Source organism: Paenibacillus sp. FSL P2-0136 (genome assembly GCF_037975325.1).
Lineage (GTDB): Bacteria > Bacillota > Bacilli > Paenibacillales > Paenibacillaceae > Paenibacillus_AQ > Paenibacillus_AQ silagei.
On record NZ_CP150244.1, the window covers coordinates 4,841,482 to 4,956,824 of the forward strand.

74 protein-coding genes and 1 riboswitch (2 of these 75 only partly in view) are annotated in these 115,343 nt (G+C 53.4%); of the genes, 30 read left to right on the top strand and 44 right to left on the bottom strand.

Annotated elements, in window-relative coordinates:
• Positions 1–949 carry the 3' portion of a hypothetical protein gene (locus tag NYE26_RS20690; protein WP_339249753.1) on the top strand. 38 nt of this gene lie to the left of the window's left edge, so only the last 949 of its 987 coding nucleotides appear in the window; its start codon lies beyond the left edge, outside the window; it ends in the stop codon at positions 947–949.
• An 81-nt stretch (positions 950–1,030) separates the two neighbouring features.
• Here the strand turns inward: NYE26_RS20690 and NYE26_RS20695 are convergent, their stop codons facing one another.
• From NYE26_RS20695 to NYE26_RS20720, 6 genes are all read right to left on the bottom strand, one after another.
• On the bottom strand, positions 1,031–1,678 hold the full coding sequence (locus NYE26_RS20695; protein WP_036731637.1) for an elongation factor G-binding protein: 648 nt from the start codon (positions 1,676–1,678) through the stop codon (positions 1,031–1,033).
• Positions 1,679–1,988: 310 nt separating this feature from the next.
• On the bottom strand, positions 1,989–3,260 hold the full coding sequence (locus tag NYE26_RS20700; RefSeq protein WP_339257561.1) for a glycoside hydrolase family 30 beta sandwich domain-containing protein: 1,272 nt from the start codon (positions 3,258–3,260) through the stop codon (positions 1,989–1,991).
• A gap of 105 nt (positions 3,261–3,365) precedes the next feature.
• Complete coding sequence (locus NYE26_RS20705; protein WP_339249756.1) at positions 3,366–5,369, bottom strand: beta-galactosidase; 2,004 nt, start codon at positions 5,367–5,369, stop codon at positions 3,366–3,368.
• A 118-nt stretch (positions 5,370–5,487) separates the two neighbouring features.
• Positions 5,488–6,312, bottom strand: a complete 825-nt coding sequence (locus NYE26_RS20710; RefSeq protein ID WP_036731633.1) for a carbohydrate ABC transporter permease — start codon at positions 6,310–6,312, stop codon at positions 5,488–5,490.
• Between the two features lie 12 nt (positions 6,313–6,324).
• On the bottom strand, positions 6,325–7,215 hold the full coding sequence (locus NYE26_RS20715) for a sugar ABC transporter permease (protein WP_036731631.1): 891 nt from the start codon (positions 7,213–7,215) through the stop codon (positions 6,325–6,327).
• Positions 7,216–7,300: 85 nt separating this feature from the next.
• Entirely contained in the window at positions 7,301–8,653 is a 1,353-nt protein-coding gene (locus NYE26_RS20720) for an extracellular solute-binding protein (protein ID WP_339249759.1), read from the bottom strand.
• A gap of 212 nt (positions 8,654–8,865) precedes the next feature.
• Here NYE26_RS20720 and NYE26_RS20725 point away from each other — a divergent pair, with 212 nt between their 5' ends.
• Both NYE26_RS20725 and NYE26_RS20730 read left to right on the top strand, forming a co-directional pair.
• The gene (locus NYE26_RS20725) at positions 8,866–10,653 is read left to right on the top strand and encodes a sensor histidine kinase (protein ID WP_339249761.1); all 1,788 of its coding nucleotides are present in this window, start codon (positions 8,866–8,868) and stop codon (positions 10,651–10,653) included.
• A gap of 60 nt (positions 10,654–10,713) precedes the next feature.
• Positions 10,714–12,303 (top strand): response regulator, encoded by a 1,590-nt coding sequence (locus NYE26_RS20730; RefSeq protein WP_339257563.1) that lies wholly within the window; start codon positions 10,714–10,716, stop codon positions 12,301–12,303.
• Positions 12,304–12,786: 483 nt separating this feature from the next.
• On the opposite strand, the gene NYE26_RS20735 is transcribed toward NYE26_RS20730, so the two are convergent.
• The 4 genes from NYE26_RS20735 to NYE26_RS20750 are packed head-to-tail and all read right to left on the bottom strand — an operon-like array spanning position 12,787 to position 18,902.
• A complete protein-coding gene (locus tag NYE26_RS20735; RefSeq protein WP_339257565.1) occupies positions 12,787–14,697 on the bottom strand; it encodes a DUF2264 domain-containing protein in 1,911 nt (636 codons plus the stop codon).
• 28 nt (positions 14,698–14,725) lie between these two features.
• Complete coding sequence (locus tag NYE26_RS20740; protein WP_339249763.1) at positions 14,726–15,862, bottom strand: glycoside hydrolase family 88 protein; 1,137 nt, start codon at positions 15,860–15,862, stop codon at positions 14,726–14,728.
• 44 nt (positions 15,863–15,906) lie between these two features.
• The gene (locus NYE26_RS20745; protein ID WP_339249765.1) at positions 15,907–17,721 is read right to left on the bottom strand and encodes a hypothetical protein; all 1,815 of its coding nucleotides are present in this window, start codon (positions 17,719–17,721) and stop codon (positions 15,907–15,909) included.
• Positions 17,722–17,759: 38 nt separating this feature from the next.
• On the bottom strand, positions 17,760–18,902 hold the full coding sequence (locus NYE26_RS20750; RefSeq protein WP_339249767.1) for a DUF2264 domain-containing protein: 1,143 nt from the start codon (positions 18,900–18,902) through the stop codon (positions 17,760–17,762).
• A 94-nt stretch (positions 18,903–18,996) separates the two neighbouring features.
• Here NYE26_RS20750 and NYE26_RS20755 point away from each other — a divergent pair, with 94 nt between their 5' ends.
• Entirely contained in the window at positions 18,997–19,854 is an 858-nt protein-coding gene (locus NYE26_RS20755) for an AraC family transcriptional regulator (RefSeq protein ID WP_339249769.1), read from the top strand.
• Between the two features lie 214 nt (positions 19,855–20,068).
• Here NYE26_RS20755 and NYE26_RS20760 read toward each other — a convergent pair whose 3' ends face one another.
• Together NYE26_RS20760 and NYE26_RS20765 are read right to left on the bottom strand one after the other, a co-directional pair.
• The gene (locus tag NYE26_RS20760) at positions 20,069–20,836 is read right to left on the bottom strand and encodes a response regulator (RefSeq protein ID WP_339249771.1); all 768 of its coding nucleotides are present in this window, start codon (positions 20,834–20,836) and stop codon (positions 20,069–20,071) included.
• Positions 20,837–20,855: 19 nt separating this feature from the next.
• The gene (locus tag NYE26_RS20765; RefSeq protein ID WP_339249773.1) at positions 20,856–22,652 is read right to left on the bottom strand and encodes a cache domain-containing protein; all 1,797 of its coding nucleotides are present in this window, start codon (positions 22,650–22,652) and stop codon (positions 20,856–20,858) included.
• A gap of 192 nt (positions 22,653–22,844) precedes the next feature.
• Here NYE26_RS20765 and NYE26_RS20770 point away from each other — a divergent pair, with 192 nt between their 5' ends.
• The 9 genes from NYE26_RS20770 to NYE26_RS20810 all read left to right on the top strand — a co-directional run bounded on the left by NYE26_RS20770 (position 22,845) and on the right by NYE26_RS20810 (position 33,729).
• A complete protein-coding gene (locus NYE26_RS20770) occupies positions 22,845–24,188 on the top strand; it encodes an ABC transporter substrate-binding protein (protein WP_339249775.1) in 1,344 nt (447 codons plus the stop codon).
• An 84-nt stretch (positions 24,189–24,272) separates the two neighbouring features.
• Positions 24,273–25,145, top strand: coding sequence for a sugar ABC transporter permease (locus tag NYE26_RS20775; RefSeq protein ID WP_339249777.1), 873 nt, complete (start codon positions 24,273–24,275; stop codon positions 25,143–25,145).
• A complete protein-coding gene (locus NYE26_RS20780) occupies positions 25,145–25,975 on the top strand; it encodes a carbohydrate ABC transporter permease (RefSeq protein ID WP_339249778.1) in 831 nt (276 codons plus the stop codon). Before NYE26_RS20775 ends, NYE26_RS20780 begins: the two co-directional genes overlap by 1 nt.
• A gap of 183 nt (positions 25,976–26,158) precedes the next feature.
• Complete coding sequence (locus NYE26_RS20785) at positions 26,159–27,328, top strand: YncE family protein (protein WP_339249780.1); 1,170 nt, start codon at positions 26,159–26,161, stop codon at positions 27,326–27,328.
• A gap of 237 nt (positions 27,329–27,565) precedes the next feature.
• A complete protein-coding gene (locus NYE26_RS20790) occupies positions 27,566–28,708 on the top strand; it encodes a hypothetical protein (protein ID WP_339249782.1) in 1,143 nt (380 codons plus the stop codon).
• 302 nt (positions 28,709–29,010) lie between these two features.
• Positions 29,011–30,153 (top strand): YncE family protein, encoded by a 1,143-nt coding sequence (locus NYE26_RS20795; RefSeq protein WP_339249783.1) that lies wholly within the window; start codon positions 29,011–29,013, stop codon positions 30,151–30,153.
• A 19-nt stretch (positions 30,154–30,172) separates the two neighbouring features.
• Positions 30,173–31,318: a YncE family protein gene (locus NYE26_RS20800; protein WP_339249784.1), complete on the top strand. Its 1,146-nt coding sequence runs from the start codon at positions 30,173–30,175 to the stop codon at positions 31,316–31,318.
• A gap of 64 nt (positions 31,319–31,382) precedes the next feature.
• Entirely contained in the window at positions 31,383–32,540 is a 1,158-nt protein-coding gene (locus tag NYE26_RS20805) for a hypothetical protein (RefSeq protein ID WP_339249785.1), read from the top strand.
• 34 nt (positions 32,541–32,574) lie between these two features.
• Positions 32,575–33,729, top strand: a complete 1,155-nt coding sequence (locus NYE26_RS20810; protein ID WP_339249786.1) for a hypothetical protein — start codon at positions 32,575–32,577, stop codon at positions 33,727–33,729.
• 100 nt (positions 33,730–33,829) lie between these two features.
• On the opposite strand, the gene NYE26_RS20815 is transcribed toward NYE26_RS20810, so the two are convergent.
• The 4 genes from NYE26_RS20815 to NYE26_RS20830 form a co-directional block, all read right to left on the bottom strand.
• Positions 33,830–39,676 carry an S-layer homology domain-containing protein gene (locus NYE26_RS20815; protein ID WP_339249788.1) on the bottom strand — a complete coding sequence of 1,949 codons (5,847 nt, stop codon included), beginning with the start codon at positions 39,674–39,676 and terminating at the stop codon, positions 33,830–33,832.
• 446 nt (positions 39,677–40,122) lie between these two features.
• Entirely contained in the window at positions 40,123–40,962 is an 840-nt protein-coding gene (locus NYE26_RS20820; protein WP_051493958.1) for a carbohydrate ABC transporter permease, read from the bottom strand.
• Between the two features lie 15 nt (positions 40,963–40,977).
• Complete coding sequence (locus tag NYE26_RS20825; protein WP_076085888.1) at positions 40,978–41,916, bottom strand: sugar ABC transporter permease; 939 nt, start codon at positions 41,914–41,916, stop codon at positions 40,978–40,980.
• A 148-nt stretch (positions 41,917–42,064) separates the two neighbouring features.
• Positions 42,065–43,408, bottom strand: coding sequence for a sugar ABC transporter substrate-binding protein (locus NYE26_RS20830; protein ID WP_076085891.1), 1,344 nt, complete (start codon positions 43,406–43,408; stop codon positions 42,065–42,067).
• Positions 43,409–43,688: 280 nt separating this feature from the next.
• Here NYE26_RS20830 and NYE26_RS20835 point away from each other — a divergent pair, with 280 nt between their 5' ends.
• The 6 genes from NYE26_RS20835 to NYE26_RS20860 all read left to right on the top strand — a co-directional run bounded on the left by NYE26_RS20835 (position 43,689) and on the right by NYE26_RS20860 (position 52,463).
• On the top strand, positions 43,689–45,467 hold the full coding sequence (locus NYE26_RS20835; RefSeq protein ID WP_339249793.1) for a sensor histidine kinase: 1,779 nt from the start codon (positions 43,689–43,691) through the stop codon (positions 45,465–45,467).
• A 100-nt stretch (positions 45,468–45,567) separates the two neighbouring features.
• Entirely contained in the window at positions 45,568–47,196 is a 1,629-nt protein-coding gene (locus NYE26_RS20840; protein WP_036731597.1) for a helix-turn-helix domain-containing protein, read from the top strand.
• Between the two features lie 448 nt (positions 47,197–47,644).
• Positions 47,645–47,977: a transposase gene (locus NYE26_RS20845; protein WP_036732259.1), complete on the top strand. Its 333-nt coding sequence runs from the start codon at positions 47,645–47,647 to the stop codon at positions 47,975–47,977.
• A complete protein-coding gene (locus NYE26_RS20850) occupies positions 47,974–48,837 on the top strand; it encodes an IS3 family transposase (protein ID WP_084648871.1) in 864 nt (287 codons plus the stop codon). The genes NYE26_RS20845 and NYE26_RS20850 overlap by 4 nt, the downstream gene beginning before the upstream one ends.
• A 218-nt stretch (positions 48,838–49,055) precedes the next feature.
• Complete coding sequence (locus tag NYE26_RS20855; RefSeq protein ID WP_339249799.1) at positions 49,056–50,051, top strand: substrate-binding domain-containing protein; 996 nt, start codon at positions 49,056–49,058, stop codon at positions 50,049–50,051.
• Positions 50,052–50,168: 117 nt separating this feature from the next.
• On the top strand, positions 50,169–52,463 hold the full coding sequence (locus tag NYE26_RS20860; protein WP_339249801.1) for an alpha-galactosidase: 2,295 nt from the start codon (positions 50,169–50,171) through the stop codon (positions 52,461–52,463).
• Between the two features lie 134 nt (positions 52,464–52,597).
• Here NYE26_RS20860 and NYE26_RS20865 read toward each other — a convergent pair whose 3' ends face one another.
• Complete coding sequence (locus NYE26_RS20865; RefSeq protein ID WP_339249803.1) at positions 52,598–54,028, bottom strand: SPFH domain-containing protein; 1,431 nt, start codon at positions 54,026–54,028, stop codon at positions 52,598–52,600.
• Positions 54,029–54,046: 18 nt separating this feature from the next.
• Positions 54,047–54,544, bottom strand: coding sequence for a hypothetical protein (locus NYE26_RS20870; protein WP_339249805.1), 498 nt, complete (start codon positions 54,542–54,544; stop codon positions 54,047–54,049).
• Between the two features lie 392 nt (positions 54,545–54,936).
• Positions 54,937–55,119, bottom strand: a riboswitch (cyclic di-AMP (ydaO/yuaA leader).
• Positions 55,120–55,688: 569 nt separating this feature from the next.
• On the opposite strand from NYE26_RS20870, the gene NYE26_RS20875 reads away from it, so the two are divergent.
• The 3 genes from NYE26_RS20875 to NYE26_RS20885 all read left to right on the top strand — a co-directional run bounded on the left by NYE26_RS20875 (position 55,689) and on the right by NYE26_RS20885 (position 59,469).
• Positions 55,689–56,309: a TetR/AcrR family transcriptional regulator gene (locus tag NYE26_RS20875; RefSeq protein ID WP_339249807.1), complete on the top strand. Its 621-nt coding sequence runs from the start codon at positions 55,689–55,691 to the stop codon at positions 56,307–56,309.
• Positions 56,310–56,338: 29 nt separating this feature from the next.
• The gene (locus tag NYE26_RS20880; protein ID WP_339249809.1) at positions 56,339–58,846 is read left to right on the top strand and encodes an MMPL family transporter; all 2,508 of its coding nucleotides are present in this window, start codon (positions 56,339–56,341) and stop codon (positions 58,844–58,846) included.
• Positions 58,847–59,046: 200 nt separating this feature from the next.
• Positions 59,047–59,469 (top strand): GNAT family N-acetyltransferase, encoded by a 423-nt coding sequence (locus tag NYE26_RS20885; RefSeq protein ID WP_339249811.1) that lies wholly within the window; start codon positions 59,047–59,049, stop codon positions 59,467–59,469.
• A 77-nt stretch (positions 59,470–59,546) separates the two neighbouring features.
• Here the strand turns inward: NYE26_RS20885 and NYE26_RS20890 are convergent, their stop codons facing one another.
• Genes NYE26_RS20890 through NYE26_RS20900 form a run of 3 tightly spaced genes read right to left on the bottom strand, consistent with a single transcriptional unit; the run spans position 59,547 to position 61,895 of the window.
• The gene (locus tag NYE26_RS20890; protein WP_339249813.1) at positions 59,547–59,996 is read right to left on the bottom strand and encodes a DUF1877 family protein; all 450 of its coding nucleotides are present in this window, start codon (positions 59,994–59,996) and stop codon (positions 59,547–59,549) included.
• A 48-nt stretch (positions 59,997–60,044) separates the two neighbouring features.
• Positions 60,045–61,487: a cardiolipin synthase gene (gene cls / locus NYE26_RS20895; protein WP_339249815.1), complete on the bottom strand. Its 1,443-nt coding sequence runs from the start codon at positions 61,485–61,487 to the stop codon at positions 60,045–60,047.
• Between the two features lie 36 nt (positions 61,488–61,523).
• Positions 61,524–61,895 carry a helix-turn-helix domain-containing protein gene (locus NYE26_RS20900; protein WP_036731582.1) on the bottom strand — a complete coding sequence of 124 codons (372 nt, stop codon included), beginning with the start codon at positions 61,893–61,895 and terminating at the stop codon, positions 61,524–61,526.
• Positions 61,896–62,064: 169 nt separating this feature from the next.
• On the opposite strand from NYE26_RS20900, the gene NYE26_RS20905 reads away from it, so the two are divergent.
• Positions 62,065–62,652 carry an NAD(P)H oxidoreductase gene (locus NYE26_RS20905; RefSeq protein WP_339249818.1) on the top strand — a complete coding sequence of 196 codons (588 nt, stop codon included), beginning with the start codon at positions 62,065–62,067 and terminating at the stop codon, positions 62,650–62,652.
• A 21-nt stretch (positions 62,653–62,673) separates the two neighbouring features.
• Here the strand turns inward: NYE26_RS20905 and NYE26_RS20910 are convergent, their stop codons facing one another.
• Entirely contained in the window at positions 62,674–63,561 is an 888-nt protein-coding gene (locus NYE26_RS20910) for a PhzF family phenazine biosynthesis protein (RefSeq protein ID WP_339249820.1), read from the bottom strand.
• 74 nt (positions 63,562–63,635) lie between these two features.
• A complete protein-coding gene (locus NYE26_RS20915; RefSeq protein WP_339249821.1) occupies positions 63,636–64,043 on the bottom strand; it encodes a hypothetical protein in 408 nt (135 codons plus the stop codon).
• 410 nt (positions 64,044–64,453) lie between these two features.
• Here NYE26_RS20915 and NYE26_RS20920 point away from each other — a divergent pair, with 410 nt between their 5' ends.
• Positions 64,454–65,647, top strand: a complete 1,194-nt coding sequence (locus NYE26_RS20920) for an IS256 family transposase (protein WP_339249823.1) — start codon at positions 64,454–64,456, stop codon at positions 65,645–65,647.
• A 229-nt stretch (positions 65,648–65,876) separates the two neighbouring features.
• Here NYE26_RS20920 and NYE26_RS20925 read toward each other — a convergent pair whose 3' ends face one another.
• The 20 genes from NYE26_RS20925 to NYE26_RS21020 all read right to left on the bottom strand — a co-directional run bounded on the left by NYE26_RS20925 (position 65,877) and on the right by NYE26_RS21020 (position 105,208).
• Complete coding sequence (locus NYE26_RS20925) at positions 65,877–67,385, bottom strand: glycoside hydrolase family 20 protein (protein ID WP_339249825.1); 1,509 nt, start codon at positions 67,383–67,385, stop codon at positions 65,877–65,879.
• 31 nt (positions 67,386–67,416) lie between these two features.
• Entirely contained in the window at positions 67,417–70,155 is a 2,739-nt protein-coding gene (locus tag NYE26_RS20930) for an alpha-mannosidase (protein WP_339249827.1), read from the bottom strand.
• A gap of 6 nt (positions 70,156–70,161) precedes the next feature.
• On the bottom strand, positions 70,162–71,160 hold the full coding sequence (locus NYE26_RS20935) for a glycoside hydrolase family 130 protein (RefSeq protein WP_339249829.1): 999 nt from the start codon (positions 71,158–71,160) through the stop codon (positions 70,162–70,164).
• Between the two features lie 238 nt (positions 71,161–71,398).
• Positions 71,399–72,718, bottom strand: coding sequence for a glycoside hydrolase family 125 protein (locus tag NYE26_RS20940; RefSeq protein ID WP_339249831.1), 1,320 nt, complete (start codon positions 72,716–72,718; stop codon positions 71,399–71,401).
• Positions 72,719–73,014: 296 nt separating this feature from the next.
• A complete protein-coding gene (locus NYE26_RS20945; protein ID WP_339257566.1) occupies positions 73,015–76,161 on the bottom strand; it encodes an alpha-mannosidase in 3,147 nt (1,048 codons plus the stop codon).
• A gap of 17 nt (positions 76,162–76,178) precedes the next feature.
• Entirely contained in the window at positions 76,179–78,473 is a 2,295-nt protein-coding gene (locus tag NYE26_RS20950) for a glycoside hydrolase family 3 N-terminal domain-containing protein (RefSeq protein WP_339249833.1), read from the bottom strand.
• 42 nt (positions 78,474–78,515) lie between these two features.
• A complete protein-coding gene (locus NYE26_RS20955; RefSeq protein ID WP_036731568.1) occupies positions 78,516–79,433 on the bottom strand; it encodes a carbohydrate ABC transporter permease in 918 nt (305 codons plus the stop codon).
• Positions 79,434–79,462: 29 nt separating this feature from the next.
• Positions 79,463–80,389 carry an ABC transporter permease subunit gene (locus tag NYE26_RS20960; RefSeq protein ID WP_036731566.1) on the bottom strand — a complete coding sequence of 309 codons (927 nt, stop codon included), beginning with the start codon at positions 80,387–80,389 and terminating at the stop codon, positions 79,463–79,465.
• A 91-nt stretch (positions 80,390–80,480) separates the two neighbouring features.
• On the bottom strand, positions 80,481–81,986 hold the full coding sequence (locus tag NYE26_RS20965; RefSeq protein WP_339249835.1) for an ABC transporter substrate-binding protein: 1,506 nt from the start codon (positions 81,984–81,986) through the stop codon (positions 80,481–80,483).
• Between the two features lie 275 nt (positions 81,987–82,261).
• Positions 82,262–83,779, bottom strand: a complete 1,518-nt coding sequence (locus NYE26_RS20970) for a response regulator transcription factor (RefSeq protein ID WP_339249837.1) — start codon at positions 83,777–83,779, stop codon at positions 82,262–82,264.
• Positions 83,772–85,598 (bottom strand): sensor histidine kinase, encoded by a 1,827-nt coding sequence (locus NYE26_RS20975; protein ID WP_339249838.1) that lies wholly within the window; start codon positions 85,596–85,598, stop codon positions 83,772–83,774. The genes NYE26_RS20970 and NYE26_RS20975 overlap by 8 nt, the downstream gene beginning before the upstream one ends.
• A gap of 141 nt (positions 85,599–85,739) precedes the next feature.
• Positions 85,740–88,547, bottom strand: a complete 2,808-nt coding sequence (locus NYE26_RS20980) for a hypothetical protein (RefSeq protein ID WP_339249840.1) — start codon at positions 88,545–88,547, stop codon at positions 85,740–85,742.
• A gap of 436 nt (positions 88,548–88,983) precedes the next feature.
• The gene (locus tag NYE26_RS20985) at positions 88,984–89,979 is read right to left on the bottom strand and encodes a glycoside hydrolase family 43 protein (protein WP_339249842.1); all 996 of its coding nucleotides are present in this window, start codon (positions 89,977–89,979) and stop codon (positions 88,984–88,986) included.
• Positions 89,976–91,499 (bottom strand): glycoside hydrolase family 43 protein, encoded by a 1,524-nt coding sequence (locus NYE26_RS20990; protein WP_036731555.1) that lies wholly within the window; start codon positions 91,497–91,499, stop codon positions 89,976–89,978. Before NYE26_RS20990 ends, NYE26_RS20985 begins: the two co-directional genes overlap by 4 nt.
• A gap of 308 nt (positions 91,500–91,807) precedes the next feature.
• The gene (locus NYE26_RS20995) at positions 91,808–97,768 is read right to left on the bottom strand and encodes an S-layer homology domain-containing protein (protein ID WP_339249845.1); all 5,961 of its coding nucleotides are present in this window, start codon (positions 97,766–97,768) and stop codon (positions 91,808–91,810) included.
• A 219-nt stretch (positions 97,769–97,987) separates the two neighbouring features.
• Positions 97,988–98,707 carry a trehalose operon repressor gene (gene treR / locus NYE26_RS21000; protein ID WP_036731551.1) on the bottom strand — a complete coding sequence of 240 codons (720 nt, stop codon included), beginning with the start codon at positions 98,705–98,707 and terminating at the stop codon, positions 97,988–97,990.
• Between the two features lie 128 nt (positions 98,708–98,835).
• On the bottom strand, positions 98,836–100,821 hold the full coding sequence (gene treP, locus NYE26_RS21005; RefSeq protein ID WP_036731549.1) for a PTS system trehalose-specific EIIBC component: 1,986 nt from the start codon (positions 100,819–100,821) through the stop codon (positions 98,836–98,838).
• A gap of 101 nt (positions 100,822–100,922) precedes the next feature.
• Positions 100,923–102,647, bottom strand: coding sequence for an alpha,alpha-phosphotrehalase (gene treC, locus NYE26_RS21010; RefSeq protein ID WP_339249848.1), 1,725 nt, complete (start codon positions 102,645–102,647; stop codon positions 100,923–100,925).
• 773 nt (positions 102,648–103,420) lie between these two features.
• Positions 103,421–104,524: a Gfo/Idh/MocA family oxidoreductase gene (locus tag NYE26_RS21015; protein ID WP_339249850.1), complete on the bottom strand. Its 1,104-nt coding sequence runs from the start codon at positions 104,522–104,524 to the stop codon at positions 103,421–103,423.
• Positions 104,525–104,548: 24 nt separating this feature from the next.
• A complete protein-coding gene (locus NYE26_RS21020; protein WP_339249852.1) occupies positions 104,549–105,208 on the bottom strand; it encodes a ThuA domain-containing protein in 660 nt (219 codons plus the stop codon).
• Between the two features lie 174 nt (positions 105,209–105,382).
• On the opposite strand from NYE26_RS21020, the gene NYE26_RS21025 reads away from it, so the two are divergent.
• From NYE26_RS21025 to NYE26_RS21050, 6 genes are all read left to right on the top strand, one after another.
• Positions 105,383–106,261 (top strand): AraC family transcriptional regulator, encoded by an 879-nt coding sequence (locus NYE26_RS21025; RefSeq protein ID WP_339257567.1) that lies wholly within the window; start codon positions 105,383–105,385, stop codon positions 106,259–106,261.
• 187 nt (positions 106,262–106,448) lie between these two features.
• On the top strand, positions 106,449–108,632 hold the full coding sequence (locus tag NYE26_RS21030) for a hypothetical protein (protein ID WP_339249854.1): 2,184 nt from the start codon (positions 106,449–106,451) through the stop codon (positions 108,630–108,632).
• A gap of 548 nt (positions 108,633–109,180) precedes the next feature.
• Positions 109,181–110,749: a YncE family protein gene (locus NYE26_RS21035; RefSeq protein WP_339249856.1), complete on the top strand. Its 1,569-nt coding sequence runs from the start codon at positions 109,181–109,183 to the stop codon at positions 110,747–110,749.
• A gap of 113 nt (positions 110,750–110,862) precedes the next feature.
• Positions 110,863–111,909: a glycosyltransferase gene (locus NYE26_RS21040; RefSeq protein WP_339249858.1), complete on the top strand. Its 1,047-nt coding sequence runs from the start codon at positions 110,863–110,865 to the stop codon at positions 111,907–111,909.
• A 499-nt stretch (positions 111,910–112,408) separates the two neighbouring features.
• Positions 112,409–113,710 (top strand): collagen-like protein, encoded by a 1,302-nt coding sequence (locus NYE26_RS21045; RefSeq protein WP_339249860.1) that lies wholly within the window; start codon positions 112,409–112,411, stop codon positions 113,708–113,710.
• 252 nt (positions 113,711–113,962) lie between these two features.
• A complete protein-coding gene (locus NYE26_RS21050) occupies positions 113,963–115,162 on the top strand; it encodes an MFS transporter (protein ID WP_339257569.1) in 1,200 nt (399 codons plus the stop codon).
• A gap of 69 nt (positions 115,163–115,231) precedes the next feature.
• Here NYE26_RS21050 and NYE26_RS21055 read toward each other — a convergent pair whose 3' ends face one another.
• Positions 115,232–115,343 carry the 3' portion of a GDSL-type esterase/lipase family protein gene (locus NYE26_RS21055; RefSeq protein ID WP_339249862.1) on the bottom strand. It continues 569 nt past the right edge of the window, so 112 of the gene's 681 nt are visible here — the last part of the coding sequence; the start codon falls outside the window, past its right edge; it ends in the stop codon at positions 115,232–115,234.

Here is a 115,343-nt window from a genome sequence, read left to right on the forward strand (position 1 = left end):
TAAGCTGCGCAGCTGTATTGATGATTGCATCCAGTCTGTAGCACAGTGGCAGGGACTGGACAGCAAAGGCATGTACGGCGATGCCTGGCAGATGTTCCTGGATGAGCCGCAAGCCCCGGACCAGCCTTTGATTGAGCGGATACGGCTGCCCCGGATCAATACCGGCTATCTGTCCGCGTATCATGGCCTTACCTTCAGTTATATAGAACGGACTGAACCGGCAATGGATAGAAGCTATATGCTTGACCTGCTGGAGAATCAGCTGTCCTCAGGCATGCCGGTTCTGGTTGGCTTCGATTCCTATGACTGTCCCTGGTGTGTAGCCTACCGCAGGCTGCATACGAGCCATGCCTGTCTTGCCGTGGGCCTGGACAGGGAGAAGAGTCTGATCTATCTAACGGATGCTTACTATGGTAAGGATCTTGAAGTGATAGATTTCAGCATCCTTGAAGGGGCCTGTCATTTCTATGCCTTATTCGGGCGGTGCGAAGTCTCCCGTTCCTGCTCAGATTGGCAGACGATTCTTCAAGAGGTGCTTACCAGCCCTGCCCAACAGATTCGGCCGGATCAAGTGGGCGTCCAGCTCAGGGCGTATGCCCAGGCCTATCTGGAAATAGGGATACAGCCTGATAACTCACCCGAAGCCAGTTCGGCCTTCAAAATCTATGCCAACGCCTTGCCGATCAGCCGAATCCGGTTCAGCCAATTCCTGCAGCTGCTGGAGCGGGAAGGCCCGGCGCCTGCTCTCTCCCGGGCGGCTGAAGACTACCGTCAGGCAGGCGAGCAGTGGGATCTGATCAATCAGTTCATGATTAAGGGGATGTGCTCGGGCAACAAGCCCGCCGCGCGGGTGAAGCTTCACAGGAATATGTGTGAGATCATCCGCCTGGAAGAACAGCTTCTGGAGGAACTGGTAGATTTGGCTATGACTACGCAGCCTAGCAGATAGCTCCTCTACTATACAAAACAAATAGAGCAGCGGCCCCCAACCGGGAACCGCTGCTCTGCTCTTGTTAACCTAACTATACTGCTACTTGCGCACCGAGAGGACGAATCGCTCCAGCGCGCTTATATCCGTAATGCTCTGATTGCAGCCCTGATTATCCAAACATACGTACTGGCCCACGGAAGCAAAATTATCTGCCGCCGCCAGCTCCGGCTTGGTCTTGACGGTCAGGAAGGCAAGCTCCTGCTGCCGGTTGCAGAACAGGCAGTAGCCCTTCTTATGCATCGGCAGCATCCGGCCTTCCACACCAATGAACTGCCCTTCATGCGGATAGACGATGAACAGCTTGTTCGTGGCGATGTCCGCCCAGGCCAGATACGTGACATAACGGAAATCAAACGACTGCAGGTCAGGCAGCTTCATCTTTTTATTCTTGGGAAACAGCTTCTGAATCTGCTTCAGCGTAATCGGCGGAAACGGCTCCAGATAAGGCTCCAGCCCGCTGGTATACTGCTGGAAGTCCTCGGCCTTCTCGAAGGTGGAGATGGCCCGCAGCATCTGCTCCTGCTCGGCGGTCAGTGAAGCGAAGGCCCCCGTCACGTTGAGCTCGGCGCTGTATCTTACGGTCTCCAGGACACGGCGGTCCGCTACCGAACGCAGTGTTTTCAGCACAAAATCCGCTTGTTTCTTAATATAATTATATTGATGGTTTCTAATAAATGTTGGTTTCACAGCTCTTCAGCCCCTTATTATTATTGATTACAGCAATAAGGTGCAGAGCCTGCGATTAGAAACGATATATCTGTTTGGGCGATCAAGATTGTCCTGCCGCGCCCCACGCAAAGTATCGCCCCGGATCAGGCTCTGCATGAGGACTCCCTAGCTAATGAGCAATTCGTTGCCATCCGTGTAACCCCCTATCAACTAACCTGCCAAAATTATAGCAGGAAATTACGGTCGGAACAATTCCAATTGTTATAGGTGTGCACAGCAGATGCCCTGGGATGACGGCGGATGGTGGAGCCGGTTTTTACTGTTTATTTTATAGCAGAAGGGTATTAAAAGATTCGGCATCCAGCTCCAGCTTGTAATGCGTGCCGTCATTCGAGAGGGTAACCGTCCGCGATTCCTTGAACGGATTGGCAATGACGAGGACCCGCCTGCCCTCCGGCGTCTCGAAGGCGACTGCATTTCCGGTCCATTTGCCCTTGAGGCCGATTCGGCTGGAGCCGGGCCCCACGAAATGGGCGAAATGCTTCATGACATAAAACTCGGGATTATACACGGCCTTAACGCCGCCCGGATCTACAGTAATCATGGAGTTCTGTTCCCATCCCCACGTACTACGCCCCTTAGGCAGCAACACCATATTCCAGTAGATATACGCGTTCACGCCGTTAGTGAAATAATGCTGATACAGATTAAATACATATTTGGCATAAAACCAGGTGTTCTCCCCGTCCCCGCATTCGTTCTCCGTCTGCATATAACGCAGTTCAGGATAAGCCTGTACCGTACGCTGGATGCCGTATTTGCCTGCCCACTGGTAGCCGACTCCCTTTACATACTTGTAAGCTTCAGGATCACTTAATACCGTATGGGCATAGGCATCGAAGCTGCTGTCCTTCTTCTTCATCCACTCGTCCCAAGGCTCCGGCGCGTTGATCGTGCCCAGCCAGATCTCCGTAGCAAGTCCATGCTGTTCAAAAGCCGGCCCCAGATAATCCCGGATGAATTCCAGCAGTTGCCCGCCGGTCCATACGCAGGAAGGGAATTTCTGATCGGCCACCACTTCGTTCTGTACATGTACCTGATGAATGGTAATTCCCTCTTCAGCATACGCCTGGACGAACTTCACAAAGTAGAGCGCATAGGCCTCCAGAATATCCTTCTCCCAGCGCAAGGTGCCGTAATTGTAGACGCGCGGGAATTTCATCCACGTTGGCGGACTCCAGGGGGAGGCGAATAATTTCAGCTCCGGGTTCAGCTTGAGAGCCTCGCGGATATAGGGGATCAGATACTTGCGGTCCCGCTCGATAGAGAAATGCTCCATGGCGTAATCGCCGTCGGTCTCATTCAGGCTGTACCATTCCAGGGCATAGTCGCTGGCCCCGATCGGCAGGCGGCAAATACTGAATCGCTGATCCCCTTCCGGGTGAAACAGCGAATGCAGCACAGCGCTTCTGTCCTCGTCTGTGAGGAGATTGAGCGCCTCGAACCCCAGCTCATTGAAGCATCCGCCGAACCCTTCGATATTCTGATGCAATTGTCCGGTGAACGCCAGATCCACTGCTTCGGCAGTGGTGGCTTCCAGGGGATGGGATACCCAAGGCTCATTTTCTGTACTCGATATCCATACTTGTCCTGTCACGTCCACGCTTATGCCTCCTAATGCTGTAGATGTTCTCCAGTGCTATGTTTATTTAATAATCATAACGCCCCAAGCACCAAGCGTAAGTTCTTCATCCTGCGCTACTGCATTGCCGGACAACAGCTCCTGACCGGCTTCGTACGGATATTTGAAGCTGAGCGGCTGGGCTGAGTAGTTGTAGTAGTAACGAATAGTGCGGCCTTGCCGGTTCACACCGGACTTCACGATGAGCGGGAACGACAGCTGCTGGTCCGCTCCCCATAACCCGGCCAACTGGAGCGTATCGCGCAGGATCTCCGCAAGTGCGGCAGGTCCGGTCATGCAGCCGATGTAGGTGGCTGTTCCTTCGCCGAAGGTATTTCGGGTGACCGCCGCATATTCGCCCCACTGGGGATGATCGTAGCTGGCCAGCACCTCCGCTGAACCGGGAACAATCATCTCCATCCAGGTGCGGACGGTGTGAACACCTGCTGCGGCTCCCTCAGGGAACAGCTTGCCGGTAAGTCCCGTAACCTCATTGGGCGTGGCAAAATGACTGTAAGCAATCCCGCAGGCCTCATGTATGATCCCAGGCTGTGCCGTATGACGAACCTTCACCTGTTCATCGGTGAACCCGCTCTTGAAGGAATAGACCACATGGCCGCCGCTGTGAACGTAGTCATTCAATTGCTGAAGCGCCTCATCCGAGACAGCGTATAACGAAGGAACCACAACCAGCTCATACTCACTGAGGCGCGGGCTGCCCGGCTGGATGAAATCGCAGGCGATGTTCATTTTATAGAGCTCATCGTACATCCAGCGGACCACATCATTATAGATCAATCCTCCCGGCAGCTTGAACCATTCAATCGCCGACAGCGCTTCATTGCTGACCATAACGGCCACCTTACTGGTCTTCTTCAGTCCGATCAGCTGGTCGCTTAACCGCTTGAAGTCCGCGCCGATAGTCATAGCTTCCTTATACACCGGGTTAGGCAGGAAGTCATGGCTGAGCAGCCCCTTCCAGTAGGTCTCGAAGGAGTTATGAATCGAATGCCAATGCCAGTAAGCGACCATCGAAGCCCCTGAGCCCAGATGGCTGAATGCCAGCTGCCGCAGCTGTCCTGGATATGGCGTCCACTCCGGGAACGCTTGCGCCTGCGTCTCCAGCACAAAGTAATTATCCTGCTTCAGCGAGCGGATCAGATCTCCCCCGAAGGCAATCTCGGCACCGGTCAGCTGGTCCTGGGACGGATGATAAATATCTGTACCGGCAATGTCAAAAGGCTGCGAAGCCGCAAAGTGGTCTACCGAAGGCTGAACACCGAAGGAATAGCCCCGCCACTCGAAATCGAAGTTATGTGTGGTGAACTGCCCCGGCTGCTTATACTCATTCACAATTCCGACCTGCCACGCCAGGAACTCATTCACCAGTCCCCGCTGGAACCGGGCGAATTCCGCACCCAGACTGCCGTTGATCGTCCCAACCATGGACGGGAAGTCCTCCCAGCTGTCGATCCGGTTACTCCAGTAATCCAGACCGAACTGGTGGTTGATGGCTTCGAGCGTTCCATAGTTTTCCCTCATGTATTTGACGAATCTAAGCTGGACGTTCGGTCCGGCCGTCTCATAATGCTTGGTCTCATTATCGATCTGGTAGCCAATCACCGCCGGATGCTTATGTACCACAGCCATCAGCTTGCGGATGATCCGCTCCGCGTAGAACAGATATGCCGGACTGGTGATATCCATAATCTGTCTGGCACCATATTTCCCTTCCCCGTTCACGGTGACAGCCAGCACCTCCGGGTGCTCCTTGACCATCCAGGCCGGAACCGCATAGGTAGGTGTTCCGACAATGACATGAATTCCGGCCTCATGCATCGCATCCAGCACTCTACGTACAGAGGAGAAGTCGAATACCCCGTTCTGCGGCTCATGTGTGCTCCAGGTGGATTCGGCAATCCGGACAGTATTAATGCCCGCATCCTTCATCATTTGGATGTCCTGCGCAAGACGGTCATAAGGCATGTATTCATCATAATAAGCAACGCCGTATAACAAGTGATCCATTATAATCCTCCTAAGAGTTTTGATAGCATACACATCCTGAATCTCTTCGCAAATCTGGCTCGGAAGCATACGCTTAGAGTTTTGATAGCATACGCTTAGAGTTTGGTCCGCTTTAAGATCAGCCTTTTACCGCGCCCGCTGTCACGCCCTTGGTAATCTGTTCGTTGAAGATGGCGTAGATGACAATAGCCGGGATCGATGTCAGCACCATGACCGCAAATTGTGAGCCGTAGTCTGAGGAATACTGGCCGGCGAAGTTCATGACCGAGAAGGGCAGCGTCTTCAGCGCATCCTTACTCAGGAAGGTTGATGCCATAATGAATTCATTCCAGCAGTTCAGGAACGTTGTAACGATGACCGTAACCAGTGCAGGCGCGGTAAGCGGTGCAATGATCTGGAAGACAATCCGGTAAATATTCGCGCCGTCTACCACAGCGGACTCTTCCATTGCTCTAGGAATGCTGCGCATGAAGCCGGTCAGGATGAAGGTTCCCAGCGGTACAGACACTGCAGTGTATGGCAGGATCAGCCCGAGATAGGAATTCGTCAAGCCCAGCGCCTTGAAGATGGCAAAGTTAGGCAACAGGGTCGCATGAATCGGAATCATAATCCCCAGCAGGATAATGGTGAAGAAGACTGAGCGCAGCTTCCACTGCATCCGGGTAAAGGCATAGCCGAGCGTAAGGGACAGAATCACCGTTAACAGAATGGTTACGGAGGTAACGAAGGCGCTGTTAATGAAGTAGCGCAGGAATTTGCCGTCCACCCAGGCATTGATATAGTTCTGCCACTGGGGGTCACTCGGCCATTTCAGGACGCTGGAGGAGTAGAATTCATTGCTGCTGAGGAATGAGAAATCTACCAGCCAGATGAGCGGGAACAGCTGAACCAGGGCGACGATCAGGAAGAACACCCATAGTATGGTTTTTGTGCTTTTTGTCATGGTGATTCCTCCTTAGAATTCCGTCGCATCACTGCGGGTCAGTTTGTTGCTGAGATAGGTGGCAAGCAGGCAGACAATGATGAACAGAATCGAGATGGCGTTGGCATAACCATATTGGCTGGCCGAGAACGCCTTGTTATAGAGATACACGGCCAAGAATTGGGTGGAATCGCCGGGACCGCCGTTAGTGGTCAGGAACACGGTCTCCATCTGTTTCAAGGCGGTAATCATAGCCAAAGTAATCTGCACCGTAATAACCGGTGACAGCAGCGGAACGGTAATCCGCCAGTGCAATCGGAAGCCGGAGGCTCCGTCCAGTGAAGCGGCTTCATACATATCATCGGGAATGCCTTTGAGTCCTGCATAATAGAACAGCAATCCCCAGCCGAAGCCGGCCCAGATCAGGATGAATAACATGGAGACGAGTGCAGTGCTGCTGTCCCCCAGCCAAGCGTGCTTAAGGAAGCCGAGTCCCAGGGAATCCAGCATTTTGTTGAAGGCGCCGAAGGTCGGGTCAAGCAGGGATAACCACATTTTGGAGATAACGACTACAGAAATGACACATGGGATGAAGAAAATCGTTCTGAACCACTTCTCTGCCTTACCGCCCAGGCGGTCCAGCATAATGGCAAAAAAGATGGCAATCGGATGTTGGATCAGGATAAAGCCCAAACCGAGCAGTACGGCATTTCTAAGTGCCAGCCAGAACCTGGAATCGTGAAACAGCAGCTCTGTATAGTTGGCGAATCCGATGAATGCCGAGGGTGTTCCCGGAGACAAAGTGTCTCTGAACGAGTAATATGCGCTGAGCACAATTGGCACAAGAAAGGTCAGGGCGAACAGGAGAATCCCCGGAAAGACGAACAGAAAGATTGCCATTTTGTTGTTAAATACTTTTTGCATGGAACTCCAACTCCATCCTTAAGATTAGAGAGGGGCAAGAATGCTTCCCGCCCCGTCTCCTTTCATTCTCTATAGTGGTGATCTGTTATTGTGTTTCCGCAGCCTTTTGAAGATCGGCCAGCAGCTGCTGCGGTGTTGACCCGCCAGCGAAGAACTTGCCGAAGGCATTCTGTGCATCATCCTTGAACTTAGGTGTACCGGAGTCAAGGGCGATAGAACCCGCTGTGCTGGTAGCCCCTGTCAGAACTTCAGTCAGTTGCTTCTGCAGCTCGCTCTCTTTGCCGGTAAGCTCATATTTCTGTGCCGGTACAGCCGCTCCGGTATCCCATACAATCTTGGCCCATTGATCGGCAGACATCATATAATCGAAGAACTTCTTGGCTTCTTCAGGATGCTTCGAGCTGCTCACCAGTGAATATCCTCCGCCGTTCCAGGCCAAAAGATCGGTGTCCTTGCCTTTGCCGCCTTCGACAACCGGGAATTTCAGTACATTCACATTGTTGCGGAAGTCTTCCGGCAGCTTGTCATTCGTTGCCATCCCTGCTTCCCAGGAGCCCATATACCACATAGCAGCCCGGCCTTGCGTGAACAGGTTCTGGGAAGCGCCGTAGTCCGCTGTCATGAACGATTCCTGGAACAGCTTGGTGTCTCTGGCCTGGGCCAGCAGCTCAGCAGCTTTGGTGAAATTCTCATCGCCAGTGAAATTCTTCTTCTTCGCTACCGCATCCAGCATCAGGTTCTGATCGCCGGTGAGGCGTACGACAAGATCCTGGAAGAAGGCCGCAAAGCTCCACAGGTCCTTACCGTTCATCGACATCGGCTCAATGCCTTTGGCGCGGAACTGCTTGCCCGCTTCCAGCAGCTCGGCATAGGTGGTAGGAATCTTGATGCCGTTGTCATCGAACAGCTTTTTGTTATAATAGATCACTTCATAGTCACTGTTGCGGGGCAAGCCGTAGAGCTTGTCGTTAAAGGTGAATGATTTGTAGACGCCCGGCAGGAATTTGTAGGTGTCCCCTTCGTATTCTGCAGGGTTCAGCTCTTTCACATAGCCGGCTTGTACCAGCGTATTCAGCTCTGCTCCGCCGTGAACCATGGTCACATCCAGCGCTTCGTTGGAGGCCATGTACGCCTTCAGCTTGTTTTTGAACGGCTCCTCGGCGAGGGTCTCGATATCGATCTTGACATTGGGGTTCGCTTTGATATAGTTGTCGATTACCATTTGCTCTGCCAGCCCCTGGCCGGATTTACGGTCGGGAAGGTTTGAGAACAGACGCAGCGTTACTTCCTTGTCCGCAGAGCCGGTTGTACCGCCGTTCGTGCTGCTGCCTGCATTATTGTTCTTGTCATTGCCTCCTCCGCATGCGCTAAGCACCGAGACTGCCGCAAGGGCCGTAACCAGCAGTATATTACGTGTGGATTTTGAATTCATGACCATGTCATTTCCCCCTAATTGTTATTGATCGTGGGTTGCTTTCTTTGTTTCTGAACACATCGTACCAGAGCACTAGAGTCAGGGTCAGTAGAGAAAAAGAGAGTAATGTTGAAAATTGTCGACTTCGCTTGTCAGCTCCCTTGTGTATATTCGGCATTGCGCATAAGATAAAAATCAAAAAGGTTAGTGATCCTGTGCTGCGCTACTACTTGAATATGAACCTGCGATACAAGATAACGATTCTGATCTTCCTGCTGATCACCGGGGTGGCCTGCACACTGGGCGCATACTCCTATAAGATCTCCAAGCAGCAGATTATCAATAAGGTGAGCAATTCCAACCAGAGTGTGCTCAAGCAGATCGACAGTAATCTCGCTCGTATGCAAAAGACATTAGCCGACTGGGTCACGGTATTCAGCCTCGCTCCAGTCGTTCAGGACACTCTGCGGAGCAATACCCCGGATTCGGCGAAGATCGAGAACCAGCTCTATAACGGACCCACCGCGTCGATCATGAACCAGATGCTGGTGACCGGAAGCTTCGACTATCTGGCTCTGTACGGCAGCTTGTCCGAGCCGCTGTTTCAGGTTGCCACCGATGACAGCAGCGGTGCGTATAGTTTGAGCAAAATTACCTCAAATGATACTTATAAACAGACCGTTGCCTTAAACGGTGCCTCCTACTGGTTCCCGCTGACAGAAGAGAATAATGTATTCATTCAGACTAACCGTAATGACAAGCTCGGCATGACCCGGATTATCCGCGATATTGTGAACGGGAACCGGATCGGCTTTGTGTTCGTCGGCATTAATCTGGAGACCATCCGCAGAACCTATCTGACGAATCTGTATGACAAGGATCACGGCATCCTCATTCTGAGTGAACGGGGCACGCAGCTGCTGTCGGCAGGCAAAGAGACCTATAGTCCCGAAGCCATAGACTTTGTGATGAAGCAGGCCAAGGCCGGCATACTATCCGGCAACACCATCGTCAGCCTGGAAGGCAAGGATACGCTGCTGAATTACAACATCAACGAGGATGGCTGGATCACCCTGTACAGTGTTCCGCTCCGTTCGTTGACCCAAGAGCTTAATTCCATCAAATCAGCAGTGCTCGTGATGGTATTAGCCAGCCTGGTGCTTAGTATTCCCCTGCTGATGTTCTTCTCCTCCTTCCTGACAGCGCCGATCAAGACGCTGCTGCTGTCAATGCGGCGCTTCCAGAACGGGCAGTTCGAGGAGAAGGTGGAGATCAAATATTGGGATGAGATCGGCCAGCTGAGCCGGGGCTACAATAATATGGTCGGCAACATCAAGGCGTTGGTGGACGATGCCTATCTGCTGAAGCTAAAGGAGCAGGAAGCGGAGCTGAAGGCTCTGCAATCGCAGATCAACCCCCATTTTCTCTACAATATGCTCGACACGATCTTCTGGGAGGCGGAGGCGGCAGGGCAGGACAAGATCAGCGAGATGGTGATCAACCTCTCCCGGCTGTTCCGGTTAAGTCTGAACCAGGGCAAGAGCTTCACCAGCGTAGCCAAGGAAAAAGAGCTGATTGAGCTGTATCTGTCGCTCCAGAAGATGCGGTTCCAGGAATCGCTCGAGTATGTGATCGACATTCCTGAGGAGCTCTACGCCTATGTCATCCTGAAGCTCAGCCTGCAGCCGTTCATTGAGAACGCGCTGATCCACGGCATTGAACGCAAGCGCGGCGGCGGACGGGTAAGCATCAGCGGACAACGGCGCGGAGAGAAGCTGATCTTCGTGATTGAGGATAACGGGAGCGGCATGAGCGAGGAGACGCTGCAAAAGATTCTTAGCATGCCTGATGAGACGGATGTCTACACGGCCCGGGATGTCGGTGGCTATGCGGTGCAGAATGTCCAGGCACGGCTGAAGCATTTTTATAAAGGTGACTATGCCTTGAACTATTCCAGTGTCCCCGGAGAAGGCACGCGGGTGGAGATCGTAGTTCCGGTGATTGTAACTGACATGCAAGAATAGACGAAGCCAGAGCGAATAAACAATACGAATACAGATTGGAGGGGATGTCTCTTGTATAATATGATTATTGTGGATGATGAGGAGCGGGCGCGGGTAGGCATAAAGACCCTGATTGACTGGCATTCGCACGGCATCCATATTGCAGGCGAAGCCAGAGACGGTCTTGAGGCACTTGAACTCCTGGATAGCTATGCCGTCGATATCATGCTAACGGATATCCGGATGCCGCAAATGGACGGACTGGAGTTAATCAAGGTTGTCTCCGAGAAATACCCCAGCGTCAAATCGGTCATTATGAGCGGATACGATGATTTCGCCTATGCCCAGCAAGCCATAAGATCCGGGGTCAGTAACTATCTGCTGAAGCCGAGCCGCCGGCAGGAGATTCTGAGCACGGTTCTGGCCATCACGGAGCAGATTCAATCGGAGAAGCTGGAGATTACCACGCTTGAGCATCTGCGGCAAGGGTTCCGGGAGAGTCTGCCCCTGCTGAAGGAGAAGACGTTAAGCCAGCTCATCCTCACTGAGAGTCCCGCGTATTCCCGGCTGCTGGCTAATCTGAAGATGAACCAGCTGGTTTTCCCCTATTTGCTGTACGGCATCATTCTGCTGCGCATCGACAATTTCCAGCTGCTGCATGAGAAGTATATGCATGAGGATACGGAGCTGCTGAAGTACGGGCTGAAGAATATCTGCGAGGAGTCGCTGCCGGAGACTGTACTCTGCGTTGCCTTCGAGCATCAGGACGATATTGTGCTAATTCTCAATATGGACGAGCTGCCGGATCAGGAGGAATTAAGCGGTTATATCCGGATTATTCAGGAGAATATCGCCAGCTTCCTGAAGTTCACCGTATCCGCCGGGATCGGAAGTATTGACAAGAATATTGAGCATCTGCGCCACTCGTTCGTGGAAGCCTGCCAGGCCCTGAATACAACCAACTACACCGGCATCGCTAAAATCGTGGAGTACAGCGGCGAATTCGATGCCGAGTCCTCTCAATCCTCCTATCCCCTGCATGAGGAGCAGGAGGTGCTGAAGGCGGTACGCGGCGGTTCTCCCGGGGACATCGCCGATAAGCTGACGTTGTTCAACGTAGCCCTGCAGCCTGAGACGGTGTCAAGGGACCAGGTGATCAAATCGAGCTTCGCCCTGTTCTTCGCCCTGTATAAATTATGTATTGAGAACAATGTCAACGTGAACAAGGTGTTCGGGCAGAATCTGACTGAGCTGATCCATGTCCTGTCCCGCTCCAGTCTGGATAACCTGTTCCAGTCGCTGCTGGAGACGGCCCAGCGGGTCAGTGAGCATCTGACGTCCAAGAAGAACAGCAACAAGCTGCTCGAAGCGGCCAAGAGCTATATCGGCGAGCACTTCATGAAGGATATCAACCGTGAGATTGTCGCCAGGGAGATCTATATTACCCCCGGTTATCTAAGCCTGCTGTTCAAGCAGCAGCTTAAGATCAGCTTCATCGATTATCTGCATAAGGTCCGTATTGAGCATGCCTGCCAGCTATTCAAAGATCCCGGAATGCGGATTGAGGATATCGCGCTGCAGTCCGGGTATAATGATACGAAATATTTCTATCAGGTGTTCAAAAAGTATAAAGGACTCACGCCCAATCAGTTCCGCAGCAATACGGAATAATGGATATTGTTCATACTGCCCGCCCTGCTCCCTGCACCGGATGCTTCATATACGTGCAGGGTGTGGGGCGGGTTTGTTTGGGGAGGTTGGATTGGGTCTGGCTTTTTCTTGTTTCAAGCTCCTCATTGGCTCACACGACGCACCCCGTCCAATTGTGATAGGTTTTTAACATACATTTTGGTCCATGCGCTGCTCCTAGCTCAATTGTGATCGGTTTTTCGATTACATTTGGTCCACGCGCTGCATCCAGGCCAATTGTGATCGGTTTTTCGATTACATTTGACCCACTCGCCGCATCCAGGCCAATTGTGATCGGTTTTTAACATACATTTTGGTCCACGAGCCTCGAAAGGCCAGCAGCCTCTCCAAAGGAAAGCTGCTGGCCTGCTTGTATGTTGGTGGCACTAAAGAGCCAATGTTGAGTTATTGACCGAAATTGCTGTACTATGACCAAAATGCTGTGTTTTCGCACCATATTTCTGCTCATTGCACCGGAATGCTGAGCTCTGTCCCGCCGGAGGTGAGTACAATAATACGCTCTCCATCAAGTTTAACATTGAGCAGCTCTTCAGGAGTCTGTTCCAGCATCAGGCCGAGTTCCTTTGCCCCATCTGCCAGCGGCGCAGATGAAGGGTCGCCGTACACAGCAGAAGCCAGCCAATGAACTCCAGGCTCCAGCGATGCCGTCAGGGTAGGCAGCACAGTCCGTGGATGAAGCAGGTTTGTGTTGGCATTCGGCGAGATTAGCTGAGCCTTGGTATAACCCATCAGCCCCCTGATGGCGCTTGTGCCCCATGGGGTCGCTGCCGCTGCGCCCATTCCGCTGAGCTGCTGAGCAGGCTCCGCCTCTTGACCCAACGCGAATCCGCCCTCGGCGGCATCCAGGGCACGGCCCGTCTCGATCCGGTGAATCCGGATATGCCACGGCAGACCCGCCACCACCCATGTGCGTACCTCAACATCAGCCCAAGGCTTCCAGACGGACCGCAGGACGTTGTCCGTAATCTCTGATTCCAGATTCTGCCGCCGAACGCGGTACAGATTGTCTCCGCCTTCGCTGAGCGCAAGCATGGAATCATAGGCTCCCTGCGGCAATCCCCATTCTGAGCGGGGAACGCTGAACCCGAAGCCTGTGGAATAGACGAATTTCTCGTATTTGGCCGAGGTATGGGTATGCTCATTGGTGGACAGATGCCCGCTGTTGAAGGCGGCCACATGACCGGAAGCCGGTTCGCGGACCAGAACCAGATGCGGCGGATGCTGCACCGTCACAGCCGGAAGCTCCGGCAGCGGCAGCTCCGGTTCGCTCCAGAACGGATGCTCCGCGCCGAGGGCAAGCGGCAGGAAGGTCTTCAGCGCCCAGTAAGGCGAGCCGGGAGCATTATAATTCTCCGCCATGACCAGATTCGGATACGTGTATCCGATGGTCAGCACGCCGGCTGCATCGAAGATAGGCTGGCGGAACCACCAGCGCAGGTTGCGCAGGACGATGCCTTTGACCACACCGGCAGAGAAGCCTTCCACCTCTGCATACGCCAAGGCGCTCCAGAAGGCAGACTGGGCGAACCGGTACGCCAGACTGCGGCCATAGGGAAGCGCAGCGCCATCCGGGGCGAACCAGCCTATAAATTCAGCGGCGAACAGCCGGGCGCGTTCTTTGAACAGACGGGAACGCTCCGGGTCTTCCCGTTCCATCAGCTTCGCATACAGCAGCGAATAGTAATGGATGGCGAAGGGCCCATAATAATCGCAGTGTCCGCCAACACCGTCACTGTACCAGCCTTCACCCAGATAAAACGCATCCATCCGTGCCAGATTTCTCTCCAGCTGCACCGCATCATAAGGCCGTCCTACCGTGCGGAAGCCGACATTCACCAGCACATTGAAGAACAGCCAGTTGCAGTCGTAGCAGGGACGGGAATTGATCTGGTTCAGCCAGCTGTATAGATGCTCCTGCTCCTGCGGAGCAAGCGGGGACCAGAGATGCTCCGGCACAGCCGCCAGAGCGAAGCCGAAGGCGGCCATCTCGACCAGACGCTGGTCATAGTCCCTTACATCACCCCAATATTCCTCATGGGCCGGATCGGTGCCGTGCCGGATGCCGTCCAGCACAGTGGCCCATAGCTCACTGTTCCCGCCTCCGGCGAGCAGTGGAATTAGTCCCCAGAGCACCCGGGAGAAGCCCTCCATTCCGGCGGTGGCTGACGGATAGCTCGCTCCCGTAATCCCGATCTCAAGCCTTGCGCTGCCTCTGCTATAGAGCGGCCGAAGCGGCTCTGTCAGCTGCTCAAGGGCAGCCAGCAGGTCGTCCCGGGTCTTCAGCGGATTGCTCTGAATCCCCAGCTTGCCCGTCGCCGGATCGCCTGTCCCCAGATTTCCAATCCCCCGAGTCATCTTGTTGTTCGTCATTATCGTACTCCTCCTACTCCCAATAGAACGGGCCTGCTCCCTTAATCCGGGCCAGTGTCTCAACATAGAAGAAATCCCCGTAGATCAGCGGCACATCAATGTTCCGGTCCTCAGGATAGTTACTGGTACCGTGAAGCAGCAGCCCCTGTTCGCCGGGATTGTCCCAAGTTCCGTAATTGCGGTAGAGAGATTCCGTGATTCTAAGCGCCCCGTTCCGGTAGACTTGAGCCTCTGATTCTTCCACCAGCCCGGCCAGCAGCAGCAGACCGCTTGCCGCGCAGGAACCGGCTGAAGTATCACGGATCTCCCCAACATCGCCGGGAGCGCGGAAATCCCAATGCGGCACCTGATCCTCCGGCAGCCGGGTCAGGAAGAAATGCGCAACCTGCTTGGACGCATGCAGGTAGCTAAGCTTGCCCGTATGGTGATAGGCCAGCGCCAGTCCGTAGAGCGCCCAAGCCGCCCCGCGCGACCAGGCCGATTCCGGCGCATAGCCCTGTCCGCCCAGCTTCTCTACCACTTCGCCCGTCTCCGGGTTGAAGTTGACAATATGATAGACGGAGCCGTCCGGCCGGATGAAATGCTCCAGCACCGTATCCATATGCGCCTCCGCGATATGCCGGTAACGCGGGTCTCCGGTGACTTCGGAGGCCCAGAACAGCAGGCTGGTGTTCATGCTGCAGTCAATAATGGCGACCCCGCTGTTGTCCTCACCTTCTCTCCAGGGATTCCAGGCCCGGATATAGCGGCCCTTCAGGTTGAAGCGGGCGGCAAGATAGTTGGCGGCCTTCAGCCCGCGGACCCGTGATTCTTCACTGCCCGTCAGCTTGTAATTGGCGACGCTGGTCAGCAGCCACATGAAGCCAAGGTCATGATCCAGCTTCACGTAGCCGTCCAGCACCTCATCCAGCCGCTCTTCGCAGCGCTCGGCTACTGCCTTCAGGCTCTCATCGCCGCTCCCGGCATAGAGCTGCCAGAGCATGCCCGGCCAGAAACCGGCAGTCCACCAGCTTGGCACTTCCAGGACATATTTGCCGCCTTGACTGGCATGCGGGAACTCCGCCCCGATGCTGATACTGTTCGTTCTCGTCTTCTCCAGTGCCTTACTCCAAGCCTCATCTACCCAAGCCTGATCTATGGTTCTGTTCATTTGAATCCCGCCTTTGTGTGAATGTTGTACCCGTGCCGTGCATCTTATATAAACTCAAAAGCAAACACCAATACCCCCTCTGCTCCGGGCTGGAGAACCTGAAAGTCCAGACTATGCCACACCTTGTCCTGGCCATAGTGATCCTGGTACACATGTGCGGTAATCTCAGGCCGGACGATCTGCGGATTATAGGTTACCTCAACGCCGCTCCCCTCAGCAGCTCCCGGCAGCCATACGCTCCCCGGTTCCCGCACCTCCGGTCTGCGCCACGTTACGAACCGTTCCGTCCAGCTTGCCGGAGCTCCGTCATAGCGGTAAGTGTCTGCCAGCTCCAGACGGGGCAGCTCCTCCTTATGCCAGACCAGCGAACGGACCAGGGATTGCAGTCCGGCTACCGGGTATGCCCGGGCCAGCTCCAGCATCAGCTCATCCTTCGCCTCCGCTGCCGATGCATACAGCACCGTTGCCTGGAACTCCCGTCCTGCCCCCTGGTACTGGCCGTCAATAATCGGCACGCTATGGCCTTGCGACCCGTTGCAGTCATAGCCGTAACGGCCGGCACCGAAATAGTCCGCCGTGTACTCTCCGCTGCCCAGATCAGCCGCGAAGATCTCCCCCCGGCCGCTCAGAATAAATTGGCCCAGGTCATTATGGTTATGCGGCTCGTCGTTATGGCCGCCCTTGGCCGCGAAGCCGAAAGCGCCCGCCCCAGAGACATGCCGCGATACGAGCCAAGCGGCATCGGGCAGATAGCTGCTGCCCGCCTCCCAGGACTCCCTCTCCTGCCCGGCTCTTGTCCAGATCAGATTGCGCAGAGCCGGTGCGAAGCGGCTGCAGTGATCCTCCGTGAACGGGGCGCGCAGCGCAGACGGCGGGCGCAGGACATCCGGATAGACGTCCGCCAGATAATGAGATAGTCCCATATGTACCCGCACCCGGGGCACTGTATCGGAGAAATTGGCGACATAGCTGCCGTCAATGAAGCATTGCTGCTGGAAGCGGGCGATCTGTGCCACCTTTTCCTGCTTGAACCAATCCAGCCGGCCTCCGCTTCTTGCACGGAGCAGATCGCTGTAATAAGTGAAATAGCCGAACCCGTAATTCCAGTAGCCCAGCCCCTCCTGGCAGGCCCCGTCTGCCCCGAAGCCCTGCAGATAATAATTCATGCTGCTCTCTGTCTTCAGCAAGATTTCCGCCAGCATGTCCTTGTCCTTCACAAGGAGCAGTGCAGCCGCACCCACAGAGCCCGCACAGACCGCCGCCCAATTGTGAGTGGAGGTCTCCCAGAAATAAGGGCCATGCGCAAGGAACGGCCGGAAGATTCTATTCTCCACCTCACTGCGTATCCGGGAGCGGAGCAGCAGCGGGAGACGCTCCCCGACCAGCAGCAGACATTCGCTTAAGGTAAAGCCCGTCTCGGCGGAGAACAGATCGATATGGCGGTTGATCTCAGCAGCCTCATGCTTCTCAGGAAGATGGGCGGGAACGCACCATGTGTACTCATCGCAGATCGCCCATAGAATATCTGTCAGTTGCTCCAGAGCTGCTGTGTTCTCCGGCTCCAGCAGACTTAGGAACACATACGTATTCAGCCTTCTTCTCCGTTCAAAATAAGGCCGCTCATACTCCAGTCTCGACCCCGTCTGCCGGAAAAGGGTAAACAGACTGTACGTCAGCAGCGGTATAGGCTGCCCTTCCAGCCTCCGTGCCTCTGCACGAATCTCACTGAGACTGGCTTGTAAAACTTGAGAAGATCCCGCCTCACTCCAAAAAGCGGCCGAATCCCCTTGCGGATAATATAAGCTGAGATCTGCCGGCTTCATGTTCTCTGCGATTGCCTTAAGTTCCTGTATGTTCATGCCTAAGCTCCCTCTCCTGTTCAGTCTGTCTGTATCCCTTAATCCAAAGCATGGTCCCGCATCACATTCTCGCCGTCCGCGATTCTCCGTGCCGTCCATTTCATATCCTCGCCCGACCAGAAGGGATCAGCAGGAAGCAAGCCCAGCGGCAGGAAAACAGCGGCGCACAGATACAGACTGCCTGTATTAATGTAGCTCTCGGCCAGCTCCGGCTGATAGCCGTAGATTCCCGGCTGCAGCCAGCCGTTCTTATCCAGCGTACCCGGATATTGCATAATCCGGCTAATAACAGCGGTCAAAGCGCAGCGCACCTGAGCCGGGGGCAGCGAATCTTCCAGGAAATGCTGGAGCGCCGCCTGTGACAGCAGCTGAAATGCCCCGAACCGGTAGACAATCGAACGCCCGAGGAACGGATACGTTCCATCAGGGGCGATACTGCGCTCCAGCACGGATGCATATCTCTGCGCCCGCTGCAGGACCAAGGGTCTAAGCCGGGCATACTCCTCATTCTCCTGTTCGAAAAGGGTAACAACATCCAACAGCATCGGCTGAATGACAAAGCTGTTGTAATAATCCCAGTGGAAGTCCTTCCCGTCCCCGTAGACTCCGTCACCCTTGTACCAGTCCATGAACATGTGGACCGCATAACCCACGCGCATCCGGTCATACTCCGGATTGCCCAGCAGGTATAACGCTGCTTCCACCATCGCACTGAACAGCAGCCAGTTGCTGCCGCTGGGAGCGGTCCGCCGCGTCTGCTTGAACGCCACAATCAGATTGCCTTTGACCCGTGCGTCCAGCCGGGATGTAACCGTTTTCGGTGCACGCACCAGCGCATGGGCCAGAAATGCAGCATCCACCAGCGGCTGGCCTTCGGTCTTGAATTCCATATAGTCAGGCGATTGCGGATCGACCGCCGCATCAATCGCTTCCAGCATCAGCCCGGCATAACGGGCTCTTAAGCGCTCCTCTTCACCCTCAAGCCCCTGAAGCTCCAGCCAGGGAGCCATTCCGCAGGCCAGTCTCGCAAAAGCCTCCAGGTGAGCAAACTGGCTGCGCTCGCTATGAAACTCTGCAGGTAACTGTTCTTTCAGTTTCCGTGCGGCGAGCGCCTCCAGGACCGGTGTTCCAATCCGCAGCATCGTATCCAGCCAGTATTTACGCTGTTCTATCCCACTCATCCCTAGTTTCACCCTCTCAGGTATTCTTCTTCTCTAGTGTATTGTGGTATTATAGCAATGTCTTTGCGAATAATGATGATTTATTGCGTATGTTGTGATCAACAAGAAAGGGGCTGTGACGATGAAGCATGCCCGGTATTATGAAACGTTCGACGGCGATATTCTGGCCGGTATCGGCAATTCTCCAATCTCTCCGACGAGGGATTTCCATATCCATGACCACTATGAAATCTTCCTGTTCCTCGGCGGCAGCGTGAACGGCTTCGTGGATCAGTACAGCTATCCGCTGGTGCGCGGCGACGTCCTGTTATTTAACAATCATGAGATTCATAAAATCATCAACCGCTCCCCCGAGCCATATGAGCGGCTGACCATTCATTTCAAAGCACCGCTGGTCTACCCGTTCTGTACGGCGACCACGAATCTGCTGGCCTGCTTCCAGAACCGCCAGCCCGGGGAGAATAACCTGGCCCGGATGGAGGAGCCGCTGCTCTTGGAGTATACTGCCCTCTCCTCTCAGCTGATTGCAGCCCTGGAGCGCAAGCAGTACGGCAGCGAGGTGCTGGCCCTGACGTACCTGATTCAGATTCTGGTGCTGATCAACGAGCTGTACAGCCGCACCCGTGCCGCCGTGCCCAGCATCATCTCTTCCCATATTCAATCCGCGATGAGCTATATCGACAACCACCTGCACCTGAATCTGTCGCTGGGGCATATCGCCGGGGAGCTGAATCTGGACAAATATTATCTCAGCCATCTGTTCAAGCAGCAGACCGGAGGCACCATCTACCGTTATGTCCTGCTCAAAAAGATCGCGTTATCCAAGCAGCTTCTGTCCGCCGGCAACTCCGTGTCCGATACCTGCTACCTGTCCGGCTTCAATGATTATGCCAATTTCATCCGCACCTTCAAGAACATCACGGGCATTCCTCCAGGAAAATACGGCAAATAAAAACGGCACCGCCTATCCGCAGCGCTGCCGTAAAATGAACGATATAACTCGAAGCTTGGTCGTCACTGCGGCGAACATTTGGACTTCCGGCCGCTGCCCAATTTGGATTCCCTGATTAAAACCGCTCTTCGCGGTAGAAATCCAAATACAAAGGCGGTCGCTAACGCTCCTACAGTTCCAAATTTCCCCTCCGATTCTTTTTGCTTTTTGTTAGTTACCCCCGTTCCCCTCCCCTATACTCTGTAGGACTTACACCCATATATTCCTTGAACACCTTAGAGAAATAATGCTGGTCTGCAAAAGCCAGCGCCTCCGACAGCTCCTTCACCTTCAGCTCCGGCTTGGCTGCGATCAGCCGGCAGGCTTCAGTAATCTTAAGCTGCATGTAGTAATGCACAAAGGTCCGCTGCGAATGCCGTTTGAAGATCCGGCTGACATAGGACGGGCTGACATGAAACTGAAGCGCCACCTCTGTGATAGAGAGCTGGGAGTAGAGATGCTGCTGCAAATATTGCTCCAATTGCCGGAACAGCTCCTCGCTGCTCTTGGGCCGCGGCTGCCCGGGGGATACCAATTCCTCCGGCAATCCCTTCCTGCTGCCCCCCTGCTCCTCCAGATGGGCGACCAGCCGCTGCATCACCTCAGCCAGCTGTTCCCGCTCCACCGGCTTCAGCAGATAGTCGAATACCTGAAGGTTTAGCGCTTTGCGCGTATACTCGAAATCGCTGTAGCCGCTGATCAGCACCGCCTTGAGCGCGGGCTTCACCTCCCGGCACTGCCCGATCAGCGCCAGCCCGTCCAGCTTGGGCATGCGGATATCGGTCAGCAGGATATCCACCGGGTTGGCCTTGATGTACTCCAGTGCATCCAGTCCGTTCGACGCGGTGAAGGCAATCTGCACAGGCAGCTCCGTGGAGCGCATCAAAGCTTCGATATTCCGCAGAATCGGCTTGCTGTCCTCGGCAATGATAGCGGTATACATAGCGGTCCCCTCCCCGGTTCTAGTAAAAGTCCTTACTCATAGATGCGATAATCTGGACCGTAGCGCCCTTTTCCCCGTCTAAGTGGTTGTAAATATTGAAGAATAGTCGGTTCCTGTACATCAGCTTCAGCCGGTTCACCGTATTCACAATCCCCATGTTGCCAATTCCCGTAGTATGATGCTGAAGTTCATAGACCCCTGAATCCGAGCTCTCAATGTTGTCCAGAATGTCCCTGATCCGGCCCGGCGCGAAGCCTTCCCCGTTATCCCGGATTTCGATGGCCCACAGGCCGTTATATACCTTCACCCGCACATCAATCCTCCAAGGAGGGTCCGTATTCTTAAAAGCATGCTCGATACAATTCTCCACGAATGGCTGAATCACCAGCCGGGGCAGCTCAATCCGCTCAAGCGCACCGTCCCCGTCAATCTCCCACTCCAGGTCGTCCTCGAAATTATGCTGAATCAGCGACAAATAATGTCGGGTATGCTTCAGTTCCTCCGTCAACGCCACATGCTGATAAGGGGAGGACACAATATAGCGCAGGCTGTCCGAGAGATGCTTGCACATCTCCGTCACTACGCTATTCTTCCCTTCCTGGGCGGCAATACTGATCAGATACAGCACATTATGAATAAAATGCGGGGCGATCTGGGCCTGCAAGGCGGAATTCCGCGACTTCACTTCTTCGTGGAGCGCAAGCTTTTCCCGTTCGATAGATTCCTGCAGCCGCTCCAGCAGCTCCTGAAAAGCGCTATTCAGTTGAATCAGCTCATTGTTGTGGGTACGCGGGCCCGTCTTCATATTCAGGTTGCTGTAGTTCATCCGCAGAATCTGGCTGCGCAGCTTACGGATCGGAAGCAGCAGGTTCCGGGTCGAGAAGTAGATGAAGATGAACGAGAACAGAATCAGCGCTGTGATCAGCAGAATAGAGATATATTTCACCGAATTGACCGGGCCCAGCACCACATTCCTGGGGTTCACCACGTAGGTAGTCCAGCCCGTCTCAGCAGAGCGGTGATAAGCCACATAGTTCTGGCCGCTGCTTAGATAGATTCCGTTAGCTGCTGCAGATTCAGAGGGAGACGCTGCGAATTCGGGGACCTTCTCCCCTTCACGTAGTGCCGGAGAGCTGGAGACCAGCCGCTGGTCCTGATCCATAATATAGACCTTGCCGCCCGCCAGGCCCGCAGCAGATCTGTTCAAATACCGCTGGTCGAGCTGCACCGCCAGATAGCCGAACACCTGACCATTCTGGTTCCTGATCGCCCGCACAAAAGAGATGGCATCCGCCCCCTGCCGGTACAGTGCGTAACCGCTTGCATTCCAGGTCGGCAGGTTGCTGCTCTCTTCCAGAAACGGCCTGAGCGAAGCCGGGCTATCCGCGTATCCGATATAAGAGGCCACCCGCTCCCCTGTCAGATCATAGATCATCATATCCTCAATGTTCAGACTCGGCCCCAGGGCTTGGAACATGATGTCTTTCAGCCTGCGGCTCCGGGTCAGCCCTTCGAGGGTGAGCTGCGAATAATCACCTGCGGACAGCAGTGTGAACACCTCTTTGTTCGACAGAATCCGCTGGGAGAGCTGGTTCTGGTTACTGATATACAGGTTCAGCTGATCGCTGACCTGGGCAGCAGCCAGCTTCATTTCGTTCTCTGTCTTGTCCTTGAGCGGCTGGATCACCATATAATTCACGTAGACCAGGAAGCAGCCCAGCACAATCAGCAGGAGCAGCATGAAGGTGAAGAAGAATTTCGTTTGCAGACTGGCCTGAACCCTGCCTCTGCCCAATTTGCGAAATATAGCAGTCAAGCCGACACCCTCCCTGTTCCTTATGATGCTCTACTTTACAACCAAACCGGCAAATCGACAAGCACCTATGGAGTTCAGAATATTACACAGAAAGAGTCAAGTACAAACATGTACCTTGCACAGTCCTCATTCTATAATCAAAAATGTAAACGGATTCAATCCACAGAAAATTTCACTATTGGGGGCGATCACATGAATAGCAAACTGAAAAAAATCGCAACAGGCGTACTGGCCGGTGTAATGACCTTATCGTTGGCGGCATGCGGGTCTGACAATTCAGGCTCCGGAAATGCTTCAGCTACCGACAGCGGCGGCAACGGAAACAGCGGCAGCGGCGGCAGCAGCGGCAAAAAGGTAACCATCGAGCTGGCCATCTCCAAAAGCTCGCAGGATTCGGCGTTTGTGGCCCAGGATGTGCTGGATGAATTCGAGCAGAAAACCAATATCAAGGTCAATCTGCAGCTGCTTCCGGCGGAGCAGACGGCCACCGTACTCCAGACCAAGCTGGCTGTCGATGAGGTCCCTGACCTGATTCAATACAATCTGGCGAGTGCTACTACCGACCTTAATCTGGAGCGCAATTTCGAGATTCTCGATAACGAGCCTTGGGTAAGCCGGCTGCTGAACAAGGATGTTCTCTCCGCTTACGATCATGTCTACAGCTTCCATTACAGTCAGGATACCGGGATGCAGGGCGTAGTCTACAACAAGGATATCTTCAAGGACCTGGGGCTTGAGATTCCGAAGAATTATGAGGAATTCCTGGCCGTCTGCGAGAAAATCAAGGCCAGCGGTATTACGCCAGTCTTCATGCCGTTCAAGGATAACTGGGCGGCGAATATCTGGCCGGCGGCGGCTTTTGCCGATTGGGCGGCTAAGAATGAACCTTCCCTGTTCGAGGACATCAATGCCGGCCGCAAAAAGTGGTCCGATGTTCCTGAGTTCGCTACCTTCCTGGAGCAGCAGTATGAGGTCTACAAGAAAGGCTACACCAACACGGACATTCTCAGCGACAGCTACGATATGGCCGTGGGCAAATTCCTGAACAAGGAAACCGCGATGATGTTCATGGGCGACTGGCTGATTGTGAACGTGGCCGAAAAAGATCCGAATGTGCATCTGGGCCTATTCGCCATCCCTTCCTCTGAAGATGCAAGTCTGGGCGCAAGCCCGCTGGGCGGCCAGTTGTTCATTCCGAAAAAAGCCAAGCATATGGATGAAGCGAAGCAATTCCTGGAGTTCCTTGCCAGCAAGGAGGTCGCCCAGAAGATGGTGGACAGCCAAGGCTCTGTATCCAACTTCAGCGATGTCACTACACCGACGCTTCCCGATTACAAGCAGGAGATTGTCGATCAATACATCACCCCTAAGAAGACTACACTGACCACCGATGCTTATATGATCGTAGACCGCAGCGAGCTGTACCGTCTGCTTCAGGATGAATTTGCCGGCGGCCTGGACGCCAAGGGCGTACTCAAAGCTTGGGATGAGAAATTCAGCCAGCTGATGAAGGACAAAGGCGTAGAAGGCTTTTAATTAGAGCGGATAACCATTACAACAGGCAGAATAAAGTCCGCTCAGGGCTTTATTCTGTCCTGGGCTATATAGGAGTGTGATGAGATGAAAGTATCCAAGAGACTATACTCGTATTACCTGATCTGGCCTGCGCTATTGATCTATTCTGTCTTTTTCGTATTGCCCGCGCTTACCGGACTCTTTTATTCCTTCACCGACTGGCGGCTGGACCGGGAGAATATCCAGTTTATCGGCTGGGACAACTTTGAGCGTATCTTCACCGACAGAACCCTGCTGCTCGCCATTAAGAATACGGCCATCTTCGCCGTGGTCACCGTTATAGGCAAGAACCTGCTCGGGATCGCGCTGGCAGTCGGCTTGAACATGAAGCTAAAATCCAAAAATCTGCTGCGGGCTATTTTTTACTCTCCGTCGATCCTAAGTGTTTTGGTTATTAGCATTGTGTTCACGCCCATGCTGCGCTCCGACGGAACGATTAACCGCATCTTCGAGGCTGTGGGTCTGCCTTCGCTGAGCCAGGCCTGGCTGACCAATCCGGCCCTTGTCATCTGGACCGTTGCCTTTGTGTCCATCTGGCAGCATACCGGCTTCCAGATGGCGATCTATCTGGCAGGGCTCCAGTCGATCTCCAAAGAGTATTATGAAGCCGCCACCATTGACGGCGCCGGTGCATGGCGGAGCTTCCGCAGCATCACGATTCCGCTGCTGCTCCCTGCGATCAACATCAACCTGATGCTCACCCTGATTGGCGGCCTCAAGGTGTTCTCCGAGGTATTCGTCCTCACAGGCGGGGGGCCGGGCAATGCCTCCCAGGTAGTCGGCACGATCATCCTCCGCTCCTTCGGAGAAGGCAGCTGGGGGCTGGGAACCGCCGTTAATACCCTGCTGTTCGCTGCTGTAACCATCATCGCCATTCCCCTGCTGATCTTCATGCGGCGCAAGGAGGTATCGGAATAATGAGCTTTTCACGTAAAATGGCCTGGCGCAACTATCTGGTAGAAGGGTTCCTGATCCTGGCCTCCCTGCTGATCATCCTGCCGCTGCTGATTATGCTGTTCGGCAGCTTCATGACAAGCTCCGAGGTATTGAAGTTCTCCCTGCGGCTCCCGGAGGAGTGGAAGTTCTCCAACTATACAACCGTCTTCAAGGAAGGCGGTCTGGGACGGGCATTCCTGAACGGGATGCTGATTACCGGCGTCTCGTCTGTTCTGAATATCTTCACCTCCTCGGCGGCCTCGTTCATTCTGGTACGCCGGGAGACCAAAATGTCAGGCTTCCTGTATATGTTCTTCTTCATGGGCCTGATCGCGCCGATGTCCACCATCACCACAATCCGTGTGGTGCAGTGGATGGGCTTCTACGGCAGCATCACCAGCGTTATTCTGATCTACGCCTCGCTGAATACGGCGTTTAGCGTGTTTCTGTACAGCGGATTTATCCGGTCCATTCCTAAGGCGCTGGATGAGGTATCTTTTCTGGAGGGGGCGAATACGTTTGATGTCTTCTTCAAGATTGTGACGCCGCTGATCGTCCCGGTTAACGCCACCGTAGCGATTATGGTCTTCATGTCTGTCTGGAACGACATTACCATTCCGCTCTATTTCCTGACGGACAGCTCGGACTGGACGATGCCGCTGTCGGTATACAATTTCTACGGCAAATATAGCCGGGACTGGAACCTGATCTTCGCGGACCTCGTGCTAACCTCTCTCCCCGTACTAATCCTGTATATCTTCTGCCAAAAGTACATTGTTAGCGGACTTACGGCGGGAGCGGTGAAGGGGTAATCTCTGCCCTTTTTGTGGCTTTCTAGGACTTTGGATCATTCGGGCCGGAGCATTCAGACATAACATACAGCAGACAACCTGATGAGGCTTCCGGAAATAACCGGCGCGCCTGCCCATCCGGTTGTCCGTCCGCCGGGCCCGGCGAGTCCACTAGCCAGAAAGACATGAAAGGGGTTTTCATTCGTGAATACGAATATGGTAAACCGCAGAAGAAATCTAGCATCAAATTTTAATCCTTACGTGTTTGCGAGTTATGAACTTTCCTATTATTTTGGCTACGTCGCTGTCATTGATCCTGTATACAATAAGGTCATCAAACGGATTCCAGTAGGCCTTAACCCTGGTCCTATGTGCCTGAATTCAAGTGAGGATAAGCTTTACGTAGTAAATACGGGCCAGGATTCGGTCACTATCATTGATGCGTATACCTTTCACATTATCAAAACCGTTCACATTGGCTCTTCGTCCACCTATAGCGCTCCTGTTGCTATCTTCGCTGCTCCTAACGTGAACAAAGTCTATGTAGCCCATTCGGGTGACAACGCCGTTACAATTATTGACTCCGTCACAGATACGGTTACTAAGCAAGTGGATTTGCCTAGCGGAAGCGGATACCCTTTTGCCTTTGCCGGTAAGGTGAACAGTCTCTTTGTCTTTGTTGCATGTAAGTCTAAAGATAATGATAAAGGCAAGGTTGTCGCCATTTCCGTTGACGATGACACCGCCCATCCCGTTGGGGATGACATTGAGCTTGAATTTGACGGGATCCACAACCCCTTGACCGTATACCCAGGCGGAGTGGAGCTGGTGACACTTGGGCCGACTGGCATGTTGACTCATTTTGAACCACTTACAATGGGTCCCTCCAAAACTTCAAGTATGCTGGACAATACGGTATCCGGGATCTATCTGGATAACAATATGTTATTTTGCACCTCGCGAGAAGATAGAGCCTATCTGAAAAAATTCAACAACCTGTTCATGGACCAGCAAGGAAACATCACCCATGATCAATTCACAGAAATCCCCAGTTACAAAGGCCAGGATAAAATCCTTGCTTCAAGTAATCAAAGTACGATTTGCATCACCATTCAACCCACCACTTTCCCGACAGGTGGTCTGCAAATTTACGATGTAAACGCTGCTAGTTCACGGTTTGTTCCGCTCCCTTATGTCGGTGATTTAGCACTTTACGATTACATCATTGCCTATGTAGGACAATTGACTTCGATTCAACCGATTGATTTGGGAAATCCAAGTAATCCCATTCCTGCTATTCCGATTGGCACAAGTCCCTCAGACCGCGTCAACGTAAAGAACATTATTTCCGGTTATAGCAATCAATCCTTGTAATGCACATTTAGTATAAAAATTGAGCTGTCGCTTCAAGTCGAACTGGACTTGGGGGCAGCTCTTTTTTTACCTTACTGGACATTAGGACTATTCGGGCCGGAGCATCCAGACATAACCTACAGCAGACAACCTGATGCGGCATCAAGGCACAGGACCGGTGCGTCTGCCCATCCGCTTGTCCGTCCGCCGGGCCCGGCGAGTCCACTAGCCAGATCTGCATGAAAGGGGATTTTATCTATGAATATGAATCGAACAGCAAACCGTAACCGAAATACACGGAGCGGCCTTTCTTATGTATATGTGTCTTATGTAAGTATTAATAATAATGGATATGTCGCTGTTATTGATCCCACTACCGATCAGATCATCAAACGGATCTCGGCAGGCTATAATCCTGTCGCTATGTGCTTGAGTCCCTCTGGAGATAAGCTTTACGTGGCGGATGGCCTTGCGAATATGGTCTATGTCTATAGTACAGATACCTTTAACCTTATAGGTTCAGTTCCAGTTGACAACAAACCTGTTGCTATCCTCGTAGAGCCTAGCGGCAAAAAAGTCTATGTAGCCAACTATGGATATCCCTGCCTGACGATTTTTGATGCCATTACTCTTAGTTTCATTGGAAATCTTTATTCTGTAGACACGATGTCTTTCGCCATTTCGTGCAATGAGAATAGCCCTTACGTCTACGTTGCCTGCAACGAAATTCATCCAACAAGAGATTCTACTCTTGCCATTAGAATTATTAATAATGGACCTAATGTGGCGCTTGGCCCAGCAGGACCGGGCACTATACATGACTCGACCCGAAACTTCTTGACCGTTCACCCCAATGGACACACACTGGTCGAGCTTGGAAATATTGGAGCCCTTGATTTTCTTAGTCCTGAAAATGGTTTAGTTGCAGCAGCACCGACTAGTTCACTGGACAATACGGTATCCGGAATTTATCTGGACAACGGCTTGTTATTCTGCACGATGCGAGAAGAAAGGAACTTTTTGAAATTATTCAATAATCTGGATATCGATGTGAATTCGAAAATCACCTATGATGATTACAAAGAAATCCCCAGTTACAAAGGTCAGGATAAAATTCGCACTTCGCTTACGCAAAAGTATATTGGCGTCACCATTCAAGCCACGGATCACCCAACGGGCGGGCTGCAAATCTACGATGTAGACCGTGGCACTTCCCGGTTTGTTGAGCTTACTTCCATTGGCGATCTTGCATTCTTCTCAGACACCAAAGCTTATGTAGGAGGATTCACCTCGGTTCAACCCATTGATTTGACCACTGCAAGACCTCTAAATCCGATTCCCATTGGGACAACGTACTTCAAAGTGAAGAATGTTATTTCCGGTTATAGCAATCAAACCTAAGGGTCATGTACGTTAACGTGGAGCTGTCTCTTCAAGTCGAAACTGACTTGAGGACAGCTCTTTTTTTGCCAGAAATGCATTGTTAGCGGACTTACGGCGGGAGGGGTGAAGGGGTAATCTCTGCCCTTTTTGTGGCTTTATTGGACAAATGGATTATTCGGGCCGGAGCATCCAGACATAACATACAGCAGACAACCTGATGCGGCATCCGGACAAAAACGGCGCGCCTGCCCATCCGGTTGTCTGTCCGCCAGGCCCGGCGAGTCCACTATCCAGAAGCACATGAAAGGGGTTTTTCATTCGTGAATACGAATATGGCAAACCGCAGAAGGAATCTATCATCAGATAACCGTTATGTCTATGTGAGCTGTCAAGCTAACGGTTTGGGATATGTAGCTGTCATTGATTCTGTACTAGATAAGGTCATCAGATGGATTCTGGTGGGCAACAAACCTGGTCCTATGTGCATGGACCCTACAGAGAAAAAACTTTACGTGGTTAATAACGGTGATGATTCAGTCACCGTCATTGATACGGACACCTTTACCTCTGTCAAAACCATTACCATTGGCAATCCATTCAAGAGGACCTTTCCTAATGCTATCTTCGCTTCTGCTACAGGCCATAAAGTCTATGTATCCCATGCAGGAGATACGCAAGTTACAATTATTGACTCCCTCACAGATGAGGTTATTGAAACATTGCCAATAGGCACATCCGGAGTTTTCCTCAATTTCGCCTTTGCGGGCAATAAAAATAGTAACTTTGTCTCTCTTGCACGCACATATGATTCGCCAAAGGATAAAATTTTCGCTATCGATATCGACCAAAATGTGGCTTATCCGTATGGAACTGCAGCGGATCTATCCTTTGACGGGTTCCATAACCCCTTCGCCGTTCACCCGGATGGGCACACACAAGCCACGTTTGGATTCTACGGATTTCTCACCTATTTTGACGGCAATGAAGTTGGGATAACCAGAAATTCAATGGTGCTGCAAAATACGGTATCCGGGGTCTACCTGGACAGCAAAGTGCTAGTCTGCACCATGCGGGACGAATATGACTATCTGAAAGTAATTAAGAATCTGTCCATTGATAAGGATGGTGGCGTCAGCTATGAAAATTTTGCGCGATTCCCCAGTTATCGCTGGCAGGATAAAATTCGTCTGTCACGTACGCAAGCCTACATTGGCGTTACCATTCGACCTTTCGGCCCCTATAAGAGCGGTGTGCAAATCATCCACTCAAAGGAAGGCACCAGCACGTTAGTTGAATTGCCTTTTGTCGGTGATCTGGCATTTTCCGGTGACACCAAGGCCTATGTGGGGGAGGAGAGCACGGTTCGTCCGATTGATCTGGCAACTGGAACGGCTCTACCCGCTATCCAGATGGGAGCCAGCGTCGCAAACATTATTTCCGGTTATATCAATCAATCCTTGTAAGGCAAAGGGGATTTCATTCATGGATATGAATAAGGCAAATCACAGCAGGGGTCTGTCATCAGGTCATCCTTATGTGTATGCGAGTTATGAAGTTGGTTTTGATTTCGGATATGTCGCTGTCATCGATCCTGTACAAGATACGATCATCGAACGGATTAGGGTGGGCAGCGAGCCTGGTCCCATGTGCATGGACCCCTCGGAGAAAAAGCTGTACGTCATTAATACCCGTGAGGATTCAGTCAGCATCATTGATATTGATACCTTTAAGGTTCTCAATACCGTTCACATTGGCAATCCGTTCGTCAAGTTCTATCCTAATTCTATCTTCGCTTCTCCTAAGGGTAACAAAATATATGTAGCCCAATCAGGTCCGGGCATTACCATTATTGACTTCCTCACAGATGAGGTTATTAAGGATGTGCAACTGGCAGGAGGGATTAGTTGGCCTTTCGCCTTTGCTGGAAATGAGAACAGCTCCTTTGTCTATGCTGCCTGCCGGAGTAATGATGTTATCGCCATTTCCATTGACGACGACACCGTTCATCCGTATGGAGACACAATGGAGCTTACCTTTAACGGGAGCCGTAATCCCTTGGCCGTTCATCCCGATGGGCATACCCAGATCACATTTGGACCTGCTGGTATGTTAACCTATTTTGACAATGATTCTATTGGGTACTCCAGTACGTCAAGTCTGCTGGACAATACGGTATCCGGGGTCTACACGGACGACAAAAGATTATTCTGCACCATGCGCGAAGACAAAAACTATCTGAAAGTAATCGGTAATCTGGCCATTGATAAGAATGGAATCGTCACCTATAAGAGTTTTGCGGATTTTCCCAGCTACAAAGGGCAGGATAAAATCCGTCTTTCACGTACGCAAGCCTACATGGGCGTTACCGTTCAACCTACGGATTCCCCATTAGGTGGTGTGCAAATCATTGACTTACATGAAGGCTATACCCACTTGGTTGAACTTCCTTATGTCGGCGACCTGGCGTTCTTCTCAGACACCAAGGCTTATGTGGGGGAAGCAAATGCGATCCGCCCGATTGATCTGGCAACCGCAACGGCACTGCCCGCTATCGTGCTTGGGGTCGTTACGGATAGCCTAAAAGTCAATAATATTATCTCCGGTTATAGCACTCAATCCTTACAGTAAACAATTATACGGGTCATTGACCTAACTTATAGCAGATTCAAACACAGGAAAGGGGGATTTAATTATGAACCCTAACAAGGCAAATGCAAACAACAGAAACTTACCCTCAGGTGATCCTTATATCTTTGTATCTTATGAAGTTGACTATCAATTTGGATATGTCGCAGCTATAGATCCTGTAGAAGATCAGATTGTCAGACGGATTCCGGTAGGCGCCAACCCTGGCCCTATGTGTATGGATGCCGAAGAAAAGAAGCTGTATGTAGTGAATACACGCGGGAATTCGGTCACCGTCATTGATGCATATACACTTAACATTCTCAAAACCGTTCGCGTTGGCGCTGCCGGCAGCACAAATGTCAATCCTGTTGCCATTTTCGCTGCTTCTAAGGTTAATAAAGTCTATGTTGCCAATGCCGGAGATCATAGCGTTACGATTATTGATGCCCACACGGATACGGTGATAACAACTGTGGATGTCGGCGTAGGCAGACCTTATGCCTTTGCGGGCAATGAGAATAGCGACTTTGTCTATCTTGCCTGCAAGGTTGCCGATAAAAAAGATTACGTAATCGCCATTACCCTTGACGATGATAATTTTACACAGTTTAACCTGGGATTTGAACTTGCCTTAGACGAAACCCGTAACCCTCTGACCGTTCACCCGGATGGACACACGCAAATCACACTTGGAACGATTGGCATGATTACCTATTTTGGAAATGATGAAATTGGCTTGCCTAACACGTTAAGCTTGCTGGACAATACGGTATCCGGAGTCTACCTGGACAACAATTCGTTATTCTGCACCTCGCAAGGAGAAAAATCCTGTCTTAAACGGTTTACTGACCTGGCCGTTGATTGGGAGAATCACATCACCTATAAAAAATTCATAGAAATCCCCAGTTACAAAGGCCAGGATAAAATTCGTGTGTCGCGTAAACAAGAGTATGTTGGCATCACCATTCAGCCCACTACTCTCCCAACCGGTGGCCTACAAATCTATAATGTAAACAGTGCCAGTTCCTGGCTTGTTCCGCTCTATTATGTCGGCGACCTGGCGTTCTTCTCAGACACCAAGGCTTATGTGGGGGAAGCAAATGCTATCCGTCCGATTGATCTGGCAACCGCTACGGCCTTGCCCGCTATTCTGATTGGGTACCCCAACAATGAACGTATCACCGTCAAGAATATTATTTCCGGTTATAGCAATCAATCCTAGCAAGATGCAACTACAAGAAAAGGGGCATTCGTCCGTGAACACAAACCATGCAAAAACAAAGGCAATGTCAAACACAAGGAGCTCCTCAGGTAATTCTTACGTCTATGTCAGCTATGTGTATGATTATGTTGCCGGGTATATCGCCGTTATTGATCCTGCTAGCGACGAGATCATCAGAACGGTTATCGCCGGCTTCGATCCTGGCCCCATGTGCATGGATATTGAAGAAAAGAGGCTTTATGTACTAAGCAGCCAGGGCAGGTCGGTCACCGTATTTGATACGAATACATTTGACAATCTGGCTACCTATCGCATCGGCGAAACAAATAACTCCTACCCTGTTGCTCTCCTCGCCTCTCCTTTGGGCGGTAAACTCTATGTGGCCGATTCTGGAGAAAAAACAGTTGTGATTATTGATACCACGCATGGCGTTACAAAAGATGTCGATGTAGGCCCAGGCAAGCCCTTTGCCTTTGCGAGCAATAAGAACAGCAACTTTATCTATGCTGCCTGTAAGGTTGCCGATGGTGAAGATTATGTTGTCGCTATTTCCCTTGAGGAAGACATCGCTTTTCCGTATGGCAAGGAGATGGGGTTAACCTTTTACGAGGGCCTCAACCCCCTGGCTGTTCATCCGGATGGGCACACCCAAGTCACAATGGGAACTCCAGGGATGCTTGTTCATACAGATGATAAAATTGGTAAGCCGGTTACGACAAGCTTGCTGGACAATACAGTATCCGGCGTCTATCTGGACAACAAACGGTTACTTTGTACCACAGACGAAGGAAAAAGTATTATTAAACAAATTATTGACCTGGCCGTTGATGAAGAGGGAAACGTAATTTACGATTATTATATAGATATTCAAAGCTACAAGGGCCAGGATAAAATTCGTTATTCTCCTAATCAAGTATATGTTGGCGTCACCGTACAGCCTACTACTACACCGATAGCCGGAGTGCAATTCTATACTTCAACCGGTACCAATTTCCCGTTAGTTAGACTTCCATCTGTCGGCGATTTGGCGTTTGCCTCAAACATCAAGGCCTATGTGGGGCTATTCAAATCAATTCGTCCGATCGACCTGGCAACCGTAAAGCCCCTGCCCGCTATCCCGATGAGTCCCATAAGTACTGATAATATCGAAGTCAGAAACGTGATTTGCGGTTACAGCAATCAATCCTGACAGTACGTGGCGCACACAACAGAGCAGCGGCTCTCCGATAATAGGAGAACCGCTGCTCTGTTTGAATTACAGGTCTGAAGCTTGAACCGCCTCGTTAGTGTTACAGATGCTCCAGCAGATTGGAAATCACCTGCGCGCTCTCGGCGCGGGTCATGGTCTCCTGCGGCGCGAATTGCTGATTGCCGCGTCCGTTGATCAGCCCTGCCTGCCTGGCAGCGCTTGCCGCATGCTTCGCCCAGTCACGAATCTGGGAGTAATCACTGAACGGGCTGGCAGCGGAGTCACTGCTGCTGATCATGCTTCCCTTCAAGTGTTCATGCGCCCGGACGATCATGACCGCCATTTCTTCACGGGTAATGCGCTCCTCCGGTGCGAAGGCGTCCTTGCTGCGTCCGAGCACGATGCCCGCTTCATTCACTGCCGCTACGGCTTCAGAGTACCAGGCCTTGGCATCCACATCGGTGAAGGCTGATGCGGCTGGGATTGCCGCCTTAAGGCCAAGCGCACGGGTAATCATCGCGGCGAATTGCGCCCTTGTGACTTCCCCTTGCGGATTAAATTCGGTGCTGGAAATGCCTTCGATAATATGCTTCGCAGCCATAGACTTAATGACACCGCTGGCCCAGCTGCTGCTGCTGACATCCGAGAAGGTCTTGTCATATTCCAGCACCGCATACTGGCTGAAATGATGCACATCGGCGGTGAATTTACTGTCTGTCAGCGTTCCGCCCATGTATTCCACGGCACCGCTGGCAGCAATATAGTAGACACCGAACAAGCTGCGGTTAGCATTAGAATCAACCGTGAAGGTAAGCGTCAGCGGCTCGTTAAACGTTGTAACCGGTACGGCAGTGCCGTCCGCAGCTATAACCTCCAGGCTGAAGCGGATTACATCACTTGCCGCCGATAACCGGACGGACCCGTTGACCGCCGGATTATTGATCAGCTGCTCCGCAGCAGCTCTCGCTGTCTTCACGGCGGAGAGTCTGATTGCCGCTGCCTCCGGTTGTCCTCCAGCTCCGGCAATCTTCTCCCGGATGTCCTTCAGCGCCGCCGGACTCAGCTCAACGGCCACTGTGCTCCAGGCAAGACGCAGGGTGTTCTCTCCTGGTATTCCGGCTAAACCGGCCGGAAGCAGCACGGATTCTGTAGCATCGGTAAGCTGAACGGTTATAGCTCCACTAGACGGTGCCGGGAAATCAGCCGGTACAAGAACCTTCTCCGTCTGTGCTGAAGGTGACGGAGCTACGGTTGGCGTTGCAGCCGGTGCCGGGGTCCATACTGGCACTTCCGCAGGTGCTGGTGTTGCTGTCGGCGCCGGAGTTGGCGCCTTGGTTGGAATTACTTCCGGCGGCAGCTCCGCTTTTTTTACAGTGACCGTTCTTGTCACTTCAGCAGCCGCATTGCCCGCTGAATCAGTCACATTATAATGATACACATAGCTGCCTGCTGCTGAAGTATCCAGCGTCAGCACGGTCTCCCCATCCTGCGTAATCGTCGCAACGATACGGTCTGTAATATCTCCGTCCCGGTCATCTGCCGCTGTAGCTCCGGCATCCGTATAGTCTGCATCCTTTTCCAATTCAACGGATGCTTCACCGAGCAAGGTAATTACCGGCTTCGTTACATCCGGGTCCAGCGCAACCACTACCCGTCTTGTCACCTCAGCAGCCGCATTGCCCGCCTTATCACTGACATTATAATGGAAGGTATAAGTATCAACCTTGGATGTATCCAGTTCGGTCAAACCATACACTTCGCTGGTGACTGTGGTTGTAATAAGGTCAGTTATATCCCCGTCCTGATCATCATAAGCCGTAGCTCCGGCATCGGTATATTCCGCTCCGACCGGCAGATTGACTGTCGCCTCGCCATTCAGTGTAATTACCGGCTGTACCGTATCCGGTTCCGGCAGCGTGATCTTACCGCTGGCCGAGCTGTCTGCTCTGGCATCCCCTTTACTCAGTGTTACCGAGAAGGTGAAGCTGCCTTCAGTATCCTCAGTGGCTGCCTGGAAGGCAGACAAGGTAATGTCACCCAGGGCAACGCCCGTAGCCTGGAATCCAGGCAATTCGCCTATCGTCTGTTGCAGCCATACCAGGACAGCTTCTTCATCTTTTGCTTGCGCCTTCTTAACGCTGTAAGCCGCTCCCTCAATGATATTCTTCGCCTCAAGTACAGCCTGTTCATTGGCCGCACTGACCATGTCCTTCGCCACCGCCAGATAGCTGATCAGCGAAGCCTGACTGAACGTATTGTTCACCGAATATTTCACCGTACCGCTGACCGGCAGCGTGAAATCATGCTGAACCATGACCCCATTCGGGCCTGCAACCAGGCCGGTCTTAACCGTCTCATTCACGGTCTTGCCCTCGGCATCCACATAGCTAAGTGTAATATCCATGGTCCGGCTGGCATTGTTCCACCAGTCCAGATGGTAGGAAGTAATTGTGTATTTGCCTGCACTCAGAGGCAGGTTGTAGACCAGCGGCGTATTCCTCGTATTCGAGCCGTATACTCCGGTCTGGGCTTTATCGGTAGTGACTACAGCACCTCCAAGCCCTTTGACACTATAGGTAGCGCCCGTATTCGTATGTCCCCATACCGTATCTCCTGTGGACAATTGATCTGCCTTGTGATTCAGCAGGCTGCTGCCTGTGAGATCCCGGATGGCTGTATACGGCGGGGTGTCGCCATCTCCGGCAAGGCCCATGTCCAGGAAGTATACCAGCCCCTCAGGAACCACTTCCACATAGGCAATGGTCTTCAGGCTTCCGTAGTTGCCGGTAACCGCTACCCGTTCATATGGAGTATTGAAGTTAAGCGCATCAAGATTCCACTTCACAGCTACCTGTATGGTCGTTCCGTCTGCGAGCTTAGCCTCGACTTTGGCTGGAAGTTCCGGCAGCTTCCCTGCATAGGTAGCCCTATCGGGGATAGACGCAAGCTCTCGCACATCTCCGAGCAGCAGCAGATTCAGGGCGGAAGACAGACGTTCTACAAGCTGTGACGCCCCTTCCTGGTCCAGCCGGTAGGAAGCCGGATCATTCAGCGCTGTCTGGGCGGTATCCAAAGCATCCGTGAACATCTTCCAGTCCTTCTCCGGGTAGCTCTCTTCCCTGCTGACCTCAAGCGCAGCACTCACCGCCTGCTTAAGGCCTGCCGTATCCGGGCTTCCTGCTCCTTCCCCGCCGATAACCGCAACGGAATCTACAGCGAGAGTCCCGCTCAGCACTTTGAGCTGAACCGTATGCTCACCGTATTTCAGTCCGCGCAGTGTGAAGGTCTGGTACAGCTCCTTCGCTGCATTAGCAGCACCCGAGACTACCAGGGTCTCGCCGTCCACCACGGCTTCCAGCTTGGCAGAGCCGTCGTTCGGCCCCAGAATATCAAGGCCTGTGCCGGTAAAAGTATACTTCAGCACAGCGCCCGCACCCTGGCTGGTAGACAGGGACCGCTGATACACATACATGCCTTTTCCATTCTCATGTGCCCAAGCACCCTCATATACCAGCTTCGCCTCAGGTGCCTGCGCCAGGTCATACATCTCCAGATTATCCAGCTGCTCTGAATAATACGGTGTATAACCGTCCACCTTCTCTACCTTCAGATTGTCGAAGCGGACATGATAGAAGCCGCTCGCGAGCTGCACGCGTCCAGACAGCTTCGGATTCGGATCGGTGTATGCTGCAAGCTTAACATCATCCAGATAGGCAGTAATCTTGTCACCGGCAACCTGAACGGCAATGTTATGCCAGGCATCATGTGCGGTGTCAAATCCGTCGATCTTCACCCCGCCGGAGCCGGTGGCCGCATTGCCGCTGGCGACCACGGTCCCGCTGGACAGCAGCTGCCAGCCGCCATCGAACCAGAACTTGAGCGCATAAGGGGTGCCGTTAATTGTCTGCGGCCCGCCCTGGTATCTGGCTCCAATCGCTGCGTAATTATTCCCGCCATAAGTGCTGTTCTGTTCAAAAGAAACATCGGCGCTAGCCTTATAGTTAGTCCAGCGGTAATCGCCGATCACGGTGACCGGGTCTCCGCCGTTCCAGGCACCGCCCACGCCTGTTGTCACCTGATCCAGCTGCTGCCGCAGCACGTAGTTATCCGTGCCATCGACCAGATAGCCTTCGAACGCTCCGTTGAGGTCCTGGGTATAGCGCGGAGTTACACTCTGCTCACCGCCGCGGGAGCTGACATAACTCTGCTCGCCGGTAATGGCACCGCCCTCCCCGATGACGGCAACGGTTCTGTCCCCGTAATTGAAATCATCCGCGTACAGGATCTGATCCTCCGTATTCTGTACAGACCCGGTGGCATCGGTATCCAGCACCGTACGTTCACCTTCAACCGGAAGCGGGGCACCGAATTCTTCATTCGTGCGGTTATCCAGCGTAGTTACCGTTACAATCGAGAACGGCTTCACACGAATGGTATACTCACCGCTGCCGTCTGCCTGAACATCCCCAAGGTCCTTCATATAATTGCTGTTAAAAGCCTGACCTGTCTCCGCCGCACGGGTCTCCCACATCTCCAGAGACGGATTGCCGGTATAGGCCATATTGACGGCCTGGAGCTTGTAGATCTTCTCTGTCTCGCTATCATTGATGATCACCGTCGAGAAATCCTGCTTGTCAGGTGAAGCCAGGGTCATATAGCTTGGAGTCCCGTTGCGCCCGCTGACCGGGTTCGTGCCGGTTGCTCCGGTGTAGCTCGCCTGGGGAACGGCTCTCCAGATTCCTGCCGTATTGCCTTCGTTCTCCCAGCCTGTCTTGGCAAACCCATTAAAATGCTTCAGGACAAGCAGTCCCGCATCATAATGAATGAAGCCTGACCACGGGTCGCGTGCGCTAAGCAGCTCCTTGAACGAGTACTGCCCGCCTTCATAGAAGGAGCCGATTGCCGGCTGATAGATGAAATGCGTCCGCCGGGAATTCACGAAGCCCTTGATAATGGTATTGCCCATCTCCAGCGGTCCGCCGATGCCGCCGATGCCCGTCCCGGGCTCAGAAGGGTCCTTCATGTTATTGTGGGGACGGAAGGCCGAGTTACTGAAGGTGGCCTGTGCTTCACTGTTCCAGATTTCCTTGTCGAATTCATCGGCAAGCCGTTTGAAATTGCCTTTGCTGTCGTCGTCGGTGTTGTAGTGATATCCGGCAGCCGCTACCGCATCTCGCAGCGACAGATCGCTCACCATGGCATCCCCGAAGGAGCCGATTCCAACCTCGTCGGAAATCACCAGCTGGATGCTGTGGTACAGCTCTTTCTCCTGATCGTTTTCGAAGTCTTCAGTATCCCCCTTGACCCTCTCACCATACTGCTTCGTCCAGGCCAGATCCGGCGCGTGCTCATTGATATGGGGATTCACATAATCCACCATATACCCGTATTCACGGTATGCGGCCAGAATGGTATTTTTGTACCAGGTATAAATCTTGTCGTTATTGTTAGCCCAGGCTGGAGCATTCCAGCGCAGGAAGCTCACCTTGACCGCCGGATTAATAGCCTTGGCATCGGCCGCAAGCTGGAAGCCGGGATGCCGGGCCACATTGGCCGCTTCATCCTCCGTACGCATCGTCGAAGGATCGGGACCGGTAGAGTTATTCCGGTCATTGCCCATCTCGATCTTGACATGGTCGATCAGCGGGCGTTCGCCCCCGAACAGGATCTTCAGCATTTGGGCATACGCCTCCGGCTGCTCGGACTTATAGTCCATCAGCAGGGCGCTCGTACTGTTGCCGCTCAGTACGCCGAAGCCTTTGAAGGTCAGGCCATTGACATTGTCAGCCTTGATATCATTGCCGTCCAGCTGGACTCTGACCGCAGAAGCATCGGTCTCGCTGGCAGAAGCTACAGGCAACCCTAGTGCAGGAATCATTCCGGCTACGAGTGCAGTCGATAACAGCACGGAGAAAAGCCTTTTCTTCACGCGGTTCTTTCTGTTCATTCATTAATCCTCCTCTTTATCAATTAAGTAAGCGCATTCATCATGTCGTTAGAAGAATGATTGACTTGGACAGACCTTCGTCTAAATTCACAATGCGAATATACAAATACCTGGCAGACTGCGAAAAGCTGCAATTGCCAGGCGGATACTCTACTCACCTCAATCCTCGATTGGGACTGAATAGGATATTTTTATTACCTAATAGTGGTTTACACTGCATAAGAAGCACTAAAGAAATTAACAAAAAGCAAAAGAAGCGGAGGGGAAATTTGGAACTGTAGGAGCGGTAGCGACCGCCTTTGTCACCGGATTTCACCCGCGAACAGCGGTTTAAATCAAGAAATCTGGTGACAACAGCGGCCGGAAGTCCAAATGTTCACCGCAGCGACGATGCAGCTTCAAGTTCAAAACTTAAGTGCGTCTTATATAGTAAAAATCTGACTCCACTACCCCTTAATCCCCGAAGCAGCAACGCCCTGCACAAAGTACTTCTGAAGCGCCAGGAACACAATTACTACCGGAATGATCGACACCACACTCGCCGCCATAATCAGGCCATACTCCGCAGAATACTGTGAGATGAACATCCGCAGACCGATCTGAATGGTCTTGAGCTTCGTATCGGTCAGATAGATCATTGGCCCGAGGAAGTCATTCCAGGTAGCGACGAAGGTGAAGATGGTCAGCGTGGAGAGCGCCGGCTTGGACAGCGGAAGCATGATTCTTGCCCAAATTCCGTATTCGCTGAGTCCGTCAATCCGGGCCGCTTCACATAGTTCATCCGGCACCCCCTGATAGAACTGGCGCATCATGAACACACCGAAGGCCGAAAAGGCTTGCAGCAAAATGATTGCCAGGTGGGTATTGTTCAGCCCCATGTAGCGCATCAGAATGAACTGCGGCACCATGTAGGCCTGCCAAGGAATCGCAATCGTAGCGATGTAACCCAGGAAGATCACATTCTTGCCTCTGAAATGCAGCTTCGAGAAGGCATATGCCGCGAAGCTGGAAGTCAGCAGCTGCAGAATCGTAACGATAATGGATAATTTCGCTGTATTGTAAATGAAGCGTCCGAGCGGAATCCGGGTCCAGATATCCTGGAAATTCTCCCAGCGCGGATTCGCCGGAATCCATTGCATCGGGAAGGAGAAGACATCCTTGTTCAGCTTGAGCGATGACGACAGCATCCAGATATATGGCACCAGCATTGCCAGCACGGTCAGAATTAACAGGGCATATACAAGCACCATTAAGCTGATTTTAAGTCCTTTACTTTTACCAACCATATCTTATAGATCCCCCTATTGTCCGTATTTCTTCTCGCCGCGGAACTGGACGATGGTAATGCCGAGTACCAGCAGGAAGAGCACAATCGCCATGGCACTGGCATATCCGTAATCCAGCGAGCGGAACGCCGTGTTGTAGATCTGATAGACCATGACCCGTGTAGCATTATTGAGCTGGTTATCCGCGCCCGCGAACAGGTTGATGAAGATATCGTAGACCTTGAACGAGTTGATGACCAGAATCATCAGGACAAAGAAGGTGGTTGGTGCCAGCTGCGGCACAGTCACGTTGCGGAATCTTCTCCACGGGCCTGCCCCGTCCAGCTCAGCCGCTTCATACAGCTCTGGATTAATGCCCTGTAGACCCGCCAGATAGATGACCATGTAGTAGCCCATATTTTTCCACACGGTGAAAAGCACTACCGTAAACATCGCCCACTGCTTATCCGCCGCCCAGCGGGGCAGGTCCTCCAGCGGAATGCCGGTAATCGTATGCAGAATGTTGTTGATCGGCCCCATGGTCGGGCTGAAGATGAAGTTCCATACCGCCGCAACCGCTACCAGCGAAGCCACGTAAGGGAAGAAGAAGACCGTTCTCATGAAATTACGGCCCATAATCTTCTGATTGAGCAGAATCGCCAGGGCCAGCGCAACGATCATGGTCAGCGGCACGACTCCGACGGTGTAGACAATCGTGTTCCACAAGGCTTTGTGGAAAGTGGTATCCGAGATCAGCCGGGAGAAGTTGTCCAGCCCGATGAACTTCATCGGATTGGCCCCGTCCCATTTCACAAAGGCCAGAATAAAGGCAAAAATCATCGGTACCAGGGTGAACAGGGCAAATCCGATAAAGTTCGGCGCAATAAAGCTATACGCGACCAGGTTATCCCGGAGTCCGCGCGACAACCGGCTTTTTGGGCTCTTATTTGTACGCAATATGGTTTCGTTCTGCATTCGTTCTCCTCCAAACCTTATATAACATCCCCGCAAAGTGGGAATTACATCGATACCTGTTAATGTGAGTGCTGTGATGTCCTCTATTTATATGGAAGGCGGGCCTTCGCCCGCCCTTCCTTCAGGACACTAACATTACAGGTTCACACTAATTGTTCAAAAGCTGGCCTACACGGTCATTCATATCCTTCAAGCCTTCGTCAATCGTAGCGTTCTTGGTCATGATGTTGTCATGCGCTTCATTCAGAATAACCTCAATGTCCGCACTCTTCTCATGAATCGGCATTTCCAGGTAAGTCTGAACGGTATTCAGTGCAGCCTTGCTGTTCTCATCTGCCGGGAAGCCGTCGATAGAGGTGATGGAATTGATAACTTCATCATTCTTGATCGCAGGAATCGTACCGGTGGAAGCAATAACCTTGGCGCCTTCTGCCCCGGTTACGAAGTTCATGAAGTCAAGCGCTGCTTCTTTGTGTTTGGACTTCTGGTTTACAGCCAGAGAAGTAATCGTTCCCAGAGTTGTACCGGCTTCAACGCCGTCAGGATGAGGGTATTTCACGATGCCCCATTCCGCAGATTGGGATTCGCCGCTCTTCACCTTCTCAATCTGGGTGGCAATGAACCAGCTGCCCATGTTCATCATCGCTACGGAGTTGTTGTAGAATACGCCGGAGTAATGCGTGCTGGAGGTCTTCAGAGTCGCGTAATCCATAACGATACCGTCTTCCTGCTCCTTCAGAATCCGCTCATAGGTAGGCTTCAGGAAGTCATAGTTGCCGCCGACCACGGTGTTCTTGCCGTCCAGAATGCCGAACAGTTGAACCGCGCTCCGCCAAGTGTGGTAGTGGGCACCGTATACTTTTTCCGAGCCGCTGCCGGAGGTCATCTTGCGGGCCAGCTCGTCGTATTGGTCGAAGGTCATATCATTAGTCGGATAATCTACGCCTGCTTTGTCGAACAAGGCTTTGTTGTAGTAGATCAGCCAGAAGTCACTGCGGAACGGAAGCGCATACACCTCGCCGTTCACTTCAATCTGCTCAACCGTACCGCCGTATACGGAAGGATCGATCGATTTGTCACCCATGTAGGTCTTCAGCGGCTCCAGGTGGTTCTGCTTCACCAGGTTCGAGTAGCCCGGAATGTCTTTGATCGTCAGGACGTCCAGATCCGCTCCGCCCGAGAGCTGTGTGCTGAGCATGGTCATATAGTCGGTGGAGCCAAGATCGACATATTCAATGGTTACGTTAGGATGTGCAGCCTTGTAAGCATCGATCAGCGGTTTGTAGTATGCAGTAGCTTCCCAGTCCCACAGCGCCCATTTCAGTGTTACCGGCTCCTGGCTTGGTTCGGAGGAAGCGGTTGCAGCGTTGCCCGAAGCAGGTGCGGCAGTGGCAGCAGCGTCTTTCGTATTGTTATTGCCGGAACATCCGGCCAGCATGCTCACGGAGAGCGCGGTGGCAAGGGTCATGCCGTAGAATCTTTTCAAGTTCATTCGATTATCCCCTTTATCTTCTGATGATATTTCAGCAGCCGGCATCTGTTGCTCCGGCCTTAGTTCAAATTGTAAGCCTTTTCAGACCCGATGGGGATGCAAAATCAAACACAGTTCATTCACTATTCTGTGCTCTTCTCCGCACGTCCTGCCCCAAACCTGTAATTTCTTATCCGAAACCTGTAAAATTCTCAGCTTCTCCCCCTGGCTCTATAATGAAACGCAGGAATATGCTATGGTAGTTGAAAACGCTTTAAATAGGTTCATTATTCTTGAAGGAGTGTTCACCACGGTACGTAAATCTACTATTAAAAGCCGCATTATTCTGCTCATGACCGCCTTTGCGCTGCTGATTGCGACGCTGCTGTCCTGGTTCAGCTACGAACTGATTACGTATTATCAGCGCAAAACGACGATCCAGGCGACGGAATTCAACCTCCAGCTCGTCTCCCACATTATCGAACAGGATCTGATTAATCTGACTACGCTGGCGATGACCAGCAGCACCAACTCGTCCACGAACACCCTGCTTACCGAATATTTCGGTTCGGCGGAGGCCAGCCCCAAGCAGGCCCTGAATGTCTTCAATGCGATGCAGGACGATGTGCGGATCAACCGCTCCTATAGCTATGTACGCCGCCTGATTGCCACAGATAACAGCGGAAAGTTCCTGCAGGTGGAGAATTTCGGCACCTCCATTCCGCTTACGATCCATAATATCGGTCAAGTCACCGGTCTGACGAATGAGGCCGAAGAGCAATGGGACCGCGTCATTAAGGACCCGCTCTCCAATTCCTACGGTATTCCCTTCGTGTTCCCTATTTATGGCCGGGGGGCTACCCGGGTGGGCACCGTCTATCTGCTCGCGAATACCTCCGTCATTACGGACAAACTGAAGGGCTATGCCCTGCCGGAGCACTCCCGGCTGCTGCTTACGCTCGGCGATCATCATTATCAGCTTAACGGAGATCAGGTCAAAGCCATTGAAGAGCCGTATGAGCCGGTAGCCTATACCAGTGACAAGCCTGTCGGCCCCGATACCGAGCTGTCCATGGTGAAAATGCAAGATGATGGGGAAAGCCATATCGTGGTATCGTATCCGGTACGCAGCGGTGTCATGCTCTCGCAGACCTTATCCAGCGACCAGTTCGCGCCCCGGAGCAATATATGGATTCTCGTCCTGCTCGGCGTCTGTCTGCTCGTGCTTGTCTTAAGCGCGATCATTACGCTGTATTTGACCCGCACGATCAGCCTTCCAGTCGAGAAGCTGAAGAAGCGTATGGACAAGATTGCCCAGGGCAACTTCCTGCTGGACTCGGGTATTGAATGGAACAGTGAGCTGGGCGATGTCGGCCGGGGCATTAACCGCCTGTCCCAGGATATCGTAGCCCTCATGGACAGCCGGCTCGCGGACGAGAAGCAGAAGCAGGAGCTGGAATACCGGATGCTCCAGAACCAGATTAATCCGCATTTCCTCTACAATACCCTGAACTCGATCAAATGGATGGCTACGATCCAGAACGCCACCGGTATTGCAGAGATGACGACCTCCCTATCCCGGCTGCTCCGCAGCATCGCCAAGGACAACCGGCGGCTGATGCCGCTGAAGGATGAGCTGAGCCTGCTGGATGATTATTTCCTGATTCAGAAATACCGCTATGGCAGCACGGTTACCATGGTCACAGAGATTGAAGAGGAAGCACTGCTTGGCGGGCTTATCCCGCGCTTCACACTCCAGCCCTTGGTCGAGAATGCGATCTTCCACGGCATCGAGCCCAAGGGCCGAGGCGACATTGTTGTCCGGGTCACGAAGAGCGGATACACGGATCTGCTCATCACGATCGAGGACAACGGGGTCGGGATGACGGCGGAGCAGATTGCCACCATTCTAACCGTTCCCGGGGACGAGGCTAAGGGAATGCTGGAGAATATCGGGCTGCGCAGTGTGAACGAACGGCTGCAGCTCGCTTTTGGCAGAGAGTACGGCTTGTCCATTGAGAGCGTGCCCGGCCGCTATACCTTAATGAAGCTGCTGCTCCCCTTCCGGCAGAGAGAATAGCTAAGAATCCCCCACAAAGTGAGGCCTTAGCTTCGATGAGTACTCAGGTACTTTGCGGGGACCCCAAAACAATAGCATACCGAGCAAGGATGTGATGAGCTTGATCAAATTATTAATTGCAGATGATGAAGCCCTGGTCTGCATCGGACTCCAGTCCATGCTGAAATGGGAGCAATATAACATTGAGATTGTCGGCATCGCCCACAACGGCGCACAGGAGGAAGAGATGATCGACACCCTCCGCCCGGACATTGTAATCAGCGATATCAAAATGCCGATCAAAAGCGGCCTGGAGGTCGCCGGCTCGGTCCGGCGCAAGTACGGGCGGCTTCCGCTGTTCATCATGCTGACCAGCTACGAGGAATTCCAGTATGCGCGCGGAGCGATTGAGATCCAGGCCACCGATTACCTGGTGAAGCTGGAGCTGACCCCGGAGGCGCTGGCCGAATCGATCCGCCGGGCCACCAGTATCCTGGAGGAGTACCAGACCATGGAGAGCTATCCGAAGCTGGTCCATCGCGGCAATCTCCAGGCCCAGCGGGATAAATTCTTCATCCGGCTGTTAAGCGGCCTGTTCGAGAACAAGAACCAGTATCTGCTGCAAAAGGAGGATCTGGAGGTGGACCTCTCCGCGCCGGCCTATCTGGTCTGTACCTGCCGCATTCTCGGGCCGGACACCGTCCCGCCGCGCGGGGATAAGCTGGTGGCCTTATGCTCAAGCACCGTGCAGATGGCAAAGGATACACTGGCCTCCAGAAGCGCCTGCTACGTCACCAGCCTGGATCTGCGCAACTTCGCGCTGACCCTGCCTGTGCCGGGCCCGGACCCGCAGCTCTGGATGCAAGACATCCAGAAGCTGCTGGCGGACATGGCCTCCGTACTGCATAATTACTTCAATGTGACCATTATCGGGGCGATCGGCTTCGCGGTGGAAGATCCGTTTTTGCTGCAGGGGAGCTATCTCGCCGCCCGGAAGGCGCTGCCCGCCGCTGTGAAGGAGCGCTCCTTCGTCTTCTTCACGGAAGGCGAAGCCCTCCTGCAGGAGCACCTGCTGTTTGATTTCTCGGAATCGCGGCTGGAGATCCGCAGAGCTTTTGAAGAAATGGATACCCGCGCCCTGCACAGCATCATCTCCCGGATGATCGAGATCTTCGACGGACGGGCCGATCTGCTCGTTCCCGCCACCGATGCCGCCTGCAACATTCTATATATGGCGACCTCCCTGCTCGCGGACGGAGAGAACATGGTAGAGCAGATCTTCGAGCAGGAGCCGGAGGGCTACCGGGCAATCTATCAGATGCATACCATTGAAGAGATTACCGGCTGGCTCGTCCAGTTCCGGGACGGCTGTGTCCGGATGCTCGCCACCCGCAGACAGAGCTATAAGGAGCAGGTGGTGAAGAATGTCCAGGAGTATATCAAAAGAAATCTCGGTACCAAGCTGTCGCTTAATCAAGTCGCGGATGTGTTCAACTTCAGCCCCAACTATCTGAGCCACCTGTTCTCCAAGGTCGCCGGGGTGAACTATGTTGAGTATATCACAGAGACCAAAATCACCGCCGCCAAGGAAATGATGGTCCGCGGCGAAGGCCGGATCTACGAAATCTCCCAGAAGCTGGGCTATGAGAGCGCTTTCTATTTCAGCAAGGTGTTCAAGAAGGTCACCGGGCTCTCTCCCCGGGATTATATGCAGCAGATTGAAGGGAATGCGGGAGGGGAACACACATGATATACCTATGAAGCGTGTGCGGATCTGATTGTGGGACATTTATTTGGTGAGCGTACTGTAGAATGATATGGATGAGATGGCGTAATAATGCGGAAAAGTAGACAGGGCTGCCGGTATAGGCAGCCTCTTTTTTATTTGCGTACAAACGGAATCATGAGCTGAGGCCTAGCTGTTTCCGAAGAGCAAGAGCCGAACAACAAAGTAAGACTTGCTGTAACCTTGGTACGAACTCCTCCTAGGCTTTTTTGGCATCCAGCGGACTCAGATGACGCTATCACGCGAAAAAACCAACTTTTCTTGTGTTTCCGGACTCAGGAGCGCTTATGTTGCCATTTGCAGCTATAAATGAGGAGTAACGGGTTAGTTAACGCCCTCTGTGGGTTTAGAATAGATAGTAGACGCCACTTAACGGACGGAGGGATAATAAGGATCACGGAGGTGTGTGGCCATGGGTGAACAACGAAAACGGTACAATGAAGAGTTTAAAAAGCAGACGGTAAAGTTTCTACAAGAACAGACGAAGAGCTTCGGGGAGTTAGCGGAAGAGCTGGACATCCCCAAGAGCACGCTTCATCAATGGATGGGACAATACCGGGAGCTCAAGAATGAACCTGTAGCCAGTGTGGATCGGGTGAGGGAGCTCGAAGCCGAGTTGAAGGAAGCGCGCCGTCAACTCCAGGAGCGCCAAGATCAGCTCGCCGACCGGGAGGAAGAACTGGCCATCATAAAAAAAGCAGTGCACATCTTCAGCAAACCAAGGAACGCCGATTCCAGTTCATGAAGGAACATCGCTCCGCGTTTCGCTTGGAGAAGATGTGCATCACCTTGCAGGTATCCAGGAGTGGATATTACAAGTGGCTCGGAGCTAAAACCAGTGCACAGGCTCTCCGTAAAGCGGCCGTGCAGGAGCGAATCCGCTACCATTTTAATGACCATAAGGGGCGGTATGGAAGTCCGAAAATCACTCGACTGCTGCACCAGGAAGGCTACACCCTCACCGAACGTACGGTGAGTGTGTACATGCGGCAAATGAAGCTCCGCTCGGTGGTCTCTAAGCCGTACCGTGTACAGACCACGGATTCCAAGCACAACAACCCTATTGCCCCGAACACACTGAATCAAGAGTTTACCGTCGATAAGCCCAATACCGCCTGGGTGACAGATATTACGTACATCCCCTGCCGTGGAGGCCGCTTGTACCTGGCCAGCGTCATGGATCTGTGCACGCGCGAAATTGTAGGGTGGCGGTTATCGGACCACATGGAAACCAGCTTGGTCTTAGACGCCTTGCAGGCTGCCTATCAAGCCAAGCGACCCGGCCCGGGGCTGCTCCACCACTCGGATCGGGGATCGCAGTATACCTCCAAGGAATATACCGAGCAGTTGAGGACGTACCAGATGGAATCAAGTATGAGCCGCAAAGGAAACTGTTACGATAACGCTTGTATTGAATCCTGGCACAGTATCTTGAAGAAGGAGCTCATTTACTGTAACCCGCGTTTTAAAACTCCCGGGCAGGCGTACCAGGACATTTACCAATACATTGAGTTTTACTACAACCGCAAGCGAATGCATGGCACGCTGGGGTATCTTTCCCCCGCCCGATTCGCTAAGCAGTTTACGACGGCATCCGTTGCGTGAGTATCTACTTTCTTGACAGAGGTCCACTGAGTCCGCCTGGCCTGCCTAATGGTGTAATTTGGCGCTGATAAGGTCTTTCCAGTCCGCGAGGATGTTGGGGCGGGGCACCCCCTCCCTAATGTAAGCGCTCCTCAAAATCTGCTTGAAAGAACTCTAAAGAGATGATAGGATGAAGACGAATATTTAGTAAATTTATTAACTAAAAAGGCGTGAGCAGCTTGGCAACGATTAAAGACATCGCCCGCGAGGCCGGCGTATCGGCCGCAACCGTATCAAGAGTACTAAATAATGACCTGTCTCTGGCGGTCAGTGAGGAGACGCGCAGCCGGGTGTTCGCTGTGGCCGGGCAGCTTGGCTACAAGCCCTCACGGGTACGGCAGCTGAAGCGGGAGAACGAGCTGGGCAGCAAGACTGTCTCTCTTCTGCTCTGGTGCTCGGCCGAAGAGGAACGGGATGACCCTTATTACGGCTCGATCCGGCGCGGCGTGGAGCTGCGCTGTGAGGAGCTGGGCATCCGGCTCGGCCAGACGCTGCGCGGACACAGCACGCCAGCCCCGCTCCGGCCCACAGGTGACGGCCTTATCGTAGTCGGTGGGAGTTTCCAGCCGGGAGAGCTTGCGAAGCTGCACCCGGATACAAGCACCACCGTACTGGTCGACCATTATTCGGAGCGCACGGAATATGACTCCGTGCGCACGCATTTCCGGCAGGCTGTCGATCAGGCGCTGGGCCATCTGCTGGAGCTCGGTCACCGCGAGATCGCCTTCATCGGAGGCGGCAGCGAGGAGGAGCGCCGGAGGTATCATTACACCCGGATTATGCAGAGCCAGGGTTGTTATGATCCGGCGCTGATCCGCACCGGAAGCTGGACCAGTGCTGACGGCTACCGGATGATGAGCGAGCTGCTGGCAGGGGTAAAGCGGCCTACGGCCTGCTTCGCCGCCAGTGATCCGCTGGCGGTCGGCGCTCTGCGCGCCCTGCATGATCACGGGATACAGGTGCCTGCCGGGATGGCTGTCGTCGGCTTCGATGATATCGAGATGGCGGCCTATGTTCAGCCTCCGCTGACAACGGTCCGCGCCTATCCCGAGCAGATGGGCAAAGCTGCGGTTCAACTGCTCGCCGAGCGGTTCGAAGGACGCGAAGCCCCTTCGCATTCGATGATCGGCACGAAGCTGATTGTCCGCGAAACCAGCGGCGGAACACCGGATTAACCGCAGCCCGGCTACCCAGCAATAGTTGTTTTGCCTGTTCCAAGGGTTCCGCAGGAGCAGACTCAAGTTGGTCCAGATCATCGAACCTTATACCATCACACAAGGAGTGTTATGATCATGAACATTTTTGCAGACGAATCACTAGGATTGTTCCACCTTCAGTCCAAAGACACCAGCTACATTATCCAACTGATTGAAGGTTATCCTGCCCATGTCTACTGGGGAGCGAGGCTCCGCCATGACAGCAGCCTGACCGGGGTGCTTGAGCTGCGCGAACGTGCCTCCTTCTCGCCAACCCCGGTGCTAACGCGGCCTTCGCTCTCTCTGGATGCCCTGCCTCAGGAGTATCCGCAGTATGGAACGAGCGACTTCCGGCGGCCGGCGTATCAGGTTCAGCTAGCTGACGGCACGCGGATCTCTGAACTCAAATATGCGGGATATACCATTACACCAGGCAAGCCGGCACTCGAAGGACTGCCTGCCGTGTATGCGGAGAATGAAGCAGAAGCACAGACACTGGAGCTTACCCTGAAAGATGACTACGCTGGTCTAACGGTTAGACTGCTCTACACCGTATTCGCCGATCATAACGCGATTACCCGTTCCGTCCGCTTCGAGCATAACGGCGAAGCCCCGCTCCGGCTGGAGCAGGCGCTTAGCGCATCCGTCGATTTCGCCGATTCCTCTTACGATACGCTGCATCTGAGCGGCGCATGGGCCAGAGAGCGCCATGTGCAGCGCCGTCCGCTTACTCCGGGTGCTGCCTTGTCACTGGAGAGCCGCCGCGGCTCAAGCAGCCACCAGACCAATCCGTTCATTGCGCTGCTACGTCACGGCGCAGATGAAGACCAGGGGGATGTCTACGGCTTCAGCCTCGTCTACAGCGGCAGCTTCGCCGCCACTGCCGAGGTTGAGCAGTTCGGACAGACCCGTGTAAGCATCGGGATTAATCCGTTCGACTTCTCCTGGCTGCTGGAGCCGGGCCAATCCTTCCAGACCCCGGAGGCCGTGCTCGTCTATTCCGGTGAAGGTCTCGGCGGAATGTCGCGTACCTATCACCGGCTGTACCGGACCCGGCTCTGCCGCGGTGTTCACCGTGATCAGGCCCGGCCGATTCTGGTCAACAACTGGGAGGCGACTTACTTCGACTTCGATGCGGACAAAATCGCAACCATCGCCAAAGCAGCAGGCCCGCTCGGCATTGAGCTATTCGTCCTTGACGACGGCTGGTTCGGCAGACGCGACAAGGATAACAGCTCACTCGGCGACTGGTTCGAGGACCGCCGCAAGCTGCCTGAAGGTCTGGCGGATCTGGCCGGCCGGGTCAACAAGGAAGGCGTACAGTTCGGTCTATGGGTGGAGCCGGAGATGGTCTCGCCGGACAGTGAGCTGTACCGCAAGCACCCGGACTGGTGCCTGCATGCCGCAGGACGCCGCCGCACAGAAGGCCGCAACCAGCTAATCCTGGACCTCTCCCGTCCGGAAGTCTGCGACTATCTGTATGAGACCTTAAGCGCGGTCTTTTCCAGTGCCCCGATCCGCTATATCAAGTGGGACATGAACCGTAACATGACCGAGATAGCTTCTGCCAAAGCCAGCCCTGAGCGGCAAAAAGAAACCGCCCACCGCTATATGCTGGGGCTGTACAATTTGCTGGAGCGCCTGACCTCGCGCTTCCCGGACATTCTGTTCGAGAGCTGCTCCGGCGGCGGCGGCCGGTTCGATCCGGGAATCCTGTTCTATATGCCGCAGACCTGGACCAGTGACAACACCGATGCGGTAGAACGCCTGGCGATTCAGTACGGCACCAGTATTGTCTATCCGGCCAGCAGCATGGGCGCACATGTGTCTGATGTTCCGAACCATCAGGTAGACCGCATCACCACCCTAGCTACACGCGGGGATGTGGCGATGAGCGGCAACTTCGGTTATGAGCTGGACCTCACAAATTTCACCGAAGCGGAGAAGGACCTGGCTACCCGGCAGATAGCCCAGTACAAGGAGATCCGTACGCTGGTGCAGCAGGGTGATATGTACCGCCTGCTGAGTCCGTTCGAGGGTAGTGGCGACACCGCCTGGATGTTCGTCAGCGAGGACAAGACCGAAGCCTTCGTCGCTTATTTCCGCGTGCTGGCCATACCGAATCCTCCGATCTCGCGCCTTACGCTCAAAGGACTCAATCCCGAGCTGGATTATGTCATTGAGACGGGGGCAAAAGGCAGCAACGGTCATGTCCACGGCGGCGCAGAAGCCTCTGCACCTGCAGATGGCGTCAGCTCCGCTCCGTTCCAGACGGCCTTCGGCGGCACACCGCTCGGCGGCGACCGCCTGATGCGTATGGGCCTGGTAGTCTCCGACCTGCGCGGAGATTATGCAAGCTGCACTTACCGCCTGAGAGCGGTGCAGCGCTGATCTACAGCTTCAGACATACCACAGGCGTCAGCCTCCTTTTGGAGATTGACGCCTGTTTTTTGTGGAGAGATGCAGTCAGGAAGGCGGCTTGCTGCCGGTTCATTAACTACTTACTACCTGCCTCTACTCCTCTTCTACTCCTGTCCATGTTCAGGCTCCCGACCAAGTAACCCGCTAAGCGCCTCTGTGACATTCATGCCGGTCAGCGTCTTGGTCAGTTCAGGCACCTGCGCCATGATTTTGGCGATATCGCCGGTAATTTTGTTCACGCCTGCGGACGCCCCATCCTGGGAGATGACGGTGATCTTATCTACCTTGGCCAGCGGGGAGGCGATTTTCTCAGCCAGCTCGGGCAGGATTTTCAGGAATTCCACGGTCAGGGCGGCTTGAGTGAACTGTTTGTACGCCTCAGCCTTCTTCTGCAGCGCTCCCGCTTCCGCCGCTCCGGCGAGCTGGACGATCTCCGCATTCGCCTTCCCTTTTGCCAATTCCGCCTCCGCTGTTGCCAGTCCGCGCTTGGTCGTCGTAGCGGCTTCGGCTTCCGCCTCCAGAATCTGCCGCTGCTTGGCGGCTTCCGCTCTCATGATCGTTGCTTGATTCTCTGCCTGGGCCGGCTTGATTACCGTCGCTTCCAGCTCCCGCTGTCTCAGCTCGACCTCGATCTCCCGGACTGTGCGGTTGGCTTCGGCCTCCATTTGAGTGATTTTCACCTGTTCGGTAACCAGCGACTGCTTGATCTTATTCTGCTGCAATTCGTACGCCAGATCCGCCTGTGCCTTCTTCACCTCGGTCTCCAGCTTGAAGTCCGCCTGCTTAATGTTCAGCTCCTTCTCGAACAGCGATTCCTTCGCACGGGCAGCGGTTCCTGCTTCAATCGTCGCCTGATGCGCATTGGCTTTGGCAATGGAGGATTCCTTCTCCGCCTCGGCCTGCTTGATCTGAATATCGCGTTCGGCTTCAGCCTTGGCGATGCTGGCATCACGGCGAATCCGCTCAATCTCAGGCACCCCCATATTGTCGATGTACCCTTTGTCGTCGGTAATTTTCTTGATGGTGAAGCTGACCACCTCCAGCCCCATCTTGTCTAGGTCCTCCGAGCAGGTCTCCCGCATCTTGCTGTTGATTTCGTCTGGGGTCTTGAGTATAGATTCTACACTGAGCTGCCCGATCAGGCCGCGCAGATGACCCTCCACCGAATGCAGAATAATCGTCTCACGGTCCTCTTCCGGCCGGTCAATGAACTGCTCGCTGGCTGTGAGAATAGCGGTTGGATCGCTTTTGATCTTAATCTGGGCGACCGCCTCCAGGTTCAGCTTGATGCCCTGGCGGGAAAACATGGCCTGCGCCGGGATCACATCGAAGCTCATCAGCATCATGGAGATGGTTTTATTGTTCTGGAAGCCGGGGATGACGAATGTCCCGCCGCCCTGAACCACTCTTTTGCCGCCGAGACCGTATACGATCATGGCCTGATTAGGCGGAACCTTTTTATACGCGGTCACAATACTGGTTAACGCCAGCAGAATCACAACAACAATAGCTCCGGTTACATATAAAATTAACATTTGCTCCGACACTCCCCGTTAGTTTTGTTCCATTTCCCTCTCGAACAAAGTGACCGTTGCGATCCCCTTATCCGTCTTCACAATAATCACCCGATCGCCCCGCAATAGCGACTGACCGGATTCGGCACGCACGCCGATGGAACGCATGGTCCCGTGCAGCACATACTTCATCTCTCCTACGGCCCCATCCGCTGCGGCGATGCTGATATAGCCGAGCTGGCCTGCCGGATCATAATCGAGTTCACTCATACTGCTGTCATAACGGGTCATCACCCGGGCCAGTACCGTGTAGAGCAGGATGCCCGGCAGCAGGGCGATCAAGGTACAGACCAGTACCACGGCGAGCAGCTGCATCCCGCTGTACTTGACAAGCATATACCCCGTGCCGCCCCAGACGGTGACAAACACCATCAGCGGAAGAATCGGGAGAAAGCCTGGCCCCCCGCCATCTCCTCCCCCTACATGCAGGTGGCCTACCAGACCGTGCCCATGAATGCTGCCGCTTAGGATAAGCACGAGGCCAACCCAGAAGCAGACGATAAATACAGTAGCGATGGGAACCCCCTCCTTTCAATGTAATATGGCTATAAGAAAACTGACTGTAGTGGAGATGCGGAAACTGACTATTGTGGTACATAAAAAGACTATTGCGGCATATAAATGACTAATCAGTGTTGTTATAAGATTAAATTGTGCTTCCACCTGTCACTATTGCCCCTAATTTCCACTTTAGGCTGCTTGGTTGTGTATGGCAGAGGCGCAATTGGATTCAAGGGCACTTGTGCTCTTCATTTCTGCATCCAGCCCATTTTCAGGGCATTCAGTGGGATTAATCCCCTTCCCTACACAGCAAAAAGACCACAGCAGCAGCAGGGCTCTCCGTGGTCGGTTACTCGATCATGGCGCTCATCCTCTCTCTTCGAGGCTTACGGGGTTAGCTGACGGATTCGGGCAGCGAGATTGCCCTACCTCACCAGAGCCATAGTAGCACACTGGCAAGGATTCACCCCGGGTACTCAGCAGCCTATCCTTAAGCCACCTGCACCAGTTGGTTCCCCCGTTCCCGTTACGGAATTCAGCCATTTCAAGAACAGTGTCATTTCATTCGGTTGTTGATTGAATCTTACGCCTGCAGCCATTTAATGTAAAACCTCACGGATGACAAAAGAAGTCAATAATGCTGTACCTTCTGGAATGAAGGCGCATTCTTCAGCTCTGCTCTTATCCGCCCGGGGATTTGCTCGCGCTATCGTCTGTTTACACCCATGTTACTCTTCCTCCCACGCGCTGCTCCTTTGCTCACCTAATCTCCTCCCACTCTCATACTCACTTATTCCCCTACTCTCCTTACCTACTCACTTACTCTCCTTCACTTACTCCCACACTAACTCTCACTTACCTACTCACTTACTCTCCTTCACTTACTCCCACTCCAGCTCTCGCTCCTCATCTACTCACTTACTTCCCACTCCCTTCCCCACGCCCTCCTAACTTAATCTCCTAACCCCGCACCTTTTTTTCTCAGCCCATTACTCCAAATTTAAAATATTCACATTTTCGTCACTCGATGCTCATTGTGCAATCTTTCCCTTTGAGCAATAATAGAACCTATAGATTCTCTAGAACTTATAGATATCAGGGAAAGGAGGAACATTTACTTTTGAATTCCAAACTGAATCTGCGGGACAAAAAAAAAGAAGCCACCGCCTATGCCTTAGCCGTAGCGGCCTTCGAGCTTGCGCTTGAGCATGGGATGGATGGCTTCATTGTGGATGATGTTGTTCAGAAGGCTGGATATTCCCGGCGGACTTTTGCGAATTACTTCTCCTGTAAGGAGGAGGCAGTCGCCGCCTATTTCATTGGCATTATTGCTGTCCAAGAGAAAGAGAATAACCCGCTGGCTGCTCTGCCGTCGGATGCTACACCGCTCGATGCCCTGTACAATCTGCTGAAGCTGCAATTCACCTCGGAGTTCCTGCATAAGCTGCGGCAGTTCGTCTCCCTGGCGAATCAATATCCGTCCCTGGAGCCTTACATTCTCAATGTCTTCCGGCATTTGCAGATCACCGCCCAGGAGACACTGGAGCAGTTCACCCGTGGACGGTATGCCGATGGATATACCCACCTGCTGGTAGGTGCCGTCTATGGGGCTTTCGTGCCTATCCTGGACGGACGGCTGAACGTCATGCTGCCGGGTGAGCAGCAGAGCGGGGACTCCGGGGCTATGCCGTTTCAACAATACCTGAATTCCATGTTTGCTTACTTACGTAACGGCTTCTAAATTCACAGATAAAGAGGAGAAACCACTACATGTCTACCTTTCTATACCGCTTAGGTAAATCGGCTTATGCCAAGCCCTGGGCCTTCATTGCAGTCTGGATCATTGTACTCGGAGTTGTAGGCACCCTGATTGGAGTCAATGGCATTCAATCCAGCTCCGAGATGAAAATTGAAGGCACAGAGTCGCAAAAGGTGCTGGATAAGCTGACAAAAGAGCTGCCCGCTGCGGCCGGAGGCCAGGCTAGTATCGCCTTCACTGTACCGGACGGGGAGCGTCTTGATACGCCTGAGCGTACAGCGCTGCTTCTAAAAGCTATTAATGATGTATACAACATGGAATATGTCATCAACCCTGCCGAACTGGCAGCACAAGCAGCGGCCGCCGCTGCCGGTCAAGCCGCTACTGATCCTTCCGCTGCGGCCGGTCAAGCCGCTACTGATCCTTCCGCTGCCACTGGTCAAGCCGCTGCCGATCCTTCCACCGCTGCTGGCCAAGCCGCTGCTGATCCTTCCGCTGCCGCTGGTCAAGCCGCTGCTGATCCTTCCGCTGCCGCGGGTCAAGCTGCTGCCGATCCTTCCGCCGCTGCTGGTCAAGCCGCTACCGATCCTTCCGCTGCCGCTGGTCAAGCCGCTGCTGCTCAGGCAGCACCGTTCGGTCCGCTGATTGCCCAAGGCGCTCCGGTTCCCGGCGTGATGCTGTCGGCTAACGGCAGCATTGCCCTGTTCCAGTTCCAGTTCACGGTTCAGCAGACATCTCTGCCATCGGAGGTGCCGGACAACATCATCGATGCCGTGACCAAAGTTGAACAGTCCGGTTCAGGCATAACCGCGATTCCAAGCGACTCGCTCAAAAGCATGCCGGCCATCGGCTCCACGGAAGCGATCGGCGTAGCCGTTGCGGCCATCGTATTGTTCATGACGCTGGGCTCAGTCGTTGCCGCCGGGCTGCCGCTGCTGACCGCACTTCTCGGAGTAGGCATTAGCGTCGGAGGTGCGTTTGCCCTCGGCAGCCTGATCCAGATGAACGATATTACACCGGTTCTTGCCGTGATGATTGGTCTCGCCGTGGGGATCGACTACTCGCTGTTCATTGTGAACCGCCAGCGCCGTCTGATCCTGGATGAGAAATTAAGCGCAGCCGAAGCAGCCAGCCGGGCACTGGGCACCGCAGGCAGCGCGGTATTCTTCGCCGGTCTGACCGTTATTATCGCCTTATGCGGTATGCTCGTTATCGGCATCGGCTTCTTGTCTACTATGGCCCTAGTTGCTGCGGCCAGCGTGCTGATCAATGTCCTGCTGGCCTTGTCCCTGCTGCCTGCGCTGCTCGGCCTGGTCGGTGAACGGATTGTAACCGCCAAAGCCCGGACCAAGCACAGCACCGCCGCCCAAAAATCACAGCACAGCTTCTCCCGCCGTTGGGCGAATGCCACAGTGAAATACCGCTGGGCCATCATTGTGCTGGTGGTGCTGGTGCTGGGCACAGCCGCCATTCCAGTTACCAAGATGGAGCTGGGTATTCCATCCGGCGCCTCGGCGAACCTGGATACTCCGGCCCGCCAGAGCTATGATGTCATCTCCAAAGGGTTCGGCGAAGGCTTCAACGGCCCGCTGCTGCTGGTTGCTGAGACAAAGAATCCGTCTGAGAAAATCTCCATGCCGATCCTGGGCAAGCTGGTTCAGGAGCTGCAAATGCACGATAATGTGACCCTGGTCTCTCCGCTCGGTGTCAGTCCCACCGGCGATATCGCCATTATCAGCCTAATTCCGAAGACAGGGCCCACAGATACCGCAACCAGAGACCTGGTACAGGAGCTGCGTGATCCAGCGTCCAGCCTGAGCACCGGCAACAATATTAATCTTGGCGTGACCGGCTTCACCGCCATCAATATTGATATGTCCTCGAAGCTGTCCGATGCCTTCCCTGTATACATCGGGATCATCGTTATCCTGTCGCTGATCATTCTGCTGCTGGTATTCCGGTCCATTATCGTACCTATCAAAGCAACCGTCGGCTTCGTGTTAAGTATTATTGCCACCTTCGGCGTAACCACCGCCGTCTATCAATGGGGCTGGCTGCATTCGCTGTTCGGCTTCGATACCGGCGGACCGCTGCTAAGCTTCATGCCGATCCTGGTCACCGGTATTCTGTACGGACTCGCCATGGATTATCAGGTCTTCCTGGTCAGCTCCATGCGTGAAGCTTATGTCCACGGCCGCCATGGCAAGGACAGTGTTATTCACGGCTATGATTTGGCCAGCCGGGTTGTACTGGCCGCAGGTGTGATCATGGTGTCCGTCTTCGCAGGCTTCATCTTCGCCCCTGATGCGATGATTAAGCAGATCGGCTTCGCCCTGGCCTTCGGCATCCTGATCGATGCCTTCATCATCCGGATGACGCTTGTTCCGGCCGTCATGGCCGTCTTCGGCGACAAAGCCTGGTGGCTGCCGAAATGGCTGGACCGCCTGCTGCCGAATCTCGATGTCGAAGGCGATAAGCTGATCGCCAAGCTGAATGCCGAGAACGGACACAAGCACTAAACTCGCCACACACAAAGCGGAGACCTGGCTTCGATGAATAGTCAGGTACTTTGCGGGACTCCAGGACATGTACATCTCCCCGGAATAACGGACGGCACTCCCGCCGTTCTCCATGTACAAATAGAGCCTGCGGCATCGTCCGCAGGCTCTATTTTGATATAATGGCTATAATTGAATTCAAATACTAAGGAGGAGTACCCATGAACATTATAGAACTGGATCTTGCTCAGAACCAGCAGGAAATCTCCCGCTTACTGGAGGAACACAGCCGCCGCATGGACAGCAACATTCCGCCCTATAAGCGCGAGGTGATCTCCCTGGCGGCCTATGAGAACGGCGTCTTCATCGGCGGCGTTACCGGGGATATGGTCTGGAATATTCTGAATGTGCACTTACTGGCCGTTGACCCCACCTACAGAGGCCATGGACTCGGCAAGGCCCTGCTGGAAGAGCTGGAGCACAGAGCCAGGCAACGCGGCTGTAAGGTAAGCGAGTTGACCACGATGAGCTGGCAGGCGCCGTTTTTTTATCAGAAGCAGGGGTATGAGATCTTCGGCGAGATCAAAGATTGTCCCCGCGAAGGCCAGACGAAATATTATCTTCAAAAAAAATTGCAGCCGTAATTCTCACTCTAAGCAAAAACGGTACCTCCTTTTGACAAGGACAGTACCGTTTCTGTAAGCAAAGCAAGGAGGATTGTTCAAGCCACACTGAAAATCACGTGCTTCCCGCCCGCCAGCGCCTTCCCGTAGAAGTCCAGCAGGCCTGCAAATTCACCCTTCAAAGCTGCCCTCAGCTCCTCCGCTACACCATCCGTCTTCAATTGATCGAAGTCCACCTGCTGCATCGCCGCAATAATGTCCTCCAATTCATCCTGCTCGGTGCACGCGAAGAACCCGTCCTCCTCTTCCACCTCAAACACATGGACCCCGACAACAGCTTCACTTAACGGATCGCCTTCGATAGGTTCACTGGCCGAGACTCCGGTTAGCGCGAGATGCAGCTCCTCCCACAGCTTGTCGATATCGTAATATTCACTTCCGCCTTCAATCAGCTTCTCCAGCGTATTCATCAGCTCTGAACCGTCCATCTCCATCATGCGCTCCAGTGTATCCTCATCCACCATGACATATTGACCCAGCATCCCCATCTGTCATTCCTCCCTCAATAAAATACAGCTGCCCGCGCTCCACTCTCCTTACAGAATAGGCGACAACAGCCGGGAAATCCCCTCTTTCAGCTTGATCACCAGCGAGCGCTGCGCATAACGTTCAACGGTCAGCTCAGAGCACAGTCTGACATCGTTCAGGAAAATGTCCTGGAGCTGTTCGGCAATCGCCCGGTCATACACAATGGCATTCACTTCGAAGTTCAGCCGGAAGCTGCGCGAATCGATATTCATCGTTCCGACAGAAGCAACCTCTCCGTCAGCGACAATCGTTTTGGCGTGCAGGAAGCCATTCTCGTAGAGCAGGATTTTGGCCCCGTAATTCAGCAGATCTCCGGCATACGCCCAGGTGGCCCAATACACGAACGGGTGGTCAGGCTTGTTAGGGATCATGATCTGCAGATCGACTCCGGAGAGCAGGGCGATTTTGCAGGCGTCCATGAAGCTGGTGTCCGGTATGAAGTACGGGGTCTGGATGTACACACTTTTTTTAGCCGATAAAATAAGCTTGATGTACATATTCTTCAGATGCTCAGTGGACGAATTGGGGCCGCTTGTAATAATCTGCACCGGGCTTGTCCCTGTATGGAGCTCCATGTTGAAGACAAATTCCCCGTAATCCCCGCGCTCATGCATCCCCGCCTGATGCCAGTCCAGGATGAATCTGCCCTGAATATGGCTGACAGCGTTACCGGTGATCCGGAGATGGGTGTCCCGCCAATAGCCGAATTTCTTGTCCAGCCCCAGGTACTCATCCCCCACATTGAAGCCGCCGATATAGGCGATGCTTCCGTCAATAATACACAGCTTGCGGTGATTCCTGTTGTTGATCCGGAAGTTCAGCGGCTTGATCAAGGACGGGAAGAACACTTCAACCTCGCCCCCTGCTGCACGTAATTCTCTGAAAAAATGCCGTGAAATCCGCTTCGAGCCGACTTCATCATATAACAGCCGCACCTTCACGCCTTCCATGGCCTTCACGATCAGCATATCCCTCAGCTCCCGGCCCAGACGGTCCGGCTGAATGATATAATACTGAATGTTGATCTCTGCGCGGGCAGTGCGGATATCCTCAAATAACGCGGCGAACTTCTGATGGCCGTCACTGTAAATAACAATCTCATTATCGCTGGACAACAGGCCATGCGACGAACGGATATTCATGTTGATGAGCTGGGCATAGTTCGTCAGCAGCTGCGACCTGTCATCCGCCCCTTCCGCGAAGGCTGCCAGCTGCTTGTCGGCTTCGGCCTGGACATATTCCTGCTCCTCGATGAAGAGCTTGTAGAAATTCTTTTTTTTGAGATTGCGTCCGAAGAAGATATACAAGACAAATCCCAGAATCGGGATGAAAAACAATACCATCAGCCAGGCCCAAGTGTACCCCGCCTCCCTGCGCTCAATGAACAGAAAGCCCAGGGCCAGAATGATGTTAATGAGGGTGACGACTGTGGTTAGACTTGCAAATTCCATGCTCTTTCCCCTTTTCTCTCTGTCTCTCTCTGCTGCCTAAAAGTCCTCCAGCACCTTGGACCTGTCGCCATGGATCCTGTCCAGATGCTCCTCTCCCCAGTAGCATAACAGGTCCAGCGCGGGCTTCAGCCCCCAGCCGTAGGCCGTCAGCTCATACTCCACTCTGGGTGGAATCTCCTGGTAGATGGTCCGCGAGATAATCTCATCGTTCTCCAGCCCTCTTAGCTGGGCAGTCAGCACTTTCTGGGTTAAGCCCGGAATGAGCCGCAGCAGCTCGGAGGTTCGCTTCTGTCCGGTCATAAGATGGTAGATAATTAACGGCTTCCACTTGCCGCCCATCACTTCCAGCGCCGCCTCTACGCCTACTTTGTACTTTTTGGGAACGCTATCGCCATTCTGTTCAGTCATTGCTTCTGCCTCCATTATGTAGGGTACCTCAATGTTCCTATGGAACATACACCTTCCTATAGAACAGCAAAGTGCGTACTTCCGGATTATTTTATTCCTGTTTATAATAGCATCAGCCAAGGAACATGGCTACAAACCTGCTATTAAGAAAGGTAGTGAAGATACAAGCATGAGCGTATTAATCGTCGTATCACACCCAAGACAAGATTCCCTGACCTTCCAGGTCGCCCGCCGTTTCGCAGAGGGATTGAGCCAGGCCGGCCATGATTATGAGATATTGGATTTGCATGGGATAGGATTTGACCCTGTTCTACAGGGGAGAGAGGAACTCAATATGACCGCAGGTGAACAGGAACAGCCCTATTCTCCTGAATTAGAGCGGGAAATGGAGCGGTTGCGGCAGCATGACGGCCTGGCATTTGTTTTTCCGCTGTGGTGGTGGCATCTGCCGGCCATGCTGAAGGGGTATATCGACCGGGTGCTGAACAACAGGGTTGCCTACGGCACAAGTAATCTGCATGATTATCGTGCGCTATGGCTGGCTCTGGCAGGCGTATCGGAGGAGCAGGTGAAGAAACGTAATTATGATGAGGCCACTACGCGTCTGCTGAACGTAGGAATTGCCGATTACTGCGGAATCACAGACTCCAAGGTTGAATTCTTTTACGAGACCCTGGATTCGCCGCCCGCGCATTATGAAGCGCTGCTGGAACAGGCCTATCAGGCGGGATTACATTATGGCAAGGGGGAGAACTGACACATCACAGGAATGAGGAAATCACAGCATCACATCAAATTCATTCACATAAACTGCATTGCCAGTCACTTCTATAGTGTTGCCGTTGTCCGACACGGACACCTGCACTCTACCGTCCCTGCCGATCTCAAGGCCCTGCTCAATTAGCAGCTCGAAGGAGGAGGCTTGTCCTTGTCCGCCGATGTACCTGGAATAATAAGCCCCCATCACCCCGGAGGCGGTGCCAGTCACCGGGTCCTCGGTGGTCCCAGAGAACGGGGAGGAGAAATGGCGGGCGTGCATATGCGCCTCAGGATCATACGTCTCCAGACAAAACGGGTGGATGGACGAGCGGGGCATCTCCTTCAGCACCTCAGGGAACCGCTGGTTGTCCGGCACCATCCGGGTGAAGGCGGCTAGGCTTGTAATCGGTACCAGTAAGGTCCAAGTTCCAGTGCTGCCGTACATGGTAGGCAGGGTCTGATCAATATCACCGGGTTCAAGGCCAATCGAGCGGGCCAGGTCCTCAAGTGATCCGTTAAAGGGTTGAAACTGCGGACTGGCCTGTCTCATCGTCATATAGAGGCTGCCGTGATCTTCTGTGAAACGGACGGGCAAGACTCCTGCTTTGGTCTCGATGGTCAGCTCGCTGGCGTTTCCAAGCAGACCCTTGGTCTTCATGGCATATAACAACGCCATGGTCCCGTGGCCGCAGAGATTAATCTCATGCCCCGGGGTAAAATAGCGGATTCTGAGATCCGCCAGGTTGGATTTTAACGGAAACGCCGTCTCATTGAAACCCACCTTCGCTGTGATCTCCTGCATTTGCTGCTCCGTGAGACCCTCGCCGTCCAGGACAACCCCTGCCGGGTTCCCCTTGTTCGGTATGCTGCTGAACGCATCGTAATGATAGACTTTGATGTTCTGCACACCTGCACCGCCTGTCTTTTTTGAGTAATATGATAGCATAAATGTATATAATGTGAATTTTAGATATTTAGGCATCATGATATGTTCGGTTTTCCGCATACATTCAGTTCATGGAAGCCGCGCGTGCCCAATGTGGTCGGTTTTTCGACTATATTGGGACCACACGCCTCCGTCACGCCCAATGTGGTCGGTTTTTCGACTACATTGGGACCACACGTCTCCACCACGCCCAATGTGGTCGGTTTTTCGATTACATTTGGACCACACGTCTCCACCACGCCCGATGTGGTCGGTTTTTCGACTACATTTGGACCACACGTCTCCACCATGCCCAATGTGGTCGGTTTTTCGACTACATTGGGACCACACGTCTCCGTCACGCCCAATGTGGTCGGTTTTTCGACTACATTGGGACCACACGTCTCCACCACGCCCGATGTGGTCGGTTTTTCGACTACATTGGGACCACACGTCTCCACCACGCCCGATGTGGTCGGTTTTTCGCATACATTTGGACCACACGCCTCCGTCACGCCCAATGTGGTCGGTTTTTCGACTACATTGGGACCACACGCCTCCGTCACGCCCAATGTGGTCGGTTTTTCGATTACATTTGGACCACACGTCTCCACCACGCCCAATGTGGTCGGTTTTTCGATTACATTTGGACCACACGTCTCCACCACGCCCAATGTGGTCGGTTTTTCGATTACATTTGGACCACACGCCTCCACCATGCCCAATGTGGTCGGTTTTTCGATTACATTTTTCCCATGAACCCCGCGCTAGGATGGCGTAAAGTAAGTTGTGTACCAAGATTTGGAGCCTAGTCAGGCACCAAAAAAGTAGGGTATCCTCGGGATTGCGAAACCACCAAGGAGGAACCCTACCAATGAATATTTTACCCGAAAGTTCGCTGAATAATCTATTTGAAAAACTTGTTAAAGATTTTGTGAAAGACAACATGGAACGCCTGTTGCGCGCCGAAATCCAGGGGTTTATGGAGAGTGAAGAAGCCGGCGCCAGCAATAGTCGCAATGGCTACTATACGCGAGACTTACACACGAAATACGGCCATATCGAGGATCTTCAGGTGCCCCGGGACCGCCAAAGCCTTTTCCAGACGCAGTTGTTTGAGCCGTACCAGCGGCGGGACGGATGGTTAGAAGAGGCCGTCATCCAAATGTATAAATCGGGCATGGGTACGCGGGATGTGGCCCGGTTCATTGAAAGTATGTTTGGCAGCCACTACTCCCCCACCACGGTCAGCAATATTACGGCTACGGTGCTAGACGATATCCACCAGTGGCAGAAACGGCCACTGAGCAAACGGTACTCCGTCATCTATTTAGATGGGCTGTACGTGAAGCTGAAACGGGGCACGGTTCGTGGTGAAGTGGTCTACTTTGCGATGGGAATTGACGAGGAGGGCCAGCGTCAAATTCTCGGGTTCTACGTGGGTGGCCAAGAGAGTTCGAATGGCTGGCGGGAGGTACTCAAAGACCTGTACGACCGCGGAGCGCAGGAAGTCCTGCTGGGTGTGTTTGACGGGCTACCGGGACTGGATGCGGCGTTTAAAGAGACCTATCCTCAGGCGGATGTACAGCATTGCGTAGTGCACAAAGTGCGGGCCACGTTTCATAAAATTCGGGTGGAGCACAAAACCGATGTCATGGAGGCGTTGAAAACCGTATATACGGCACCGGATGAAGTGGTCGCCCGGGCTAACTTTGATACGGTCAAAGCGAAGTGGAACAAGCTGTATCCGAAGGAAATGAGGTCCTGGGAGGAACAGTTATCCACACTCCTGACGTTCTACAACTATCCGCTGTCGATCCGTAAAGCGATCTACACGTCGAACCCCATCGAGCGGATGAACAAGGAAATCCGCAAGCGTCTGAAACCGATGAACAGTCTGACAAACATGGATGCCGCAGAGAAAATCGTGTACCTGGAGATGCTGGAATACAATGAACGTCATGCAGGGCGGGTCGCCCAAGGCTTTGGAGTGGATGCCGTTAAAAAGAAGCTAAAAGAGCTATTCGAAACACGCTACCCCTCTTTGCCCACACCGGAAGAGGCGTAACAGAGAAATCCAGTTTCTGGGAGTCGGGGTTCCCCCTCCCCCCAGAAACACTACATCCCAACCCGTAACCCGGGGGAGGCACTTCTACTCTTTTACACAAACTTCTTGACGCTACCCGCGCTAGCTCATTGTGTTCGGTTTTTCGCATTCACACACAAAAACAGCAACAGATCTCCCCCTAAAGAGGACGATATCCGTTGCTGCAATTATAGAAAACTATTCGATTTGTCTATTCACCCGCATCTTGCTTCCCCAACCAGGCTAACTCCGCCATTGCACGCAGCGGGCCGCGGAGGCTTGACGCCACTTCCGCTTCGGACTGTGCTTCCGGCTTGTCGCTCCAGATGGAGAAGGTAGTGCCGACCAGTTCACGCGGATAGGCTCCGGTATACTCCTGCTTAGCTTCCCCGGTACGGGCCGGGAACAGGCCGGGATGCCAGGAGGTGCGGATTTTCTCGCCTGTCGGATACTTATAGCCCGCATTTTCGCCCAGCACGTAGTACAAGTAGCCATCGTTATAGTTAATCACCTGATGTCCCTTGGCGAGAATGTCTTCCACCGGGGCCATCATCGGATGCCACTTCGTCCAATACGTGATTTGAATGGACGACTTGGGCGTGACCCGCTGAGTCTGATCCGCACGATAGAGGCCATCATTCCAGGCACGGACGGTCCAGCCCTTCGACTCCAGATGCTCAGCGACCTCGTTAAGGTAATCAATATACGTGTCCACGCCCGTGCCGCCGCTGATGTTCAGCACATTCCGGGCATACTCCGCGAGCTGCGGATACTTATCGAACTCCGCGAAGTTAATGAATTCATCCCCGCCGATATGAAAATAGCGGCTGCCCGCAAATAACTCCGCATATTCGTCAATCAAATCCAGCACGAACCGGCGGGCGGCCGGATTCGTAATATCAAGAGCCCCAGGAGCCGGAGTTCCCGCTGAATCCTTGAGCAGCCACTCGGGATGCGTGCGGAGAGCCTGCCCCAGATGTCCCGGCGAATCCAGTGAAGGAATGATATCCACATGATAACGCTGTGCCTCAAGGATAATCGCCTTCATTTCCTGTTTGGTTAAAGCTTGCTCCGACACCACCTCAGGATGGCTCTCACTCATCAGCCGGAAGCCTTCGTTCTCGGAGAAATGCAGCTGTAGCGTATTCAACCGCAGCCGGGACATCTCTCTGATCCGCTCCAGGAGCCAATCTTCGCTGTAGAATTTGCGGCCGATGTCGATATGCAGCGCCCGCTCCGGCATCACTGGATAATCGGTGATGGTGCCGCAAGGCACGGAGCCGTCATCGGTCAGCCGCTGGAGCAATGTCCACAGAGCATACATCACGGCACGTTCACTTGGCGCGGTGATCTTCGCATAAGTCCCGATATCAATGACGTAAGCTTCCTGGCTGTCCAGCTCTCCCGCTGCTTCAAGTTCTGTCAGTTCAATGACGATATCGCCCGAAGAGGGCGGCTCCGCGCCCCCGTGAACAAGCGTAATGATGTAGTCATCGGGGGTCAGAATGCCCGAGAATTGTCCCAGAACCATAAAGACTGTTTCATTCAAAACACTGTTATTATCCGACCTGGCATTGTCCACAATCCGGACCTTAGACCCGGCAGACAGCCGCCATGACTCCCCGGATGCCGCCGCTATCTGCTTCTGTACACCGGTAAGCGGGCCGTTATTGGCGGTGTGCCGCTCTAATGGTTCACCCATATTCATATCCGTATCCATACTTTTCCCACCTCTTCCTTCTTAGCGTGGATCAGCGCAGCCGGATGCCGACCGTTGAAATCTGATGTCCACCAAGCGGAAGCTTAAGCGAAGCCGTGCCTTCAGGCTGAAGCTCTTCACCTTTTGCTTCCAGTACATTCGAAGTATAGAAGGCGGCAACCGGCAGCACAGATTCCAGTTCCAGCTCGCAAGACTGTTCCGTAAGGTTGAACCAGCGAAGCAGCACATCGCCGCGCTCCTTGTTCAGCTTCATGGAGGAGAAGGCAGCGGTTCCGCCGCTCCAGCGGACGGCCGAATACACGGCAGGAATCGTTCCCGCGTGAACCTCTGCCTGCGCACAGGTCCAAGGAATCTGGAACTGGTAAGCAGCCGCAGCGGCACCGGAGGTTACAGCATCCCCGCTATGCGGCAGAAGCAGCATGTCTGCGGTCTGTTCACCCAGGCACTGGGCTTCCGGCGTAGGGAACCAGCCCCAATCGCCCATCTCGCCGACACTGCGGAGCAGCGTCAAGGCAATCGTATTGCGGCCATCCCGCATAATCTCGTATTCGTGTAATCCGAGGTTAGCAACCGTCAGGCCTGCATGCTCCCCGGCAACATCCACGAAGCACTGCTGATGCTGCGCATTGCTCGGGTTCTGCCATTCCGGTGCCGGCTCATTCGGACGTTCCGCCAGCTCGAACATCGAATCCACGCGGTGAGAGGCTGCGGCCAGATCCGCCGGGAACAGCATCCGCAGGCGGTGATCCTTAGCGGTATTACTGATGAAGCTTTTCACTTCCAGCCCTTTGCCGCTGCGCTCCAGTCTCAAGACCGTCCGCAGCTTAAGGGTTACTGTAGCGGCACTGCGCTGAGCCTGCCGCTCCGGATAATAGACCAGCGCACGCTGTTCTTCTTCCAGCAGGTCATCGGCCGAAGCCGGAATCTCCCAGGCATGGGTGATTTCGATGGAAGCCCGGTATGGCGTATCTTCAATAACAGCGATATCCGCGTTAAGGCCCAGAGTCGTCAGCGGCACTTCGCCCGCAGGCGCTCTGTACATATATTCATTCCCGATGTCACCGGTATTCTCGTAGACACCAAGGTCGCGATAGATCTTGCCGCTAGGCTTATGCTCCAGTGTGAAGGAGCCATCGGCCATAACCTCGACGCGCAGCGTGTCGTTCTCCAGCACACGTCCGCCGCGAACCAGCGATGAGGCTTCTTGAGCGGAAGCCGCCCCAACAGGGCGAACCCAGGCATAGGTGCGCAGCCCCAAGGCAGGCACATCCGCCGCCTCGAAGGTCAGCCGCACCCTACGGCAGCTATACGGCTGGCGGAACCGGTCATCCGGCAGATCATAGCCGAAGGAGAGACCCAGATCCTCCACCGTGCAAGGAATCGGCTGGCCTTGTTCATCGACCAGGATCCGTCCGGCCAGGTCCACAGCCTTCATAAGCCGGGCATTCTCTTCCAGCGGCAGTCCTTCGCGCAGATACTGGCGGGCCGCATCCAGCTCTATGGTCACGGTACCCGTGCGGCTCCAGCCGCTGGTATTGGTTACAATGAGCGGAAGTGCCTCTTCGCCGTAAGCGGCGAAGCCGGAGGTGTCCACCGCTGCGGTGATCGCCTGCATACTATCCGCCACGATGCCCTCAGCCGTGTGATAGCTTTTGTCGAAGCGGGTGACCATCTCGCGGTGCACCTCATCCACGCTGCAGCCGCAGATGGAATCATGCGGATGGTTCTGCAGCAGTGTCTTCCACGCATAATCCAGCAGATGATGCGGATACTCCCCGCCATGCTGCCCCGCGATAACCGCCAGCGGCTCAGCCACCTTTTCCAGCATGGCTTGTCCCCGTTGGTTGAGCTGCTTCAGGTACACGCGGGCGGAAGCGGTATTGACCAGCGTCCCCCAGCCGTCCGTGCGCTGGCTGCGCAGCTCACCCTTCACCGTGGACAGACTGCGGCCAGCCAGCGAAGCTTCCACAGCCTTGATGTAGTCCGGGAAGTTCGAGTGAACAAAGGAGACCTCCGGGTGCAGCTTCTCCGCCGTGCGGATTGCCTCCGGCAGGTCGGTCTGCAACGGCTGGTGATCGCAGCCGTTCATGAACAACAGCTGATCGGTCGCTGCATACTGCCGGGCATCGCCCAGCTTGCGCTCCCAGTAGCGGCGTGCCTCATCAAGCTCGACGGGAACCTCATTCCCGTTAGAATACCAGTTGGCGAACAGGATGCCCAGCACCTGCGAGCCGTCCGGCCCTTCCCAGACCAGCTCCGAGAACGAGGATTCATAGCCGTCATCTGAGACCATATTGTTGAAGCCCGTCGGCTTCACTCCGCGCCCGAAGAAGGCGTTAGTGATGCCGGCCTGCTGCATAAGCTGCGGAATCTGTCCGGTCAGGCCGAAGGTGTCCGGGAAATAGCCGATTTTGGACACTTCCCCATAGACTTCCGCATCCTGATGTCCTAGCTGTAAGTTACGTACATTGGCTTCCGGACTGGTGAGATAAGCATCCTGCAGAATGTACCAAGGTCCGATAAATATCCGTCCCTCACGGATATGCCGCGTGAGCCGCTCCCGGTTCTCCGGGCGGACCTGCAGATAATCCTCGATGATAATCGTCTGCCCGTCGAAGAAAAAGCTGCGGAAATCCGGGTTCTGCTCCAGCGTGTCCAGCAATGTGTCCACCAGTTGAATCAGCCGGATATGATGGCGCTCATAAGGCAGATACCATTCCCGGTCCCAATGCGTATGCGAGATAATATGTGCCGTCTGTTTAGTAGTCATAACCGGTTACCCCTCAATCTCCAGCGGATATTCATCCATATAGCTGATCAGTTCATCCACGGTCGTGAAGGCCAGTCCTGTCACTGTATCCGCACAGCCGTAGTAGATGGCAATCCGTCCGGTAGCCGCATCAGTCAATGCCGCGCAAGGGAACGTCACGTTCGGCACATCGCCGACACATTCATACAGCTCTTCCGGGCCGAGGATATAGTTGCGCGAGCGGGCTTTTACTTTCCAAGGCTGATCCAGATCCAGCAGCGCGACACCCATGCGGTAGACGAATCCGTTGCAGGTATTGATAACGCCGTGATAGATCAGCAGCCAGCCCTTGTCGGTTTCAATCGGAATCGGTCCGGGACCAATCTTCTTGGACTGCCAAGCAGAAGCGTCACCGTCCACCGTGCCCATCACATAGCGGTGCTTGCCCCAGAAGGTCAGGTCAGGACTCTCACTGTAAAAAATATCGCCAAACGGCGTATGCCCGGTATCACTCGGACGGCTGAGCATCGCATAATTGTCTCCGATTTTGCGCGGGAGCAGCACTCCGTTGCGGTTATACGGCAGGAAGGCATTCTCCAGCTGGTGGAAGGTTTTGAAATCAAACGTGTACGCCAGTCCAATCGTTGGGCCATGGTAGCCGTTGCACCAAGAGACATAATAACGGTCGTCAATCTTGCAGACACGCGGATCATAGCGGTACTCGCGCTTGGTGATCTCTTCATCGCCTTCAAATACGATCGGCTCATGGTTGATGTTCCAGTTCACGCCGTCTTCACTGAAGCCCGCGAAGATATCCATACTGACCGACCGCGAATCACAGCGGAACACACCAGCGAAGCCGCCCTCGAAGGGAATGACCGCCGAGTTGAACACACTGTTCGAGTTCGGAATGGCGTTGCGCGGAATGATCGGGTTGGCGGAATATCTCCACACCGGGGAATTCGTGCCCTCAGGCTTCTCCTGCCAAGGGATGTTCGGTAATGCTTCTCCAATAATTGTACTCATGCTCAGGTCTCCTTTATCTGTGAAAAATATTTAAATTGAACTTATGATTTTTATGTTATGGATTAGCCGTGACTCCAGAGAAGTTTTGGACTTCCGGCCACTGTTGTATGCAGATTTCTTGATTTTATACCGCTATTCGCGGTGGAAATCCGCATACAAAGGCGGACGCTATCGCTCCTCCAGTTCCAAAATTCTCCTCCGCCACTTTTCCCTAAACTTTAATGTTTTAGTTCAATATTTAGAGAATGTCTTCCTTCAGCGCCCGCAAAATCAGCTGCGAGAACAAGCTGTTCGACCAGGCGAACCACTTGCGGGTGAACACGGACGGATCGTCGGCGTGGAAGCCTTCATGCATGTAGCCGGTATCGGCATCGGTTGCTTCCAGCATAGCGATGACCGCCAGCCGCTCTTCCTTGCTGTCTGCGGTAATGCCCTGCATCGACAGCGCCATATGCCAGATATAACCCGGAGGGGTATGCGGGCTGCCGATTCCCTTGGCAGCTTTGCCCTCGAAGTAGAACGGATTCTCCTTGCTCAGCGCGAACCGTCTAGTATTCTGGTAGACCGGATCGTCATTGTTCAAATAGCCCAGGTACGGAATAGACATCAGGCCCGGTGTTCCGGCGTCGTCCATCAGGCTGTAATTGCCATACCCGTCTGTCTCGTAGGCGTAGATCGGTCCGAATTCGGGGTGGCGGTAGGTGCCGTACAGCTTGATGCCGTGATCGACCTCCTGCTCCAGTTCCTTCAGCTCAGCCAGGAAATCCAGATCCCGGAAGACCCACTCGGCAAAATCCTGCATCTGCCGCAGCGCCACCACGGCGAACATGTTCCCCGGAATGTTGTAGTGGAAATCGCAGGCGTCATCACTGGAACGGAAGCCGGACCAGATCATGCCGGTGTAATTCACGGGCATTCCCAGGCCGCCGTTACGGATGGAATCCTCCATAATCCCGTTGTTTCGCGTGAAGCGGTAAGGGGACTGCTCGGCATGATGCTGCTCGCGCTTGAACAGGTCGGTAATGACGCGGAGCATTTTTTTGAAATCGGCGGTGAAGAAATCGGTCTGCTTCGTCTCTTCCCAGTAAACATGGGCCAGCCGGATCACGAAGCACAGCGAGTCGATCTCGAATTTGCGCTCCCACACCCACGGCGACATCTCGGTCACATCGGCGGCATTCCAGTGCCAGTCATTGGCCGATTCATTGAACGCGTTGGCGTAAGGATCGATCAGCACATACTCTGTATGGCGCTTGATCAGTCCGCCGATAATCCGCTGCAGATCAGCATCTTCCGCAGCAAAAGGCACATAATGAATGACCTGCTCCACTGAATCGCGCAGCCAGCAGGCGGGGATGTCCCCCGTAATCACAAAGGTAGTTCCGTCATCAAGCAGCTTGGTGGTCGTCTCCAGTGTATTCGGGAAGCAGTTGCGGAACAGCCGTTGCAGCTTAGGCCGGTGGGCCAGCTTCGTTTCGGCGTCGGCCAGCACGGCCTGAATGGATGACGGCAGCGTAAGCTCCGGCATCTCGATGCGGGGAAGTCTGAATTGTTCCAAGGTAGTAGTCTCCTTCTTGCTTGATCTATTGTTTTGGAAGCTGAATTTCTTGATGGGAGTGGGAGTTGCGATAAGCTTAATTGTAATTGGTACAACTAAAACGCCTGATTGATCACCAATTTCACATTTAGTTGTACTTCGTACATTTAAACATCCGCCGAATCTTCCTTCTCCCGTTTTGGGGCAGTTTTAGTTGTACAGAATACACTTATACGATAAAAGAATGCATTTCCGCTGTTTTTAAGTGTACGTTCTGCAACTATCCGAGAACCTTACGCTCAGCCCCTCATTTGCCTCTATTCAGCATGAATAATCTTAATCGTCTTAATCTCGAACGGATGGAAGTCTATCGTCAACACGCCGTCTTCATCCGGCAGCAGCTCGGTCTCTTCCTCCAGCGCATTGGATAGGTAGATAGCAGCGTGCGGCAGCGGCCAGCTGATCCGCACGGTCTCGCGTCCACCAGCTGATTCGTACAGCCGAAGGATGCTGCCGCTTCCGTCTTCCGCCAGCTTGACCGTGTCCAACACTACCTGCTTCCCTTCGTAGGGAAGGAAGGAGCCAGTGGACGGATGCTGTCCCTCACTTGCCTCGCAGGCCACAGCATACGAAGCGTGATTCAACTCAGCGGCTTTGCGCTGGGTATGCGCCGAACGCCAGTCCCCGGTATGCGGGTAGAGCGAATAGGTGAATTCATGCTCTCCCTGATCGGCCGAATGATCCGGCCAGCGCGGGGCGCGCAGCAGGGACAGACGGATGGTGCTGCCCTGTGTGTCATAGCCGTATTTACAGTCGTTCAGCAGGCTGACCCCGTAGTCATGCTCCGACACATCGGCATACCGGTGCCCGCAGACCTCGTACTGTGCCTGCTCCCAGCTGGTGTTGCGGTGCGTAGTCCGCTCCAGTGCGCCGAACGGAATCTCATACGTGGCCTTGCTGGTCACCACATCAATCGGGAAGCCAACCTTCAGCAGCTTGTGGGCTTCCTGCCACTGCACCTTCGTCTTGAAGTCGATCCGCTTGTCAGCGTAGTACAGGATCAGCTCCTGCTGGATTTCCGACTCTCCGAGACTCCAGCGGAAGAACAGTACATCGCAGACAGGACCTGTGGACAACAGCCGCTTCTCCAGCAGTACCGCTGCTCCGGCGGGCTGCTCTTCATAACGGCTGTCGATATCCCAGGCATCCCAGAGAATCGGACGGTCATGGAAGAAATGCAGCCGGTTCAGCGCTTCGCCGCCGGACTTCACAATCTCACGCCCGGCTTCCTTGTCATACAAGCTGATGATCTCGCCCAACTCATTGAGCTGGAGCCGGTAGTAGCCGGTCTCCCAGCGATCCTCGAACGTAGCGAAGTTCGCGGCAGAAATTAAGTTATTGCCTGCATCCGATGCGTCTGCTCCCGGTTGCCCCTCTTCACTCAGCCATACTGTTGCATAACCGAATGCCGGAACCTCCGGCACCCGTACACGCAGCGCTGTTTGCTTTCCTGCTGTAGCCAACTCTGCCGGAAGCTGTGTTCCGTTCCCGTCATATACAGCCGGAGCGTTAAGCGCTGCTCCAGGAGCAACTGCAAGCTCGACCACCATATCCCGGGTCCAGCCCAGGCCGTTAAGAATGACATAAGGCTGTCCCTCTCCACGGGTATCAATATCCGCTACGGCAGCCTCCATGACGGACTTCAAGGTACTCTCCCCAAGGACAAAGATGTTCTTGTATTCCTTCTCCGAAGTCTCATAGACCTCGGGAATGGACGAGCCAGGGATAATATCATGGAACTGGTTCAGCAGAATCAGCTTCCAGCCTTCATGCAGGGCCTGGCCTACCTCTTCCCGCCGCTGCGGTGACAGCTGGTGTCCAGCCAGAGTCTGCCATAGCTCCGCTTCCCGGTACAGAATCTCGGCCTTGCGGTTATTGCGCTTGTTCCGTGCATGGGTCGTATAGGTTCCCCGGTGCAGCTCCAGGTAGAGATCGCCCTGCCAGACCGGCAGATCCGGTGCTGCCTGCTCGATGCCTGCGAAGAAATCCGCCGCCGTGCTGTAGTTAGAGGCAGGCTGACCTACCATCAGCTCCGAGCGCGACAGGTATTCCAGCATCTCCCGCGTCACGCCGCCGCCCCCGTCGCCGTGTCCGTAGAGCAGCATTTGCTCGCTGTGAACAGCTTTTTGGCGGTAGGACTGCCAGTGCTCGTGGATATCCTTCGGCAGCGTATTCTCATTCACGCCATGGTTCATATAAGATAATAGCGCTGTCCCGTCAATTCCGACCCAGTGGAACAGGTCATACGGGAACAGGTTGGTATCATTCCAGCCGAGCTTCGTGGTCATAAAGTAACGGACCTTGCCGTGCTTCAGGATCTGCGGCAGGGAGGCGCAATAGCCGAAGGTGTCCGGCAGCCATTCAATCTCGGACTGCTGTTCGAACTCCTCCTGGTAGAAGCGCTGCCCGTACAGCATCTGCCGCATCAGCGATTCCCCGCTCGGAATATTCAGATCCGGCTCGACCCACATGCCGCCGACCAGCTCCCAGCGGCCTTCCTGAATCCGCGCCTTCACCTTCGCGTACAGCTCAGGATCATTGTCCTTCAGATAAGCGAACAGCTGCGGCTGGCTCTGGGCATAGCGGTATTCCGGATACTCCTCCATCAGGGCATGTACCGTCGAGAAGGTCCGGCTGGTCTTGCGCACCGTCTCCCGGGTAGGCCATAACCAGGCGATGTCGATATGCGACTGCCCGATCATATGAATGAAGCCCTCGCTGTTGCCGCCGATGGCCCGCACTCTGGCGGCCAGCGCCTGCTCAATCGCCTCTATTACGTTACGATCGAGAGAATCGCCAGGCTCCAAATTCACATAAGCATCCATCGCCTGATGCAGCGCCTCCAGCATGCGGACACGCCGGAAATCCTGCTCCGGCAGCAGCAGCATCGAATCCCGGATGACGGTCACTGTGTACATCAGCGACTGCACCGGCAGGTTCACTCTGACAAGCGCTGCGGTAATGGACCGGACCGGCGGCTGAATAACCGCCTGCTTATTGAGCGGGTCATCCGGCTCAGGGATCGGATCATAGAGCTCAATCTCAATCTCCGGGTGTCTGCCGCCCGTTTCCGGGTTCAGGGAAGCATAGGTATGATTGCGGTCCATTCCCTGCCGCGAGGCTCCGTTCACACGCAGCAGCCCTTCGCCGCCGGAGTGGAAGATCAGCCCGGTGTCCGCATCGGTCCAGTCCGCCGGGATATCGAGAGTAGTGCGGAAGTAATAGGTGGTACCCTGCACGCTCGGAAACAATCCAAACGATTCGCTGCCCGAATAAGGCTGTGCTTCGTCATAGTGGCCCGGCTGCCGGTAGATAGTGGAGTAGACCTTCCAGTCATCAAGCACCCGGTATTCCAGCCACTGCTGCTGTGAGCATTCCCGAATGAACCGGTTAATCCGTTCGATGTTTATCTGCTCCATCTTTAGTCCTCCGTAACCGTAAGATCTATATTCAGCGTATCGTTCACATTCCTGCCGACCCCGATGCGGAAGCTTCCGGGCTCGACCACCAGCTTATAATCCGGCCCGATATAGTTCAGATGCTCTGCACTCAGCGTGAAGGTCACCTTCTGCTTCTCGCCCGGCTCCAGTACGATCTTGCGGAATCCCTTGAGTTCCTTGGCCGGTCTCGTTACCTTACTGACCAGATCGGAAATATATAGCTGCACGACCTCCGCACCAATGCGGGAGCCTGTATTCTCTACTTCCACTGTAACCTCAGCCGTTCCGTCTGCTGTGATTACTGCCGGCTCGACCTGGAGTCCGCTATAGCTGAATTCGGTGTAGCTGAGTCCAAAGCCGAACGGATAACGCGGCTGCGAATTCCCTTCCAGATAGCGCACTCCCCGGGAACGTTTGCCTAAGTAATACACTGGCAGCTGTCCTACATCCTCAGGGAGAGACAGGGTCAGCCTGCCGGACGGATTGACATCGCCGAACAGAATGTCGGCAATGGCGTGACCGCCCTCCTGACCCGGATACCAGGCTTCCAAAATAGCATCCGCCTGCTCATCGATCCACGGCTCGGCAATGGGACGGCCGTTGATGTATACGACGACTACCGGCTTGCCAAGCGCCTTCAGCTCCTTCATCAGCTCCAGCTGAACACCGGACAGATGAAGCGACATCCGGTCGATGCCTTCGCCGCAGTCCATATCGCTAAGCGCATTCTCTGTGACCTTCGAGGCTCCGGTCCGCAGATCGATGCTGCCTTCGCCGAAGTCACGGGCACTCGACCCGCCTAGAGCGAGCACAATGATATCCGCATCGGCTGCTACCTCACGCGCAAGCTCGAAGCCCTCGGTGGAGCTGTCTTTGATCCGGCAGCCCGGCGCATAAGCTACACGCTCCGGCTGCGCGGCAAGCTTGGCCCGTATCCCGGCCAGCACCGTAGTTACCCGGTCACGCGGCTGCGGCGAGGTGTAATCGCCGAGCTGATTGTAGCCAATATCGGCGTTCGGCCCGATTACCGCAACCTTTCCATGGGCCGCAGACAAGGGAAGCACTCCGTTATTCTTCAGCAGCACAATTCCCTCTGCCGCAACGCTCCGCGCCAGCTCTGCATGCTCTGCACTGCCGATGACCTGCTCTGCTGCATCAGGATCGGCATACGGCTGTTCAAACAGGCCCAGCCGGAACTTCAGCTCCAGCACACGCGCTGCCGCCTGATCCACCAGCTTCTCGTCGAGTCGCCCGGAGCGTAGCGCCTCCAGCAGATATCCGCCGAACATGACGCCAGACATCTCCATATCAATCCCAGCGGTGAGCGCCTGTACGGCTGCATCCTCCCCGCTGTCCGCTGTATCATGACCCGAGGCCAGCATATCGATCGCGCCGCAATCGGTAATCACCATGCCCTCGAAGCCCCATTCACCGCGCAGAATCTCTTCCAACAGCTCCCGGTTCGTGGTACAAGGCACGCCGTCAATCTCGTTATAAGCCGGCATGATGGAGACCGCACCCGCTTCCACCGCTTTGCGGAACGGGTACATATCGACTTCCAGCAGCTCCCGCTTGCCGATATGCGCCGGACCGGCATTCCGGCCGCCCTCCGAGCTGCCATAGGCTACGAAGTGCTTGAGGGTTGCCCCCACACTGGACGCGCTGTCAAGCCGGTCGCCCTGTAGTCCTTCCACAGACGCTACGGCATATTCGCCGATGAGATACGGATCTTCCCCGAAGCATTCCTCGGTCCGGCCCCAGCGCGGATCACGCACCACATCCAGCACAGGGGAATACGTCACGGCTCCGCCTTGAGCACGGGTCTCCCGCGCGACCGCCCGGGACATCTCCTTGTAGAGGTCCACATTCCAGGTGCTGCCGATCAGCAGCGGAACCGGGAATACCGTGGCCCCGATGGCCATATGCCCATGCGAGCATTCCTCGCCGATCAAGAGCGGAATGCCCAGCCTGGAATGCTCCAGCGCATAACGCTGAATCGCATTAACAGCCTCCGCTCCGGCCCGTGCATCCAGCCCGCTCTCCAGCGTAACTCCTGTCCAGGGATCGGCCCGCAGAGTTCCGTATAATGCGCCGACACCGCCTTCGCGGATCTGGCGCTTGAAGTCTTCTGTCAATTCAATCGTTCCATCTGTATGATCATAGGTCTGCCACCCGAACAGCTGCACCAGCTGGCCGACCTTCTCTTCCGGCGTCATCAGCCCAAGCAGATGCTTCGTCCGCTCCTTGACGGGCTGTGTACGGTCTCTATATAACATCCTGGCTCCACCCTCTCTCCTTTGATCTTAATCTATATATCCCTACTCCTTAACCGCCCCGACCGTAAGACCCTGAATGAAATAACGCTGGAAGAACGGATACGCGAAGATAATCGGTCCGGTTGCCAGCACCACCATCGCCATACGCGAGGTATCCTGCGGCATGTTGCGGAGGGCCTCCAGGCTTAATGAACTGTTCTGCGAATTCTGAAGAATGAACTGCATACTGGTCTCAATGCGCATCAGCATGGACTGCAGCGGCACCAGGTTCGGATTGTCAATATAGAGCAGGGCGTTGAACCAGTCATTCCAGTACCCGAGCGTGCTGAACAGACCAATTGTAGCGAGGCCCGGCAAGGACAGCGGCAGCACGATTTTCAGGAAGGTGCGGAACTCTCCGGCGCCGTCGATTTTGGCCGATTCGATCAGCGCATCCGGCACACTGGTAATATAGAAGGTACGCAGAATCATAATGTAAAAAGCATTCACCGCCAGCGGCAGAACCAGCGCCCAAATGCTGTCCTTCAGGCCCAGCATCTGAGTCACGACAATATAGGTCGGAACCAGCCCGCCGTTAAACAGCATGGTGAAGAAGGAAAAGAACGCGAAGAAATTGCGGTATTTGAAGCTTTTACGTGAAATGGCATAGGCATAAAGTGAAATAATCAGCAGGCTGACAATTGTACCAATGACGGTTACCGCAATGGTCACTCCGTAAGAACGGAGCAGCGTGTCCCCTGAGCTAAATACATATTTGTAGGCTTCCAGACTCCATTTGGCCGGAATTAACCGGTAGCCGTCCCGCGCAAGCGCCCCTTCGTCCGTGAACGAGATGAGGACAACGAACAGGAACGGGAAGATACACAGGATGGCAAAGCCTCCGGCGATACAGTTGAAGATGGTATTGAGCACCGGCGACAGCCGATGGAAATCGCGCGATTTCGCAGCATTAGCAGACATTTGGATGACCTCACTTTCCTTCATTTTCCCTAGAATAATGCACTGTCCTTATCGAATTTGCGCACGATGTAATTAGAGGTAAGAACCAGCACGAACCCGACCACTGATTGATACAAGCCCGCAGCCGTACTCATTCCGATCTCGCCGGTAGTCTTAAGTCCACGGTATACATAAGTATCGATGACGTTGGTCACACTGTAGAGCGTCCCCGAATCTCTCGGCACCTGATAGAACAGCCCGAAGTCGGCATAGAAAATCTTCCCGATCGCAAGCAGCGTCATAATGATAATGATCGGCTTCAGCATCGGCAGCGTGATACTGCGGATCTGCTGGAGCTTGCTGGCTCCGTCGATCATCGCTGCTTCGTAGAGAGACTTGTCTATGCCCATAATTGCGGCGAGATAGACCACGCTGTTATAGCCGACGGCCTTCCAGAGGAATACGAATATAATAATGAACGGCCAGTATTTCGATTCCGAGTACCAGGAGATATTGCTGCCGAACATGGCATTAAGCAGCCCCCGCTCCGAGCTAAGGAAGCTGAACGCGAAGTATCCCACAACAACCCAGGACAGAAAATACGGCAGGAACATGCCTGTCTGATAGAACTTGGCTAGTTTTTTATTGGCAATCTCGGACAGCACCACCGCCATCAGCACGGACAGAATCAGGCCCAGGCCAATGAAGGCTATATTATATAAAAGGGTATTGCGTGTGATCAGATAGGCATCATTGGTGCTGAACAGAAACTTGAAATTATCCCAGCCGACCCACTTGCTGTTGATGATGCTGGCCCAGAAGCCATCCCGGCTGAAGCGGTACTCCTTAAACGCAATAACCGTACCCACCATCGGCAGGTAAGAGAAGAATAAAAACCACAGTGTGCCCGGCAGAACCATAAACAGCAGCACTTTATTTCTTAATACATCTTTGGCGGACTTTCCTATTTTCCCCATACTCTTAGTTCCTCCTATGCCGGAAAATTCTTCCGTTAGTACAAAAAGATCGGGCCAAGTCTAATCACCCGCCCGATCCTCTAATAGAATGCTACTTATTATTCGCTGCTTTCCAGGCGTCGATCTGCGTTTGAGCTTCGGCAATAATTTTATCCAGACCGGCTGCTTTGAGTTTCTCGTTAGCCTTGGTCAGGTACTCTTCCGAATCTACAGATCCGGTCATCAGCGGTGCCCAGAATTCTTCCTTCACGTTCTGAACAGCGGCGATTTCATTCGTCACCTTGGACGTATCGAAGTTGAAGCCGAGCAGCGGTGCGTTGATACCGGCATCATTGAACTTCTTGAATTCTTCCCATTTGTTCTCTGGGTCGCCTTCATTCAGATAGTTGATCATGATGTTACCCAGGGAGAACGTAGGCATGTCGTAGTTCTTCGCATCCGGGAGGTTCTTGATCATGTTGTCGCTGACTTTCTCGTAATGTACGCCTTCAATCCCGGAGTCAATCATGTTGCGCAGCTTAGGATCGGTGTTGAGCAGGTTCAGGAATTCCATCGCTTTCTCAGGATACTCGGAGTTAGCGGAGATCGCCTGCATGGAGCCCATTACCGACCAGTTGTAGATATAAGGCTGGCTGGCTGGTGTGGACACGACCGGATATCCGTAGCTTGCAGACCACAGATTGTCGGCCATCGGCTGGGTGGATGCACGGTCAGTGAACCATTTGCCGGCTTTGTACAAGTCATCTACCGACGAGGTAGTTGCTACTTCAGGGGAGATATAACCCGCCTGATAGAATTTGCGGACCGTCTTAAGCGCTTCCTTGATCTCTGGAGTTTCCAGGATGTTAACTACTTTGTAGTCCTTGGTGTCCATATAGACCGCCATCGGCATCTTCTCGATCACATAGTCAAAAGGCATAATCGGCATGAAGTCCTTCACCATTGCGTAAGGAGTGACTCCAGGCTCGTTTTCCTTGATCGTTTTGAGCAGCGGCTCAAGATCGGCCATCGTCTTCACGCTGGTCAGATCCAGCTTGTATTTGTCGAGCAGCTCTTTATTGAAGCGGAACACCTCTTGAGCCGGAAGCTCTTTGTTCGCAGGAATCGCATAGTTATGACCGTCTACCTTGGAACCTTCCAGGAAGGCCGGATCAATCGTATCCACAATGCCCTTGCCCTGATTCTTCAGCAGATCATCGAGCTCCAGGAAGGCGCCCTTACGTGCATTCTGCACATAATCGAAGGCCCAGGAAGAGGTGAACAGGATATCCATCGGCTCACCGGAAGCTGCCATTACCTGCATTTTTTGCGTATAATCCCCGAAGTCGAGCATTTTGATATCGAGTGTGGCGTTGATTTTTTCAAGTGTGTATTTATTGACTTCTGTGAGGACCTTGTCCATATCCTTCTGCGGCGGCCCGATCGTGTACCAGATCAGTTCTACTGGCTTCTCGGTAGCCTCCGAGGCTTTGTTGCCGCCTGAAGCTGCTTCCCCGCCTGCATTGTTCTTACTGTTCCCCCCGCACGCCGTTAGCGCCAGTGAAACGGTTAAAAGCGTTGTCAACAACAAGGAGAAGTGTTTCTTTTTCTTACTCATTTGCCGTACCCCCTTTTAATTAGCTGTCCGGACCTTCGGCTTACCGGATCTATCCGGCTGCTGATTTCCTTGAGCTATACCTTAACTTTATAAGATGAAAGCAGTTTCAAATAGAAGAGAAACTATAGATTTTCAGGTATGAAATAAAGAAAATAAGCTTACCCGCAAAGGCAGGTTATTGATCTTTTACAAGGGCTGTAATGTTCTGGCGAGAAATCACTGAATCCGTTATCAACGTGAAACTTTTCTTTTCTGTAACGCCCAAGAGAGCCGCCTCACAGCAGCCCCTTGAATTCCGTCGGCGAAATGCCTACATATTTCTTGAACTGCTTGTAGAAGTATCCCATTTCCCAGTATCCCACGCTTCTTGCGATTTCATGCACCTTCAGGTTCGTCGAGCGGAGCTGTTCCTTAGCCTTATCAATCCGGTAACGGTTCATATACTCTGCAAAGGATTCACCGGTCGTCTTATGGAACAGCTGTCCCAGATATACCGGATGAATATTGAACATGAAGCCCAGCTTCTTCAGTGACAGGTCCTCACTGTATGATTTCTCAATATAATTCAGCACCTGGTTCACTACCGGACTCTTCAGCTCCCGGTCCAGCAGCCCGATGATGCCTGCCGAGGTCTGCCGGAGCGCAGCGGACAGTGCGGGCAGCGAATTCGCCCGGCGGATCGCCGTCAAGCCCTCGGCAATACACTCACGCTCCGTTTCACTGCGGATATCCTTGATCAGCACCCGGAAGAACAGCATCCATTCCAGCGAGATCTCCTCCAGCATCGCTGGCGTTAATCCATCCATTGCGGGGGCCGAGAAATAGAGCTCCAACTGCTCGGACAGCCCTGCCACATTCTTGGACATAATGAGCTTGGCGTAATCGCTCCAGTCTTCCGGCAGAACCGCCCCCAGATCCTCCTTACGGTCCCGCAGCTGCTCATAATAGATGATGCTGCGCTCCGGATGAATCTCCAGGAACTCCTGCGCCTGCTTCGCCTGCTCGTAGCTTGCGGGAGCGGCGTCCACTCCGTACACAGGCGAGCCTACGGCTGCGCGCAGCTTCTCACCGCCGGTGCATAAGCCGGTAATCTCCTCCAGCATGAACGCCATCTCCGCCGCTCCGGCGGAGGCTTCTTCGTAGTTATGTATCAGCACCAGATCATTGTCCGAATCCCAGAACATGAAGAACGAAGCCTCTGCCCCGGCGAGATCGGATACCCTCTTCCTGAAGGTATCCGTTGCCGGCTCTACCTGCAGCAGGGCAACCTGCACATAACGGCTGCTGAGCGGCAGGCCGATCAGATTCAGCCGTTCGGAGCGCTCCTGCGGATCAATCTGCCCCCGCAGCCAGCGCAGCAGCACATTATCCTTCAGCACGGAATTCGTATATTCCCACCACTGCATATCCAGCCTGGAGACATTCAGCTTCTCCACAATCGTCTCCAGCGTCTGCTGGAATTCCTCCAGATTAATCGGCTTCAGCAGATAGTTCTCGATCCCGAGCGACAGACCTTCCTTCACATACATGAATTCATCGAAGCCGCTCAGCACCACCACCTTCAGATCCGGGCGGAATTCCCGGACAGCGCGGATCAGCTCAAGGCCGGTCATCACCGGCATGGAGATATCGGTAATCAGAATATCAGCGGGGATCTCCCGCAGCTGCTCCAGCGCCTCCTGCCCGTTCTCCGCCTGCCCCGCAATCGTGAGGCCCAGCTCCTCCCAGTCCAATATATCCTGCAGGCCGCTAAGAATGAACGGCTCATCATCCACAATAAACACCTTATACATCTGCGTTCTCCTCCTTCGGCGGGTATGGAAAAGTAATCGTAACCACTGTTCCGCTGCCCTCTTCACTCTCCAGCTCTACGCCGTAAGACTTGCCGTACATCAGTCTCAGCCGCTCATGAATGCTACGCAGCCCGAACGACTCGGACCCGGACAATTCGCCGTGATCCTCCAGCACCTCGCGGAGCCGGGCCAGCCGCTCCTCCGCGATCCCTTTGCCGTTATCCGTAACAACCGCGCGGATATTCTCCGGCTCGGCTGTGATCACAATACGGATCACATTATCAGTCTGCCCTGTCCGCATGCCGTGCAGAACATAGTTCTCAATGACCGGCTGCAGCGACATTTTGAGCACAGGAAGCTCTTCCAGCTCTGGACTGCATTCGATGGTGTATGCGAACCTGTCCTTATAGCGGATACGGAATAATTCCAGGTACAGACGGCAGGCCTCCAGCTCATCCTTGAACGTATATTTCTGCTTCGGACGGACATACGACTTGAACAGCATGGACAGGCTGTAGATCATTTCCCCTACATCCTTCGCCCCGCTCGAAATCGCCCGCATCCGGATAACCTCTAATGTATTATACAGAAAATGCGGATTCACCCTGGCTTCCAGCGTAGCGATCTCCGTATGCTTCTGTTTGATTTCCGCCTTATAGACCTGGTCGATATACTGGTTCAGTTCATCCAGCATGCTGTTGAAGCTTTTGGCAATCTGGCCTAATTCATCTTCCTTACCGTCCACAATCCGGGTGTTCAGATCCCCGTTCTTGACTTTGCGGGTGAAGCGGATAATGCGGTGGGTCCGTTTGGCAAAATTAGAAATGAACATCGCCGGCAGCAGCACGGCAAACAGAATACAGACGAGTGCGATGGACACAATGGTGCTCCGCGCACTGCTGTAGGTCTCGGCCAGCTCCTGCTTAGAGATCAGGCTGATCACCGTATACCCCGCCTGACTCTGCGTCAGACTCGTGACAACCATTCCCTCTATCGTAAACTCCTCGCCAGCGTTAATCTCTTGCAGCTTCGGCAGCTTCCGGCCGTATCCCTTACCTGATGAATCGAAGATGACTTCATTCTGGGCCGAGAGCACGAGGATATCGCCTTTGAAATCCTGCTTATAGTTATTCATGGCCTGCCAGATCGCCTCGGAGTCGAAGTAGACCAGCAGCTGGCCGATATTGAGCAGTGAGGACTTATTGTTGATCGGCAGCTTCACCGAAAACAGCGGGGCTGTCGGCATCCCTATACTTTTCAGCACCCAAATGTTTGGAACAGAGACGACACTCTCCTCACCCAGAACCATCGAATCGGGGACGAAGGAATGCGCCGCATTGGTCGAGATCCGCTCGAACTGCCTGCGGTTGTCGTAATAATACATGACCTGCTGGTTGGCGCTGTACAGGATCAGGCTGCGGATATCGGGATCATCGTCAATCTTGTTCTGGAAATACTGGATGGCGTTCGAGGTGGACTGTTCTCCCAGCAGAAAGCGGTCCAGCCGGTGCTCAATATAATCGCTTAAGGGATTCTCCAGCAGGAAGGTCGTATTACTGGCCAGACTCGCGTCCCTGTACACATCACGGAGCATATCCTGAACGGATTGATATTTGTTCTCCACATAATTGCTGACGCTCTCCATACTCTTGCGCTGGATATCCATCTGGCGCTGCACCGCCGAATCCGAGATTAACAGCAGCACCAGATAAGAGAAGGCGATAATGGTGGCTATGAAGATACAGGACACGATCAGCGTGAAGCGCAGGAACATATTGTCTTTAAAATACTTGCGGTACAGCGAAAGGCTTCGCATCATTCACCTCCTAACATAGTTGCTAGCCTTGCAGGCGCGGCTAGCCGGGATACACAAGAAGCGCTCCCCCCTGCTAATTTTGCCAGAGGGTGAGCGCTTTGTGTATGTTGTGCAGAATGGGCGGTATCTATTCCCTAACGTGCCTTACGGCGTTGGTTGGCCTTTAAGGTATACAGGCTGCGACTTGTTGCCGTTGTAATCCTCCATGACCACTGTAACTACTGCTGCGGTAGAGGTGAAGCTCAGCGCAGCAGTAGTCGTGCGGCCGCGGATAATCATCGGCTTCATGCCCGCAGCACCGGACAGATAGGTGACCGGGAACGACCGGTTCTGGCCGTCTTCGTTAATGTACATATACCGCCAGTCCCGGGTGCTTGGCATCGGCAGGTTCAGCGTGTTGCCGTTCCAGGACCAGTTCTCTGCATAAGGCTCGGACACCTTGTCGGTGAACGTTCCGTTATAGGTTATTTTATCGGTATTTCCGGCTTGAACGGTAACCGTATACTCATCTCCGTTCACCGGCATATTCTGGAACAAGGCTGAGGTTGCCCCCTGCGGCACGGTCAATTCCTTCGATACCGGCTGCGGCGTGGTAGTCCAGTTCACCGACTTCACTGTTACCTTGATACTTCCCTGGGCAGCGGCGGGATTCGTCCACTTCACCAGGAATTCTCCATTCGCAGCGGATTCGGCAGTCACCTTGGATACCGCAGCATTCAGGTCGAAGGACAGCGTGGCCGGATCGCCCTCAAGCCCGTCTGCACCTACAGCCGCCACCTTCAACACGCCGGATTTGGCCGGAAGCTTCTTGATATAGAAGGTCTCATCATACTTCCCGCCCACATAGATATCATTCACATATACATTGTATTGCTTCACCTTGGAGTAATCGGTATCCATGCTCCACTTCACGATCATCTCATCCGTGCCGGACAGTGCCTGTGCAATGGAAAGACTAGTAGGAGCCGATGGCTTGACCGCCGAGCCGTCATGAATCCGCAGCTGGCCAATGTTCATCTGGTAATTAGCTGCTTGTGTGGCTCCAGGGGCGAACACCAGGCCGAAGGCTGCAATCTCCCGTCCCGCATAAGCACCAAGATTAAGCTCGGCTGTGGTCCAGCCCGTGGTATGCTTCCCGCTATTTGCAACAGGAACCTTCACCACTTGATTCGGGTTGTCGCGGAAGATAAGTCCTGCGCTAAGCACAGAGCCATCATCGGCAGACGGCTTGTTGTAGACAACGGACAGCTTGGAATTGGCCTTCACGGCAAGCTCGCTCTTGTAGAGACGCAAGAAGTTTTCGCTGTTCAGATTCCCGCTCACCGCCAGCGAGCTGCCGCCGTTATAACCGCCAAGCTGCTGGTAATTCATGCGCGAATTGGCGGTCTGGTCATAACCCGGACCATAATCGAAGTCCACGTTCAGGCGGTTGCCTGTAGTATCCTGCCACCATTGCCAGGTGACCGGAACATCCTGAAGGCTCATATTGGACCACTCCGCTGTGCTGGATACCGCTCCATCCTTGTAATAGGAGAGGCCATGGCCGATATTGAAGCTGGTATAGAAGTTGGCATCCTTCACCACCGAGCGCTCGGCAATGACCGAAGCGATCCCCGGCCAGTAGCGGTTATCGGCATACACATCGGCCACCGTATTATTGGAAGACACGGCTGTATTCTTCGGATTTATCCGTGGTCCTGACCACCATAGCTGCTCGCGCAGGTTCGTCATCCATTGGTATTTGTTATCCGTGCGGTTCGAGACCGGCCAGGACTGATTCATATCCTCATCCAGACCAGCATGGACAAAATCCGCGCCCAGTGTCGCCAGGCTGGTCCGTGGAATTCCCCCGGCCAGCTTGCTGCTCAAGGCTGTGCCTTGCACGCTCTTGAAGCGGTCGCGCCCGGCTTCAAGTCCCGCGAAGCCGGTCTCAAAGAGATTGTAGCTCGTCCCCTGGGCCGCATTGAAGGTATTCAAGTAATTCGCCGCCGAGGTAATCTGCGAGCTGCCCATACCGTAATCGAAGAAAAACGAATTCGACACCGGCTTGTTGGCCGCTTTATCGTAGAGCATAGAAATATTGTTATTATTGAAGGTTCTGGCGAAAACATTGGCTCCCGTGGCTGTATTCAGGGAATCATACCACTGCACATACAGCCCGCCATCCTGTAGCGCTTTCATAAAAGCAATATAATCGGGAATATCCGCTGTCGCCACATTCGGATTCTGCTCCTCCTGATTCAGGAAGTACCCGTCATACCCGAAGTATTCGGCCATTTCAATCATTTTCTCAGCTACCGGGAACTTCCCGGCTGCATCCTTGACGATCATCTGCTTATAGGTCTGCTGCCCCCGGTCATTGTTCGAGAAGAACACTCCGGCCAGCGACATAACCCCATTCTTATGCGCGGCATCGGTATAGGTAGGATTCGGAATGTTCAGCATGCCGAACTCGAACCATTTCTGCTGCCAGTCAGACTGGGCCAGATCGTCGTAATATTCCGGCGGTGTATACGCTGTCGCTGTTCCGTGCCAGTAGGAATAATAGTCAATGTACTGCCAGAAGTTGAAGTGGTACTGGGCGAACTTGTTGGTGTACGGGGCATTCTCGATAAAAGCATTGCCATAATCGCCCGCAACATTCATCATCTGCACCGCCGGATTCAGCGCCGGATTGGCCTGAGTCTGCTGGAAAGGTGCAATCCGCTGCTGCAACGGCACCCTGGAGCGCAGCAGCGCCGCGTCCTGATCTCTCTGCGGACTCCAGTCCGCAATGTGCTGGCTGGTATAGCCATGTACGCTGGGCTGATTTGCACCGTGTGCGCTTTCACCTTTGAACGGCCAGGTGTCTCCGGCCATGGCTGTCTGCGGCAGTAGGGTCACCAGCAGCGCTGTACCTAATACCGCTGAAGTCAGCTTACGAATTCTGTGTGTCCGGGATGTAGCTACCATTGTTCACTCTCCTCATTCTTCAGATTGATGAGAACGCATTCATAATAACCGGATGAATCTTCCTTATCGATAATAGTGATCAAGGTTACTATATAGCAGCTCATGCGGGGACTAATAGAAGCGAAATTAAAGATTCTCTGGTCAAATTAAAGAAAAGTTGTATTTGGTTTTTCGACTACAATCCGCCCGCGCGTCTCCGTCGCCACCATTGTATTCGGTTTTTCGCACACATCCGACCCACTCGCACCCGCACCTGTCCAATGTGTTCGCTTTTTCGTATACATTCAGCCCGAGCGCCCCGCACCAGCACATTGTGTTCGGTATTTCGCCTACATCTGCCTCACTCGCACCCTTGCCACGCCAAAAAGCAGCCCCTCTAGGAGCTGCTTCATGGTTACCTCATATGTTACTTGCCTTCATTAATTTATCCGCCAGCTTACTCCGCATCCGGATAAGGATTGATACTCTGGATCGTGCCGTCTTCGTTGTATTTCAGCTCGGTGTATTTCACGCAGCGCTTGTGGTTGACGCCTTCCGACAGGGAGCTGTCGTGATAGAACAGATACCATTTGTCTTCCACTTGAACAATGGAGTGGTGAGTCGTCCAGCCGATGACCGGGGACAGAATCTCACCCTTGAACGTGAACGGTCCCATCGGGTTCTTGCCGATTGCATACACGAGCTTATGCGTGGTTCCTGTAGAGTAGGACAGGTAGTAATCGCCGTTATATTTGTGCATCCACGGGCCTTCAAAATATCTGCGCTCTTCATCCCCGGCCAGAATCGGATTCCCGTCTTCATCGACAATCGAGATCTCGGCTGGCTTGCCCTGGAAGGATAGCATGTCATCGCTAAGCAGCGCAACTTGCGGTCCAAGCGCCGGCTGGTCGGCAGCCGGTCCTTCCGCATCCGGCACGAAGCTGCCGGTCTGCCATTTCTCCAGCTGGCCGCCCCAGAGTCCGCCGAAGTAGATATACGCCTGGTTGTCGTCATCTACCAGCACGGCCGGGTCAATACTGAAGCTGCCTTCCATATAATTCGGCTGCGGGGAGAACGGGCCTGCGGGAGACTCCGACGTTGCTACACCAAGACGGAAGATGCCGTCATGGTCGCGGGCCGGGAAGAACAGATAGTAGGTGTTGTTCTTATATGCGGCATCTGGAGCCCAGAGCTGCTTGGAGGCCCATGGAATATCTCTCACATGCAGCGCTTCGCCGTGATCGACCACCGGAGAATCGAAGCTGTCCATCGAGAGAACATGGTAGTCTTCCATTTTATACTGGTCGCCGTTATCATTGCTCGGCTCGTCATGATCTAGATCGTGGGAAGGATAGATATAGATTTTGCCTTCATAGACATGGGCGGACGGGTCCGCTGTATAGATGTGAGTTACGATCGGTTGGTTAGGCTTAGGGGGTTGTTGCTGATTCATAAGGCATCTCCTTTGATATTGGAATAATAGAATCCTTCATAGTAAGCAGGGCTGGCATTCTCTGTACCGTTGCCCGAGGCATGTACGCCGAGGCAGACACCGGTGAAGCCGCCGTTGACCTCCGGGGACAGGACCGATACATGAACCGTCTCCGGGACTTCATGCCAGGACACCCCATCTGCCGAATAGGAGCAGTGGTAGGAATGGCCGTCGCAGCGGAGGCGAAGCTGAACGGCACCTTCACCGTTTACCTCATACTGGTGAACCTGCCGCTCCTCACCGTTCTTCACTACAAGCTCCATCACCCGGCGGCCGCTGCGGCAAGTAAGTCCCCAGAAAAGATATCCACGGTTGTTAAGCCGCGCAGCCAGTCCGGCATGCTCGCCTTCGGTCACCGGTGTGAAGTCAAGGCTGACGCCTGTCTCCATCCGGTGATGCTGCTGGCGGAGGCACGCGAACACGGCGGGCGCCTCATCGTCCAGCGTGTAGCTGTTCCCGCGCACGGTGAGGCTTCCCGTGCGTTCAGTCCAGGAATACCGTTCCGCTTCATAAGCGCGGAGGAATGCCCACTCTGGCCCGAAGCCGCTCTCCGGCGTAAAGCGCTGCACCTGTTCCTCCAGGCTGGACTCATCGTCGGCTATAACGGTGCCTTCATTATTGTCAATCATCGGCCAGCCGTCCTCCGTCCAGGTGACCGGAGCCAGGAAGGTCTCCCGGCCCAGCGGGGAATACCGGCCTTCCACGGGACGCATGCCCAGGAAGACTGCCCACCACTGGCCGGACGTATCCTCGACCAGATCGGCATGTCCAAGGCATTGGACAGGGTGGTCCTTCAGTCCCCTGTGGGTCAGGATCGGCTCCGGCTTGTCCTCGAACGGGCCGTAAGGACTGCTGCTGCGGGCAATAATCTCCCGGTGATCACCCGCCGTGCCGCCGGAGGCGGTCATCAGGTAGTAGACGCCCTTGATCTTGTACAGATGCGGGCCTTCGACCCACGGGCCGTCATCTCCGCTCCAGATGTTGACCGGCTCCGACAGCACTTCGCCGGACAACGGATCAATCTCATACTGGATAATATGCGACTCATAGCCTGCACCGTTCTGCACCGTAACATAGGCGCGCCCGTCATCATCGAAGAACAGGGACGGATCAATGCCCCCGTGCGGCAGCAGAATCGGATCAGACCAGGGACCCTCGGGCTTGTCCGCAGTCACATAGAAATTGCCGATGCCCCGTACATCGGTGGTAATCATGTAGAATCGTTCGGCATGATAGCGGATGGTGGCGGCGTAGATACCGGACGAACTCTTGGTGGTCCGCAGATCCAGCTGGGACTGGCGGGTCAGCACATGCCCTATCGGGGTCCAGTCGATCAGGTCCCTGCTATGGAAGATAGGCACACCCGGAAAATATTCAAAGGTACTGTTAATCAGATAGAAATCTTCATTCACACGGACCACACTGGGGTCCGGATAATACCCGGCAATTACGGGATTCCGCACATTCATGGAATGCATCATACCCTCCTCTGGAATGAAAGCAAGCGTTTACAATCGCTAGTGTTATTTTACAAGCCCGAAATGAACTTTCCTATGCGCAGACTAAAGAACTTCCCCCGAAAAAATGTGCAATTTCCGCCTACAACCGATTGTACTGGAAAAACACACCGGTTGCTCGCCATTTTGCTTGGGTTAATGGTCATTTTTTGCGGAGTTTAACGGCTACCCTGTAGTGGTCTCAAAAGTTAACAAAAAGCCGTCCCCCAACCATAATCTGGCTGAGGGACGACCCTGATCTTGCTTATACAATGGTTATGTGATGCTTATACTTACGGATTAATCAGATTCGATTGAATCAGTAATCTTCGGATGGCAGCCGACGCCTCGGCGCGGGTAATATTCTCGTTCGGCGCAAGACGCTGTTCGTCTCTGCCCAGAATAATACCAGCTGCCAGATTCTGCTTCACATTAGCAATCGCCCATTTGGCTACCGAAGCGGAATCTGCGAAGGACTTCAGCAGTTGCTGAGTCTGCTCTTCGCTGCGCGAAGACTTCAGTTCTGTGATGCTCAAGGCTCTGCTGACAATTGCCATGGCCTCCTGTCTGGAGATATTGTTGTCCGGTCTGAAGGTTCCGTCAGGATAACCGGTGATCAGGCCGTTCTCGATGGCAACCTGAAGCTCCAGCCCGTACCATCCGCCTGCGGAGACATCGCTGAACGTAACAGGCTGCTCCCCATGGGTGACAATGCCGAGCGCTCTTGCCAGCATGGCAGTGAATTCAGCCCGTGTGATCGCCCGCTGCGGTTCAAAGACCGCTTCCTTCGTGCCGCTTACCACCAGTCTTGAGCCCATGTCATTGACATCCGGCTTACCCCAGTGCTTCGCTACATCCGGGAATTCCAGCGGATTCCAGATTAAGCCGAATTCTCCGCTCTCCAGGCTGTTGATCGTAGCGTAGTAACGTCCGTCTTTAACGGTTACATATGTCGGCTGATGATAGATTGCACCATCCCGGTATAATACGCCAGTGGTAATCTTCATATCTGCCGGTACTTCAAGCGTGTACTTCGCCCAGCCGTGGCTGGTTACCTGTACCGTCTGTCCCTGATACTTCGCCTTAATAGAGAAGTTCACCAGAGTGTTACCAGGCTGTACCTTCTGCTTCGCGGCCGCAAGCTTGAAGGCTTCCAGGCTGTCAGAAGAGGATGCTGCCAGCTCAGCTGTGATGACAATGCCACCCAGATTGTCATTCTTCAGTCCAAACTGCTTGCTGAGCGCTGCCAGATCGATAGCAGCTGCGTCAAGCTTAATCGTGCCCAGCTTCGACTCGATCACAATTTCACTGCCCTTATTCTGCAATTCCTTCACTTGATCTGCGGTCAGCTCTACACTGGCCGAAGGAACTGTCTCGCCTTTTACCCCAGGGACAGTTGCAGGTGCAGTTGTAGGTGCGGGTTCAGTTTCTTTAACAGGCTCCGCAGCCTTATCTGTAATCCGTACAATCTGGAAGGTACTGAATTTGTTAATCTGAATCTCCAGCGCTACAGGCTCGCCGCCCCGATTATACACAATTTCTGGCGTGTAGATTGTAATCTCGCCATCGCTGTGTTCAACGTACACCCGCAAGCTGTCCAGGAAGGCGTCGCGCACCCCGGAGCTTTGCAACGGAATCTGATCCGCGAACTCTGACAACGGAAGCTGAATCCGCGTATTGATCTTGTCATAGTTAGTCTCAATCTCCCGTGGTGACCCAAGATTCTGAAGTGTCTTGTCACTGGCCAGTGACAGCTTGGAAGAACCGTTCAGGATCGCGTTGCTCTGGACGTTCGCCTTCGCCTGCGGGTCCTTCACCGGTACAATCCGGAAATACAGGTCGGTAGCACTCGCATCAAGCTGTGCCAGGCTGGCTGCATCCAGATGGATCGAGCCGAGTGCAGTTACAATATCCAGTGAAGCCTTGCGCCCGGCAAGAATCGAAACGGCCGTTGATGGAATTTCAACTGCAATTTCATCCGCGCGCGCAGACAGATCATCCACATGGGTGATGGTTACACTCCGGTTGGCTGTATCCGGGTCATTCGGGTTCACGCCTTCCACAAGGTTATACACTTCGTTCTCATCAATCACAATGGTGTCAATCTTCGTTCCGTTAGACAGGTTCGTTCTTAGAATGGTCACGCCCTGCTCCAGCGGCTTGCCGTCATTAGAGGTAGACAGTCCGGCTGTTCTGGACGTTGCTTCACGAACGGCACCTTCCTTGACTACGCCTTTCGCCTTCACAATCAGCAGGTATTGCTTCACTGCACTCTTACCGTTCCGGGTGAAGGTAGCGGTCAGAATAACATTCGTATCCTGGACCGGAGGAGTTACATTTCCCTTGGCCTGGTCCGCATCCTGCTGGACGGCGATTACCGGAGTTTCACTGGAGGTCCAGGTGATCTTCGTATCGTATTTACCGGTCTGAAGCAACAGGAAGGCTTCAGTGACACTCTCCCAGGTATCACCAGGCGCGAAAGTGGCCGCCGTGTTGATTCCGGTGCTTCTTGCCGCATCCTCTGCGGCTTCCTGGTCGCTGAGCTTTTTGACAACAATTGTAAAGGTTTTGACCAGCATCTCGCCCGGACGGTCAGGGTCTGCCAGCTTCACAGTAAGTTCTACCGTCACATCCTGTTCATCTGGTCCCGGCCGCTTGATCCGTCCGGTATTCGTGAGAACATCCGGGTTACTGGAGGTCCAGGTCAGTACAGATCCGGTCTCTCCTGTCTTCGGCAGGAACAGATTCCGGGTCACCGACTCCTCTGAATCTCCCGGAGCATAGGTCACTTGAATATTCAATTCATCCTGAGGAAGATCGACCGTAGCCGTTCCTTTGACCGTAATATAGAAGTCCTGCTCCCGGAAGAAGCCTTCCTTGGTCACACGAGCTGTCAATCTTACCACCGTATCCTTCAGCGGACGCTGAACCTCACCGGTGATGCTGACAATATCGCTGCGGTGGCTCGTCCATACTACATCGGAATCATAGTAGCCCTTGGAGATCAACTCGACATTCTGCGTTACACTCTTGGCCGAATCTTGCCCCTGATAACCGATTCTCAGCAGTCTCATAGCTTCATCAAGCTGTTCATCGATGCTCTCACGCTTGGCCTTAACGGTCACTACGAACTCTTTCTGATAAGTCACACTGCCCTTGGTCACCGTTGCTGTCAGGGTAACCTTCTGGTCTCCATCTGCATAAGCGGGGCGCTTCACAACACCCTCCGGAGTAATAACTGATTCCTGGGAGGAGGTCCAGGTGATCGTGCTGCCGCTGGTACTTTCGGTAATCAAGTCAAGATCCGTCAGGACCTGCTCCTGCTCCTCGTTATCTTCCCGAATCATGTCCCAGTCCAGCTTGGCCAAGGTCTCATTTACAGATTCTTCATCTGTCATTGGACGCTTGATGACCGTAAGCACGAATTCTTTGGTCAGCACGCTGTCTCCCTTACGGATGACCGCTGTTAAGGTTACCGGCTTGTCCCCCTTTGAAAAGGAAGGTGGTGTTACCGTTCCGTCAGTGGCAATCACCTCTTCATCGGAAGAGGTCCAGGTGATCGTGCTGCCATTCGTCCCATTCTTCGGCAAATACACCGCAGAGGTTACGGATTCCTGCTTCACATTCTCCTCGCGGATCGTATTCCAGGTAAGCAGGTAAGTATCTTCGGTTACCGATTGTTTGTCGGTGCCGGCCTGCTTTTTGACAATCAGCTCGAAGGTCTTCGTTAGCTCGGATGCCCCATTCTTCAGCACCGCTGTCAATGTAACCGGCTGATCGCCTGTATTGAACGGCGGTCTTGTCACCGTCCCGTCTGTGGTAACGACCGTTCCATTGGTGGAGGTCCAGGTAATCGTGCTGCCGCCCGCTCCTTTTAGGGGTAAATCTAATCCGCTCAGCACAGAGCTCTGCAGGGTATTGTCCTTGCGGATCAACTCCCAGGTTAAGGCTTCCATATCGCGTTTCACCAACACACCAGCACCCGGTAACTGCAGATCAACGTTATTGGAGGTCACAGGCTTAACCCCGTCTACAATAATAGAAGGATCAACTGTGACTGAAGCAAAGGCAGAAGCCTCGTACTTTCCAGCCGCCTGACCGGTGAAATGAATCTCAAGTACCGTGCCGCTAACCCGCACCACGCTGAAGCTTAAGCCTTCAGGCATATTATTGACGTTTACGCCGCCTTCGACCTCTTCAGTAAATAATCCATTACGCAGAGTCACCGTCAACGTCTCTGCCGCTGAGCCGTCACCCGCATCGTGGATTACATCAGGAGACGCGGCAATCACTGCCGGAGGAGAGCGGAACAGAATAGCGAAGGTCCCCGACGGAATGCCTGCTAGCGTAACCGCTGCCCGGTTCACACTGTCAGCAGTCTTATGGCTGGCAGCCTGGCCGGTAATGGCCACCGTAATCTGGTTCGGAGAATCCACGGTAATCTTGCCCGGCGTAAGGCCCGGCGGCCAATTCACCGCTTCGATGGCATCCATAACCGACTCATCGAAAGAACCGTTCTTCAGTTCAAGAACAAGCACATCCCCGATCGTGCCATCATTCAGATCCGATTCATAGAGCTGCGGTGTCTTGACCACCAGATAAGGCTCTTTGTCCAAGAAATCGAATTTGAAGGTGTTCGTGCTTAAGTCCGCCGGGCTTCCGGCAAGCTTGCCGGAAGCTACGGTTACATAAGCTCCGTAGACATCGCTGGTCACCGTAGCTGCACCGGTGAACTGAAGCGTGAGCTCTGTGTCGGATACTCTTGTCACGCTAGTGCCAAGACCGGCTGGCAGACCATGCACCTGCACATCGGCTGCATCAATCGTTTCATTGAATTTGCCGCCAGTAATCGTCACGCCAAGCGTCTCAGTGATTTCACCCGAGCCATAGACCGCTTCGGATACAATCCCTTTATTCAGGCTAAGCGCCGCAGGATCTCTGAACGTTACACTGAAGGTCTTGGTCGTCAGACCGGAGGAGATCCCCAGCAGATTCTCCTTATCGACCGTAACGGACAGGTTCTTCGTTGTCGCATCCTTGCCGTGATCAACCGCCGCACCAGTCAGTGTGAAGTTAAGCTCCGTATCACTCAGCCGGGTTACTGCGAAATCAAGTCCTTCCGGCAGATTGTTGATACGGATATGGCTTGGATCAATAGATTCAGCAAGGGTCGCACCGACTATTTTCACCTTCTGGTTGCCGGTAACGGTTCCATCATTCGCCTTGGCTTCCACCAGCTCGGTGCTGGCACCTTCATCCAGCTCAATGTCAGAGATGACTTCACTGAAATCCCTCTCATCGAGACTCGTGTAATAGGTGAATTTCTTGCTTGCGTTCGGAGCCAGCGTACCAGAATCCCAGGTCATGGTAATCCCTGCATCAGCCTTGACTTCCACGTTCTTCGCCTTCGGACTGTTGTAAGCTTCCAGCGCATAAGGGTTAGTATTGGTAAACCCGAAGACGGAAGCCTTCGCCCGTTGATCACTGGAATAGAAGAAGATTGGGGCTCTTGAATTAAAGGCCTTGTACAGCGGATCATTATCAGCAATAGTACTCGCCTTCACGACTGCAGCACGATCTTCCTCAATGGTGTGGGTCACAATATTAGAGGTGACATATGCCCCTCCTTGATCCACCGTATTATCCGGGTCCATTGAGCGCATATACCGCGCCCCGTCCCAATTCTTATCTGTAAGATTGGTAATAGTCACATCATTGCGGTAGAATTTCTGGTTCTCCCCAAAGCTGATCACCTGCTTAATCTCCATAGTGTCAGTCCATGTAGATACCGTAGTCGCACTCAGAATTCCTTTATCCGTCTGCGAGGTATTTACAACGGTGGTCGGCATATCCATCGAGTGCATCTGCGCTGAATTGGACTTCGCATATGTATTTCCGGCGATCTGGTATCCTACCGCGAACCGTTCTTCAGGGGTACCCGGCAAATAATAATCGACTGGCAGATCTTTGCCTGTTCCATATCCGTCATGATCCGCACTCATTCCCAGATAAGGTCTGGAATTCGTTCCACGGAAATTAGCGGGCTTACTGCCCATCGTACCGAAATTCCCCCAGTTGCTTATCCCCAGTTCAATGAATTTGCCTCCCAGGAAAAGCTCTGTTCCGCCTTCCCCGCCATAGGCAGCCCTTGCTCCCCAATCTGCTGAATCTGCATGTACAGCCAGGGGCGCTGGAAACATAGACAGGATCATTGTGGGCACCATTAGCAGTGCGAGCAGCTTCTTACGCTTCATTGTCTCACTCCATTCTTCATCATTGAAATGCAAGCCTATCCCTAATAAAAGCAAATCATTCTCACAAAATTCTCACAAATAATCGAAAATTGTCGACAATTCCTACAAAAAGTCATAAAAAAGAAGCAGAACGCACGTTTATACGTGAACGCCCTGCCTTATGGTGCTTCATATTCAGCTATTTCAGGAATGCTCCCTCGCCTGCCTGTGCCTGACCGTTCACCGCCTAACCCTTCTGGCAAAATCCACAAACTGAAATTTGTCCAGCCGGTGCCGGGACTCGGTATATTGGAACAGCACGGTATTCTCAAGATACACATAGTTGCGCACTACGACAATATGCGTATATTGCTTCAGGTCCAGCAGGCGCTGATCCTCCCCGGTTGAGGGCTCAACGGAAATCAGCTTTTTGGCATAACTGATCTTAAGACCCAGCTCAGACTCCAGGTATTCATAAATAGAGCCTTCTGCAATCTCCTTGCTCAGAAATGGGACGATATCTGAGCGGAAATAGTCCTTGTCCAGAATAATCCGTTCGGCTTCAATCTCTCTGGCGCGGATCACCTTCCATACCGGCGTCTCTTCAGTAATGTGCAGTTGCCGGGCCAGCAGAGAGCCTGCCGGCTCCAGGACCGTCTCCTCTACCAGTGTCCGCGAGGTAACCCCGAGCGTCCCTGTCAGCTCCTGGAATGAGATCAGTCCGGTTACGGGAAAATCCATCCGCGTCATATCCAGCACAAAGGAGCCCCTGCCTTTGATTTTGTTGATATAGCCCTCACGGAACAGGAGATTCAGCGCCTTGCGCACCGTCTCCCGCGAAGTCTGGTAAGCCTCCGCCAGCTCACTCTCGGAGGGCAGCTTGCTTCCGGGCGCAAGCTGGCCGGAATGAATACGGTTGCTATATTCCGTATAGATCTGCAAAAATATATTCTCTCTCATCGATCATCACCGCCCTATATTGTAACATGCCCTGGCTGCAGGACAGAGTATATAATTCTATAATTGTAGAAAAACAGCCCCGCAGGGCTGTCCTCCATTCCTTATATTGTATGCCTGATCCGCTCAGATCAACCCTTCAGATGAACCGTCAGAATACTTGTCTGCTTCGCCGTTGCCGGTCCGGTCTTCTCCTCAATCCGCTCCACCATATCCTGCCCTGCGGGGATAATGATTGGAGTGATTAATGGATACCCTGCGGCGCGGATGGCCTCCATATCGAATTCCAGCAAAAGCTCGCCTGCCTTCACTTTATCGCCGATATTGGCACGTGTGGTGAAGCCGCTGCCCTTGAGCGACACGGTGTTGATCCCGACATGGATCAGCACCTGGACTCCGCTGGCATGCTCCAGAATCAGCGCATGCTTGCTCTTAATCACATGGGCCACTGTAGCATCAAACGGAGCATACACCTTACCCTCGGCGGGTTCAATGGCAATCCCTTCACCCATCTGCTTCTCGGCAAATGCAGGATCAGGAACCTGCGCAAGCGGCACTGCCGTTCCGCTGAGCGGCGACGCCAGCTCCAGAATATTTACGGGCTCCTGCTCCTGCGAGCCTTGAACCGAGCTGCGGCTGTTCAGTTCCCCGCTTTTGGACGCAGGCTTAGCATCCGTCAGATCTGTTGCCTCTGACGGGCTTTTCGCTGCACGCTGCACAACTGCCCGGCCATACAGCACCGTGGCAACAAACGGCACAATCAGTACGATCGCCATCCCGATGAAGAATACGCCCCACTGGTTAGGGAAGATCGACAGGAAGCCGGGAATCCCTCCTACCCCAATGGAAGTGGCCCGGACCTGATTCACGGTCAGCAGCACTCCGGCCATCGCGGAGCCGATCATTCCGAAGATGAACGGATAGCGGTAGCGGATATTCACCCCGAAGATCGCCGGCTCGGTGACTCCAAGGAAAGCCGAGACGGAGGAGGTAACAGCCAGCCCCTTCGTCTTCTGTTCTCTAATCACGAACATCATAGCCAGTGCGGCCGCACCCTGGGCAATGTTGGAGAGCGCCAGCATCGGCCAGAGGAACGTGCCTCCTTCGCTGCCGATTAGCTGAACATCCACGGCCAGGAAGGTGTGATGCATGCCCGTAATGACCAGCAGCGAATAGAATCCGCCGTAGATTAAGCCGCCGAGGATGGCGAAATGATCGAAAATATAGATCAGCCCGGAGGTAATGGCATTCGCAATGCCGAACGTAACCGGTCCGATGATGGTGAAGGCCAGGAACCCTGTAATCAGCAGAGTCACGGGTGCGACCACGAGCAATTTGATCGAATCATGGACCCGCTTATCCAGAAATTTCTCAATGCTGGCCAGAATATAGGCCGATACCAGGACCGGCAGGACCTGCCCCTGATAACCGATCCGCTCCAGATGCCAGCCGAACAGATTCCAGGTTGGAACCGTCCCTTCCGTAGAAGCGTTGGCATAGCTGTAAGCACTTAATAAGTCTGGATGAACCAGAATCAGACCCAGCACAATCCCGAGCAGCGGACTGCCCCCGAAGCGGGTCACGGCCGCCCAGCCGATCAGAGCCGGCAAGAAGGTAAACGCCGTACTGGCAATCGTATTGATAATCGCCGCAATATCCTTCCACTGCGGATAGACATCCACCAGTGACTGGCTGAAGAAGATCCCAGGGCCGGTCAGCAGGTTATTGATCCCCAGCAACAGACCCGCAGTTACGATGGCCGGAAGAATGGGAATAAAAATATCGGCCAGCGTCTTGATCGCCCGCTGAAGCGGGTTCTGCTTGCGGGCAGCGGCTGATTTCACCTCATCTTTGGAGGAACGCGCACCGCCGGTCAGCTGAATCATCTCATCATAGACTTTATCTACTGTTCCCGGTCCGATAACAATCTGGAATTGTCCCTGGGAAGAGAATTGTCCCTTCACAAGGTCGTTGCGGTCCAGCGCCGCCGAATCCACCTTGCTCTCGTCATAGAGTGAGAACCTCAGCCGGGTAACACAATGCGTTGCAACCTCAATATTTTCCTTGCCTCCAACCGCCCGGACGATATCTTCAACATTTTTGCGGTCTATAGCCATATTGTCACTCCTCGCGTAGTTGATGAATGCTTACCAGTTGTTGCTTCTCTTAGCGCGCGTTGCTTCTATATTTAAGTACATTTCTCTAGGGCCAGCTTCCTTTAGTCCCGGCTGATTAGCCACAGGTATGAAGCATACGGACTAAGCTGAAGCTCTTGAGTCAGTGAGGGATGCTCATCCGTATTGGCAAGCAGAAGCCTGTCCTTCCCGGCTACATTTAAGTCCGCCCAGTGCTCCTCCGGGAGCCGGAAGCTGACATCCTTGCCGCTGAAGTTCGAGACCACCACCAGCGCCTCGCCGTCCCCCATCCGTGTATAAGCGAATACCTCGGGATGTCCTTCGTCCAGTCTGCGGTAGATGCCGTCGGTGAAGACCGCATGCGCCTTGCGCAGAGCGATCAGCTTGCGGTAGTGATGGAAGATCGAATCCGGCCGCTCCCGCTCCTTCTGCACATTGATGTCCGGGTAACGTTCATCCACCTTCAGCCAAGGAGTACCAGTGGTGAAGCCTGCATTCGCGCTTGTATCCCACTGCATCGGCGTACGGGAGTTGTCCCTTGAACGTTCCTGCAGGATAGCGAGAGCCTCCCCGGGGCTTGCCCCCTGCTCACACAGAATCCGGTACATATTCAGCGACTCGATATCGCGGAACTCCTCAATGCTCTTCCACTTGGGATTCGGCATCCCGATCTCTTCTCCCTGATAGACATACGGCGTGCCTTGAAGTCCATGCAGGGTGGTTGCCAGCAGCTTGGCGCTCTCCTCGCGGTACGCCGTGTCGTCTGTGAACCGGGAGAGGGCGCGAGGCTGATCGTGATTGTTGAAAAATAAAGCGTTCCAGCCCCCGCCCTCCTGCATCCCCGTCTGCCACTCCGAGAACAGCCGTTTCAGCGCCTCAAAATCATAAGGCATCAGCTCCCATTTCCGGCCGTTTGGATAATCCACCTTCAGATGGTGGAAGTTGAACGTCATTGAGAATTCCCGCCGCTCAGGATTGGAGTAACGGATGCAATGTTCAAGTGTTGTAGAGGACATCTCGCCAACCGTAATCAGCTCATGCAAGCCAAACACCTCATCATACATCGACCGGATGTATTCGTGGACCCGTGGACCGTCTGTATAGTACTTCCGCCCGTCTCCGGGCGGCACACTTCCGTCATCATCCGGGAAGCGCTGGTCCTTGGAGATCAGGTTGATGACATCCATCCGGAACCCGTCTACGCCTTTGCGGGCCCAGAACAGCATCATCTCGTTCACCGCGCTGCGGACCTGTCCGTTCTCCCAGTTCAGATCTGCCTGTGTCTTGTCGAACAGGGTAAGGTAGTATTGGCCTGACGCTTCATCCAGTTGCCACGCCGGGCCGCCGAACTTCGACTGCCAGTTGTTCGGTACTCCCCCGCCTGGCCCCGGGTCCTTCCAGATATAATAATCGCGGTAGGGATTCTCCCGGCTGGAGACCGCCTGCTTGAACCACTCATGTTCTGTCGAGGTATGGTTGACTACGATATCCGTCATCAGCTTCATGCCGCGCCGGTGCAGCTCCGCTACCAGCTCGTCGAAGTCCGCCATCGTACCGAATTCCGGGTTGATCCGCTCATAATCCGCCACATCGTAACCGTTATCATGGCCGGGCGAGACATACACCGGCTGCAACCAGACAATATCAATGCCAAGCTCCTGTAAATAATCCAACTTCTCCGTCAGGCCTCTTATATCTCCTGTTCCGCTACCTGTCGTATCCTTGAAGCTCTTCGGATACACCTGATACACGGTAGACCGTCGCCACCATTCTGAATGCCGGGCTTGGCTCAAAGTTAGCACCTCCATGTAGAATTTCTGTGTTGTCCTCAGCAAAAATCGCTTTATTGTCATTCATTACACTTGTATATACAAGTTCAAACACCTCACACAGTGTAAACCTGTATATACAGGTTGTCAATATGGGTTGGCCTAGTAGATGATTTAACGGGTAATTTAGTAATTTAGTAGTTGGAGTAGTAAATGGGTAGTGGGAAGATAGTCGGTGGGTGGGTAGATAGTGGGTGGGTAGGGTAGTTGATAGATAGTGGGTGCCGGGAAGCTCGCGGGTATAAGTAGTAGGTGGAAATTGTACATTTAAATTTCGTCAAATAGGCTTCGGAGGGCATTTAATTGGATAAACAGCATCTACTATGTTCCATTTCCCTGCCTCTGGACATTTCAGGCAGAATTAAATGTACTTTTTCCACTCGTTTTCCTACTTTTGTGATTCTGCATTACAGCAAGTGCCCTTTTTCCACTTGCTTCAAGCAGCAGCAACGGAGCGATGGCGCGGCGAGGGACGCAGCAGATTGCCCTCCCCCTTCTCCATTCGTCTACTTCTGGCGGCATTCGGCATAATGAGGAGCACTAGTGCTCCTCATTAGCATATTTAGCACGCGTCAGGTGAGATCGGGTGCACTCTCATAATTTCCTAAACAATAAAAAAACAGCGCCCCTCCCCGAATACCGGAGACAGGAACGCTGCCTATTACTAGTCCTCTTTACCTCACTGTACCTCTTTATACCTCTTTGAATCTCTCTGTATCTTTCTGTACCTCTTTTATCTCTCTTACTATTAATTATTCCAAATATCCCTTAATCAGTCCCAGCGGCAGCAGCTTCGGCTGCTCGCAGGTGGTGGTCAGCTCGGCATAGCGCTTCGAATCGGAGCTGGTGTGGAAGGCGTGCATGATCTCCAGCACATGATTCGCCAGCTCGCCGTTTGCGCGCGGGGTTTCACCAGTTCCGATGCAGCGGGCCATATCCGCCACGCCGATGCCCCGGCTGTTGCCCTCATAGCTATGGACCACCGGAATCTCCTTGAATTCGGAGCTATGCGCCGGACGCAGGAGGATCGGGCCGCCGAAGGTGTTCGGGTCCGGCACAATCAGGGTGCCCAGCGAGCCATAGATCTCGATGCGCGGCAGTGTGCTGTGCCAGACATCGAAGCTGGTAATCATCGTGGCAACCGCACCGCTGGCGAACTGGATTGTTCCGGCCACATGTGTAGGTACTTCAACCTCGACTACCTTGCCGAACTTCTTCTCACTCGTGATCGTCCGGGTAGGGAACGAGGTCTTTGTCATGCCGCATACCGTAGTTGCTGGGCCCAGCAAGGATACCAGAGCCGTCAGATAATACGGGCCCATATCGAACATCGGGCCGCCTCCGGCCTGATAGTAGAATTCAGGGTCCGGGTGCCAGCTCTCATGCCCGTGGCAGAGCATGAAGGCCGTCGCCGCCACCGGCTCTCCGATGTAGCCGTCCGCGATCAGCTTCGCGCAGGTCTGCAGACCACCCCCAAGGAAGGTGTCCGGTGCGCAGCCGATGAACAGATTCTTTTCTTTTGCCAATGCGACCAGCTCGGTTCCGTTCTCAAGCGACAACGACAGCGGCTTCTCCACATAGACATGCTTGCCTGCGAGCAGCGCCTGCTTACACACCTCGAAGTGATAATTTGGCGTCGTCAGATTCACAACAATCTCAATCTCATCCGAAGCCAGCAGCTCCGCTGTTGTCCAGACATTCGGCACTCCGTACTGCTCTGCCGCCTGCTGCGCCCGCTCCAGATTAAGATCCGAACAGGCGTAGACTTCCGTATTCTTGAAGGTTCCGGTCAAATTTTCAAAATAAATGCCGCTGATATTCCCGCAGCCAACAATCCCAACTTTAACTTTACGCACGCTGTATCCCACCTTGTCCTTCGTTTATTTAGCTGCCCACAAGAAGCCCCGGCGCATCAGTTCCTTGGCCTCCGGGATATCGAACACATCCGCATGATGTCCAAGCGCGTTATAGAATACCTTGCCCTGGCCCCATTTCTTCGTATAGACCACCGGCATCGTGATCACACCATTGGCCGAATGCTCGCCTTCGCTTATTCCAAAAGTGGTGGTAGCCAGTACATTCACCGCCGGATCGACATGCAGATAATACTGCTCAGACTTCACCATGAAGTCCTGCATACCTTCCACAATCGGGCTGGAGCCGGATTTCACGATGTTCACTTCATAATCCACTCCATCGTTGAAGGGATGCGCCACCCATTGCGACCCGGTCAAAAATTGCCATTCCGTATTGGTCCGGAAGGAATCGCACATCCCGCCGTGACAGCCCGCGATGCCTACGCCGGAAGCCACAGCCGCCAGAACCGCCGAGCACTGCTCCCCCTTGATTTCGCCCATGGTCCACACCGGTACAATCAGGTTCAGCGCCTTCAGCGCCTCCGCATCATTGAAGCTGTCCAGCGTATCAGAGACTTCAACCTCTAAGCCTTCATTCGTAAGGATATCTGCAAAAAGCGCCCCTACCTCATTCGGTTCATGCCCGTCCCATCCACCTTTTACAATCAATGCCTTCTTTGCCATATCAAGCCCTCCTTTTTGTCCTATTTATCCAAGTTTGGGTTATAGATTGATTCAGATCAGGTCTTCCTGAAGAAATTGTAATCCATTACGAGCCTTCTTGCTCGTCATTTTGCTTGTGGGAATGGTCATTTTTTGCTAAATTTAAGACTACATTATGCACAAAGCATCTAATCACTGAAACCGCTTCCTGCTGAAAATACGGGAAGGACGAGAACAGGAGTAACCATGAGAGCTTTTCACGAGAACCGGACGTATGGAACAGCGTTCCCCTTCACTGCCTTTGTGAGCCGCAATATCGATTTCCTGGCCCACTGGCACCATGATCTGGAGATTGTCTATGTACTGGAGGGTTCGATCCGGATGGGGATCAACTCCGAGACTCGGGTGCTGACCGCAGGAGATCTGGCCGTATGCAGCAGCGGAGATATTCATTATTATGACAGCAAGAACAGCGAGTCCATGCTGCTGCTGGTGATTTTCAATCCTTCACTGATCGGGTTTCCTGCGGGCTGGCCGCTGAATATGCGGCTTACCTCCCCTTTTGTAGACAAGACCCAATCTGACCCGGTTGAAGGCAACCCCCGGCTGCCCGCGATTATGCAGGAGCTGCTTAAGGAGCATCTGGAGAAGCTTCCGCATCACGAACAGCTGGTGACCGGCCTCCTGCACGAGCTGAGTGCGCTCATTCTGCGGCAGATGCCGCTGGACATCGTCAATCCGCACAAGGATAAACGGCGCATTACCAATATGAAGATTATGCAGGAGGTGCTGGAGTACCTGGATGTCCATTACATGCACCCCATCACCCTGGCCGATGCCGCCCGTCACGCCAATATGAGTCTGTTCTACTTCTCCCGCTTCTTCAAAAGCATCTCAGGCATGAGCTACGTAGCGTACCTGAACAGCATCCGCGTCAACCAGGCGGAACGGCTGCTGCTGGGCACCGATAAAAGCATTCTGGATATCGCCCTGGAATGCGGCTTCACCAATATCCGCACCTTCAACCGTGTATTCAAGCAGGTGAAGCAGCGGACACCGAGCGAGCTGCGATAGACTGAAATATCCGAAAGAGAAAATAACGGCCCAGCACAGGAGAGTATCCTTGCGGGACGTTTTTTTGGGTTAGTCTTGAACATTCTCAATTTGTGTACTGGAATACTATACCAATAGACTCATGTACGTTTCCATAAGGAACGCTGCGAATATATTGAATGGTCCACAATTATAAGGAGGTTGTATAATGTCTACCCCCAATATTCCAAACATCACTCCTTCGGTTACATTATCGAGGGATGATGCAGTCAATCTCCTATTCTCTTCTATTGCCATGGAAGAGCTTGGGCTAGCCCATATTCTCAACGCAGAAGGAGAGAAGATCCAGTACGCCCTGGGCACGCTGCCAGGGCTCACCGGACCTCCTGCCACACTTGCACAGCTATTGGATATCAATAACAGCGCCCGGTCCTTGCTGAATACCATCTCCCGGCAGGAGATGCTGCTGGATTCCAAGCTGTCGACCGCCGCCAGTCTTCCGACACTGGTTGGACCTACTGGACCTGTTGGTCCTAATGGAGCTGCCGGGGCTGTCACCAGTGTGAATGGCCTGACCGGCGATGTCGTGCTGGATGCCGAAGACGGGGTCTTTCCGATCAGCAATGATGAGTTTTCGGGTAGTAACCTCAATCAATTCAACCAGCCGGGGGTCTACAGCTCTGCAAACCCGTTCGGTCCAGATGCGCAGAACGGTCCGCCTGTCCTCCACAAAGCCGTCTGGACTATTTATGTCTCCCGCGTCGGAAACTTTGTTCAGCAGCTCTATATTTCCAATCCGTCACTGTACTACCGCAGCAGTCAGGATGGCGGAATCAGCTACCCGGATGGTTGGATTCCCATCGGTGAACAAGGACCCACGGGACCTACGGGGGCCGGAGCTACGGGAGGTACTGGACTCACCGGGGAGACCGGCGCCACTGGACTTACCGGGCAGACCGGCGCCACTGGGCTCACCGGGCAGACCGGCGCCACTGGACTCACCGGGCAGACCGGCGCCACTGGACTTACCGGGGAGACCGGCGCCACTGGACTTACCGGGGAGACCGGCGCCACTGGACTTACCGGGCAGACCGGCGCCACTGGACTTACCGGGCAGACCGGCGCCACTGGACTCACCGGGGAGACCGGCGCCACTGGACTTACCGGGCAGACCGGCGCCACTGGACTTACCGGGCAGACCGGCGCCACTGGGCTTACCGGGCAGACCGGCGCCACTGGACTTACCGGGCAGACCGGCGCCACTGGGCTTACCGGGCAGACCGGCGCCACTGGGCTTACCGGGCAGACCGGCGCCACTGGGCTTACCGGGCAGACCGGCGCCACTGGGCTTACCGGGCAGACCGGCGCCACTGGGCTTACCGGGCAGACCGGCGCCACTGGGCTTACCGGGCAGACCGGCGCCACTGGGCTTACCGGTGTTACAGGTTTAACAGGGACCTTGCATCCCCCAATGCTGTATGTAGGGTCTAATGGAACTAATAAATATGTGTCTGTCATTAACGCCTTAACGAACGAAATCGTTTCAAGTTTTGCAATTACGAGTACGTTCTATGGAAGTGCGACAATAGATACACAACGTCATCTTCTGTATTATTCTGATGCCGGCAACATTATTCAGTATGACGAAATAACAAACCAGATAACCGCCACTTACCCTGTTGGAGGACAGCCTCGCGGAATGGCCATTAATACCCTTACGAATAAGCTGTATGTAGTCAACTCCCAATCTGCATCCAATAATATTTGGCAAATAGATATCCCCTCAGGTGTAGTTACAACAATTGCTAATGTCGCAGCCTTTCCTGTTCAGATTGATATCAATCCACTTAACAATAGAATTTATATTGCCGGTAACTATGTTTCAGTTATTGATGGGAACAATAACTCAGTTATTACGACGTTCTCTCTTCCTTCTTCTGGCAGACCTCATGGAATTATAATCGACCCCTTGCGTGACCAGCTTTGGGTGGCAAATTATGCAGACCCTGGCATTGTAAATGTTATTAATTCGATCACCCATGCGATTGTGGGTACAACTACTGTTGGCAGGAATCTTTCAAATATTGCAGGGAACTTAGTGACCAACCGATTTTATATATCCAATTTCAGCACAACCTATGTTAGCGTCATAGACGGAACTACTCCTTATAATATAGTTGGTACGATTGCAACAGGAACCAATCAAGACTCTCCTGCTGTTAATCCATTCATTACATTATTGCTGAACAGTGTTCAATCTAATCTGGTCTATGCCAGCATTGGAGCGTCGAATGCCGTGGTCGTTATTGATCAGAATACCAATAAGGTGCTTGCTACCATTCCGGTTGGAAACACCCCTGTGTGGAGTGTTATTGATCCGTTCATGTCATAACGCAGGTTAAGAACGGATCTACAGTCTATGTCTACCATGCAACAAAGAGAGGTGCGCAAGCAGTAGCGTACCTCTCTTCTATGGAATGATGTACAGAATTCCGAAGAATAACAGCCTCAACCTCAAAGTCCACACCAATCCGCTAAGTTTGAATATTACTGTATTAATCATTAAGTATGCTGCTGACTGGAGTATTTCCGGTTATGTGCAGACTCCGCATGACGCATTATTACGCACATACTTGAACGAATCTAAATATACACACAGGAAGTGATCAAGTAATGGCCTTTTTATCAACAGGACCGATCGAAAATAACCCGGTAAGCGGAACGAGGCCTACTCAGCACGTTACCGTTAAAATCGATAACCGCAGCGCTGGCTTGGCTTTCTCAGTATCTATTCAGGGGTTTTATCTAAACGCGGGAACAAGGGTCTTGTATGTTAGTGAAGTCGTCCAGATTGCAGCAAATCAAGTCATTACGAAGGATTATTATGCTGATTTTAACGGATTTGAATTTATATTTGTTACACCTGAAAATGCAACTGAGTTGAGCGATTTCGTTCAAATTTCGGTGTGGGGCAAGAGCAGTACAGGTCAATTGGTAACCGCACACCGCCTGGTGTCTGAAGAACTGCTTGGAAAAAATAACGGCGGAGGAGGTGGCCCCACTGGAGCAATCGGTCCCACCGGACCCACCGGCGCAGGAGTGACGGGTCCCGGTGGAGTCACAGGTCCTCGCGGAGTAACAGGACCGACCGGTTCAGGGGCTGGGGCAACGGGTGCGACAGGAACAACCGGTCCTCGCGGAGTGACAGGACCGACCGGTTCAGGGGCTGGGGCAACGGGTGCGACAGGAACAACCGGTCCTCGTGGAGTGACAGGACCGACCGGTTCAGGGGCTGGGGCAACGGGTGCGACAGGAACAACCGGTCCTCGCGGAGTGACAGGACCGACCGGTTCAGGGGCTGGGGCAACGGGTGTAACTGGGACTACGGGACTTGACGGAGTTACCGGGACTACAGGGCCTGGCGGACCCACTGGGACTACAGGGCCTAGCGGACCTACCGGGACTACAGGGCCTAGCGGACCTACCGGGGCCACTGGACTTACCGGCGTTACCGGACCGACAGGCGTTACCGGGCTTACCGGAGTCACTGGAACTACGGGTGTACCTGGAACCTTGAATCCCCCAATGCTGTATGTAGGGACTAATGGGGGGAATGTGGCTAATAGAAATGTGTCTGTCATCAACGCCTTAACGAACGAAATTGTTACAAGCTTTGCAATTGCCGCTACGTACTTCGATAGTGCGGTGGTAGACACAGAACGGCACCTTCTCTATTTTTCTAACGGCACCGACATTATTCAGTATGACGAAATGACGAACCAGATTAGTGCCACTTATCCTGTAGGGGGAATGCCTCGCGGGATGTCCATCAATACCTTTACGAATACGCTATACGTCGCTAACACTGCAGTCGGTTCCACTAATATTTGGGCAATAGATATCCCGACGGGCGTGGTTACAACCATTTCTAACGTTGCAGCCAGACCTGTTAACATCGATATCAACCCGCTCAATAACATCATTTATATATCTTCAGATTATGTTTCAGTCCTCGATGGAAGTAACAATACAGTGATTACGACATTTGCCGCTGCTACCAGACCGCATGGAATTCTGATCGACCCTCTTCGTAGGCAGTTATGGGTTTCACATTATACGACCCCGGGTATCGTGAATGTTATTGATGCCACAAACTATGCCATTTTAGGTACCATAACCACCGGCAATAATCTTACGAACATTGCAGGGAATTTGTTGACAAACCGCTTTTATGTAACAAGCTATAGCGCTAACTATGTTAGTGTCATAGACGGAACCTCCCCTTACCCTATCGTCGGTACGATTACAACAGGAACCAATCAAGACTCTCCTGCTGTTAATCCATTTATCACTGTATTACGGAATACCGTTCAATCTAATCTGGTCTATGCCAGCATTGGAGCGTCGAATGCCGTGGTTGTTATTGATCAGAATACCAATACACTGCTTGCTACCATTCCGGTTGGAGACTCACCATTTTGGAGTGTTATTGATCCGTTTATGTCTTAACGCAGAGTTAGACCTAATCAACAGTCTGTGTCTCACATAACACAAGAGAGGTGCGTCTAGGCAGTCGCGCACCTCTCTTGTATGTAAAGAAGGACGAATCAGGAGGATAAGCTATGGCTACAATCAGTTTGTGTCTAATCGTCAAGAATGAAGAACAGAATCTGGATCACTGTCTCTCTTCCGTAGAAGGTATTCCGGATGAGATCATTATCGTCGATACCGGCTCAACGGACCACACCAAGGAGATTGCAGCGAAGTGGACGCAGCATATCTACGATTTCAAGTGGATCGACGATTTCTCTGCGGCCCGGAATGAATCCTTCAAATATGCTACCCAGGACTATATTCTGTGGCTGGATGCCGACGACATTTTGACTACTGAGAACAAGATCAAGCTGGAGCAGTTAAAGGAGACGCTTACGGAAGAAGTGGATGCAGTTTCTATGAATTACGAAATTCCGCAGGATAAAAGCCGGAATTTTATTAGTAACACCACAAGGCTGCGGCTTCTCAAACGTACCAAGGGCTTCATCTGGAAAGGAATCGTACACGAAGATATAACAATAGAGCATTCGTACCATCTAATCAAATCGGATATTACTGTTACTCATACCAAAACAGGAAATGCTCCTGACACCACACCTTCCAGGCGAAATCTGGACATCTATGAACGGCATCTGGCCAGAGGCTACTCCTTCAATGTATCCGATATGCTCAATTATGCCAGAGAATGCCACTCGCATAAGCAATATAAACAAGCCATTCATTATTATGAACAATGCAAGGACCATCCTGAAATACCCTTGGAGAACAGAGTGTTCATCCTTCACAAGCTGGCAACCTGTTATGTATACAACAACCAGCCGGAGAAAGAACTGGAGCTTACGCTTGAAGCTCTGACCACGGATGTCCCTTACCCCGCCTTCAGTTGCCGAATGGGGGAACATTTCCTGAAATTAGGCAATCTGGAGGCCGCTATATTCTGGTATCACTCGGCTTATTCATTCCCTCCGGGAGAACGGTATGCCTGGTCTGCTATTGACAACGTCTATCACACTTGGCTTCCGCATCAGCAGCTCTCTCTATGCTATCAGGCTCTGGGAGATATGGTTCAGGCGAAGCACCATCAGCAATGGGCTGAATTCTATCGTAAAGGATAGGGATGTATCCGATTCATTGATTTTTAGATTATTTCATAAAAAATTCATGCAAAGAAAACCGTTTGTTTTGGCTATCGGATTTCTTGTGCTTGAATCAATTTTACTACCGTAGATAGGTTCCTATAGGGCTCATCACAGTACTATTGAGAACATTATGGATTTATTAAAATTTAAGGAGGTTAACATCCCTTTCCATACATGTGAACACTGTCCATCAACCCTTTATTTAGATTAATCTCTATTTGTTATACTGGACAACTCGTAAGGTTTTCATTGTTACTGGATATCTATATTTAGGATAATATTTAATAGAAAGAGACAGATCCAGAAGCTTGAACCACTCCTGGAAATGTCTCTTTCTATTATCATCTGCCCTGTTATACCGGACTCAACCTCTAAGTCCACACCAAACCAGTAAGCCTGAATATTACTATATTAATCATTAAGTGTGCTGCTGATGGAACGAAATTCAATTATACGGACAGGAAGTGATCAAGCAATGGCCTTTTTATCAACAGGACCGATCGAAAATAACCCGGTTAGCGGAGTGAGGCCTACTCAGCAGGTTACCGTTAAAATCGATAATCGCAGCGTGAGCTCGGCGTTCTCTGTATCTATTCAGGGGTATTATCTGAATGCGGGAACAAGGGTCTTGTACGTTAGCGAAGTTGTCCAGCTTGCAGCAAATCAAGTCATTACGAAGAATTATTATGCTGATTTTAATGGTTTTGAATTTATATTTGTTACATCTGATAGTGTGACTGAGTTGAGCAATGTCGTTCAAATTTCGGTGTGGGGCAAGAGTAGTACTGGTCAACTGGTCACCGCTCACCGCTTAGTATCTGAAGAACTGCTTGGAGAACATAACGGTGGAGGGACCACGGGGCCAACCGGAGTGACCGGACCTACCGGTCCAGGGGGAGGGGCTACGGGGCCAGCCGGAGTGACCGGACCTACGGGGCCTGGGGGAGGGGCTACGGGGCCAGCCGGAGTGACCGGACCTACCGGTCCAGGGGGAGGGACCACGGGGCCAACCGGAGTGACCGGACCTACCGGTCCAGGGGGAGGGGCCACGGGGCCAACCGGAGTCACCGGACCTACTGGTCCAGGAGAAGGGGCAACAGGGCCGACCGGAGTCACCGGACCTACTGGTCCAGGAGAAGGGGCAACAGGGCCGACCGGAGTCAACGGAGTCACCGGATTCACTGGTGCTACCGGCCTTACCGGCGCTACCGGATTCACTGGCGCTACCGGCCTTACCGGCGCTACTGGCCTCACTGGGGCTACCGGCCTTACCGGCGCTACTGGCCTCACTGGGGCTACTGGAATCACAGGGCCGAATATATTGGCCACTCATGGACGATTTGTTCCGGTCAATAACACAGCAGTAACTAATGGCGTCCCGGTTAATATCCCGTTCAATACGGTATTTGCTCAGGGGATTACCCTTGGAGGTACCGGCGGTAACCAAAGTATAGTGATACCAGAAACAGGCATTTATTTTGTTGCCTACAACATTCGATTGTTTATTAGTGATACCTCTGCAAGTGCCGATATTATAACTGTTATACCTACTTTGAACGGTGCAATTACCCCCTTCCCCTCCTATCTGTATAAAGCTGCTGGAGGAACTACAGGCTCTGGCGGCCTGGCCCTGGCGGCCAGTGGTCTGATAAATGTAACTACGGCCAACACAGAGCTTATTTTCCCAGTCACGGCACAAGGGATTACGGGGTTAAACTTGCAAATCACAGGACAATCTGACACTTACAGTAATGTAAGCATATTTAGAATCTCTTAAATGTAGGGCTAAAAAATGAGCAAAGGCGGTTCAACCGGTCCAATTCCTCCAAATGCTCGTACACCGCAGGAAAGTTATCATCCCCTGCCTGTGCGGGCTTTCTTTATGTAGGGAGATTGAACAAGTAACCCTTGCCCTTTCACCGTAAAATAACTACAATACACGTATTCCAACACGCAATCTTCCAGGAGGCAATTTACCTTGAAAGCTCAGTCCCGCAACTCTGCAAGCAAACGCAATACCGTTTATATCATGCAACTTGTCACTATCTTCCTGGGCTTTGTCGTCTTCGGCATCTCCGAGAATATCAAAGGCCCCGCCATTCCGCGGATTCAGCTGTCCTTCAATCTGAATGAGGGTCAGCTCGGCACCCTGCTCTCGCTTAATGCGCTTGGCTATCTGATCGCCTGCTCCTTCACCGCTATTCTTGTCCGCAAATGGGGCATCAAGGCAGTCACCGTTATTTCGTTCGCCTCGATGGTGATCTCGGGCGTGCTGATCTTCCTGTCCCACAGCTATCCGCTGTTTGCTTCCTCTTACTTTCTGATGTACATAGGGAACGGGATGCTGGAGATCGGGCTGGCGATTCTGGGGGCACGCATATTCGTCAAAAACACGGGGATGATGATGAACCTATCCCACTTCTTCTATGGCCTAAGCTCAACTGTAGCGCCGCTGCTGGCAACCGGGGTGATGTCGCTGAGTGTATTCGGTCATACGCTGGACTGGCGGGGGATGTATCTGGTCATGCTATCGCTCTGCCTGCTGCCGATTCTGTCGGCGCTGCGCAGCACGTTTCCCGGGGATGATCTGCCGAATGAGGACCGCACCTCCTTCCGTACCCTGACGCGCGATCCCGCGCTCTGGATGATGGTGATGATTCTGTCCTTCGGCGTGGTCTCAGAGCTGGCTGTGGGCGGCTGGCTGGTTAACTTTCTGGAAAAAGCCTACGCCTGGGATACCGTCCGCGCTTCCGGCTTACTGTCAGCCTTCTTCCTGCTATTCTCCCTGGGACGGCTCTTGCTGGGTGCACTGACAGACCGGATCGGCTTCGTGCTCTCGCTGATTATCTTCTCCTGCTTCTCGGCGGTCTGCACCTTCGCCGCCTTGGCCGGCGGGGAGCGTCTCGCCTTTCTGTTCGCCCTGTCCGGGGCGGGGATCGCGATTATCTACCCTACCGTTATGGCCTTCATCGCCCGCCGTTACCCGAACGGAAGCGATACGGCGATTACTTTTGTAGTAACATTAATGGGCCTCGGCAGCGTCATCGGCAATTATATTATCGGCTGGGTCATTGAGACCGTCAAAAGAATGTACGGCAGCACAACAGAGCTCGGCCTGCTTCGCGGACTCCAGGCGGGGTACGGGTTCATCGGGCTGTGCGCTGCCATCTGCTCCGTCTCGGGCATCGTGCTGTACGTATATTTAAAGCGGCGGCGGGAATTGATCTGAGGGTTGTGAGCAGCAAGAGCAGCGCCTCTCCGGCTACCGGAAGACCGCTGCTCTTGCTGCGTGTGGCTGCTATAGGTATTTTTTCAGATTATCAAGAACCACTGAATACCCGTTAGCATACATATGAACTCCGTCCATCGTATACTCTTCCTTCAGATTCCCTTCGGCGTCCATCAATCCC

Coding starts and splice junctions, on each gene's coding strand:
- NYE26_RS20740 (WP_339249763.1), bottom strand. CDS start 15,862: ATGAACAGAACCATAGATCAGGCTTGGGTAGATGAGGCTTGGAGTAAG.
- NYE26_RS20865 (WP_339249803.1), bottom strand. CDS start 54,028: ATGTTAATTTTATATGTAACCGGAGCTATTGTTGTTGTGATTCTGCTG.
- cls (WP_339249815.1), bottom strand. CDS start 61,487: ATGGAATTTGCAAGTCTAACCACAGTCGTCACCCTCATTAACATCATT.
- NYE26_RS20820 (WP_051493958.1), bottom strand. CDS start 40,962: ATGGTTGGTAAAAGTAAAGGACTTAAAATCAGCTTAATGGTGCTTGTA.
- NYE26_RS20885 (WP_339249811.1), top strand. CDS start 59,047: ATGAACATTATAGAACTGGATCTTGCTCAGAACCAGCAGGAAATCTCC.
- NYE26_RS20790 (WP_339249782.1), top strand. CDS start 27,566: ATGAATATGAATCGAACAGCAAACCGTAACCGAAATACACGGAGCGGC.
- NYE26_RS20880 (WP_339249809.1), top strand. CDS start 56,339: ATGTCTACCTTTCTATACCGCTTAGGTAAATCGGCTTATGCCAAGCCC.
- NYE26_RS20925 (WP_339249825.1), bottom strand. CDS start 67,385: ATGGATACGGATATGAATATGGGTGAACCATTAGAGCGGCACACCGCC.
- NYE26_RS20770 (WP_339249775.1), top strand. CDS start 22,845: ATGAATAGCAAACTGAAAAAAATCGCAACAGGCGTACTGGCCGGTGTA.
- NYE26_RS20730 (WP_339257563.1), top strand. CDS start 10,714: ATGATTATTGTGGATGATGAGGAGCGGGCGCGGGTAGGCATAAAGACC.
- NYE26_RS20800 (WP_339249784.1), top strand. CDS start 30,173: ATGGATATGAATAAGGCAAATCACAGCAGGGGTCTGTCATCAGGTCAT.
- NYE26_RS21030 (WP_339249854.1), top strand. CDS start 106,449: ATGTCTACCCCCAATATTCCAAACATCACTCCTTCGGTTACATTATCG.
- NYE26_RS20805 (WP_339249785.1), top strand. CDS start 31,383: ATGAACCCTAACAAGGCAAATGCAAACAACAGAAACTTACCCTCAGGT.
- NYE26_RS20710 (WP_036731633.1), bottom strand. CDS start 6,312: ATGACAAAAAGCACAAAAACCATACTATGGGTGTTCTTCCTGATCGTC.
- NYE26_RS20970 (WP_339249837.1), bottom strand. CDS start 83,779: ATGTATAAGGTGTTTATTGTGGATGATGAGCCGTTCATTCTTAGCGGC.
- NYE26_RS20760 (WP_339249771.1), bottom strand. CDS start 20,836: ATGTATACCGCTATCATTGCCGAGGACAGCAAGCCGATTCTGCGGAAT.
- NYE26_RS20775 (WP_339249777.1), top strand. CDS start 24,273: ATGAAAGTATCCAAGAGACTATACTCGTATTACCTGATCTGGCCTGCG.
- NYE26_RS20850 (WP_084648871.1), top strand. CDS start 47,974: ATGAAGGAACATCGCTCCGCGTTTCGCTTGGAGAAGATGTGCATCACC.
- NYE26_RS20830 (WP_076085891.1), bottom strand. CDS start 43,408: ATGAACTTGAAAAGATTCTACGGCATGACCCTTGCCACCGCGCTCTCC.
- NYE26_RS20780 (WP_339249778.1), top strand. CDS start 25,145: ATGAGCTTTTCACGTAAAATGGCCTGGCGCAACTATCTGGTAGAAGGG.
- NYE26_RS20955 (WP_036731568.1), bottom strand. CDS start 79,433: ATGTCTGCTAATGCTGCGAAATCGCGCGATTTCCATCGGCTGTCGCCG.
- NYE26_RS20815 (WP_339249788.1), bottom strand. CDS start 39,676: ATGAACAGAAAGAACCGCGTGAAGAAAAGGCTTTTCTCCGTGCTGTTA.
- treC (WP_339249848.1), bottom strand. CDS start 102,647: ATGGAGGTGCTAACTTTGAGCCAAGCCCGGCATTCAGAATGGTGGCGA.
- NYE26_RS20705 (WP_339249756.1), bottom strand. CDS start 5,369: ATGGATCACTTGTTATACGGCGTTGCTTATTATGATGAATACATGCCT.
- NYE26_RS20825 (WP_076085888.1), bottom strand. CDS start 41,916: ATGCAGAACGAAACCATATTGCGTACAAATAAGAGCCCAAAAAGCCGG.
- NYE26_RS20950 (WP_339249833.1), bottom strand. CDS start 78,473: ATGTTATATAGAGACCGTACACAGCCCGTCAAGGAGCGGACGAAGCAT.
- NYE26_RS21050 (WP_339257569.1), top strand. CDS start 113,963: ATGCAACTTGTCACTATCTTCCTGGGCTTTGTCGTCTTCGGCATCTCC.
- NYE26_RS20965 (WP_339249835.1), bottom strand. CDS start 81,986: ATGAGTAAGAAAAAGAAACACTTCTCCTTGTTGTTGACAACGCTTTTA.
- NYE26_RS20980 (WP_339249840.1), bottom strand. CDS start 88,547: ATGGTAGCTACATCCCGGACACACAGAATTCGTAAGCTGACTTCAGCG.
- NYE26_RS20960 (WP_036731566.1), bottom strand. CDS start 80,389: ATGGGGAAAATAGGAAAGTCCGCCAAAGATGTATTAAGAAATAAAGTG.
- NYE26_RS20750 (WP_339249767.1), bottom strand. CDS start 18,902: ATGAGTGGGATAGAACAGCGTAAATACTGGCTGGATACGATGCTGCGG.
- NYE26_RS21040 (WP_339249858.1), top strand. CDS start 110,863: ATGGCTACAATCAGTTTGTGTCTAATCGTCAAGAATGAAGAACAGAAT.
- NYE26_RS20890 (WP_339249813.1), bottom strand. CDS start 59,996: ATGGGGATGCTGGGTCAATATGTCATGGTGGATGAGGATACACTGGAG.
- treP (WP_036731549.1), bottom strand. CDS start 100,821: ATGGCTATAGACCGCAAAAATGTTGAAGATATCGTCCGGGCGGTTGGA.
- NYE26_RS20900 (WP_036731582.1), bottom strand. CDS start 61,895: ATGACTGAACAGAATGGCGATAGCGTTCCCAAAAAGTACAAAGTAGGC.
- NYE26_RS20725 (WP_339249761.1), top strand. CDS start 8,866: ATGAACCTGCGATACAAGATAACGATTCTGATCTTCCTGCTGATCACC.
- NYE26_RS20735 (WP_339257565.1), bottom strand. CDS start 14,697: ATGACTCGGGGGATTGGAAATCTGGGGACAGGCGATCCGGCGACGGGC.
- NYE26_RS20905 (WP_339249818.1), top strand. CDS start 62,065: ATGAGCGTATTAATCGTCGTATCACACCCAAGACAAGATTCCCTGACC.
- NYE26_RS20920 (WP_339249823.1), top strand. CDS start 64,454: ATGAATATTTTACCCGAAAGTTCGCTGAATAATCTATTTGAAAAACTT.
- NYE26_RS20720 (WP_339249759.1), bottom strand. CDS start 8,653: ATGGTCATGAATTCAAAATCCACACGTAATATACTGCTGGTTACGGCC.
- NYE26_RS20845 (WP_036732259.1), top strand. CDS start 47,645: ATGGGTGAACAACGAAAACGGTACAATGAAGAGTTTAAAAAGCAGACG.
- NYE26_RS20990 (WP_036731555.1), bottom strand. CDS start 91,499: ATGATGCATTCCATGAATGTGCGGAATCCCGTAATTGCCGGGTATTAT.
- NYE26_RS20975 (WP_339249838.1), bottom strand. CDS start 85,598: ATGATGCGAAGCCTTTCGCTGTACCGCAAGTATTTTAAAGACAATATG.
- NYE26_RS21020 (WP_339249852.1), bottom strand. CDS start 105,208: ATGGCAAAGAAGGCATTGATTGTAAAAGGTGGATGGGACGGGCATGAA.
- NYE26_RS21045 (WP_339249860.1), top strand. CDS start 112,409: ATGGCCTTTTTATCAACAGGACCGATCGAAAATAACCCGGTTAGCGGA.
- NYE26_RS20745 (WP_339249765.1), bottom strand. CDS start 17,721: ATGAACATACAGGAACTTAAGGCAATCGCAGAGAACATGAAGCCGGCA.
- NYE26_RS20995 (WP_339249845.1), bottom strand. CDS start 97,768: ATGAAGCGTAAGAAGCTGCTCGCACTGCTAATGGTGCCCACAATGATC.
- NYE26_RS20860 (WP_339249801.1), top strand. CDS start 50,169: ATGAACATTTTTGCAGACGAATCACTAGGATTGTTCCACCTTCAGTCC.
- NYE26_RS20715 (WP_036731631.1), bottom strand. CDS start 7,215: ATGCAAAAAGTATTTAACAACAAAATGGCAATCTTTCTGTTCGTCTTT.
- NYE26_RS20935 (WP_339249829.1), bottom strand. CDS start 71,160: ATGAGTACAATTATTGGAGAAGCATTACCGAACATCCCTTGGCAGGAG.
- NYE26_RS20930 (WP_339249827.1), bottom strand. CDS start 70,155: ATGACTACTAAACAGACGGCACATATTATCTCGCATACGCATTGGGAC.
- NYE26_RS20985 (WP_339249842.1), bottom strand. CDS start 89,979: ATGAATCAGCAACAACCCCCTAAGCCTAACCAACCGATCGTAACTCAC.
- treR (WP_036731551.1), bottom strand. CDS start 98,707: ATGAGAGAGAATATATTTTTGCAGATCTATACGGAATATAGCAACCGT.